Annotated in this window: 90 protein-coding genes and 1 pseudogene (2 of these 91 only partly in view); 45 read left to right on the top strand and 46 right to left on the bottom strand. The window is 62.0% G+C overall.

Annotated features, from left to right (window positions below):
* The 10 genes from J3P86_RS14770 to J3P86_RS14725 all read right to left on the bottom strand — a co-directional run.
* Positions 1–119, bottom strand: partial view of a carbohydrate kinase family protein gene (locus tag J3P86_RS14770; protein ID WP_434698291.1) — the 5' end (the start) only. 820 nt of this gene lie to the left of the window's left edge; 119 of the gene's 939 nt are visible here — the first part of the coding sequence; its start codon is at positions 117–119; its stop codon lies beyond the left edge, outside the window.
* A 12-nt stretch (positions 120–131) separates the two neighbouring features.
* Complete coding sequence (gene xylB, locus J3P86_RS14765) at positions 132–1,619, bottom strand: xylulokinase (RefSeq protein WP_434698290.1); 1,488 nt, start codon at positions 1,617–1,619, stop codon at positions 132–134.
* A gap of 193 nt (positions 1,620–1,812) precedes the next feature.
* Positions 1,813–3,294 (bottom strand): mannitol dehydrogenase family protein, encoded by a 1,482-nt coding sequence (locus J3P86_RS14760; RefSeq protein ID WP_434698289.1) that lies wholly within the window; start codon positions 3,292–3,294, stop codon positions 1,813–1,815.
* 15 nt (positions 3,295–3,309) lie between these two features.
* Positions 3,310–4,413, bottom strand: a complete 1,104-nt coding sequence (locus tag J3P86_RS14755; RefSeq protein WP_434698288.1) for an ABC transporter ATP-binding protein — start codon at positions 4,411–4,413, stop codon at positions 3,310–3,312.
* A 39-nt stretch (positions 4,414–4,452) separates the two neighbouring features.
* The gene (locus tag J3P86_RS14750; RefSeq protein WP_014338173.1) at positions 4,453–5,283 is read right to left on the bottom strand and encodes a carbohydrate ABC transporter permease; all 831 of its coding nucleotides are present in this window, start codon (positions 5,281–5,283) and stop codon (positions 4,453–4,455) included.
* Positions 5,284–5,293: 10 nt separating this feature from the next.
* Entirely contained in the window at positions 5,294–6,229 is a 936-nt protein-coding gene (locus J3P86_RS14745; RefSeq protein ID WP_434698287.1) for a carbohydrate ABC transporter permease, read from the bottom strand.
* Between the two features lie 163 nt (positions 6,230–6,392).
* Complete coding sequence (locus J3P86_RS14740) at positions 6,393–7,703, bottom strand: ABC transporter substrate-binding protein (protein WP_434698286.1); 1,311 nt, start codon at positions 7,701–7,703, stop codon at positions 6,393–6,395.
* Positions 7,704–8,021: 318 nt separating this feature from the next.
* Positions 8,022–8,927: an AraC family transcriptional regulator gene (locus J3P86_RS14735; protein WP_305500721.1), complete on the bottom strand. Its 906-nt coding sequence runs from the start codon at positions 8,925–8,927 to the stop codon at positions 8,022–8,024.
* A gap of 80 nt (positions 8,928–9,007) precedes the next feature.
* Positions 9,008–10,300, bottom strand: coding sequence for a glycosyltransferase (locus tag J3P86_RS14730; RefSeq protein ID WP_434698285.1), 1,293 nt, complete (start codon positions 10,298–10,300; stop codon positions 9,008–9,010).
* Positions 10,301–10,375: 75 nt separating this feature from the next.
* Positions 10,376–10,747 (bottom strand): response regulator, encoded by a 372-nt coding sequence (locus J3P86_RS14725; RefSeq protein ID WP_434573892.1) that lies wholly within the window; start codon positions 10,745–10,747, stop codon positions 10,376–10,378.
* 257 nt (positions 10,748–11,004) lie between these two features.
* Between J3P86_RS14725 and J3P86_RS14720 the strand changes: the two genes are divergently transcribed.
* The 5 genes from J3P86_RS14720 to J3P86_RS14700 are packed head-to-tail and all read left to right on the top strand — an operon-like array spanning position 11,005 to position 17,515.
* Complete coding sequence (locus J3P86_RS14720; protein ID WP_434698284.1) at positions 11,005–14,475, top strand: response regulator; 3,471 nt, start codon at positions 11,005–11,007, stop codon at positions 14,473–14,475.
* Positions 14,475–15,290, top strand: coding sequence for a CheR family methyltransferase (locus J3P86_RS14715; protein ID WP_434573896.1), 816 nt, complete (start codon positions 14,475–14,477; stop codon positions 15,288–15,290). Before J3P86_RS14720 ends, J3P86_RS14715 begins: the two co-directional genes overlap by 1 nt.
* On the top strand, positions 15,287–15,874 hold the full coding sequence (locus tag J3P86_RS14710) for a chemotaxis protein CheB (RefSeq protein WP_434630651.1): 588 nt from the start codon (positions 15,287–15,289) through the stop codon (positions 15,872–15,874). Before J3P86_RS14715 ends, J3P86_RS14710 begins: the two co-directional genes overlap by 4 nt.
* 5 nt (positions 15,875–15,879) lie before the next feature.
* Positions 15,880–17,145, top strand: coding sequence for a hybrid sensor histidine kinase/response regulator (locus J3P86_RS14705; RefSeq protein ID WP_434630654.1), 1,266 nt, complete (start codon positions 15,880–15,882; stop codon positions 17,143–17,145).
* Entirely contained in the window at positions 17,138–17,515 is a 378-nt protein-coding gene (locus tag J3P86_RS14700; RefSeq protein ID WP_434573902.1) for a response regulator, read from the top strand. Before J3P86_RS14705 ends, J3P86_RS14700 begins: the two co-directional genes overlap by 8 nt.
* Before the next feature lie 727 nt (positions 17,516–18,242).
* Here J3P86_RS14700 and J3P86_RS14695 read toward each other — a convergent pair.
* The 7 genes from J3P86_RS14695 to J3P86_RS14665 form a co-directional block, all read right to left on the bottom strand.
* Positions 18,243–19,913, bottom strand: a complete 1,671-nt coding sequence (locus J3P86_RS14695) for a response regulator (RefSeq protein WP_434573904.1) — start codon at positions 19,911–19,913, stop codon at positions 18,243–18,245.
* On the bottom strand, positions 19,910–21,412 hold the full coding sequence (locus J3P86_RS14690) for an ATPase domain-containing protein (protein ID WP_434698283.1): 1,503 nt from the start codon (positions 21,410–21,412) through the stop codon (positions 19,910–19,912). The genes J3P86_RS14695 and J3P86_RS14690 overlap by 4 nt, the downstream gene beginning before the upstream one ends.
* Before the next feature lie 153 nt (positions 21,413–21,565).
* Complete coding sequence (locus J3P86_RS14685; protein WP_434698282.1) at positions 21,566–22,621, bottom strand: tetratricopeptide repeat protein; 1,056 nt, start codon at positions 22,619–22,621, stop codon at positions 21,566–21,568.
* Between the two features lie 305 nt (positions 22,622–22,926).
* Positions 22,927–24,351: an efflux transporter outer membrane subunit gene (locus tag J3P86_RS14680; protein WP_434698281.1), complete on the bottom strand. Its 1,425-nt coding sequence runs from the start codon at positions 24,349–24,351 to the stop codon at positions 22,927–22,929.
* On the bottom strand, positions 24,348–27,527 hold the full coding sequence (locus J3P86_RS14675) for an efflux RND transporter permease subunit (RefSeq protein ID WP_434600941.1): 3,180 nt from the start codon (positions 27,525–27,527) through the stop codon (positions 24,348–24,350). Before J3P86_RS14675 ends, J3P86_RS14680 begins: the two co-directional genes overlap by 4 nt.
* A 15-nt stretch (positions 27,528–27,542) precedes the next feature.
* Entirely contained in the window at positions 27,543–28,796 is a 1,254-nt protein-coding gene (gene mexE, locus J3P86_RS14670; protein ID WP_305500743.1) for a multidrug efflux RND transporter periplasmic adaptor subunit MexE, read from the bottom strand.
* 162 nt (positions 28,797–28,958) lie between these two features.
* Positions 28,959–29,723, bottom strand: coding sequence for a substrate-binding periplasmic protein (locus J3P86_RS14665; protein ID WP_434630667.1), 765 nt, complete (start codon positions 29,721–29,723; stop codon positions 28,959–28,961).
* Positions 29,724–30,118: 395 nt separating this feature from the next.
* On the opposite strand from J3P86_RS14665, the gene J3P86_RS14660 reads away from it, so the two are divergent.
* The 6 genes from J3P86_RS14660 to acuI all read left to right on the top strand — a co-directional run bounded on the left by J3P86_RS14660 (position 30,119) and on the right by acuI (position 41,037).
* Positions 30,119–31,867, top strand: a complete 1,749-nt coding sequence (locus J3P86_RS14660) for a type I secretion system permease/ATPase (RefSeq protein WP_434630670.1) — start codon at positions 30,119–30,121, stop codon at positions 31,865–31,867.
* Complete coding sequence (locus J3P86_RS14655; RefSeq protein ID WP_434630673.1) at positions 31,854–33,173, top strand: HlyD family type I secretion periplasmic adaptor subunit; 1,320 nt, start codon at positions 31,854–31,856, stop codon at positions 33,171–33,173. Before J3P86_RS14660 ends, J3P86_RS14655 begins: the two co-directional genes overlap by 14 nt.
* 1 nt (position 33,174) lies before the next feature.
* Positions 33,175–34,515, top strand: a complete 1,341-nt coding sequence (locus J3P86_RS14650; RefSeq protein WP_434630676.1) for a TolC family protein — start codon at positions 33,175–33,177, stop codon at positions 34,513–34,515.
* A gap of 98 nt (positions 34,516–34,613) precedes the next feature.
* On the top strand, positions 34,614–38,867 hold the full coding sequence (locus J3P86_RS14645) for a M10 family metallopeptidase C-terminal domain-containing protein (RefSeq protein WP_434698280.1): 4,254 nt from the start codon (positions 34,614–34,616) through the stop codon (positions 38,865–38,867).
* A gap of 298 nt (positions 38,868–39,165) precedes the next feature.
* On the top strand, positions 39,166–39,978 hold the full coding sequence (locus tag J3P86_RS14640) for an oxidoreductase (RefSeq protein WP_434657505.1): 813 nt from the start codon (positions 39,166–39,168) through the stop codon (positions 39,976–39,978).
* 72 nt (positions 39,979–40,050) lie between these two features.
* Positions 40,051–41,037: an acrylyl-CoA reductase (NADPH) gene (gene acuI, locus J3P86_RS14635; RefSeq protein WP_434698279.1), complete on the top strand. Its 987-nt coding sequence runs from the start codon at positions 40,051–40,053 to the stop codon at positions 41,035–41,037.
* Between the two features lie 41 nt (positions 41,038–41,078).
* Here the strand turns inward: acuI and J3P86_RS14630 are convergent, their stop codons facing one another.
* From J3P86_RS14630 to J3P86_RS14620, 3 genes are all read right to left on the bottom strand, one after another.
* A complete protein-coding gene (locus J3P86_RS14630; protein ID WP_434630688.1) occupies positions 41,079–41,642 on the bottom strand; it encodes a cytochrome b in 564 nt (187 codons plus the stop codon).
* A gap of 91 nt (positions 41,643–41,733) precedes the next feature.
* Positions 41,734–43,188 (bottom strand): aldehyde dehydrogenase family protein, encoded by a 1,455-nt coding sequence (locus tag J3P86_RS14625; protein WP_434698278.1) that lies wholly within the window; start codon positions 43,186–43,188, stop codon positions 41,734–41,736.
* A gap of 31 nt (positions 43,189–43,219) precedes the next feature.
* Positions 43,220–44,593, bottom strand: coding sequence for an aspartate aminotransferase family protein (locus J3P86_RS14620; protein WP_434698277.1), 1,374 nt, complete (start codon positions 44,591–44,593; stop codon positions 43,220–43,222).
* 215 nt (positions 44,594–44,808) lie between these two features.
* Here J3P86_RS14620 and J3P86_RS14615 point away from each other — a divergent pair, with 215 nt between their 5' ends.
* The 3 genes and pseudogenes from J3P86_RS14615 (at position 44,809) to J3P86_RS14605 (ending at position 47,554) form a co-directional block, all read left to right on the top strand.
* Positions 44,809–45,777: a helix-turn-helix domain-containing protein gene (locus tag J3P86_RS14615; RefSeq protein WP_434698276.1), complete on the top strand. Its 969-nt coding sequence runs from the start codon at positions 44,809–44,811 to the stop codon at positions 45,775–45,777.
* A gap of 150 nt (positions 45,778–45,927) precedes the next feature.
* Positions 45,928–46,812, top strand: a pseudogene (locus tag J3P86_RS14610) (alpha/beta fold hydrolase).
* Positions 46,813–46,999: 187 nt separating this feature from the next.
* Positions 47,000–47,554, top strand: a complete 555-nt coding sequence (locus tag J3P86_RS14605; protein ID WP_434698275.1) for a hypothetical protein — start codon at positions 47,000–47,002, stop codon at positions 47,552–47,554.
* Positions 47,555–47,616: 62 nt separating this feature from the next.
* Here the strand turns inward: J3P86_RS14605 and J3P86_RS14600 are convergent, their stop codons facing one another.
* The 3 genes from J3P86_RS14600 to J3P86_RS14590 all read right to left on the bottom strand — a co-directional run bounded on the left by J3P86_RS14600 (position 47,617) and on the right by J3P86_RS14590 (position 49,582).
* Positions 47,617–47,973, bottom strand: a complete 357-nt coding sequence (locus J3P86_RS14600) for a type II toxin-antitoxin system RelE/ParE family toxin (RefSeq protein ID WP_434698274.1) — start codon at positions 47,971–47,973, stop codon at positions 47,617–47,619.
* A 2-nt stretch (positions 47,974–47,975) separates the two neighbouring features.
* Positions 47,976–48,266: a type II toxin-antitoxin system ParD family antitoxin gene (locus J3P86_RS14595; protein ID WP_434700649.1), complete on the bottom strand. Its 291-nt coding sequence runs from the start codon at positions 48,264–48,266 to the stop codon at positions 47,976–47,978.
* A 401-nt stretch (positions 48,267–48,667) separates the two neighbouring features.
* Positions 48,668–49,582, bottom strand: coding sequence for a LysR family transcriptional regulator (locus J3P86_RS14590; protein WP_434600907.1), 915 nt, complete (start codon positions 49,580–49,582; stop codon positions 48,668–48,670).
* Positions 49,583–49,839: 257 nt separating this feature from the next.
* Between J3P86_RS14590 and J3P86_RS14585 the strand changes: the two genes are divergently transcribed.
* The 5 genes from J3P86_RS14585 (at position 49,840) to J3P86_RS14565 (ending at position 58,928) form a co-directional block, all read left to right on the top strand.
* Positions 49,840–50,865 carry a zinc-dependent alcohol dehydrogenase family protein gene (locus J3P86_RS14585; RefSeq protein WP_305500796.1) on the top strand — a complete coding sequence of 342 codons (1,026 nt, stop codon included), beginning with the start codon at positions 49,840–49,842 and terminating at the stop codon, positions 50,863–50,865.
* Between the two features lie 677 nt (positions 50,866–51,542).
* Positions 51,543–53,027 (top strand): hypothetical protein, encoded by a 1,485-nt coding sequence (locus J3P86_RS14580; RefSeq protein ID WP_434698273.1) that lies wholly within the window; start codon positions 51,543–51,545, stop codon positions 53,025–53,027.
* Positions 53,028–53,102: 75 nt separating this feature from the next.
* Positions 53,103–54,500, top strand: a complete 1,398-nt coding sequence (locus J3P86_RS14575; protein WP_434698272.1) for a GntR family transcriptional regulator — start codon at positions 53,103–53,105, stop codon at positions 54,498–54,500.
* Positions 54,501–54,592: 92 nt separating this feature from the next.
* Positions 54,593–56,239 carry a phosphoglucomutase (alpha-D-glucose-1,6-bisphosphate-dependent) gene (gene pgm, locus J3P86_RS14570; protein ID WP_434698271.1) on the top strand — a complete coding sequence of 549 codons (1,647 nt, stop codon included), beginning with the start codon at positions 54,593–54,595 and terminating at the stop codon, positions 56,237–56,239.
* 220 nt (positions 56,240–56,459) lie between these two features.
* Positions 56,460–58,928: a UvrD-helicase domain-containing protein gene (locus J3P86_RS14565; protein WP_434698270.1), complete on the top strand. Its 2,469-nt coding sequence runs from the start codon at positions 56,460–56,462 to the stop codon at positions 58,926–58,928.
* Between the two features lie 54 nt (positions 58,929–58,982).
* Here J3P86_RS14565 and J3P86_RS14560 read toward each other — a convergent pair whose 3' ends face one another.
* Together J3P86_RS14560 and J3P86_RS14555 are read right to left on the bottom strand one after the other, a co-directional pair.
* On the bottom strand, positions 58,983–59,261 hold the full coding sequence (locus J3P86_RS14560) for a DUF1652 domain-containing protein (protein WP_003201764.1): 279 nt from the start codon (positions 59,259–59,261) through the stop codon (positions 58,983–58,985).
* A gap of 209 nt (positions 59,262–59,470) precedes the next feature.
* Complete coding sequence (locus J3P86_RS14555; RefSeq protein WP_434698269.1) at positions 59,471–60,913, bottom strand: MFS transporter; 1,443 nt, start codon at positions 60,911–60,913, stop codon at positions 59,471–59,473.
* Positions 60,914–61,041: 128 nt separating this feature from the next.
* Here J3P86_RS14555 and J3P86_RS14550 point away from each other — a divergent pair, with 128 nt between their 5' ends.
* The gene (locus J3P86_RS14550; protein WP_434698268.1) at positions 61,042–61,962 is read left to right on the top strand and encodes a LysR family transcriptional regulator; all 921 of its coding nucleotides are present in this window, start codon (positions 61,042–61,044) and stop codon (positions 61,960–61,962) included.
* Between the two features lie 16 nt (positions 61,963–61,978).
* On the opposite strand, the gene J3P86_RS14545 is transcribed toward J3P86_RS14550, so the two are convergent.
* Positions 61,979–62,203, bottom strand: coding sequence for a YgdI/YgdR family lipoprotein (locus tag J3P86_RS14545; RefSeq protein WP_434573973.1), 225 nt, complete (start codon positions 62,201–62,203; stop codon positions 61,979–61,981).
* Positions 62,204–62,424: 221 nt separating this feature from the next.
* Between J3P86_RS14545 and J3P86_RS14540 the strand changes: the two genes are divergently transcribed.
* The 3 genes from J3P86_RS14540 (at position 62,425) to J3P86_RS14530 (ending at position 68,473) form a co-directional block, all read left to right on the top strand.
* Complete coding sequence (locus tag J3P86_RS14540) at positions 62,425–64,077, top strand: VRR-NUC domain-containing protein (protein WP_434698267.1); 1,653 nt, start codon at positions 62,425–62,427, stop codon at positions 64,075–64,077.
* A gap of 5 nt (positions 64,078–64,082) precedes the next feature.
* Positions 64,083–66,461, top strand: a complete 2,379-nt coding sequence (locus tag J3P86_RS14535) for an ATP-dependent DNA helicase (protein WP_434700648.1) — start codon at positions 64,083–64,085, stop codon at positions 66,459–66,461.
* Positions 66,462–66,538: 77 nt separating this feature from the next.
* The gene (locus J3P86_RS14530) at positions 66,539–68,473 is read left to right on the top strand and encodes a PAS domain S-box protein (RefSeq protein WP_434630744.1); all 1,935 of its coding nucleotides are present in this window, start codon (positions 66,539–66,541) and stop codon (positions 68,471–68,473) included.
* 67 nt (positions 68,474–68,540) lie between these two features.
* Here the strand turns inward: J3P86_RS14530 and J3P86_RS14525 are convergent, their stop codons facing one another.
* The 7 genes from J3P86_RS14525 to J3P86_RS14495 all read right to left on the bottom strand — a co-directional run bounded on the left by J3P86_RS14525 (position 68,541) and on the right by J3P86_RS14495 (position 74,406).
* A complete protein-coding gene (locus J3P86_RS14525) occupies positions 68,541–68,771 on the bottom strand; it encodes a hypothetical protein (RefSeq protein WP_305500811.1) in 231 nt (76 codons plus the stop codon).
* 80 nt (positions 68,772–68,851) lie between these two features.
* Positions 68,852–70,108: an FAD-dependent oxidoreductase gene (locus J3P86_RS14520; protein ID WP_434698266.1), complete on the bottom strand. Its 1,257-nt coding sequence runs from the start codon at positions 70,106–70,108 to the stop codon at positions 68,852–68,854.
* On the bottom strand, positions 70,105–70,341 hold the full coding sequence (locus J3P86_RS14515; RefSeq protein ID WP_434698265.1) for a 2Fe-2S iron-sulfur cluster-binding protein: 237 nt from the start codon (positions 70,339–70,341) through the stop codon (positions 70,105–70,107). The genes J3P86_RS14520 and J3P86_RS14515 overlap by 4 nt, the downstream gene beginning before the upstream one ends.
* Positions 70,334–71,449: an NAD(P)/FAD-dependent oxidoreductase gene (locus J3P86_RS14510; RefSeq protein ID WP_434698264.1), complete on the bottom strand. Its 1,116-nt coding sequence runs from the start codon at positions 71,447–71,449 to the stop codon at positions 70,334–70,336. The genes J3P86_RS14515 and J3P86_RS14510 overlap by 8 nt, the downstream gene beginning before the upstream one ends.
* On the bottom strand, positions 71,446–72,378 hold the full coding sequence (locus tag J3P86_RS14505; RefSeq protein WP_434698263.1) for a 4-hydroxyproline epimerase: 933 nt from the start codon (positions 72,376–72,378) through the stop codon (positions 71,446–71,448). The genes J3P86_RS14510 and J3P86_RS14505 overlap by 4 nt, the downstream gene beginning before the upstream one ends.
* Before the next feature lie 109 nt (positions 72,379–72,487).
* Positions 72,488–73,159, bottom strand: coding sequence for a GntR family transcriptional regulator (locus J3P86_RS14500; protein ID WP_305500821.1), 672 nt, complete (start codon positions 73,157–73,159; stop codon positions 72,488–72,490).
* An 80-nt stretch (positions 73,160–73,239) separates the two neighbouring features.
* Entirely contained in the window at positions 73,240–74,406 is a 1,167-nt protein-coding gene (locus tag J3P86_RS14495; protein ID WP_434698262.1) for an MFS transporter, read from the bottom strand.
* 132 nt (positions 74,407–74,538) lie between these two features.
* Here J3P86_RS14495 and J3P86_RS14490 point away from each other — a divergent pair, with 132 nt between their 5' ends.
* Positions 74,539–75,951 carry a PLP-dependent aminotransferase family protein gene (locus J3P86_RS14490; RefSeq protein WP_434698261.1) on the top strand — a complete coding sequence of 471 codons (1,413 nt, stop codon included), beginning with the start codon at positions 74,539–74,541 and terminating at the stop codon, positions 75,949–75,951.
* 77 nt (positions 75,952–76,028) lie between these two features.
* Positions 76,029–78,170: a TonB-dependent siderophore receptor gene (locus J3P86_RS14485; RefSeq protein ID WP_434698260.1), complete on the top strand. Its 2,142-nt coding sequence runs from the start codon at positions 76,029–76,031 to the stop codon at positions 78,168–78,170.
* 57 nt (positions 78,171–78,227) lie between these two features.
* Here J3P86_RS14485 and J3P86_RS14480 read toward each other — a convergent pair whose 3' ends face one another.
* Positions 78,228–78,962: an SDR family NAD(P)-dependent oxidoreductase gene (locus J3P86_RS14480; protein WP_434630770.1), complete on the bottom strand. Its 735-nt coding sequence runs from the start codon at positions 78,960–78,962 to the stop codon at positions 78,228–78,230.
* Positions 78,963–79,272: 310 nt separating this feature from the next.
* The gene (locus tag J3P86_RS14475; RefSeq protein WP_030140737.1) at positions 79,273–79,479 is read right to left on the bottom strand and encodes a tautomerase family protein; all 207 of its coding nucleotides are present in this window, start codon (positions 79,477–79,479) and stop codon (positions 79,273–79,275) included.
* Positions 79,480–79,602: 123 nt separating this feature from the next.
* Here J3P86_RS14475 and J3P86_RS14470 point away from each other — a divergent pair, with 123 nt between their 5' ends.
* A complete protein-coding gene (locus J3P86_RS14470) occupies positions 79,603–80,526 on the top strand; it encodes a LysR family transcriptional regulator (RefSeq protein ID WP_434657651.1) in 924 nt (307 codons plus the stop codon).
* A gap of 94 nt (positions 80,527–80,620) precedes the next feature.
* On the opposite strand, the gene J3P86_RS14465 is transcribed toward J3P86_RS14470, so the two are convergent.
* Positions 80,621–81,052, bottom strand: coding sequence for a nuclear transport factor 2 family protein (locus J3P86_RS14465; protein ID WP_305500832.1), 432 nt, complete (start codon positions 81,050–81,052; stop codon positions 80,621–80,623).
* A 110-nt stretch (positions 81,053–81,162) separates the two neighbouring features.
* Positions 81,163–82,059, bottom strand: a complete 897-nt coding sequence (locus J3P86_RS14460) for a LysR substrate-binding domain-containing protein (RefSeq protein WP_434630777.1) — start codon at positions 82,057–82,059, stop codon at positions 81,163–81,165.
* A gap of 202 nt (positions 82,060–82,261) precedes the next feature.
* Between J3P86_RS14460 and J3P86_RS14455 the strand changes: the two genes are divergently transcribed.
* The 5 genes from J3P86_RS14455 (at position 82,262) to nahK (ending at position 90,457) form a co-directional block, all read left to right on the top strand.
* Positions 82,262–83,569: an MFS transporter gene (locus J3P86_RS14455; RefSeq protein ID WP_434697978.1), complete on the top strand. Its 1,308-nt coding sequence runs from the start codon at positions 82,262–82,264 to the stop codon at positions 83,567–83,569.
* Entirely contained in the window at positions 83,566–84,840 is a 1,275-nt protein-coding gene (locus J3P86_RS14450) for a glucarate dehydratase family protein (RefSeq protein ID WP_434698259.1), read from the top strand. Before J3P86_RS14455 ends, J3P86_RS14450 begins: the two co-directional genes overlap by 4 nt.
* Before the next feature lie 370 nt (positions 84,841–85,210).
* Entirely contained in the window at positions 85,211–86,395 is a 1,185-nt protein-coding gene (locus J3P86_RS14445) for a porin (protein ID WP_305500837.1), read from the top strand.
* 326 nt (positions 86,396–86,721) lie between these two features.
* Complete coding sequence (gene nosP / locus J3P86_RS14440; protein ID WP_434698258.1) at positions 86,722–87,885, top strand: nitric oxide-sensing protein NosP; 1,164 nt, start codon at positions 86,722–86,724, stop codon at positions 87,883–87,885.
* On the top strand, positions 87,815–90,457 hold the full coding sequence (gene nahK / locus J3P86_RS14435; RefSeq protein ID WP_434698257.1) for a hybrid sensor histidine kinase/response regulator NahK/ErcS': 2,643 nt from the start codon (positions 87,815–87,817) through the stop codon (positions 90,455–90,457). Before nosP ends, nahK begins: the two co-directional genes overlap by 71 nt.
* Before the next feature lie 167 nt (positions 90,458–90,624).
* Here nahK and J3P86_RS14430 read toward each other — a convergent pair whose 3' ends face one another.
* The 6 genes from J3P86_RS14430 to J3P86_RS14405 all read right to left on the bottom strand — a co-directional run bounded on the left by J3P86_RS14430 (position 90,625) and on the right by J3P86_RS14405 (position 95,795).
* Positions 90,625–91,290: a response regulator transcription factor gene (locus J3P86_RS14430; protein WP_305500841.1), complete on the bottom strand. Its 666-nt coding sequence runs from the start codon at positions 91,288–91,290 to the stop codon at positions 90,625–90,627.
* A gap of 53 nt (positions 91,291–91,343) precedes the next feature.
* The gene (locus tag J3P86_RS14425) at positions 91,344–91,877 is read right to left on the bottom strand and encodes a PQQ-dependent catabolism-associated CXXCW motif protein (RefSeq protein ID WP_434600884.1); all 534 of its coding nucleotides are present in this window, start codon (positions 91,875–91,877) and stop codon (positions 91,344–91,346) included.
* 234 nt (positions 91,878–92,111) lie between these two features.
* The gene (locus tag J3P86_RS14420) at positions 92,112–92,903 is read right to left on the bottom strand and encodes an ABC transporter permease (RefSeq protein WP_434630788.1); all 792 of its coding nucleotides are present in this window, start codon (positions 92,901–92,903) and stop codon (positions 92,112–92,114) included.
* Positions 92,900–93,631: an ABC transporter ATP-binding protein gene (locus J3P86_RS14415; protein ID WP_434630791.1), complete on the bottom strand. Its 732-nt coding sequence runs from the start codon at positions 93,629–93,631 to the stop codon at positions 92,900–92,902. Before J3P86_RS14415 ends, J3P86_RS14420 begins: the two co-directional genes overlap by 4 nt.
* Entirely contained in the window at positions 93,628–94,602 is a 975-nt protein-coding gene (locus tag J3P86_RS14410; RefSeq protein WP_434630793.1) for a YVTN family beta-propeller repeat protein, read from the bottom strand. Before J3P86_RS14410 ends, J3P86_RS14415 begins: the two co-directional genes overlap by 4 nt.
* Before the next feature lie 26 nt (positions 94,603–94,628).
* A complete protein-coding gene (locus tag J3P86_RS14405) occupies positions 94,629–95,795 on the bottom strand; it encodes an ABC transporter substrate-binding protein (RefSeq protein ID WP_434574008.1) in 1,167 nt (388 codons plus the stop codon).
* 416 nt (positions 95,796–96,211) lie between these two features.
* Between J3P86_RS14405 and J3P86_RS14400 the strand changes: the two genes are divergently transcribed.
* Entirely contained in the window at positions 96,212–97,468 is a 1,257-nt protein-coding gene (locus tag J3P86_RS14400) for a histidine kinase (RefSeq protein WP_434630796.1), read from the top strand.
* Complete coding sequence (locus tag J3P86_RS14395) at positions 97,465–98,103, top strand: response regulator (RefSeq protein WP_434630799.1); 639 nt, start codon at positions 97,465–97,467, stop codon at positions 98,101–98,103. The genes J3P86_RS14400 and J3P86_RS14395 overlap by 4 nt, the downstream gene beginning before the upstream one ends.
* 146 nt (positions 98,104–98,249) lie before the next feature.
* Here the strand turns inward: J3P86_RS14395 and J3P86_RS14390 are convergent, their stop codons facing one another.
* On the bottom strand, positions 98,250–98,888 hold the full coding sequence (locus tag J3P86_RS14390; protein ID WP_434698256.1) for a pentapeptide repeat-containing protein: 639 nt from the start codon (positions 98,886–98,888) through the stop codon (positions 98,250–98,252).
* A 146-nt stretch (positions 98,889–99,034) separates the two neighbouring features.
* Complete coding sequence (exaA, locus tag J3P86_RS14385; protein ID WP_434698255.1) at positions 99,035–100,891, bottom strand: quinoprotein ethanol dehydrogenase; 1,857 nt, start codon at positions 100,889–100,891, stop codon at positions 99,035–99,037.
* A gap of 252 nt (positions 100,892–101,143) precedes the next feature.
* Here exaA and pedF point away from each other — a divergent pair, with 252 nt between their 5' ends.
* The 11 genes from pedF to mqo all read left to right on the top strand — a co-directional run bounded on the left by pedF (position 101,144) and on the right by mqo (position 114,486).
* Complete coding sequence (gene pedF, locus J3P86_RS14380; protein WP_434574013.1) at positions 101,144–101,605, top strand: cytochrome c-550 PedF; 462 nt, start codon at positions 101,144–101,146, stop codon at positions 101,603–101,605.
* A gap of 5 nt (positions 101,606–101,610) precedes the next feature.
* Positions 101,611–102,486, top strand: a complete 876-nt coding sequence (locus tag J3P86_RS14375) for a substrate-binding periplasmic protein (protein ID WP_434698254.1) — start codon at positions 101,611–101,613, stop codon at positions 102,484–102,486.
* Positions 102,487–102,496: 10 nt separating this feature from the next.
* Positions 102,497–103,252, top strand: coding sequence for a quinoprotein dehydrogenase-associated SoxYZ-like carrier (locus J3P86_RS14370; RefSeq protein ID WP_434698253.1), 756 nt, complete (start codon positions 102,497–102,499; stop codon positions 103,250–103,252).
* Between the two features lie 16 nt (positions 103,253–103,268).
* Positions 103,269–104,204, top strand: a complete 936-nt coding sequence (locus J3P86_RS14365) for a quinoprotein relay system zinc metallohydrolase 1 (protein WP_434698252.1) — start codon at positions 103,269–103,271, stop codon at positions 104,202–104,204.
* Between the two features lie 274 nt (positions 104,205–104,478).
* Complete coding sequence (locus J3P86_RS14360; RefSeq protein ID WP_434698251.1) at positions 104,479–106,254, top strand: PQQ-dependent methanol/ethanol family dehydrogenase; 1,776 nt, start codon at positions 104,479–104,481, stop codon at positions 106,252–106,254.
* A 280-nt stretch (positions 106,255–106,534) separates the two neighbouring features.
* Positions 106,535–108,055: an acetaldehyde dehydrogenase ExaC gene (exaC, locus tag J3P86_RS14355; RefSeq protein ID WP_434697628.1), complete on the top strand. Its 1,521-nt coding sequence runs from the start codon at positions 106,535–106,537 to the stop codon at positions 108,053–108,055.
* Positions 108,056–108,333: 278 nt separating this feature from the next.
* On the top strand, positions 108,334–108,405 hold the full coding sequence (gene pqqA / locus J3P86_RS14350; protein WP_003243383.1) for a pyrroloquinoline quinone precursor peptide PqqA: 72 nt from the start codon (positions 108,334–108,336) through the stop codon (positions 108,403–108,405).
* Between the two features lie 129 nt (positions 108,406–108,534).
* Entirely contained in the window at positions 108,535–109,692 is a 1,158-nt protein-coding gene (gene ercA, locus J3P86_RS14345) for an alcohol dehydrogenase-like regulatory protein ErcA (protein WP_305501237.1), read from the top strand.
* Positions 109,676–111,046 (top strand): ATP-binding response regulator, encoded by a 1,371-nt coding sequence (locus J3P86_RS14340; protein ID WP_434698250.1) that lies wholly within the window; start codon positions 109,676–109,678, stop codon positions 111,044–111,046. The genes ercA and J3P86_RS14340 overlap by 17 nt, the downstream gene beginning before the upstream one ends.
* Positions 111,047–111,258: 212 nt before the next feature.
* Positions 111,259–112,464: a DUF1624 domain-containing protein gene (locus tag J3P86_RS14335; protein WP_434698248.1), complete on the top strand. Its 1,206-nt coding sequence runs from the start codon at positions 111,259–111,261 to the stop codon at positions 112,462–112,464.
* Positions 112,465–112,842: 378 nt separating this feature from the next.
* Entirely contained in the window at positions 112,843–114,486 is a 1,644-nt protein-coding gene (gene mqo / locus J3P86_RS14330) for a malate dehydrogenase (quinone) (RefSeq protein WP_434698247.1), read from the top strand.
* A gap of 167 nt (positions 114,487–114,653) precedes the next feature.
* On the opposite strand, the gene J3P86_RS14325 is transcribed toward mqo, so the two are convergent.
* On the bottom strand, positions 114,654–115,103 hold the full coding sequence (locus tag J3P86_RS14325) for an Rrf2 family transcriptional regulator (RefSeq protein WP_434574027.1): 450 nt from the start codon (positions 115,101–115,103) through the stop codon (positions 114,654–114,656).
* A gap of 144 nt (positions 115,104–115,247) precedes the next feature.
* Here J3P86_RS14325 and J3P86_RS14320 point away from each other — a divergent pair, with 144 nt between their 5' ends.
* Positions 115,248–115,343: the start of an NAD(P)/FAD-dependent oxidoreductase gene (locus J3P86_RS14320; RefSeq protein ID WP_434698246.1), read on the top strand. The gene runs 804 nt beyond the window's last position; 96 of the gene's 900 nt are visible here — the first part of the coding sequence; it begins with the start codon at positions 115,248–115,250; its stop codon lies off the right edge, out of view.

Raw genomic sequence — 115,343 nt, 5'->3', positions numbered from 1 at the left:
ACCGCCACGTTGAACGGTGAACCACCGGCGAGCGCCTTGAAGTTCACTTGCGAAGCCGGAGTCTGCGCTTCGTTTGCGCTGAAAAAATCAAACAGCGCTTCACCACATACCAGATACATAATTGCCTGCTCTCAAAGGGTTGCGACGTGCTGCCGGTAACGTTCGTAGGCTTGTTGTGACGCCGCGACGTGCGCGGCGACGGGCCGGGTTTCGCTGGCCGGGTCGAGTTTGACGCAGCGCTCGCACAGGTCGGCCAGGGATGTTTGCCCGGCGCCATGACACCACGCCGCCTGGATCGCCCCGCCCAGGGCAGCGGCTTCACTCTGTTCGGTGCAAATGACGGTAGTGTCCATGATGTCGGCGACGATCTGTCGCCAGACCGGGCTCTTCGAGCCGCCGCCGATCAGGCGAATGCTCTGGGCCTTGAGCCCGTTGGCACGGAGCAGGTCGAGGCCATAGCGCAGGCCGAAGGTCGTGCCTTCGACCACCGCGCGGCAGAGGTTGGCCCGGGTCAGGTTGGTGGTCGTCAGGCCCAGCAGGCTGCCGGTGGCATGGGGCAGGGCGGGGACGCGTTCGCCATTGAGGAACGGCAGCATGCACACGCCCTCGGCACCGATCGGCGCCTGGGTCACGAGGGTATTGAACGTATTGATGTCCAGTTCCAGCAGCTCGCGCAGCGCTCCGGTGGCGTTGGTCAGGTTCATGGTGCAGATCAACGGCAGCCAGCCGCCGCTCGACGAACAGAACGTCGCCACGGATGCTTGCGGGCTGACCACGGGCTCGGCGGCATACGCATACACCGTGCCGGAGGAACCAAGGCTCATGGTGATCACGCCGGGCTGGATGTTGCCGGTGCCGATGGCGCCCATCATGTTGTCGCCGCCGCCACTGGCGACCACCGCGTCGGGGTTGAGGCCCAGGTGTGCGGCGATCTCGGGCAGGATCCTGCCGACTGGCTGATGGGCCTCGATCAGCTCGGGCAAGGCCGATTCCAGCCGGCCGCTAGGGTCGATATGGCGCAGCAGCGCGCGATCCCATTGGCGGGTACGGACGTTGAAGTAGCCGGTGCCCGAGGCATCGCCGTACTCGCTGCAATGGCGCCCGGTAAGCCAGTAATTGAGGAAGTCATGGGGCAGCAGGATGCTGGCGGTCCGCTCGAAAACCTGCGGGTGCTGTTCTCGGGTCCAGAGCAGTTTGGACACCGTGTAGCCCGGCGCAATCACCACGCCGAGGCGTTCCAGGCTGCCTTCTTCACCGCCGAGATGCGCCAGGAGACGATCGTTTTCCGCGGTCGTCTCGGTATCGCACCACAGTTTTGCCGGGCGCAGGACCTGGCCCTGGTCATCGAGCAATACCAGGCCGTGCTGCTGGCCGGAGACGCCGATGCCGAGAATCGACTGGCCATCGACCTTTGCATCCGCCAGCGCTTGGCGAGTGGCCTGGGTGAACGCGTCGAGCCATTGCCGGGTGTCTTGTTCCCGGCGGCCGTTGGCACCGCTGATCATGTCGTGGGCGGCGGCGCCCTGGCCAAGTACCTGGCCGCTGATCGAATCGAGGATCAGCGCCTTGGTGCCTTGGGTGCCGCAGTCAATGCCCAGGAACAGTTGTTGGTTTGCCATGGAAATCCTCGGATCAAAGAGCAGTCGATACAACACCGTGGTAAGGGACAACCTGTGGCGAGGGGATTCATCCCCGCTGGGCTGCGAAGCGGCCCCAAAATTTACCTGCTGTTGCGGTGTTTCAGGCAGTCTGTCGGGGGCCGCTTCGCTACCCAGCGGGGATAAATCCCCTCACCACAAGAGCGGGTTGCATCTAGCCTTGATCAGCCAGCACCCGCTCAAGCGTCTTGGTCACCCCTTGCTCGCGCAAGCTGTTGCAGCACCATTCGAATGCTGCCACGAACTCGGGCGAACGGGGGATGGCCGTGCCAAAAATTTCTTCCACTGCAAGCATTCTCTGGGTCACCAGCGCGTCGTCAGCCACCAGCGCCTGGCAGAACGCCGCGCGTGGATCGGGGATCGAATAGGTCGTGCCATTTTCATCTACCCCTTTGAGGTAAACAGCCCAGGCCGCCACCACCAGCGCCGCGCGGCGGGTCTGGCCGCCGTCGGCGATCAGGCGGTTGATGGTCGGCACGGTGAATTTGGGAAATTTCGACGAGCCATCCGAACACACCCGTTCCAACTGGTCGGCGATGGCCTGGTTGGAGAAGCGCTCCACCAGGGTGTCCTTGTATTCCGTCAGGTCGATGCCCGGCACGGGCGCCAGTTGTGGCGTCACGTCCAGGTCCATGTAGGCGCGGATGTAACGCACGAACAACGGGTCGTTCATGGTTTCGTGGACGAAACGATACCCCTTGAGGAAACCCAGGTACGTCAACGCGAGATGGCTGCCGTTGAGCAGCTTGATCTTCATCTCTTCATAGGGCGAAACGTCATCGGTGAACTGCACACCGACCTTCTCCCAGGCCGGGCGACCATTGACGAATTTGTCCTCCAGCACCCATTGCACAAAGGGTTCGCACACCACTGGCCAAGCGTCGTCGATGCCATGCTCGTCGTGCAGCTGCAAGCGGTGGGCGCTGCTGGTCATCGGGGTAATGCGATCGACCATGGCGTTGGGGAAGCTCACGTTCTGCTCGATCCATTGTCTCAGTTCGGGGTCTCGCAATGCGGCAAACGCCAGCAGCGCCTTGCGCGTGACGGCGCCGTTGTGGGGCAGGTTATCGCAGGACATCAGGGTGAACGCCGGCGTCCCGGCGGCGCGGCGTTTGGCTAGGGCGGCGCAGAGGAAGCCGAACACGGTCTGCGGTTCGTCCGGACGGGCCAGGTCGTGCTGGATCTGCGGCAGATGGGCCATGAATTCGCCGTTGCTGTCGTCAATGCAATAACCACCCTCGGTGATCGTCAGCGAGACGATGCGGATCTGCGGGTCGGCCAGTTTGTCGATCAACGCCTGGGCGCCATCCTCGGCCAACAGCATGTCGGCGATCGCGCCGATGACCCGGACTTCGGTGTCATCGGTATCGCCCAGTTCATACAGGGTGAACAGGTAGTCCTGGCCAGCCAGATCATCCCGGGCCCGGCGATCTTCGGCCCGCAGGCCTACGCCGCAGATAGCCCAGTCGAGGCCTTCGCCGGTGTTCATCAACGCATCGGTGTAATACGCCTGGTGCGCACGGTGGAAACCGCCGACGCCGATGTGGGCGATGCCCTGGCGGCGGTCGCCCAGGTTGTAAGCGGGCAGGGCGACCTCGGCGTTGAGGTTGTGCAGGTTCTGTCGGTTGAGTTTCATCGCAAATCTCGGCAATCAGGCGGCAGCGCGCAGCGCGCGGGAAACCGCAACGCCTTCGGCATCGAATAAGTGGCAGTGTTCGGCGTCCAGGTGCAGCTCCAGTTGCTCGCCGAAACGGCTCGCCAGGTCACCCCGCACGCGCATGGTCAGGGCTTCGCCGGAGGCGGTGACGACATGGCAGAAGGTGTCGCTGCCCAGGCGTTCGCTGACATCGGCGGTGACCCGCAGCGCGCAATCACCCGGTTGCGCCAGGTTCAGGTGTTCCGGACGAATCCCCAGGGTTACCGCGCCGCCGACGCTCAGGTTGGCACCGCTGCGCGGCAGGCTGATACGGGTGCCGGCGTCCAGCAGCACTTCACAACCCTGGCCGTCCAGGCCGGTGACCTTGCCCTTGAGAAAACCCATCTTCGGCGTGCCGAGGAACCCGGCGACGAACAGGTTGGCCGGCTGGTGATACAGCTCCAGCGGCGAGCCGACCTGCTCGATGCGACCGCCGTTGAGCACCACCACCTTGTCGGCCAGGGTCATGGCTTCGACCTGGTCGTGGGTCACGTAGATCATGGTTGCCTGCAACTCTTTATGCAGGCGCGCCAGTTCCAGGCGCATCTGCACGCGCAGGGCGGCGTCGAGGTTCGACAAGGGCTCGTCGAACAGGAAGATTTTCGGGTTGCGCACGATGGCCCGGCCGATCGCCACGCGCTGGCGCTGGCCGCCGGACAGCTGCTTGGGCTTGCGCTCCAGCATCGGCCCCAGTTCGAGGATGCGCGCCGCTTCGTTGACTTTTTTTTCCACCTCGGTCTTGGGCACACCGGCGAGGTCGAGGGCGAAGGACATGTTCTTGCGCACGCTCATGTGCGGGTACAGGGCATAGGTCTGGAACACCATCGCCAGGTCGCGCTTGGCCGGGCTGACTTCGGTGATGTCACGGCCGTCCAGCTCGATGGTGCCGTCGCTGACTTCTTCCAGGCCGGCGATCAGCCGCAGCAGCGTGGACTTGCCGCAGCCCGAAGGGCCGACGAAGACCACGAATTCGCGGTCGTTCACTTCAAGGTCGATGCCCTTGATGATGGAAAAGCCTTCGAAGCCTTTTTGCAGATTCTTGATTTTCAGGTTGGCCATGATGATGAGCCTCCACTTCTGATGACTGTGTAGGGCGCGTTACTTCACCGCGCCGAAGGACAAACCGCGCACCAGCTGTTTCTGGCTGATCCAGCCGAAAATCAGGATCGGCGCGCAGGCCAGGGTCGAGACGGCGGACAACTTGGCCCAGAACAGGCCCTCGGGGCTGGAATACGAGGCGATCAGTGCTGTCAGCGGCGCGGCTTTGGATGAGGTGAGGTTGAGCGACCAGAACGCCTCGTTCCAGCACAGGATCAGCGACAGCAGCACCGTTGACGCCAGGCCGCCCTTGGCGATCGGCAGCAGCACGCGGACCATTTCCTGCCACAGGGTGGCACCGTCCAGGCGCGCGGCTTCAAGGATGTCGCGCGGGATGTCCTTGAAGTAGGTGTAAATCATCCAGACCACGATGGGCAGGTTGATCAGGGTGTAGATGATGATCAGCGCGAGGCGCGTGTCCAGCAGGCCGAACTGCTTGGCCAGCAGATAGATCGGCATCAGCACGCCCACCGGCGGCAGCATTTTGGTGGAGAGCATCCACAGCAGCGTGCCTTTGGTGCGCTGGGTTTCGTAGAACGCCATGGAGTACGCCGCCGGCACCGCGATCAGCAGGCACAGGGCGGTGGCGCTGAAGGAAATCACCACCGAGTTCCAGGCGAAGCTGAAGTAGTTGCTGCGCTCGTTGATGTGCAGGTAGTTCTCCAGCGTCGGCGCGAAGATGAACTGCGGCGGCGTGGCGAAGGCGTCGATTTCAGTCTTGAAGCTGGTCAGCACCATCCAGAAGATCGGAAAGAAGATCAGGATCGCGATGGCCCAGGCCAACGTGCCCAGCAACAGGCTTTGCAGGCGACGGGATTGTTGAAGAGTCATGGCGACGGCCTCAATGCTTGTCGGTGAGGTTTTTGCCGATCATCCGGACCAGGATGATGGCGGCGATGTTGGCGATCACCACGGCGATCAGGCCACCGGCTGACGCCATGCCGACGTCGAACTGCACCAGCGCCTGGTTGTAGATCAGGTAGGCGAGGTTGGTGGAGGCGTAGCCAGGGCCACCGTTGGTAGTGGTGAAGATCTCGGCGAACACCGACAGCAGGAAAATCGTCTCGATCATCAGCACCACGGCAATCGGACGCGCCAGGTGTGGCAGGGTCAGGTGCCAGAAAATCGCGATCGGTCCGGCACCGTCCAGGCGCGCGGCTTCTTTCTGTTCCTGGTCGAGGGACTGCATGGCGGTCATCAGGATCAGGATCGCGAAGGGCAGCCATTGCCACGACACGATGATGATGATCGAGAGCAACGGGTAATGCGCCAGCCAGTCCACCGGCTGCGCACCGAAGAGCTTCCACACCGAGGCGAGGATGCCGGAGACTGGATGGAAGATCAGGTTCTTCCAGATCAGCGCACCGACGGTGGGCATGATGAAAAACGGCGAGATCAGCAACACCCGCACGATGCCGCGACCGAAAAATTCGCTGGCCTCCAGCAACGCGCTGATCAACACGCCGAGCACGATGCTGATCAGCAGCACGCTGCCCACCAGCAGCAGGGTATTGGTGGCGCCGGGCATGAAGCCCGAATCGGTCAGGAAATAAGTGAAGTTCTCCAGCCCGACGAATTCGTTTTCACCAGGATAGAGCAGGTTGTAACGGATCATCGAGAAATAGACGGTCATGCCCAGCGGCACGATCATCCACAGCAGTAACAAGGCGACCGACGGGCTGACCAGGAACCAGCCGGGGTTGGCCAGGCGGATCTTGCGGGCTGGCGGCGGAGCAATCACGATGGGGGCTTTGGCGGTTGTCGTTGAGCTATTCATGAGCGCTTACTCTTATGCGACACATTCCCTGTGGCGAGGGAGCTTGCTCCCGCTGGACCGCGCAGCGGGCCCATGCCGATAAGCAATCTTTCTGATCGCCAGGGCGGGCTTTGCCCGCCAGCGGGAGCAAGCTCCCTCGCCACAAATGGATATTTACAAGTCTTTACTTTGGATACCCGGCGCGTTTCATCTCGCGCTCGGTGGTGGACTGCGCGGCGGTCAATGCCTGGTCCACGCTCTGCTGGCCGGTCAGCGCGCCGGAGAAGAACTTGCCGACCTGGGTGCCGATGGCCTGGAATTCAGGAATGGTCACCAACTGAATGCCGATGTAAGGCACGGGCTTGACCGTCGGTGCTTTCGGGTCGGCGACTTTCAACGACTCCAGCGTCACCTTGGCAAACGGCGCGGCCTTCATGTACTCGTCGCTGTAGGTCGAGGCGCGGGTGCCTGGCGGTACGTTGGCAATGCCGTCGGTCTTGGCGACCAGTTGGCCGTATTCCTTGGACGTTGCCCAAGTGGTGAAGACCTTGGCCGCGTCCTTGGCTTTGGAACTGGTCGGGATGGCCAGCGACCAGGAGTACATCCACGAAGTGCCCTTGTCGGTTTTTTCGTGGGGGGCGAAGGTGAACCCGACGTGATCGGCCACCTTGCTCTGGGTTTTGTCGGTCACGAACGAACCGGCGACGCTGGCATCGACCCACATCGCGCACTTGCCGCTGTTGAACAGGGCCAGGTTCTCGTTGAAGCCGTTGCTGGACGCGCCCGGCGGGCCGGATTTCTTCATGTTGTCGACGTAGAAGTTCAGGGCATCCTTCCACTCAGGCCCATTGAACTCCGGCTGCCACTTCTCATCGAACCAGCGCGCGCCAAAACCGTTGGCCAGGGTCGTGATCAGCGCCATGTTCTCGCCCCAACCGGCCTTGCCCCGCAGGCACAGGCCATACTGTTCCTTGGACTTGTCGGTGAGCTTTTGCGCGAATTCACCGATCTGGGTCCAGGTCGGGTGCTCAGGCATGCTCAGCCCGGCGTTCTTGAACAGGTCCGTGCGGTAATAGGTGATCGAGCTTTCGGCATAGAACGGCAGGGCGTACAACGAGCCCTTGACCGACAAGCCATCGCGCACGGAAGGGAAGACGTCTTCCAGGTCGTAGGACGCCGGCAGGTCCTTCATCGGCTCCAGCCAGCCCTTGGCTCCCCACAGTGCGGCTTCGTACATGCCAATGGTCAGCACGTCGAACTGTCCACCCTGGGTGGCGATGTCCGTGGTCAGGCGCTGGCGCAGGACGTTTTCTTCGAGCACCACCCAGTTCAGCGTGATGTCCGGGTGCTCGGCCTCGAAAGTCTTCGAAAGCTTTTGCATGCGGATCATGTCGCTGTTGTTGACGGTGGCAATGGTCAGGGTTTGCGCGCCGAAACTGACGCTGCTGAGGGTCATGCAGGTGGAGACAAGCAGAGCTTTTACCGAAGGTTTCATCGCGCACTCCTTTTCCGCGCCCACGGGCTGCAGAAGGACAGTTATTGTTTTTGTCTCTTCCGGATGAGAGGAAGAATGTGCGCTGATTACAGCCCTCAATGGATTGCATGACAAATCATTCGTCGCACTTTTACTGATACTTTTTTGCACTGGGGTTTGATGGGAATCATTTGTGGCGAGGGGATTTATCCCCGCTGGGGCGCGAAGCGGCCCCCCGGCGTCCTGCCTGACACCCGGCAGTGGCCAATACAATTTGGGGCCGCTTCGCAGCCCAGCGGGGATAAATCCCCTCGCCACAAGGGTGTGGCTGAAGGTGGATCAGGCCTGGTTCTGCTCGGTCAACCGCTGCACCGCCAGCCGCCGGTAGTGCGACGGGGTCATGCCCTTGAGTTGCTGGAAGCGTCGGTTGAAGTTGGAAATATTGTTGAAGCCCGACTCGAAGCACACATCGGTCACTGGTTTGTCGCCATCGGCCAGTAGCTCGCAAGATTTGCTGATGCGCAGGCGATTGACGAATTCGATGAAGCAACGCCCCGTGGCTTGCTTGAAAACCCGGCTGAAATAGGTGGGTTTCATGCCCAGATGCTCGGCGACTTCTTCCAGGGGCAACTCCCGGGCGTAATGGGCAAAGATGTAATCCACCGCGCGGTTGGTGCGGTCGATGCTGTGCTCGTCCGCCGCGTGTGGTGTGGTGGCGCCCGAAAGCAGCTGGAAGTCGTCGCAGGCCGCCAGCAGCTCCATGAGGATAAAAAAGTAGCCCAGCCGGCTCATGCCCTGGGCGTCGGCGATGCGTTGCATCAACGTCATGGCCTGGCGGATGGTGCGCTTGCAGCGAAATTCGATGCCGTGCTGGGCACGCTCCAGCAGCGGTGCGAGGGTCTTGAGCTCGGCGAACACCTGGTTGCCGCTTTCAAACAGTTCATCGGTGAAGTTCACCAGCATGTCGCGCTTGGGCACCACTTCGTCCTCGGCCACCTGGCTGATCCAGTTGTGGGGCAGGTTGGGGCCGGTAAGGAACAGCGACTGCGGAGAAAAATTGCCGATGTAGTCGCCGATGAAGACTTTGCCCGAACTGGCGACGATCAGGTGCAGCTCGTATTCCTTGTGGAAATGCCAGCGCACCAGCGGGCAAGGAAAGCCGTGCTGGCGATAGATGATGGACAGCCCGTTGTGGTCGTCCATCAACTCGTAGGAAGGGTCGGTGACTCTGGCTGTTCGGGTCATGGGCCTGGCGCTTTTATTGTTATCGCCGCTGGATAATGCCCCCTTCGCCGCGCAGGTTCCAGCCCCGGGACGAAGGCCGGTCAGCTGTTGCGGTTCTTCTCTTCGATCCACTGGGACATGTACTGGGTGCTCTTGTGCTGGTGATGGCGCAGCATGCTGCCGGTGAAGTTGTCCCGGCGTCGGCGCGCCAGATCGGCACGACAGGCATTGATGCTGTCGATCAGCGCCGGGCCGTGCACCCGCCGGCGAAAGCGCGCCGCCAGCAAAGCCAGCCCGGCGTCCTGGGCATCGGCCCAGCGTGCCTGATCGCTATACAACTGTACGGCGGCGCTAGCAATATCCTCGGCGCTCTGCGCGATGACACCGGGCCAGGGCATGCCGGCGTGCATGGCTTCGGCACCGATGGGCGTGGTGACGCTCGGCGTGCCGCAGAGCATGGCTTCGATCAGTTTGCCCTTGATACCGGCGCCGAAACGCAGGGGGGCCAGGCAGATGCGCGCCGCGGACATGACCTGCAAGGCATCCTCTGCCCAGTTCATGATGTGGAAGCCTTGGGCCGGGTTATGCAGCGCTGCGGCCTTGGGCGGGGTATAGGCGCCATACAGGTGCAGCTGTGCACCGGGCAGTCGCTGGCGAATCAGCGGCCACACGGCATTTTTCATCCAGAGTACGGCGTCCCAGTTCGGTGCATGGCGGAAATTGCCGATGCTGAGGAAGTGCGCCCGTTCTTCGAAAGGCACGAAGGCTTGCTCAGGCAGGTCGAGCATCAATGGGCACCAGAGCAACAGCTCACGGGGCACCTTGAAGTGCTCCACCAACAGTTCGATCTCGACTTCGGACACCATCAGGTTCAGATCGCATCGATACAGAGCGGCAATCTCGCGCTTGGCCAGGTCGGTGTCGGCCATCAGCTCGAATTCTTCGCGCAGGGCGGGGGCGAACAGGTCGCTGAAATCCTCACAGGTTTCATCGGCTTTCAAGCGATCCTTCAAGCGCTGATGCCGCGCGTGGCGCAGGCTCTGCAGATCGGAAGTTTCCAGCACGCGCAGGGCGTCGGGGCAGTGCTTCTCGACTCGCCAGCCAAACTGCTCTTCCATCATGTACTGGTCGAACAGGACGACATCGGGCGCGAGTTCGCTGATGAATGCGTCAAAACTGCTGCTATTGAGCTCGATCGGTACCTCGCGGATGCCCAGGGCGATCAGGTCGGCGCGGTTTTCCCCGGGCCTGGCGGGGCTGCTGAAAGTGATGTCCCAGCCTTGCCCGAGAAAAGCCTCCAATAACTGCATGACATGCCCACCGGCCGCCGATGAGCGTGGCTCGGGCCAGACATAGCCGATCACCAGGACTTTGGTGGCGGTGGGATGAGACATGAGGGACATTCCTTGAGGCGGGTCAGGCGCGGTCGGCGCGCGGGGCGCCGATAGTGACCAAGAATGCGCCTGGGCTCAAGAAAGAATCTTTTTGACCTTGTCGCGCAGTTGGTCGATGGAGAAGGGTTTGCCGATCACGTTCATGCCTTCGGGCACATCGATGCTTTCGGCATAACCGCTGGCGAACAGGATCGGCAGCCCTGGCCTGGCCAGTTGGGCCCGTTTCGCCAGTTCGCGGCCGTCCATGACCGGCAGGCCGACGTCCGTCATCATCAGAGCGATGGGCTGAGCGTCATCGTTCAGAAACTCAAGTGCCTGCTCGCAGCCGTCAGCTTCCAAAACCTTGTATTCCAGTTCTTCCAGGACATCGACAATCAACATGCGCACGATGTTGTCGTCTTCGACTACCAGGATGGTGGAGGGGGTGTCAGAAGCGGGGACGGACATAATAGACTTCTCGGAAGATGGAATCGGTAGGGGCGCGGCAAAAAGTAGCCGTATGCATGAGTAAGTAGCGAAGCGGTACAAGTTCCCGAGGTTGTACAAGAAAGGATCTATAGTACAAGAGCTGACAAGGATAGTCGCATCCTTATGACCCGGTCGTACCGTCAGGAAATTGTGGCATTGCCTTGTCAGATGTGTGGATCCAACCCGTATTTTTGGGCAAACTCCATCGTCTTCAACTGTCCACCAAGGCCTTTTCCATGACTCCTTCGTCTTCGGTCGACGAACAAAGTTTTCGCAAGCTCCTGAGCCGCAATATCAGCCTGCCGCTGGGCATGGGTGCACTCAGCGCGGTGTTTTTCATCGTGTTGATCACTTATCTGCTGTCGGTGATCCAGTGGGTCGGGCACACCGATCGCGTCATCAACAATGCCAATGAAGCGCTGAAGCTGAGCGTCGATCTGGAAACCGGCATGCGCGGTTACCTGCTGAGCGGCGACGAGCATTTCCTCGACCCTTACGAGGTGGCCAAGCCGCGCATCGCCGTGGCCCTGGATACATTGTTGGAACTGACAGCCGACAATCCCGTCCAGACCGATCGCCTGCGTAAGGTCCAGGCACTGCAGACGGAATGGGCCAACTATGCCCAGAGCATGATCGACCTGCAGCGCAGCAGCGGTGATTACCGCGGCGCGGTGAAGAAGGGGCGTGGCAAACGGTTGACGGACGAGATCCGCACGACCTTCGAAGACATCGTCGAAACCGAGCAGCAGTTGCGCGCCGAGCGCAACGAGCAGGTGCGTACCACCACGCTCTGGAGCATTGCCCTGTATTTGCTCTTCGTCGCAGCCATCAGCGGGTTGCTGGCCTACGTGGGGCGGCGCGATCTGTTGGCCCTGTCGAGCAACTACAGCGCGAGCCTGAAAGTCCAGCAGGAAAGCGCCCTGCATCTGGAAAAGCAGGCGTGGCTGCGCAACGGCCAGACTCAACTGGCCGAGCAGGTGCTCGGCCAACTGACGCTGAATCTTTTGGGGCGCAACATCCTGCAGTTCTGCGCCCAGTACCTGGGCAGCGTTGTTGCCGCACTGTATGCGCGGGAAGAAAACGGCGTGCTCAAGCGCATCGCCACCTATGGCATGTCCCGGGAAGACGACGAACAGCACCAGATGGTCATGGACGGCGAAGGCATCGTCGGGCAGGCCGTGCGCCAAGGGCGGCTCATCCGTCTGGATGACGTGCCACGCGATTACCTCAAGGTCAGCTCAGGGCTGGGCCAAGGGTTGCCCAATTGCGTGATGGTGGTGCCGACCCGTGACGACGACCGCATCAATGGTGTCATCGAGTTGGGCTTCCTGCGCCCCCTGGCCGGGCGGGACATCGAGTTGCTGGAACTGGTTGCCGGCAATATCGGCACCTCCATCGAGGCGGCCCGTTACCGTCAACGTCTGCAGGAAGTACTGGCCGAAACCCAGCAGCTCAACGAAGAGTTGCAGGTGCAGCAGGAAGAACTCAAGACGGCCAACGAAGAACTCGAGGAACAGTCGCGCATTCTCAAGGAATCCCAGGCCCACCTGGAAGCCCAGCAGCAGGAGCTGGAGCAGACCAACGAGCAATTGGCCGAGCAGCGCGACGCCATGGACCAGAAGAACAGCGAGTTGAACCTGGCCCAGATCCAATTGCAGGAGCGCGCCGAAGAGCTGCAGCGTTCGAGCAAGTACAAGTCCGAATTTCTCGCCAATATGTCCCATGAGCTGCGCACGCCGCTCAACAGTTCGTTGATCCTGTCCAAGCTGCTGGCGGAGAACCCGCAGAGGAACCTCAGCGACGAACAGGTCAAGTTTGCCGAGTCGATCTACTCCGCGGGCAATGACTTGCTGAACCTGATCAACGACATCCTGGACATTTCCAAGGTCGAGGCCGGAAAACTCGAGGTGCGCCCGGAAAACACCAGCGTGCCTCGCCTGGTCGAAGGGCTGCGGGACATGTTCAAGCCGCTGGCGGCGGACAAGGGCCTGAGTTTCGAGGTGCAGTTGCAGCCTGACGCGCCGTCGATGCTGTATACCGATCGCCAGCGCCTTGAGCAGGTGCTCAAGAACCTTTTGTCCAACGCGGTGAAGTTCACCGAGCAGGGCTCCGTCTGCCTGACCATCACCGGCCAGCCCGGCTCGGGTATCGCGTTCATGGTGCGCGACTCGGGGATCGGCATCGCCGCCGACCAGCAGCAGAGTATTTTCGAGGCGTTCCGCCAGGCCGACGGCACCACCAATCGGCGTTACGGCGGCACCGGCCTGGGGCTGTCGATTTCCCGCGACCTGGCGACGTTGCTCGGCGGCTCGATCTCGGTCTCCAGCGAGCCGGGGCAGGGCAGTGTGTTCACGCTGGTGATGCCTGGGCGTTATGTCGAGCCAGGGGAGGCGCCTGTCGAACCGATGGCGTTCACCCCGACGACCACTGCCCCGGCCCATGTGCCGGCTCCGACACTGGTCGCCGAGGTGGAAACCCCTGTCCCGCAATTTGCCGATGACCGGGACAAGGCGCCTTTCGCTACCCGTTGCATTCTGGTTATCGAAGACGAACCGAAGTTTGCCCGGATCCTGTTCGATCTGGCCCATGAACTGGGCTATCAGTGCCTGGTCGCCCATGGCGCTGACGAAGGCTTTGACCTGGCCTTGCAACTGAGCCCGGACGCGATCCTGCTGGACATGCGTTTGCCGGACCATTCCGGGCTGACCGTGTTGCAGCGGCTCAAGGAGCAGGCCCAGACCCGGCACATCCCGGTGCACGTCATTTCCGTCGAGGACCGCGTCGAAGCGGCGATGCACATGGGCGCGATCGGTTATGCCGTCAAACCGACGACCCGAGAAGAGCTCAAGGACGTTTTCGCGCGCCTGGAAGCCAAGCTGACCCAGAAGGTCAAGCGCGTGCTGCTGGTGGAAGACGATGACTTGCAGCGCGACAGCATTACCCGGCTGATCGGCGACGATGACATCGAGATCACCGCGGTCGGCCTGGCCCAGCAGGCCCTGGACCTGCTGCGCACGCATGTCTATGACTGCATGATCATCGACCTCAAGCTGCCGGATATGCTCGGCAATGACTTGCTCAAGCGTATGTCCAGCGAAGAGATCTGCTCGTTTCCGCCAGTGATCGTCTACACCGGACGCAACCTGACCCGTGATGAAGAAGCCGAACTGCGCAAATACTCGCGCTCGATCATCATCAAGGGCGCGCGCTCGCCGGAACGCTTGCTGGACGAAGTCACACTCTTTCTGCACAAAGTCGAATCGCGGTTGTCCCATGAACGACAGCGGATGCTGCAGACCGCCCGCAGCCGCGACAAGGTTTTCGAAGGCCGCAAGGTGCTGCTGGTGGACGACGATGTGCGCAACATTTTCGCCCTGACCAGCGCCCTGGAGGCGAAAGGCGCCGTCGTGGTCATCGGCCGTAACGGTTACGAAGCGATCGAACGCCTGAACGAAGTCGAGGATATCGATCTGGTGCTGATGGACGTGATGATGCCCGAGATGGACGGCTTTGAAGCCACCGCGCTGATCCGCAAGGACCCGCGCTGGCGCAAGTTGCCGATCATCGCCGTGACCGCCAAGGCCATGAAGGATGACCAGGAGCGTTGCCTGGCGGCGGGCTCCAACGATTACCTGGCCAAGCCGATCGACCTGGATCGCCTGTTCTCACTGATTCGCGTGTGGTTGCCGAATATGGAAAGAATCTAGTGGAACGAAACACTGACATCGAACTTCGTTTGTTGATCGAAGCGATCTATTTGAAGTACAGCTACGACTTTCGTGACTATTCCGGCGCCTCCATCAAGCGCCGGGTCCTGCATGCGTTGAATCAGTTCGAATGCAAGACCATCTCGGCCTTGCAAGAGCGCGTACTTCACGACCCGAGCGCGTTCATGCAATTGCTCCAACTGCTGACGATTCCGGTCAGCGAGATGTTTCGCGACCCTGCGCACTTCCTGGCCATTCGCGAGGAAGTGGTGCCGCTGCTCAAGACCTATCCTTCGATCAAGATCTGGATCGCCGGCTGCAGCACCGGTGAAGAGGTCTACTCGATGGCGATCCTGCTGCACGAAGAAGGGCTGTTGGACCGCACCTTGATCTACGCCACGGACATCAATCCCCGTTCACTGGAGAAAGCCAAGCAAGGCATTTTTTCCCTAGAGAATGTCCGGGCCTACACCCAGAATTACCAGCTCGCCGGAGGCCGGCGTTCGTTTGCCGACTACTACACGGCCGCCTACGATTACGCCATGTTCGACAAAACCCTGCGTCAGAACGTGACCTTTGCCGATCACAGCCTGGCGACGGACAGTGTGTTTTCCGAAACTCAATTGATTTCCTGTCGTAACGTATTGATTTATTTTAATAAAAAGCTGCAAGATCGCGCATTTGGATTGTTTCATGAGTCCCTCTGCCATCGTGGTTTCCTGGTGTTGGGCAGTAAGGAAACACTGGATTTTTCGGCTTTCGGCAAGCAGTTCGAGCCGTTGGTCAAACAGGAACGGATCTATCGCAAGTTATGAGCCCAATGACGGACAGATCCAGGCCCCTGATCGAGGCCATCGTAGTCGGCGCTTCCGCCGGAGGCGTCGAGGCGCTGCTCAACATCTTCACGCCTCTGCGCAAGGGCTTCAGCCTGCCTGTCCTCGTGGTGCTGCATTTGCCCGACGAACGTAACAGCCAGTTGGCCCAGGTGTTTCGTCATCGCCTGGCGATACCCGTCGAAGAAGTCCAGGACAAGCAGGACATACGCCCGGGCACGTTGTATGTCGCAACACCCGGTTATCACCTGTCGATCGAGGCTGATCGCAGCCTGTCACTGAGCCTTGAAGCGCCGGTGCACCATTCGCGGCCATCGATCGACGTGTTGTTCGAGTCGGCCGCCGATGTCTATGGTCCTCGTCTGCTGGCAGTGGTCCTGACTGGTGCCAACAGTGACGGCGCCAGGGGGCTGGCCAGGGTGAAAGAGCTGGGCGGCATCACCGTCGTCCAGGACCCGAGGGAGGCACAGGTTTCCACCATGCCCGAAGCGGCGCTTACGTTGCATGAGCCCGACCATATCCTAACTTTACAGGGCATCGGCCAGTTGCTGGCCGGGCTGGAATGAACCACATGCCAAGAGATATTCAAGCCAAACTGCTGATCGTCGACGATCTGCCTGAGAATCTGTTGGCCCTGGAAGCGCTGATCAAGCGCGAAGACCGCGAGGTCTTCAAGGCCTTGTCGGCGGATGAAGCGCTCTCGCTGCTTTTGCAACACGACTTTGCCCTGGCAATCATTGATGTGCAGATGCCGGGCATGAACGGATTCGAACTGGCCGAGCTGATGCGCGGCACGGAAAAGACCCGCAGCATCCCGATCATTTTTGTCAGCGCCGCCGGCCGCGAGCGCAACTATGCATTCACCGGCTATGAAAGCGGCGCGGTGGATTTCCTGCACAAGCCGCTGGACACCCACGCGGTCAAAAGCAAGGTCAGCGTGTTCGTCGAGCTCTATCGCCAGCGCAAGGCGATGAAGGAACAGGTGCTCGCTCTCGAGCAGAGTCGCCGGGAGCAGGAGCAATTGCTCCAGCAGTTGCAAGCCACCCGTGGCGAGCTCGAGCAGGCGGTGCGCATGCGGGATGATTTCATGTCGATCGTCGCCCATGAGGTTCGTACGCCGCTTAACGGCCTGATCCTGGAAACGCAGTTGCGCAAGATGCACTTGGCGCGCGACAACGCCTCGGCGTTCACCCTGGACAAGATCAAGGCGATGGTTGAACGCGATGAGCGCCAGATCAAGAGCCTGATCCGCTTGATCGAGGACATGCTGGACGTGTCCCGGATTCGCACCGGGAAGTTGTCCATCCGTCCGACCCGCTTCAACCTGACGGCGCTGGTGGAGAACCTGCTGCGCAACTTCCAGCCGCAGATCGCCGCTGCCGAATGCTCGGTGAATTGTACCGCCGAGCCTATGGTGGAAGGGCACTGGGATGAGTTTCGCATCGAGCAGGTGGTCTCGAACCTGCTGACCAATGCGTTGCGTTATGGCAGCAAGAGCCCGATCGAAGTGCGCGTCTACCAGACGCCCGACCACGCCTGCATCGAAGTGCAGGATCACGGTATCGGCATCAGCGAAGAGAACCAGAAACGCATCTTCCAGCAGTTCGAGCGGGTATCGTCCAAGGCCGCCACCGCTGGCCTGGGGCTGGGCTTGTTCATCTCCGAGCAGATTGTCACCGCCCATGGCGGTATCATCACGGTCAATAGCCGCCTCAACGAAGGGGCGTTGTTTCGCGTTTGTCTGCCTTTTCAGAAAACTGGCGAACGGACGCAACCTCTGAGTGGCCCCAAGGTCGTATCAGCAGCTATTGATCCAACAAAGGCTTCTCATGAGTGAAGATGCGCAAGACGTTGTACTGATTGTCGAGGATGATCCGTCGATCCTGATGGTGCTGTCGGCCTACCTGTCTGGCGAAGGGTACCGGGTGCTCCAGGCTGAAAACGGCGAGCAGGCGTTCGAGATTCTGGCGAGCAAGCCTCACCTGGACATGATGATTACCGACTTCCGTCTGCCGGGGGGGATTTCCGGGGTGCAGATCGCTGAGCCTGCGGTGAGGTTGCGTCCGGACCTGAAGGTCATCTTTATCAGTGGGTATGCTCAGGAAGTGCGCGAGACCGATAGCCCCATCACGCGCAAGGCGCCGATTCTGGACAAGCCGTTTGATCTGGATGTGTTGCAGAAGATCATGCAGGGGATGTTGTCGTAGTTCAGCCGGTTGTTTGGGCTTCAATGGGTAGTTGAAGCTGACGTGAGGCGACAGGTACATTGACACGCACCGGACGCCATAAAAGTAACCAAAAAGGCTTTGCCCCACCACTCGGTGCCTCGCCAAGGCTCGGCATGCCCTCACTCCGGCATTGCTCCGTGGGCCCGCCGCGAAGGGCCGTCCCTGGCCCAGCGCGGCTATCCCGGCATCCATGCCGGGATGCCCACTGCACAATGCCTGCGTTCGGCCAGCGTGGTTAACGGGGCGCTGAGATCAAGATCAAAAGCACAGCAAGAGCAAGAGCAGCAGCGGGCACATGCAAGCATTTGCGTAGCTGACCCACCGCTATCGCGAGCAAGCTCGCTCCCACATTGGACCTTCGACAGACACAGGCCTCACGGCACACTCTAATCCCTGTGGGAGCGAGCTTGCTCGCGAAGGGGCCAGCCCATCCGACATCTGCATTGACTGACACTCAGTCTTCGCGAGCAGGCTCGCTCCCACATTGGATTTTGGGCAGACATAGGCCTCACGGCACACAGCAAGCCCTGTGGGAGCGAGCTTGCTCGCGAAGGGGCCAGCCCATCCGACATCTGCATTGACTGACACTCAGTCTTCGCGAGCAGGCTCTCTCCCACAATTGATCGACGTACAGCCGTAAGAATCGCCAGCCTGGCTGGAGGCGTTGATTCGGCGCCCCGTTAATCACGCTGGCTGAACGGAAGTGTCAAACCTTGATCATCTCCCGCACCTTCGCCGTCAACAGATCAAACGTGAACGGCTTGGTGATCATCTGCATGCCTGGGTCGAGGAAACCACCGCGCACCGCCGCGTGTTCGGCGTAACCGGTGATGAACAGCACTTTCAGATCGGGGCGGATCTGCCGGCCGATTTCGGCCAGTTGCCGCCCATTCATGCCGGGCAGGCCCACATCGCTGATCAACAGGTCGATGCGCTGGTTCGATTGCAGGATCGGCATCGCCGCGTTTGCGTCTCCGGCCTCGACGAAGGCGTAGCCCAACTCGCTCAGCACTGCGCTGACCAACACCCGCACCGCCGCATCATCTTCGACGATGAGCACGGTTTCGCCATCCTGCGCATAAGGCGCCTGCTGGGTGGCGACGGCCGGTTCGTGTATCTCCTCGCCCACAAAGCGCGGCAGATAAAGGTTTACGGTGGTGCCTTTGTCGACCTCGCTGTCGATGGTCACGTGGCCACGGGACTGCTTGCTGAAGCCATAGATCATCGAAAGACCCAGGCCGGTGCCCTGGCCGATCGGCTTGGTCGTGAAGAAAGGATCGAACGCACGGTGCATCACCGATTCCGGCATGCCGCATCCGCTATCCTGCACGCTTAACACCACGTAGTCCCCGGGCTCCAGGTTGGTGTAGGCGTCGGTGAAGCCGGTGTCCAGGTAACGATTGAACGTCTGCACCAGCAGTTTGCCGCCACCGGGCATGGCATCGCGGGCGTTGAGTACCAGGTTGAGCAGGGCGCTTTCCAGTTGATTGGGGTCGGCTTCGGCGATCCAGAGCTGCTCGTCCAGTTGCATCTCCAGGCGGATACTCTCGTTGAGGCTGCGCTGCAGCAACTCGCCCATGGATAATACGAGCGTGTTCATTTGCACAGCCTTGGAGTCCAGCGATTGCCGCCGGGAAAAGGCCAGCAGCCGATGCGTCAGGCCTGCCGCGCGGTTGGCCGAGGTCACGCCCAGGTCGATCAGGCTGTCCAGGTCTTCGGTGCGGCCGCGCGCCAGGCGTCGGCGCAGCAGTTCGAGGCTGCCGATGATGCCGGTGAGCATGTTGTTGAAGTCATGGGCGATGCCGCCGGTCAATTGGCCGACTGCTTCCATTTTCTGCGACTGGCGCAGGGCTTCTTCGTTATGACGCAGCTGGGCGGTGCGCTCCTCGACCTGTTGTTCCAGGGTTTCGAGGGTCGTTTGCAGGCGCAGCTCGCTGTTGCTCAGGTCGATCAGCCGGTCCCGCGCTTCGTATTGCCTGCGGCGTCCGCGCAACGCGGTGGTCACCAGGCTGACGAGCGTCACCGGATGGAACGGACGCTCCAGGAACGTCACGTTGCCCAGCTGCACGCCGATGCGTGCCACCGGGTTCTGCTCCGGGCCACCGTGATGAGTCAGCAGGACAATCGGCAAGTCGGACCAGGCCGGCTGCTGTTCGATGTGCTGGAACAGGGTCTCCAGATCCGGCCCGACCAGGGCTTCCGATGAAATCACCAAAAGGCCTGCGCCTTGCCCCAATTCTTCGCATAAATGGCCCAGATGACTGCAAACGAGGCCGTTGAAACCGGCTTCCTTGAGAATCATCAGGGCAATCTGGCTGTCCCGTCCGAGCGGCGCGAGAATCAGCGCCCGCTCGGACAGTGGCTCGGCCGACGTCACGGAGTGCCATCCTCAAGCAATGGGTTGTCCGCACCCATATAGGTCGGTACGCCACGCAACACGCCCTGGAACGCTTCCAGCGGTTGGCCGATGGTCATGCCCAGCTTGCTGATGCGATATTCACGGATAGTCGACTCATGGGCGCCGGTGCGCTTCTTGATAACGGAAACCGCCCGGCGAACCTTGCCCAGCGCTTCGAAGTAACGCAGCAGGATGACGGTGTCGGCGAGGTAGGTAATGTCCACTGGCGCCTGCATGTCGCCCACCAGCCCGTGTTGCGCGACGGTCATGAAGGTCGCCGCGCCTTTGCGGTTGAGGTAGAGCAACAGCTCATGCATATGCAAGACCAGGGCGTTTTCTTCCGGCATGGCGGCCTGGTAGCCGTTGATGCTGTCGATCACCACGGTCTTGATATTGCCGTCACTGACGCAACGCCGCACACGATGGGAAAACTCACCCGGAGACAGCTCCGCGGCATCGACCTGCTCGATCAGCAGATTGCCGGTTTTTTGCAATTCGTGCAGATCGATGCCGATGTTTTTCATGCGCTCGAACAGCAGCCCCAGCTCTTCGTCGAAGATGAACAGCGCGGCTTTTTCTCCGCGGCGTACGGCAGCTGCAGCAAAGATCAACGAGATCAGCGATTTGCCGGTACCGGCCGGACCGAGAATCAGCGTGCTGGAGCCGGTCTCGATGCCACCGCCCAACAGGGCGTCCATTTCGCCGATGCCGCTGGACAGCTGCTGACGCAGGTACTGGCCGCGATGCTCGGCGGCCACCAGGCGAGGGAAGACGTGCAGGCCGTCGCTCATGATGGTGAAATCGTGGTAACCGCCACGGTATTTCTGCCCGCGATACTTGACCACCCGCAGCCGGCGCCGTTCGGCACCGTAGTTGGGGGTCAGTTCCTCGAGGCGAATGACGCCGTGGGCCACGCTGTGCACGGTCTTGTCCAGGGATTCAGTGGTCAGGTCATCCAGGAGCAGGACCGTGGCGTCATAACGCACGAAGTAGTGTTTGATCGCGAGGATCTGCCGACGGTAGCGCAGAGAGCTCTGCGCCAGCAGGCGAATCTCCGAAAGACTGTCCAGCACGACCCGGGTCGGCTTGATGCGCTCCACCACTTCGAAGATCTGCCGGGTCGCTTCCCCCAGTTCCAGGTCGGAGGAATACAGCAGGCTCTGCTGCTGATCGGCGTTGAGCAGGCTCTCGGGCGGGGTCAGCTCGAAGATGTGGATGCTCTCATCGAGCGTCCATCCATGGGAGGCCGCGCCCTGACGCAATTCACGCTCGGTTTCCGACAGCGTGATATACAACGAGCGTTCGCCGGCCTTGGCGCCGGCCATCAGGAAATGCAACGCGACCGTGGTTTTACCGGTACCCGGCTCTCCCTCCAGGAGAAACACGTGACCCAGGGACAAACCACCGGAAAGGACATCGTCCAGCCCTTCGATCCCGGTGGCGGCTTTTGCGCTGATCGACTCGTTAGATGTAATCAAAAATAACCCTCTCATGACTAGGGAAGTGGGCAGCAGGCGGGGTATCGCCTGAAAATGAACTGCCTGAACACTTGACCTTTGGCAGTGATGGCGGTTCCGCTTCCTTTGACAAAACGCGCACTGCTGCACAACTTTCCACCCGCGCGAATGGGCCTACAGGCCTTGTTGTATCGCCGGGTCGTCGGGGTTCAGTTGTTCCAGTTGGGCCAATAAAACCTGGACATGCTGCAACTGACCGGTCTCCTTCCAATAATTGATCAGCAATACCCGCGCCTTGCGGTCGGCAGGGTAGCGCTGGACAATTTCCTGGAGCTGTTTCTGCGCGGCTTCCACCTCCTGCTCGGCATGCAAAGTGGTCGCCAGGTCATAGCGGTAGTGCCGGTTCTCAGGCTCAAGCTCCACCGCCTTGGCCAGGCCAAGCACGGCGTATTCGGTCTGCCCGTGCTGGAGCAGCCACATGCCCAGCGCATGTTGCAGATAAGCCGATGCCGGCTGGGTCTGCAACTGCCGGGCGAGCAGTTGTCGTGCAGCTTCGGCCTGGCCTTGTCGGTCCAGCACATCGACCTGCATGACCAGCGCCGGCAGGTTGTCCGGCTGCAGGCGCAGGGCCTGCTCCAGCGCCTGCTGGGCTTTTTCCAGATCAGCGTTATGCAGGTACAGCCGGGCAAGCTGATACAGGGACTCGGTGGTGGGTGGAGCGTCGTTGAGCACTTGCTTCCAGGTGTCGGCGGCGATCTGCATCGCGCCGAAGTACAGGCCCAGTTCATCCGGCGAAAGCCCCAGCAAGGCATTCACCGCGGCGAACCGGACGTCCGGCTCGTTATCGTCCAGGAGTGGGCCGAGCAACAGGCTGCGCTGGGCGTTCGGTACCAGCCCGACGATGCTGTCGATGGCCGCGCGGCGCACCTGCGGCGATTCGCTCTGCAAGTCCGCTTGTGCCAGTTTCAGTGCCTGGGGGCTCGGGTAGTTGGGCAGCTCGGCGTGCAAGCGTACGCGGCGCTTGGGCGAGAGGTCCGGGCGTCCGAGTTGCTGGTAAAGCATCCGCGCCGCGCCGGGCTGGCCGTTGCGGGCGTTGTCCAGGGCCTCACTGTAACCACGCTTGATTGCTTCGGGGATTTGCGGCGTGGTGCTGCGTAGCCATATCGCGACGAGACCGATGACCAGGACGACGGCGAGGCTGAGGAGCAGATAGCGGCGAGACGAGGACATTCAGGTAATCCGTAACCAGAAAGCGTGAAGTGTCGCAAGCTTCGGTCAGGTCCGGGCTTGAGTCAAACCTGAATAGCGGTGAAGGACCTGTGGGAGCGAGCTTGCTCGCGATGGCGGTGGGGCAGTGACATGGATATTGACTGACACACCGCTATCGCGAGCAAGCTCGCTCCCACACTAGAACAGTTGAACCTCCCAAGGGAGCAAGACTGGCGACAGCCAAAAAAAGCCCCGCGACCGAATGAGACGCGGGGCAAAGGGATTGGTTGGTTGCGGCCAACCAAAGGAGCTCGGTTGGGGAGGGCTCAGTTGCTGGCGACGGTTTCCGGTTGCCAGCCGCCGCCCAGGGCCTTGTAGATCGCGACGATGCCGCGATACAGGTCCACTTCGGCCTGGGCCTGGCTGTCCTCGGCAGCGAGGCGTTCACGCTGGGCGTCGAGCAGCACGAGGAAGTCCTCGGTGCCTTCACGGTAGCGAATCTCGGCCAGGTCGGCGGCCGCGCGGCTCGATTCGCTCTGGCGGATCAGCGAGATCAGCCGCTGTTGGCGTTTGCCGTAATCGCTGAAGGCGTTTTCCGACTCTTCCAGGGCCAGCAGCACCTGCTGTTCATAGTTCGCCAGGGCGCCATCAGCCTCGGCGCTGGCACCGCGCAAGCGCGCTCGCACACTGCCCAGGTCGAACGCGGCCCAGGTAATGCTTGGACCCAGCGCCCAGGCATTGGCCGCCGAGGAACCGATCTGCGAGCCACGCCCGGCGGTGAAGCCGAGGAAGCCGCTGAGGCTGACCCTTGGGAACAGGTCGGCCTTGGCCACGCCGATGCGCGCCGTGGCAGCTGCCAGTTGACGCTCGGCACTCAGGACATCCGGACGGCGTTGCAGCAGTTGCCCGGGGTCGCCAATCGGCAGGGCCTTGGCAATCGCCGGCAGCTGTTTAGGGCTCAGGTCCACGCTCAGCTTGTCCGGACGCTCGCCCAGCAATGTCGCGATGCGGTTGCGCTGGCGCGCCTGTTCGGCTTGCAGTTGCGGCACGCTGGCTTCCACCGCGGCCAGGCGCGCATCGGCACGCACCACGTCGAGCTGATCGCCGACGCCGGCATCACGCAGGCTTTCGGTGATCTTGCGTGACTCCTGCTGGTTCTGCAGGTTGGCCAGGGCGATTTTTTCACGCAGTTGGGCGCCGCGCAGCTGGCCGTAGGCATCCACGAGTTCGGCGATCATGCTCACCTGCAACTGATAGAGATCGGCCTCGGCGGCCTGCTGGTCGGCATCGGTCGCTTCCAGGTTGCGCTGGATGCGGCCGAACAGGTCCAGTTCCCAGGCCATGTCCAGGCCCAGGTCATAACGCTCGGAGTTGACCCGGTCGTCGGTCTGCCCCATCGGGTTCTGGCCTTTGCCCAGTTCGCTGCTGGCGCGGCTGGTGATGGTCGGCATTGCATCATTGCTGGCGTCGTCGCGAATCGCCCGGGCGGCCCGCAGGCGGGCGAAGGCCACGCGCAACTCGCGGTTGCCGTCCAGGGAGCGAGTCACCAACGCGTTGAGGGTCGGGTCGTCGAACTGCTGCCACCAGATACCTTCGAACCGCGCGCGGTCGAAGTTCTTCTGGCCGGCGGCGCCGTCGGTGGCGGCGGTGATGTTGGCCGCCTCCGTTTTCGGTGCCTGGTAGTCCGGGCCCACGGCGCAGGCGCTTAACGCCAGGACCAGCAAGCTCGGCAGGAACGCTTTCAAACTCATTGTTGCGCCTCCAGTTTCAAGGCCCGGGCCGCTTTGCGGGCCTCGCTGCGCTCGACGAAGTTACGGATCAATACGTAGAACACCGGGGTCAGCAGCAGGCCGAAGAAGGTCACCCCAAGCATGCCCGAGAACACCGCGACACCCATGGCGTGGCGCATTTCCGCACCGGCGCCGCTGGAGAGCACCAGGGGCACCACGCCCATGATGAAGGCGAAGGAGGTCATCAGGATCGGCCGCAGACGCAGGCGGCAAGCTTCCAGTACCGCAGCCAGCGGGGTCATGCCTTCGAGCTGTTTATCCTTGGCGAACTCGACGATCAGAATCGCGTTCTTGCAGGCCAGTCCGACCAGTACGATCAAGCCGATCTGGGTGAAGATGTTGTTGTCGCCACCGGAGAGAATCACCCCGGTAATCGCCGACAGCAGCGTCATCGGTACGATCAGGATCACCGCCAGAGGCAGGCTCCAGCTTTCGTATTGGGCCGCGAGCACCAGGAACGCCAGCAATACGCAGAGCGGGAACACGAACAACGCGGTGTTGCCCGAAAGAATCTGCTGGTACGTCAGGTCGGTCCACTCGTACGTCATGCCGTTGGGCAATTCGTCCTTGAGCAGTTTCTCGATGGCTTTTTCAGCCTGGCCGGAGCTGTAGCCCGGGGCGGCGGCACCGTTGATTTCAGCGGTGATGAAGCCGTTGTAGTGCATCACGCGGTCCGGCCCCGAGGTGTCGCTGACCTTGATGAAGGTCGCCAGCGGGATCATCTCGCCACGGTTGTTGCGCACCTTGAGCTGGCCGATCTGGTCCGACTCGAGGCGGAACTGTTGCTCGGCCTGGACGTTGACCTGGTAGGTACGGCCGAAGCGGTTGAAGTCGTTGGCATACAGCGAACCCAGGTAGATCTGCAGGGTGTCGAAGATGTCGCTGACGGCTACGCCGTGGGTCTTGGCTTTTTCACGATCGATGGCGGCATCGACCTGAGGCACGTTCACCGTGTAGCTGGTGAACAACCCGGCCAGTTCCGGCACGTTGTGGCTCTTGGTGATGATGTTCATCGTTTCTTTGTACAGCTCGTCGTAGCCCAGGTTGCCCCGGTCTTCGATTTGCAGGCGGAAACCACCGATCGTGCCCAGGCCCTGTACCGGCGGCGGCGGGAAGATCGCCATGTAGGCTTCCTGGATCTCCGAATACTGGCCGTTCAACGCACCAGCGATGGCACCGGCCGACATACTCGCGTCCTTGCGCTCATCAAAAGGCTTGAGGGTCACGAAGACGATGCCGGCGTTCGGGCTGTTGGTGAAGCCGTTGATCGACAGGCCCGGGAAGGCCACCGCGCTTTCAACGCCCGGCTGCTTGAGGGCCATTTCGGACATGCGCTTGATCACGTCTTCGGTGCGGTCCAGGCTCGCGGCGTCGGGCAGTTGCGCGAAGGCCACCAGGTATTGCTTGTCCTGGCCAGGCACGAAACCGGTTGGCGTGTTGGAGAAACCGAAGAAGGTCAGCACCATCAAGCCAGCGTAAACGATCAGGGCAATGCCGCTGCTGCGGATCACGCGGCCGACGGTGCCCACGTAACCGTGGCTGGCGCGGTCGAAGAAGCGGTTGAACGGACGGAACAGCCAGCCGCCGAAGATCTTGTCGAGGAGCCGCGAGAAACGGTCCTTGGGCGCGTCATGGCTCTTGAGCAATACCGCGGCCAGGGCTGGCGACAGGGTCAGCGAGTTGAACGCCGAGATCACCGTCGAGATGGCAATGGTCAAGGCAAACTGTTTGTAGAACTGCCCGGTCAAGCCGCTGATGAAGGCGGCGGGAACGAATACCGCACACAGTACGAGTGCCGTGGCGATGATCGGCCCGGTCACTTCGCCCATGGCGCGCTTGGTGGCTTCCACCGGCGTGAGCCCGAGGCCGATGTTTCGTTCGACGTTCTCCACCACCACGATGGCGTCATCCACGACGATACCGATGGCCAGTACCAGCCCGAACAGCGACAGCGCATTGAGTGAGAAGCCGAACAGGTGCATGACCGCGAATGTACCGATCAGCGACACCGGCACTGCCACCAGCGGGATGATCGAGGCGCGCCAGGTCTGCAGGAACAGGATCACCACCAGCACCACGAGGATCAGCGCTTCGAACAGGGTATGCACCACCGCTTCGATGGAGCCGCGCACGAAGATCGTCGGGTCATAGACGATGCTGTAGTCCATGCCGGCCGGGAAGCCTTTTTTCAGCTCATCCATTTTCTCGCGCACATCGTTGGAAATCTGGATGGCATTGGAACCCGGGCGCTGGAAGATCGGGATCGCCACCGCCGGCTGGTTGTCGAGCAGCGAACGCAGGGCGTATTGGCTGGAGCCCAGCTCCACCCGTGCGATGTCTTTCAGGCGAGTGATTTCACCATTGGCGCCGGAACGGATGATGATGTTCTCGAACTCTTCCTCGCTGACCAGGCGCCCCTGGGTGTTGACCGAGAGTTGGAACGCCTGGGCATTCGGCGCTGGAGGCGCGCCCAGGGCACCGGCGGCAACCTGGCGGTTCTGCTCGCGGATCGCCGTGACAACGTCGGTAGCGGTCAGGTTGCGCGACGCAGTCTTGTTCGGATCCAGCCAGACCCGCAGCGAATAGTCGCCCATGCCGAACAACTGCACATCACCGACGCCGCCGAGGCGCGCCAGCTCATCCTTGATGTTGAGCAAGGCGTAGTTGGACAGATAAAGCATGTCGTAGCGTTTGTCCGGCGAGGTCAAGTGCACGACCATCGTCAGGTCGGGCGACGCCTTGTCCACCGTGATGCCGATCCGGGTCACTTCCTCCGGCAACTTGGGCTCGGTGCGGGTGACGCGGTTCTGTACCTGCACTTGGGCGTTGTCCAGGTCGGTGCCCAGGGCGAAGGTGATGGTCAGGGTGATCTTGCCGTCGGCGGTGGACTGCGAGGACATGTAGAGCATGTTCTCGACACCGGTGATGGCTTGTTCCAAAGGCGCGGCTACGGTTTCACCGATGACCTTGGGGTTGGCACCGGGGAAGTTGGCGCGCACGACCACGGTCGGCGGCACGACTTCGGGGTATTCGCTGATCGGCAGCTGGAACAGCGAGATCGCACCGGCGATCAGGATCAGCAGCGAGAGCACCGCTGCGAAGATCGGCCGCGAAATGAAGAACTGGGAAAATTTCATCTTGAGTTCAGTCCCTTAGCCGCGTGGGGACGCAGAAGCCAGTTTGCCTGCGGAGCCGGACGCTGCCTTGTTGGGCGCGACCTGGGGCAGATTGCTGGCTTCGAGCGCTTTACGTTGTTGTGCCAGGGCGGCGAGTGTCTGCTCGCTGGCCATCGGCACGGTTTCAGGCGTGACCGGCGAACCCGGACGGGCCCGTTGCAGTCCCTTGACGATAATGGTGTCGTCCTTGCTCAGGCCGTTGCGCACGATACGCAGGCCTTCGATCTTCGGCCCCAGCTCGACGGCGCGGTACGCCGGCTTGTTGTCGGCGTCCATCACCAGCACGAATTTCTTGCCCAGGTCGGTGCCGACGGCTTCGTCGTTGATCAGTACGGCGGAGTAGGTGCCGCTGCCCACCAGTTTCAGTCGGGCGTACAGGCCAGGGGTGTAGGCGCCGTCCTTGTTGTCGAACACCGCGCGGCCACGGATGGTGCCGGTCTGCGGGTTGACCTGGTTGTCGACGAAGTTCATCTGGCCCAGGTGCGGGTTGCCTTCCTCGTTGGACAGGCCCATGTAGACCGGCGTGGCCTGGCCGCGCTGGCCCTGGCGGGCGAGTTGGGTGTACTTGAGGAAGACGCGCTCGTCGGCGTCGAAATAGGCGTAGACCTTGTCGGTGGAGACCACGCTGGTCAGCGGCGTGACGTCGGCGGTCACCAGGTTGCCGGCGGTGATTTCCGCCCGGCTGACACGGCCGTTGATGGGCGAGGTGACCCGGGTGAAGCTGAGGTTCAGCTTGGCCAGGTCCAGTTGCGCCTGGATGCCGGCCACGGCGGCGCGGGCTTCCTGGGCTGCGGTGGTGCGCGAATCCGCCAGTTCGGCGGAAATCGCATTGCTCAAGCGCAGGCGTTCGCCGCGCTGGGCCTCGTTCTCGCTGCGGGTCGCGGTGGCGCGAGCCTGGGCCAGTTGGGCTTCGAGACGACGCACTTCAGCCTGGAACGGGCGCGGGTCGATCTGGAACAGCAGGTCGCCTTTCTTGACCAGCGCGCCTTCGGTGAAGGCCACTTCATCGATCTGCCCGGAAACCCGCGGGCGGATCTCGACGGTTTCCGGCGCTTCGAGGCGCCCGGTGAACTCGTCCCATTCGTTGACGGGTTGCTCCAGTACCTTGGCCACACTGACTTTGGCCGCCGGCATCGAAGCTGCCGTGTCGGGGGTCTTGCCGCACGCGCTGATCACCAGCACTGCCAACAGTGCCAGGGGAAAGCGCAATTTAGAAAGTGAATGTTCCATGGATAGCATCCGCCAAGTGTATTGAGATGGGCGGATGATGCGTGGCAAGGCTGAAAGGAACGAATCGAATGAAGCAAAGGTAACTATCATTCGGAATGATATAAGCCATTGATGAGCCATGGCATACGGCAACTGTGCAGTGGATCGGTGCCAGCCGGCCATTCAGTCAGGCAGATATACCTCACGTATCCGCTTGATCGTGCCGTCCTTGCGCAGCGCCTCGACGGCCCCACGCAAGTCTTCGACGATTTTTTCGGAGCAGCGCCTGGAACACGCCAGATAGAGGTCGGCGCTGCTGCCAACCGGGCTCATCAGCAGTTTGCGCCTGGACACCTTCGGCCAGATATAGCGACTCTCCGGAACACCGTTGAACCAGGCATCGATACGTCCCATCAGCAGCATCTGGGCAGGGTTGTCACCGATGGCCAGCGGGTAGATCTGTTCGTCGCTGAAGCCTTCGGCGCGCAGGATGTCCTCCTGTGCACTGCCCAGGCCGACGCCGATCTTGCGGTAGGTTGCTTTCGCCTGGGCGAAACTGGTGACCTGCCGGTCGAGGCTGAAGAAGGCGCGCTCCATGGGCATGATCGAAGCGATCCAGCTGAAGCGATCCTCGCGCACAGGAATGCGCGACAAGGGAGCTATCAGGTAGTCGTGTTCTTCGCTGACATGTTTTTGTGCCCTTGCCCAAGGCAGCAGGTGGATCTTTGGCGTATACCCGGCCCGGGTAATCGCCTGCACCGCGACGTCACCGACGATGCCGTACCCCCTGGGGTCGTTGATGAACGTCAGCGGCGGTGCGTCCGGGATGTGCAGCTCGATGACTTGTGGCTCACCGTGCGCATGAAGGATAACCAATGACAAAAGCGAAAAGCAGAGCCGCCAGAGTGCCTTGGGACGACCATTCAATACGCGTGGGATCCGGCTCATGGTCGATACTTCAGGCATTGAAAAAAGGGCCGCCATTCTACATGCGCGGCGCAGGGTACATTATCGTTCAGGCCAGTGCCGGGGAGGGCGGTGTTTCCCTGGCGGTTCGGCCGTGCTTCCCGGGCATGTCTTTATTGTCGTGTAGCCCGGGTGCGTACACCTGTAGGTATAGATCATCCTGCCGACGAAAGCCTGCGGGCTCGTAATTAATAGCCGGTTGTTGCAGCTGAAAAGTTTCCCTACAGAACTGCTCGTGTTTGCCGATACAGCGCACATAATCTTTGTCGCGCAGGCCTTTGCGACCTGTCCTGCGACTGTTTTTGAAGGCGTTCGTGTATCTGTACTCCCTACGATCCTCGCAGGTTTGAACATAAGCGGACCTCAGGGAATGAACCATGTCAGCCCACACCCGGACCGAGTTGGAAGGCGCGCTTGCCGCATGCAAGGGCAGCTTTCTTTCCGTGGCCTTTTTCAGTTTTTTCGTCAATTTGCTGATGTTGGTCCCCTCGTTCTACATGTTGCAGGTGTATGACCGCGCGGTAGCCAGCGCCAGCCTGTCCACCCTGTTGATGCTGACGCTGATCATGTTGCTGTTGATGAGCACGATGGGCGGCCTGGAATGGGTTCGTTCGCGGATCATGGTACGAATCAGCACGCGCCTCGACACGCTGCTGGGGCAGCGTCTGTTCGACGCCAGTTTCAGGCAGGCACTCAATACCAGCGGCATGGACGCCACAGCACAGCCATTGAGCGACCTGAACGCGTTGCGCCAGTTCCTGACCGGCAACGGTCTCTTTGCGTTTTTCGATACGCCATGGATTCCAATCTATCTGGCCGTCATGTTCATCTTCCATCCCTGGTACGGTTGGATGGGGTTGTTGAGCGCGGTCCTGCTGGGGGCGCTGGCCTTCGTCAACGAAAAGCTCACGCAAGTGCCGCTGCAGGATGCCAATCGCGAGCAGATGGCCGCCACCGCTTTTACCAACAAAAGCTTGCGCAATGCCGAGGTGGTCGAGTCGATGGGCATGCTTGCCAGCCTTCGCGAACACTGGAGCAGGCGGGTCCATACAGTGTTATCCCTGCAAAGCCTGGCCAGCGACCGCGCCACGACCGTTGCGGCGATATCCAGGACGTTCCGCCAGATTGTGCAATCGCTGGTGTTGGGCCTGGGCGCTTACTTGACAATCAATCATGAAATCACGCCCGGACTGATGATCGCCGGCTCCATTTTGCTGGGCCGCGCGCTGGCCCCCATCGACCAGTTGATTGGTGTGTGGAAAAACTTCCTGGGCGCACGCTCGCAATACGCACGACTGCATGAGTTGCTGGCCAGGCACGCCGCGGATCCGGAGCGCATGTCACTGCCTGCGCCGGAGGGCGCGGTCCGCGTCGAGGGCCTTTCGGTCGGTTCTCCGGGCAGTCGTAAACCGATTATCCGTGGCCTGGACTTCAACGTAGCTCCTGGAGAAGCAGTGGGCATCATTGGCCCCAGTGGGGCAGGCAAATCGACGCTGGCCAGGGCGTTGCTGGGAATCTGGCCAAGTCTGACCGGCACCGTGCGCCTGGACGGCGCGGACATCAGCCAATGGCGCCGGGAGGAGCTGGGTGCGTATATCGGTTACTTGCCGCAGGACATCGAACTGTTCGAAGGCACCATCAGCCAGAACATTTCGCGTTTCGGCCCGATGGACGCTTCTGCGGTGGTCGCCGCCGCACGCATGGCCGGGGTGCATGAGATGGTGCTGCAATTGCCCGATGGCTACGACACGCTGATTGGTGCCAACGGCGGTGGACTGTCCGGCGGGCAGCGCCAGCGTGTCGGGCTGGCCCGCGCCTTGTACGGCGAACCGCGCCTGGTAGTGCTCGATGAACCGAATTCCAACCTGGACGACGCCGGAGAAAAAATGCTCGCCGAGGCGCTGCGAAAGCTCAGGCAGAGCCGGGCCACGGTGTTTGTCATTACCCATCGATCCGGGATATTGGCCCAGGTGGATAAATTACTGGTTCTCAACCATGGCGAAAGGAGCCTGTTCGGGCCTCGCGACAGTGTCATGGCGCGGCTGCAGGGCGCTACGCCTGCGGCTCGCCAGGCTGGAGCCATTGAGCCGCAGGATGCGGATGGGCAGCGTTATGCAAAACAGTAAGCAGTTTTCCGTTGATGTGGCCGGGTTGGCCATAGATGACAGGCCGGTACGGCGCATCGGTTACTCCTTGCTGCTGGTCACCTTTGGCCTGTTTGGCGGCTGGGCGGCCCTGGCGCCGCTGGACAGCGCAGCCCTCGCGCCGGGTGTGGTCACGGTAAAAAGCTATCGCAAGACTGTGCAGCATCTTGAAGGCGGCATCGTGCGCGAGCTACGTGTGCGTGAGGGTGACCTGGTGAAAGCGGGCGATGTGCTGCTGGTGCTTGACAATACCCAGGCCCGTTCGGAGATGGAGGCGATGCGCAGCCAATTGATTGCTGCGCTCGAACTCGAAGCCCGACTGGTGGCGGAGCGTGACGCGTTGCCGGAGCCGCTGGCCGTGTCCACCCTCGACCCCGCCGACCCGCGCGTTCACGAAGCCCGCGACAGTGAAGCGCGGATCTTCCAGGCCCGAAGGACCTCGCTGCAGGGCGAAATTGCCTTGCAGGAGAAGTCCATCGGCCAGATCGAAGAGCAGATTCGAGGCTATAAGGCCATCGTCGCCAGCAAGCAAGCGCTGGCCACGTCTTATGAAGAAGAGATTGTCGACCTGCGTGCATTGTTGGCCGAAGGCTACGTGGATAAACAACGTCTGCGCGAGCAGGAGCGCAGCCTGTCGCGCTTGCAGGCCGAAATAGCCGAAAGCCAGTCGGAGAGCGCACGAGCGCGCGTCCATGCGGACGAAGCGCAACTGAAGATTCTCCAGCTGAAAAAAACCTTCGCCAGTGAAGTGGCAGGTTTGCTGGGTGAAGCGCGAAGCAAGGTCTACGAGTTGCGCGAACGACTGGCCACCTTGCAGGATCGCGACCAGCGCACCGACATCCTCGCCCCGGAGTCAGGCCGGGTCATAGGGATGACCGTGCACACCCTGGGCGCCGTGGTCAGCCCTGGGACCGCCCTGTTGGACATTGTCCCGGCCAATGAAGAGCTGATTGTCGAGGCGCAGGTTTCGACCGTGGACATCGACCGTATCGCGCCGGGCAGGCTGGCGGACATTCGCTTCAGCGCGTTCAAGAGCAGCACCACGCCTGTCATCGAAGGGCAACTGGTGCAGATATCGGCGGATCGTCTGGTCAACCAGGACACCGGCACGGCTTATTACCTGGCGCGTGTAGCGTTGACCGACAAGGGACGCCAGGCGCTGGGCGAACGTGCCCTGGTGCCGGGGATGCCGGTCGAAGTGCTGATCAACACAGGGGCGCGGACGTTGTTGGAGTACCTGATGCAGCCTGCCAGCAATGCTTTCGCCCGTTCGATGATCGAGGATTGACATGAGATCTCTGATCATCCTGTGCGCGATCCTCGCGCCGCTCGGCGCCCTTGCGGACAGCGTGCCAACGTCTTCCCACGTGGATCTGTGGCAATTGCATCAGGAAGCGCAGGGCGCCGATCCACGCGTTCTGCGAGCACAGGCCTTGATTCGCAGCGGGAAGGGCAACGAGCGCGCCGCGTTCGGCCAACTGCTGCCGCAGCTCAACGCCAGCGGTAGCGTCAATCGCAGCCGGCGTGACGATGATGTCAGCCGCATCCAGTACAACGGCAAGCGCATGGCCGTGGTGCTCAACCAAGTGATCTACGATCCGCAGGTCTGGCGCAGCTACCGCAAATATGTGGAGCTGGCCCGGCAGAGTGAATACGAATCCGACGACACCCAGGTGCAGGCCAGTATCGATTTGTCTGAACGCTACTTTGCCGTTCTCGCGGCCGAGGATGAACTGTCCCTGGTGCGCAGTGAACTGGACGCAACCGAGCGCAACCTCAAGCGAATAAATGCCTTGTATGCGCGCCAGATGGCGATGGTAACCGACAGGCTTGATCTCGAGGCCCGCGTGGATGCGCTCAAGGCAGACGAGATCGAAGCCAGCAACAAGGTTGCGATCAGTCGTGAGGCTATTTCCGAGCTGGTGGGGCGTGATGTCCATGAGCCGTTCAAGCGCATCGCAGAGAATCCTGCCTTCAGCCTGCCGGCGCAAGCACAGGACTATTGGGTGCATGCAGCGCTCGATAGCAACCCGGCACTGCATGCCCGCGAACACAGTATCCTTGCAGCCGAGGCGGCTGTTGGTGAAGCCAGGGCCGGTCATCTGCCCAGGCTGGGCCTGAATCTCACGGCGCAACGTAGTGACATCGGCTACGAAGGTGCCTTGACTCCCCGCACGGATAACCTGGTCGCTTCCCTTGATTTGCAAGTGCCTCTCTACAGTGGCGGCTCCACCCGCGCGCGGGTGTCCAGTTCGGAAAGCGACAAGGAGGTCGCCCAGCAGGAATTGGAGGCCTTGCGCCGCCAGGTCATCAAGGAAACTCGCACTGCCTATCTGGGCATGACGGCCGAACTCAGCCGTATCAAGGCGACCCGACGCGCCCTGGAGTCCGCGGAAAAGTCCAGAATAGCTACCGAGAAAGCCTTCAACTACGGCGTCAAGCATGCCGTGGACGTGCTGGATAGTATCCAGGAAGAGTTTCGTGCACGACGCGATTTCTATCAGTCCCAATACCGCTTCGTGACCAGTCTGCTCGTGCTGCATCGCTGGAGTGGAAGATTGGCAGACGAGGATATCCGCAAGGCCAACGACTGGCTGGTTGCGCCTTGGTCAGACCGTTCGGCACAATAATGGCCAAATGATATTAATGCGTCAGTTTCTGATGCAAAATGATCCCTTTGTAGCGGTCGCATCCAGGATAGACCGCAGATTGCCCACAGGAAGCTCCCATGCCTAGTCCATTTTTCGGTTATTCATCTGTTTCGTCTGCCAGCCTGACCGGCAATGCGCAAGTCGATAGTTTGCTTTACGGCACTTATTGGTCAGGCAATTCAACGAACAATGGCATGCCCGTTACCTCATTGACGTACAGCTTCATTACCGATAATTCACGTTTCACCTTCGATTACAGCAACAACAACGAGGACCTGGCCACCTACGTCCTGACTCCGGCCCAGCAGAACAGCGTCGTCAGCGCGCTGGGTGCGTGGAGTTCGGTTGCCAACATTCAATTCACGCAGGTTGGCGAATCCTTCAGCGATGTCGGTGACTTGCGATTTGGTGGTTACCAAGGGATGGATGACGGCGTCGCCGCCTGGGCTTATATGCCTGGCACCAGCCCTACTGCCGGTGATGTCTGGATCGGCCCGTCGACGAATGATCCAGCGCCCGTCAAAGGCTCCTACGACTACTTGACCTTTGTGCATGAGATCGGGCACGCGCTGGGCCTCAAACATCCGTTTTCCACTAGCGGCTTCAACCCCACGGTGCTTGCTACCGAGTTCGACGACGTACGTTACACGGTCATGAGTTACAACGACCCGTACCTCTATGAACCGACCACGCCAATGCTGCTCGACATCGCTGCCATACAGAGCCTTTATGGGGCGAATAACCAATGGCAGACCGGGAATAACACCTATAGCTGGGCTGCTGGCCAGTCGGTTTTCGAGACAATCTGGGATGCGGGTGGCAATGACACCATCGACGCGAGTAATCAGGCGGCAGCGGTACGCATCAATCTGAATGAGGGCGCGTTCAGCAAGATCGGCCAGGCGTTCCTGAACGTCAACACACTGTCTCTCTTCAACGAAGGGTTGGCGATTGCCTATGGCGCAAAAATCGAGAATGCGGTCGGTTCAGCCTACGATGACACGCTGATTGGCAATGCGCTGGGTAATACCCTGGATGGCCGGGCGGGCAAGGATACGATGACTGGCGGAGCGGGCAACGATACCTACTTCGTTGACGACCTTGAGGACATCATCAGTGAAACCAGTACCCTGGCCAGTGAAGTCGACACCGTGCGCTCGTCGGTGAACTGGAGCCTGGGAACGAACCTGGAAAACCTCACGCTCACCGGCACTGCTGCCGTCAACGCCACCGGCAATGCGCTGGGCAACGTGCTGATCGGCAACGCGGGCAACAACGTGCTGGACGGTGGGGCGGGCAACGATGTCCTCAATGGCGTGGGCGGTATCGACACCCTGATCGGTGGCACCGGCAGCGACACCTACGTGGTGGACGACCTGACAGACATCATCAGTGAAACCAGCACCCTGGCCAGTGAGGTCGACACCGTGCGCTCGTCGGTGGACTGGAGCCTGGGGGCGAACCTGGAAAACCTCACGCTTACCGGCGTCGCGCCCGTCAACGCCACTGGCAATGCCTTGAACAACGTACTGACTGGCAATTCCGGCAGCAACGTGCTGGACGGTGGCAGCGGCATCGACACCCTGATCGGTGGCACCGGCAACGACACTTACGTGGTCGACAATCTGGCCGATGTCATCAGCGAAACCAGCACCCTGGCCAGTGAGGTCGACACCGTGCGCTCGTCGGTGGACTGGAGCCTGGGGGCGAACCTGGAAAACCTCACGCTCATCGGCGCCGCGGCCATCAACGCCACCGGCAATGCGCTGGGCAACGTGCTGATCGGTAACGCGGGCAACAACGTGCTGGACGGTGGGGCCGGCAACGATGTCCTCAATGGCGTGGGCGGTATCGACACCCTGATCGGTGGCACCGGCAGCGACACCTATGTGGTGGACGACCTTGAGGACATCATCAGCGAAACCGGCACCCTGGCCAGTGAAGTCGACACCGTGCGCTCGTCGGTGAACTGGAGCCTGGGAACGAACCTGGAAAACCTCACGCTCACCGGAGTTGCTGCCGTTAACGCCACCGGCAATGCGCTGGGCAACGTGCTGATCGGTAACGCAGGCAACAACGTGCTGGACGGCGGAGCGGGCAACGATGTCCTCAATGGCGTGGGCGGTATCGACACCCTGATCGGTGGCACCGGCAGCGACACCTACGTGGTGGACGATCTTGAGGACATCATCAGTGAAACCAGCACCCTGGCCAGTGAGGTCGACACCGTGCGCTCGTCGATGAACTGGAGCCTGGGGGCGAACCTGGAAAACCTCACGCTCATCGGGGCCGCGGCCGTCAACGCTACTGGCAATGCCTTGAACAACATACTGACTGGCAATGCCGGCAGCAACGTGCTGGACGGTGGCAGCGGCATCGACACCCTGATCGGTGGCACCGGCAACGACACTTACGTGGTCGACAATCTGGCCGATGTCATCAGCGAAACCAGCACCCTGGCCAGTGAAGTCGACACCGTGCGCTCGTCGGTGAACTGGAGCCTGGGGACGAACCTGGAAAACCTCACGCTCATCGGCGCCGCGGCCATCAACGCCACCGGCAATGCGCTGGGCAACGTGCTGATCGGCAATGCGGGCAACAACGTGCTGGATGGCGGGGCGGGCAACGACGTCCTCAATGGCGTGGGTGGTATCGACACCCTGATCGGTGGCACCGGCAGCGACACCTACGTGGTGGACGACCTGACGGACATCATCAGCGAAACCGGCACCCTGGCCAGTGAAGTCGACACCGTGCGCTCGTCGGTGAACTGGAGCCTGGGAACGAACCTGGAAAACCTCACACTCACCGGCGTGGCTGCCATCAATGCCACCGGCAATGCGCTGGGCAACGTGCTGATCGGCAACGCAGGCAACAACGTGCTGGACGGCGGAGCGGGCAACGATGTCCTCAATGGCGTGGGCGGTATCGACACCCTGATCGGTGGCACCGGCAGCGACACCTACGTGGTGGACGATCTTGAGGACATCATCAGTGAAACCAGCACCCTGGCCAGTGAGGTCGACACTGTGCGCTCGTCGATGAACTGGAGCCTGGGGGCGAACCTGGAAAACCTCATACTCACCGGCGTCGCGCCCGTCAACGCCACTGGCAATGCCTTGAACAACGTACTGACTGGCAATTCCGGCAGCAACGTGCTGGACGGTGGCAGCGGCATCGACACCCTGATCGGTGGCACCGGCAACGACACTTACGTGGTCGACAATCTGGCCGATGTCATCAGCGAAACCAGCACCCTGGCCAGTGAAGTCGACACCGTGCGCTCGTCGGTGAACTGGAGCCTGGGGACGAACCTGGAAAACCTCACGCTCATCGGCGCCGCGGCCATCAACGCCACCGGCAATGCGCTGGGCAACGTGCTGATCGGCAACGCGGGCAACAACGTGCTGGACGGTGGGGCGGGCAACGACGTCCTCAATGGCGTGGGTGGTATCGACACCCTGATCGGTGGCACCGGCAGCGACACCTACGTGGTGGACGACCTGACGGACATCATCAGCGAAACCGGCACCCTGGCCAGTGAAGTCGACACCGTGCGCTCGTCGGTGAACTGGAGCCTGGGAACGAACCTGGAAAACCTCACGCTCACCGGCACTGCTGCCGTCAACGCCACCGGCAATGCGCTGGGCAACGTGCTGATCGGCAACGCGGGCAACAACGTGCTGGACGGTGGGGCGGGCAACGATGTCCTCAATGGCGTGGGCGGTATCGACACCCTGATCGGTGGCACCGGCAGCGACACCTACGTGGTGGACGATCTTGAGGACATCATCAGTGAAACCAGCACCCTGGCCAGTGAGGTCGACACCGTGCGCTCGTCGGTGGACTGGAGCCTGGGGGCGAACCTGGAAAACCTCACGCTCACCGGGGCCGCGGCCGTCAATGCTACTGGCAATGACCTGAGCAACGTGCTGATCGGCAACGCAGGCAACAACGTGCTGGATGGCGGGGCGGGCAACGATAGCGTTGATGGCGGAGCCGGCGCTGATGTCCTCATCGGCGGAGATGGCGCTGACCGTTTTGTTTTCAGCGTGCTGAATGAGCTGGGCATAGGTAGCACTCGCGACAGTATCTTCGACTTCAACAGTCTTCAGGGCGACAAGATTGACCTGTCGAAACTGGATGCCAGTCTCCTGACGCCGCTGAACGATACGTTCAGCTTTATCGACTCGGCTGATTTTACCGGGGCCGGGCAATTACGCTTCGTCGACCACGTGCTTTATGGCAACGTCAATGGCGACCTGAACGCGGATTTCGAGATTCAGTTGCTAGGCGTCAATTCCTTGAGCTCGAACGATCTGCTGGCTTGATACAAGCGCGAGAGTAAACGGCTGAGGTGGAGGGGCGCATGCCTCTCCATCGAGCCTGCGGTCCTCCCCCTGCCATCACCTGCGTTTCCAAGCGCTAGCGGCGCGGGCCGACGACGATTCTCCCTCAACGCACTGCACCGCGTCGATCTGCCGCTGGTGATTATGCCCGCCTGTCGCTCTCGTAAATTAGATGTCAGTCGAAATCAAAAGTATTGACGTCTATAATTATGATCATCATCATAGAGTTTCCCGACACGCGTTGATGCCGGATCCCGCCAGGCAGCCAGAGGAACACTGTATGACCACCATTAAACCCGTAGCGTTGGTGACCGGCGCTTCGTCCGGCATCGGGGAGGCCATTGCGAACCGACTCGCGGCGGCTGGCTACTCCGTATATGGCACTAGCCGGCGAGGTACACCGGCGCTTCATCAGGCATTTTCGATGCTGGCGCTGGACGTGACCGACGACGCCAGCGTCCACGCAGCTGTCGCCGAGCTGCTGCGCCGGGAAGGGCGTATCGATTTGCTGGTCAACAATGCCGGCTTCGGGCTTGCTCCGGCCGCGGCGGAAGAAAGCTCGATCGAGCAGGCCAAGGCCGTCTTCGATACCAATTTTCTCGGTGTCGTGCGCATGACCCGCGCCGTTGTGCCCCACATGCGACGTCAGGGCAGCGGTCGAATCATCAACATCGGCTCCATTCTTGGTGTCGTATCCGTACCTTATGTGGCGCTCTACGTGGCCAGCAAACATGCGGTGGATGGCTATTCCCAAGCGCTGGACCACGAGTTGCGTACCCATGGCATCCGGGTGGTCGTCATCGAGCCCGGCTATACGCGCACGGCATTCGAAAGCAACAGCCTGCAGGCCGACGCCAAGCTGGACGTGTATGAGGACATTCGGGTTAAGGTAACGAAGGTCGTCAACCAGGCAATGGCGACCGCCGAGGGCCCCGACGTGGTGGCTGACGTGGTGCTCAAGGCTGCTCGCGCCGAGCGGCCGAAGCTGCGTTACACCGCCGGCAAGACAGCCGCGCAGTTGCAGTTCATGCGTCGCTTCGCGCCGGCTGGCGTGCTGGACACGGGCATCCGCAAGGCCCTGCAGCTCGCGTGAATTGCCAGCCGGGCCAGCGCCCGCATTCGCTGCGTTGGCCCCGACCCGCTCAGAATGAAGAGGAAACCAACGATGACCTTCAAAGCGCTGATTTGCACCAAAACCGCTGACGTGATTTCCACCAGCCTGGTCGACTTCAAGGATGAGGACCTGATGGCCGGCGACGTCACCGTCGCGATCGAGTACTCCACCGTCAATTACAAGGACGCCTTGGCGCTTAGCGGTCGCACACCAGTGATCCGCCAATTTCCGCTGATTCCCGGCATCGACTTTGCCGGCGTTGTCGAAAGCTCAAGTCATGCCGCTTTCCAGGCTGGCGATCGGGTGCTGCTCAACGGCTGGGGGCTGAGCCAGACCCACCACGGCGGCTTTGCCCAGAAGGCGCGCGTGAGCGGCGACTGGCTGGTGAAGGTTCCGGAGGTTTTTTCGACCCGCCAGGCCATGGCCATCGGCACCGCCGGCTATACCGCGATGCTTAGTGTGTTGGCCCTGGAGCACGGTGGCCTGACGCCTGAGCGTGGCGACGTTCTGGTGACCGGCGCCAACGGCGGCGCGGGCTCGGTTGCAATCGCACTGTTGTCGGGCCTGGGCTATCGGGTGATTGCCTCGACCGGCCGCCCGGAAGAAGCCGATTATCTGCGCGATCTAGGCGCCTTCGAGATCATCGATCGCCACACCTTGTCCGAGCCGGGTGCTCCGGTTGCCAAGGAGCGTTGGGCCGGCGTCATCGATTCGGTCGGTAGCCATACCTTGGTCAACGCCTTGGCACAGACTCGATATCGTGGCGTTGTCGCCGCTTTCGGCCTGGCCCAGGGGGCGGATCTGCCCGGCTCGGTGCTGCCCTTCATCCTGCGCAACGTGACCCTCGCCGGTATCGACTCGGTGAACGCTCCGCAAGACGTCCGCCTGCAGGCATGGGCGCGACTGGCCCGGGATCTCGACGTGAACAAGCTCGCCCGGACCACGCAGGTCGTCGGCCTGGCGCAGGTTCCGCAGGTCGCCGCTCAGGTGCTGGAAGGAAAGGTACGCGGGCGTACGGTCGTTGATGTGAACGCATAATCAAGGCCTCCCGCGGTGTCCGACGAGGGTTTGCAAAGCTGTCAGAGCATGCGGCGCAGCACGTCGCTTCGGGGATCGCGGTCGAGGAACCGGTGTTTGAGCGCGCCGGCAACGTGCAGCAGGATCAGGCCGAGCAGCGTGTAGGCGAGCACCTTGTGCAGCCACTGGAAGACAACGAACCAATCGTCATTTTTGCCAAGGAGCTCCGGGAGGTTCACGCCAAAGAAGAACACCCCGTCGCTCATCGTGTAGGTGCTCGACATCGAATAGCCCATCAACGGCACGATCACCAGCAGCGCATACAAGGTACGGTGCGCAAGTCTTGACGAAACCCGTTCATAGCGCGCCAATGATTCCGGCGGCTGCGGCAGCCTGGGGGTTCGCACGCGCAAGACGATCTGGACCAGGACCAGCAAGAATGCCAACACCCCGAACGATTTGTGCCACGGATAATAAAGCTCGTATTTGCTCGCCACTTCGTCATCCAGCCCGGTCATGTGCCAGCCTGCCCAGAGCAGGCCTGCGATGAGCACGGCGCGCGTCCAATGCAGGAGTCGCAGGGATGTAGGATACCGATCAACAGGGGTTTGATTTGCCGGATTCATCGCGGTCTCTCCATCGGTAACAAAAATGCACCTGAGCGACCTTCGGGTAATCAGCGCATCGAGGGTCGCTCGGTCAGTGCAGGGATGGCTATCAGGTGGGCAGCAATACGGTGATGACTTTTTCTTCGGTGTAGGCCAACGCGCCGGAAAATCCGCCCTCACGGCCAATGCCGCTGGCTTTCACCCCGCCCCAAGGCAGGTTGGCGTCCAGCGGGCTCCAGCAGTTGACGCCCACGGCGCCGGCCTTCACCGCGCCAGCCACGCGATGCGCTTTTGCAAGGTCGTTGGTCCAGACCGTCGCCGCCAGGCCGTAGGCCGAATCGTTGGCCAAGGCAAGAGCCTCGTCTTCGCTGTCGAAAGTGATCACGGTGCCGACCGGGCCGAAGATCTCGTCCCGGGCGATCGCCATGTCATTGCGTGCATTGGCAAAGATGGTCGGTTGGACAAACCAGCCCCTTTCGGGCGTCGATACGCCGCCAGCCAACAGCGTGGCACCTTGCTCGATGCCCAGTTGGATGTACCGGTTGACGCGCTCGAACTGGGCCTTTTTGGCCACGGGGCCCATCTGTATGCCAGCTTGCCGAGGATCACCGACCTTGACCGCTCGTGCCGCATCGGCAAGCGCCGCGGCGAAGCGCTCGGCGATGCCGCGCTGGACCAGGATGCGCGAGCCGGCCGCGCAGATCTGTCCCTGGTTGACGAACAGGCCGAGCGAACAGCCGTGCAGCGCATCGTCGAAGGGTGCGTCGTCGAAGACAATCTGCGGACTCTTGCCGCCCAGCTCCAGGGCGACGCGCTTGAACAGCACACCGGCGGTGCGCTGGATTTCGCGACCCGCTTCGGGGCTGCCGGTGAAGCTGATCTTGGCGACGTGCGGGTGTTCGCACAGGGCACGGCCAACTTCATCGCCGTAACCGGTGACCACGTTGATCACCCCGTCGGGGAAGCCCGCTTCCTGGGCCAGCGCCGCCAGATGGAGGGCCGATTGCGGGGTTTCTTCCGAAGGCTTGATGACCACCGTGCAGCCTGCCGCGAGTAACGCGGCAAGCTTCCAGACGGTGATCATCAGCGGTGAGTTCCAGGGCACGATGGCGCCGACCACGCCCACCGGTTCGCGCACCGTATACGACAGGGTCCTGGTGCCGAAATAGCCGCCGGAGGGGATGGTCCGGCCCTCCAGCTGATTGGCCCAGCCGGCGGCGGCGCGCAGGTTCGCAACGGCGTTGGGGATGTCCATCCGGCGCGGTTCGAGGGGGGAGCGGCCGATGGCATTGGCGTCGAGGTCGGCGAGCTGTTCGGTGTCGCGCTCGACCAGGTCAGCCAGTTTAGACAGCAGTCGCGCGCGCTGGGCGCCGTCAAGCCGACTCCAGGCGCCACGCTCGAGTTGGTCGAGTGCAGCGTTCACCGCACGGTCGACGTCCTTGGCGGTGCCGCGTGCTGAGCTGCCGTAGGCCTGTTCCGTCACGGGGTCGACGAGGGGGATGCGGCGGCCGTCGGAGGCTTCGACGGCCGCGCCTTCGATGAAGTGCTTGAAGTGCTGGGTCATTTTGCGATCCGTAATTAGGTGAAGTGGACGGTCATGCCTTGAGGGTGGCCAGGGCGTCGCCAAAAATGTCCAGGGCCTTGAAGAACATCGAGCGTGGGATCGTCAGCGAAGGCATCACCCGCATCACGTTGCTGTAGCGACCGCAGGGAATCATCAGTACGCCGTGGTTCAGCAGGTAGCCCATCAGTTGGCCGATCCTGGCCGGCGCCAGCGGCGCCTTGGTGACCGGGTCCTCGACCAGCTCGATGCCGATCATCAGGCCGCGACCGCGCACCTCGCCGATGAACGGGCTGTCGAAACCGCGGATGCGTTCCTGTGCTTCCAGCCCGAGCGTGTGGGCGCGGTTGAGCAGGTCGAGCTCGGGGTCCTGGAGGATGCTGATATTGGTCAGCGCCACTGCCGCCGAGAGTGAGTTGGCGGCAAAGGTATTGGGCACCGAGCCGTCAGGAATCGCCGCCGCCAGGTCCGAGCGCATGATCAGGCCCGCCATCGGCAGGTCGCTGCCGATGCCCTTGCCGAAGGTGAGCATGTCGGGCTTCACGCCTGAATGTTCGACCGCCCACATCTTGCCGGTGCGTCCCGCGCCGGACTGCACTTCATCGACGATCAGCAACGCGCCACTGCGGTCGCAGGCCTTGCGCAACAATTGCAGGAACTCTGGCGACGGGGGCACGTAGCCGCCTTCGCCCTGGACCGGTTCGACGATCACCGCGGCCACGTCATCGGCCGCTGTGTAAGGGGTGTTCAGCAAGTAATCCACGTATTCGCCGGCGATCTGCTCGGCGCTTTTGTGCGTGGTGTCGAAGGGAAAACGATAGGCGTAAGGGTAGGGCGCATGAATGACTCCGCCCATCTGGGCACCGTAGCCCTTGCGGTAGGCCGTGCCAGTGGTCAGCGCGCCCGAGGCGTTCCAGACGCCGTGGTAGCCACCGTGGAAAGCGATGATCTGATGCCGCCCGGTAATGCGCTTGGCGAACTTGACCGCGGCTTCCAGCGCGTCGCTGCCGCTTTGCGTGAAGAACGTTATGCAATCGCCGCGCAAGCCGTCGGGAGCGATTTCGGCAATCTTCGCCGCCAGTTCGGTGCGCCGGGTACTGTTCACTTCCAGGGCGTGCATCAGCACTTCGGACTGTTCACGGATCGCTTGCACCACCTTCGGATGGCAGCGGCCTACGCTGCTGACGCCCACGCCGGCGGACAGGTCGATATAGGTGTTGCCATCGGGGTCCTTGAAGGTCGCGCCAAAAGCCCGGTCCATGGCCACGGGCATGCGTCCGCCGCCGCGCGCCATCGACTCGGTACGCGCCGATAACGCCAGGGCCTCGATGGTCCGGGGGCCGGGAATGGCGGAGGTGATCCGCGGGGCATCCGCAAAATGCAGGGATTCAAGTTTGGCTTCACTCATGACGGTCTCTCAGGATGTCGGTTTCAGTGTCCCGATCATCCCCGTCGCCCGTGCGCGGCCGGTAGCCCGAATCGGCACATTGGCTGGCCGCCACAAGCGTTCCGGCATGAGTGCTGACAGCTAATCAAATAAATTTGCGGAATTCTCCTATCGTGAGAATATTGCGCACAAAGACGATCCCAAAAACAAGAATATCGGCAGAGGCTTTTGTCATCATGAAAAACCACAACATCAGCCATTTCCGCGATATTCATGTTCACGCCGCTACCGTCCAGGAGTGGAACCAGGATTACAACCAACTGACCGCCGGCTCGGCCGAGAGCTCGCTCATACAGCTGAGCACCGCGCGCTGCCACGTATTCCGCGAGAAGATCAACCAGCGTGTCGTGCAGCACGGCGTCGCGCCCCGGGGCAAGATGTGTTTCGCCGTGCCCATCACGGTTCCGGGTTCGATCCGGATGCAAGGGCGGGAGGTCGACGACAGCAGCCTGTTCTTCCTGCACGGGGGCGAGGAGTTCATGTTCCATATGCCGATGGGCATGGAGCTGCTGGCCATTACCTTCGAGCGCGAATGGTTCGAGCAGGCGCTGGCACAAACCACCTCGGCAAAGGAAATCGGTCAATTGCTGCGGCAGCCGGTCATCAGGCTGCCCACTCAACGTTATGCCGACGCCCGCCGTCGCATGCTGGCGGCATTCTCCCTGGCTGTCTCAAGCGAAGAGCTCGACCCGACGCAAGATCGCGAGCTGGCGCTGGAACAGGCCATGCTCGGCGAGTTGCTGCAACTGATGACCGATCCGGCCTGCGACAAGCAGCAGCGCACGCCAAGCTCGACGCGCAGTTACATTGTCGAAAAATGCCACCGTCTGGCGACCGCGGAACTGAACAACGTGCCCAGCGTGGACGACCTCTGCCAGCGCCTCCAGGTGAGCCGGCGTACCGTGCAGAACAGCTTCCGCTCGGTTGCCGAGACCACGCCAATCAACTATCTGCGCTCCGTCAGGCTCAACGGTGTGCGCCGGACCTTGATGTCTACCCGGGCGTCCCATCTGTCGATCGGCGACGCCGCCGCCCAATGGGGTTTTTATCACCTCAGCCATTTTGCCGCGGAGTATCAGGAGCTGTTCGCGGAATTGCCCTCCCATACTGCCCGCGCCGCCATTCCCGATTGCGCCCATGCCTGAAGGTTTTCCTGGCGCAATCGGCGGTGCGCTGGCGTCGATTCCGGGCGGGACGCTTGTCGCTTCTGATGGAAGGCGAGGTTATCGATTCATTGAGCATGGGCGTGTTTTTCCTTGTCCGATTTTTCGATCGCAGGTGCCATGCTGGAGGCAATGATGAAAACCGTTAAAGCCGGTGTTCTGGAAATCGCCTATCTGGAGGTCGGTCCGGTCGACGGGGCCCCCGTCGTGTTGCTCCACGGCTTCCCCTATGACGTGCATGCCTACGAAGAAGTCGCCAGGATCCTGGCTTCAGCTGGAAAGCGATGCTTGACGCCTTACCTTCGTGGCTACGGCCCCACCCGATTTCTGGATGAGCAGACAATGCGCTCTGGAGAGCAGGCGGCAATAGGAGCCGACCTGTTGGCTTTTCTCGACGCACTGAAAATCGAAAAAGCTGTACTTGCGGGTTATGACTGGGGCGGAAGAGCGGCTTGCATCGTCGCCGCGCTATGGCCGGAAAGGGTAAGCGGTTTGGTCAGCTGTGGTGGCTACAGTATTCAGAATATCGCTGAAGCGCACCAGCCTGTTTCTCCCGAGGCTGAGCACCTGCTCTGGTATCAGTACTATCTTCACGGTAGCCGTGGTCGCGCTGGATTGACCTCGAACAGAAAGGATTTCTGCCGCTTGTTATGGCGCATGTGATCGCCCACCTGGAGGTTCACCCAGGAGGCGTTCGAAACGACCGCTGCAGCGTTTGAGAACGACGACTTTGTTGACGTGGTAACACACTCGTACCGTCACCGTTTCGGATTGGTCAAGGGAGATCCAGCCTATCGGAACATAGAATCCCGGCTTGCCGCACAACCCGGGATCGGGGTGCCTTCATTGGTTCTGGAGGGTGGCGCTGATGCGGTTGATCCGCCTGCCGAGGAGGACCCATTCGCCCGTCATTTCACGGGGTCGTATCGCCGGGAAATCCTGGAAGACATTGGCCACAACGTGCCTCAAGAGGCGCCAGGAAAATTTGCTGACGGGATCTTGAGCGTCGGTGGTTGACTTCCTTGGCAGGCTGCCCAAGTCGTGAGACTTAGGCTCGATGCTGCTGGTCATCCCGATCCAACCCCAGCAACAACCCGGAACCAGCGCCCCCACAACATCCTGGGCAAATGAGCAGGCAAGTAAGTTAGGCTGTTCGCACGACAGGCCGTCGGTAGTCGACGGCCTGAAAACAAAGGCGCTATCAATGTCGAAGCATTTGCTGTTGGGCTGGACCCGTTCCTTGTGCGTGCTTGCTGCCTTGAGCGGCGCGGCCACCCTGGCAGTTGCTGCCTCGCCTGAAAAAACCGCTACGACGGCATCGGATACGCAAGCGGTGTCCCTGGCAGGCGGCAAGCTGAAGTTCGTGCTGAACGGCGTCGAGGCCCGTACCTTGAACAGCGACAACGGCGGCACGATGTACTTCGATCCGAAAAGCGAGCGGGCCATCATCGTTACCGAAGGTCCGGCGCCGACTGCGGGCACCACCCAGGACGCTGCGTTTCGCCTTGCCGTGGATACCGTGAAGGAAAAGCAGCAGGCCGCGTCAGCCAACTTTCGCATGACTGGCGAGAAGACCATTCAGGTGAACGGCCTGAAGATGTACCGCCTGGACGGCACCGACGATTTCAACGGCCTGAAACTACTGATGGCCTCGTTGATGACGATGAACGATCAGAACATCACTATCATCGAAGTGATGTCCAGCGTAAACGACCCGTCCGGCCACACCGCTGCGTTGGAGAATATTCTGGGCAAGTAAACCGCTGGTTTCCGGATAGTTCGCTATTCCTGGCCAGTTAAGCCGTTGGGCCAGGTTGCTGATCAATCGTTAGGCAAGTGCAACGGCACTTCCATGGCGTCATGAAGGAGCCTGACGACCTCGATCACGTCGTCGTTTGCCACACGATAGAACACGATATGGCGTGGGCTTTTGACCGTTCCATGGGTTTGTTTGGCCTGCAGGCGTGAATAGATGAGGTGATAGCTGCGAAGGCCCGGTGCAAGCTCATCGCGGTCGTGGCTGCCGATGCGATAAGGCGTGTCGGCAAGCGCTTGCAGCGCCGCGGGGATCAGCGCTTGGTAGCGCTGACGAGCTTGATCGCCGAACTGCGTCTGCGAGAGCCTGAGAATGTCGACAATGTCGGCGCGCGCCGGGTTGGAAATCCGAAACTGCGGCATGCTCAGTGTTTCTCGCGCGTGGGGAGGGCTGCCTCCAGGCTCAAGCCCTCGAGGTAGTGCTCCAGATCCCCTTCGGTCACCTGAGTAAAGCGCCCGTGCTCAAGATCCATGATGCCGATTGAGGTCGCCTGACGCAGGGCCTCGATTTTGGCGCTGTCTTCGGCGACACGCTGCTCCAATAAACGTAAACCTTCTCGCATCACTTCGCTGGCATTCTGATAACGGCCGGACTGCACCAAGTCATGGATAACCTGTTCCTGGTGAGGGGTGAGCACAACGTTTCGCGTCGCAATAACTAGCTCCAGTTCTATGCAAACAGGTACTTTTGATTGTTGGCATATTATGCCATCTTCGCTCAGGAGAATAGCTTGGGGCCGATATCCAGCGATCAGGTGATGGCTGACTCGGCGCCAATCAGCAAGGTTCAAAGTCATCCGCCCATAATAAAGCGACCTGCAGATCAGTGCCCGTCGTTCCGCTGAAAGCTTCAGGCCGGCCTATCGAATCGCAGAGTGTCCGGTGGGAGGTATCCTCATCAATAGCCCACTTGGCCTTAGGCTGGGGGCATCCTTTTCAAACCATCCAAAGCATGCCCTCAGATGTGCCCCCAATGTAGCCATCCACTGGAAGTGAACGGAGCTCCATGGTTTGTCGAAAGGCAAAATGGTCAGATAAACAGCCTGCCAGACAACGCCTAAAGACTCTCAGGGTCCCCAAAAAACATCTGAATCCGCGATCTCAACCAGCGTTCGCCCGGGTCGTTGTCCTGGGAGCCGCGCCAGGCCATGTGCAGTTCGAAGCTGCGCACGGGGATCGGTGGGTCTTCAGCGCGCACGCCGCCGGCGGCGGTCAGTGCTTCGGCGGTGTAGTCGGGCACGGTGGCGATGATGTCGGTGCCCGACAGCAGCGTGCTCAGGCCGTTGAACTGCGGTACGGCCAATACCACATGGCGCTTGCGGTCGAGCTTTTCCAACTCTTCATCAATGAACCCGCTCAAGTCGCCGGCAAAGGACACCAACGCATGGGGGCGGGCGCAGAATTCGTCCAGCGTCAGACGTCCCGGCGCGGTGTCGGCGCGCAGCACTTTCGGCGAGCTGCGGCGCAAGACCTTGCGCTTGGCGTTGGCCGGCAGGTCGTCGGTGTAGCTGACGCCGATGGAGATTTCGCCGGAGGCCAGCAAGCCCGGCATCAGGATGTAATTGACCCGGCGCACCACCAGCACGATGCCTGGCGCTTCGGCCCGCAGGCGCTTGAGCAGCATCGGCAGCAGGGCGAACTCGGCGTCATCCGACAGGCCGATGCGAAAGACCGAGGTGCTGGTGGCAGGATCGAATTCCGCCGCCCGGCTGACCGCCGTGGAAATCGAATCCAGGGCCGGAGAGAGCAGGGCGAAGATTTCCACCGCCCGCGCGGTGGGCTCCATGCTGCGCCCGGTGCGCACGAACAGCGGATCGTCGAACAGGCTGCGCAGGCGCGACAGCGCGGCGCTGATGGCCGGTTGGCCGAGGAACAATTTCTCGGCGGCGCGGGTCACACTGCGCTCATGCATCAATGTTTCGAACACGATCAACAGGTTCAGGTCGACACGACGCAGGTCATTACGATTCATCTGGGGTCCTGGCAGATTCGGCAAGCTTGACGTGGGCGGCCATATGGGAACAATGGCCGGCATGAATCTTACGGGGAAAGGCTGGTACTCTGCACCGGCTAATTGCATTTTTCAGGGCGGGGTCCTACAGGGCCGGTTCAGTTTTCTTGCTGCGGAATCAATGACAGGCATGTCGACTATTAATAGCCACTGATGGTCTTGGCTACAAAGCCCGGATAGAGTTCATGGCATTAGAGGTTACTTTGACGAGGTTTGCGATGTCCCGCACGATCCGTTTTCACAAGTTTGGTGGTGCCGAGGTGCTCAAATGCGAAGAGCATGCGGCGGCTCTTCCTGCGCCAGGAGAAGTGCAGGTCCGCGTCGAAGCGATCGGCATCAGTTGGTACGACACCCTGTGGCGCCAGAACCTGGCATCGTCCCAGGCGCGCCTGCCTTCAGGCCTTGGCCATGAAATGGCCGGCGTGGTGACAGCCGTCGGCGACGGGGTCGATGACTTGGCCGTAGGCGACAAAGTCGCCAGCTTCCCCGCCGAGAGCCCGAACGATTATCCGGTGTACGGTGAGGTCATCGTCCTGCCGCGCACCGCTTTGACCCGCTATCCCGACGTGCTCAGCCCGATCGAGGCCGCGGTCCATTACACGCCGCTGCTGATCGCCTATTTCGCCTACATGGACCTGGCAAGGGTCAAGCCCGGGCAGTTTGCGCTGGTGACCGATGCCAGCCATTGCGCCGGTCCTTCCTTCGTGCAACTTGGCAAGGCGTTGGGCGTGCGGGTGATCGCCGCCACCAAGACGGCTGAAGAGCGTGAATACCTGCTGTCGCTGGGCGCCGAAAAAGTCATCGTCACCGAAGAGCAGGACTTGTTGATGCAAATCAACAAGCTCACCGACAGCCGTGGCGTCGATGTGGTGTTCGACGGCTTGGGCGGGCCGCAGATGTCGCTGCTCGGCGATGTCCTGGCGCCCCGTGGCAGCCTGGTGCTGTATGGCTTGCAGGGCGGCAACCAGACACCGTTTCCAGCCTGCGCGGCGTTCCAGAAGAACATCCAGTTCTTTGTCCACTGCATCGGCAATTTCACCGGCAAGCCGGAGCTGGGCATTCTCCAGGACCAGGTCGCGTTGCAACGGGCGTTGCGTGATATCAACCAGTTGACCGCCGACCGTGTCCTGTTGCCCCTCAAGACTCGGGTGTTCCCGTTCTCCGAGTTCGTCGAGGCCCATCGGTACATGGGCGAATGTCCTTGCCGTGAACGCGTTGCCCTCCAGGTAGTCGACCCCGCCTGATTTCCTCTCTTGCGCAAGAGTCATCGTTTCGACTCTTGCGCTGTTTTCGGCCGCCCTGGCCAGTCTTCTTGACCGTTCTGTGTGTCTGTCCTTCAGCAGGCCTGCGCATGGCTGCGCACGAATCAACGACGCCGTTTACTCCCGGCTGTCGAAAGGCGGCATCTTGCAAAAAGCAACTGAACTGGTTTTTGCCGCCAATCTGTATCTTTTAATCATTACTCAAGTCTTGATAATTGAATACTGACTCTCGAACTCAAGGAGGAATTGCTGCGCAGCACTCGTTTGCGCGGCCGTCTGCTGTTTCTTGTTCCTATTTAAAGTGTCCGGGGTGTTGTTTGCTCTGGGTCGCCTGCTGCCTTGAAGAAGATTATCTTGGCAAGAGGTAAAGCGTCGCTCGGCATATTCCTTGTTTTCTGTCTCCATTGTCTGTGGGACGCTGTAAGAAATCTCCTAGGACGGTTTGATAGGTGGGCGAAGATCAATGAATACGGGTGCTTTTGGCGAAAAGAGAAAAGCAGGGGGCACGATCCATACATGTGTAGATTAATTACATCGCGCGAAAGCAAAGTGTATCGTCAATACTCTTAATAAATGGCAAAGGCATTCACCCGACTGGCGCGTCGAGCAATCAACGTGGTGTGGGTGCGACGTCGATAAACGGATTTTAGGTAAAAGTTATGAGTGCAATTCATCAACAGGCAATGACTTACGTATATCAACAGGTATTGCAACGCTTGTTGGAATTTTATTCCCGTGCGGAACGGACCGCACTGCAGCTTCTGGTCCAGCGATTGATCGTCGCCGCTGGCGGTATTGAACGAATTGGCACCTATCGGGTGCTGGTGGCCCAGAATGGCAGTCGGGAGGGGTTCTATGCGCTGACGGCCCTGCGCGCCGCGCAGTTGAGCATTGCTGGCCGGCATCCGACGACTTTCGACCTGCGCGTCGCCACGCCACGCCTGGGCGAGATGACCCAGGCCACCCTGGAGAATATCCACTGTTGCTACAGCGCTCTGTTTCTCTACGACGACCCACGGGTAGAGCTGCTGATGGCGGACAATCGAGAGGTGGTGCCGTTTGATCGCTCCAAGCCGTTATCGGCGCAAGGGCGCGAGGCCAATCGCACTGACATGCTGATGCTTGGGCACCTGCGTTCCTCCGACAGCCTCCTGGGCGTGGGCGACGAAGGCTACCTGGCGATGGCGGAGTTCTACAAGAACATGGCTCGCTGGGATGCGGGCGTGGATTCATGGGTCAGTTGCGACACGCCACGCCAGCAAAAGCAGTTCCTGTCCGGGTTGCGCCGGGCGACCCGCAAGATCGGTCTGGTGTTTGAGCCCGTGGGTGGATTCGACGGCCTGTTTGCCCAATTCGATTTCCTGGGCAGTGACCTGTTCCGGCGTTTTTATGGCCAGGAGCACCTGGGTGTCTGGCAACCCGAAGGGCGGCTGGAGGCCTGCCGGCAAGTCGGGCACATCCGTATCGATGATCTGATCACCGAGCGGCTGGAAGAAAGCAACTGGGCGTTGTTCAGCGAATTCCTCGGCGTCAGCTCCGATGAGCTGGTTGCGCCATCGCTTGAGCATGAATACCTGAGTCCGTACCTCTCGGCCCACCTATGTGGCTTGCAGGCCTGTCATCAGCAGGAGCGCGGCTATGCGGCTGGCTACACCGATTACGTGCAACGCATGATCATGGTCATGCACCGCAAGCGTATGCCGGAGCCCGTCTGCCAGCAGGTCCAGGGGCTGTTGGGTGCACCGTCGGAGATTCCCGAGCGTCGAGCCGTGATCGCCCTGGAAACGGAAAAAAATCTGAATCTGAACGAAACGCAACTGGTCTGCATGCTGTTTGCGCCCTTCGTTGAAAAGGGCGCCGGCCTGGAGCATTTCCTGCGGTGCTGTCATCCCGGCATGCTGGTGGGCATGCCCGACCTGCACAGGGCGTTGCGGGGCGGCCCGGTCACGGATCAGGTGGCGCATTGGATGGTTGATGTCAGTGGCCTGCCCGTTGCAATGCTGTGCAAGTTGTACCGGGCCCGAATCACCACGCCGGAGCCGGAAATCATCCGGGCGGACCCGCAAACGGCCATGGAGGGCGCTGATACGGACCAGGGCGGGCAGGGCGCCGATGGTCCCGGCGAACGTGCAGCGCGGCGCTGAGGGACGGGGTTTGACGTATTTTGTCGTGGACACTCAGGCCCGGTTGGTGAAGGTACGGTCCGGTGGGCCGGTCTCATGAAGGGCCACCGTGAAACAGACTTCACCTACCAGGCGGTTTATCGGTACCTGACGAACCTGATCAATGAGCTGGGCGCTGATGCTCGGGTGCGTCTGCCGTCATTGCGGCAGTTGGCCGAGCGCCTCAATGTCTCCATATCCACCATCCAGTACGCTTACTCCCTGCTGGAAAAGGAAGGGCGGGTCTATTCGATTGCCAAGTCCGGATACTACGCATTGCCGATGGTCAGCGTGTCCACTCTTGGCGATGGCGATGATTTGCTGGAGACCCTGTACGTCAACGCGCGTCGCCCAGGCATGCTGGTGCTCAGCGGTGATGAACCGGCTTCGTTGCAGCCGCTCGACAGTCCGCTTCTGTTGCTTGAACGCGAGCTCCTGCGCCAGTACCCCCGCGCTTCACAACATCCCCTGCAGCCCTGGGGAGAGCAGGAGTTGCGAACCGCACTGGCGGCACGCTACACCTCTTCACCGTCGCGATGCTGGAGTGCCGATGACGTCTATATCGGCGCTGACTTGCGCGGCGTTCTGGAAATCCTGATAGCGGTGCTGGCACTCAAGGGCAACACGGTGCTCGTGGAGTCGCCCTGCGAATGGACCGTCCTGCGTTTGTTGCAAGCGGCCGATATCCGCGTCATCGAGCTGCCCTTGCTGGACGAGGGGGAAATCGATATTGAACAGTTGGAGCGGTTGCTGGCGAATGAAACGGTATGCCTGATGATGGTGTCTTCGGTGTTGAGCATGCCCAGGAGCAGGTTGAAAAGTGCAGCCGACCGGCGAGCACTGGCGCGTCTGCTGGAACAGTACGGCACATGGGTACTGGAGAACGACAGCCATACGGAGCTGGTATTCGAGCCCGGCTCGTTGCCTTTTCGAGAGTGGCTCGACCCGGACCGGCTGATCGTGTATTCCACCTTCGAGACAACCATAGGGCCCGAGGCGCCCTACGGTTATGTGCTGTCGCGCCAGCTGACGCTGATGTTGCAGCGTCATTTCCTGTTGCGCGCATTTCGTCTTTCGCCGATTCGCCAGAAAGCGATTGCGCGTTTATACAACAATGGCCGGATCGACCAGCATCTACTGGTATTGCGACGCCTGCTACGCGAAAGCGCCACGTCGGCGACGCAACTGTTGCGCGAGCGAGTCGGAGACTGCCTGCAATGGGAGGAGCCCGAGGGCGGCGCAACAATCTGGGTACGCTCTTCACGCCAGGTCGATCTGCGGCGGGTTTTCCAACGGCTGCTCGCCCGGCGAATCGTCATCGCGCCGGGAGAGCTGTTCAGCACCCAAGGACGATATGACCAGCATTTTCGGTTGGCTCATGCTCTCGACGGCGTGGGCGGCCGGGAAGCGGCCTTCTGCGCACTGGCCGAGGCCCTGAGGCTCGAACAATCCTGATCGCGGGGCGATGGATCGAACCCGTCGCGTGATGGTCGAACTGTCAGTAAACTGCCTTCATTTTTCCGAGCCACTCCATTCCGAGGTTTTGCATGACAGTCAGTCCATTTGCGGGCAAGCCGGCGCCGGCAGAGTTGTTGATCGATATCCCGCGACTGGTGACGGCGTATTACACCGGCCGGCCCGACGCCTCGATTGCGACCCAGCGCGTCGCGTTCGGCACTTCCGGGCACCGTGGCAGTTCGTTCGATCTGGGGTTTAACGAATGGCACGTACTGGCCATCAGTCAGGCGATCTGCCTGTACCGTGAAGCCCAGGGCATCGACGGACCGCTGTTTGTCGGTATCGACACTCATGCACTGTCGACTCCGGCGGGAGCCAGCGCGTTGGAAGTGCTGGCCGCCAATGGCGTGACCGTGATGATCGCCGAGGGTGACGAGTACACCCCGACGCCAGCGATTTCCCACGCCATCCTGTGCTACAACCGTGGCCGTACCACTGGGCTGGCTGACGGCATCGTCATTACGCCGTCGCACAATCCGCCGCAAAGTGGCGGCTACAAATACAACCCCACCAATGGCGGTCCGGCCGATACCCATATCACCAAATGGATTGAAGCCAAGGCCAACGAGCTGCTGGCCAACCAGTTGGTTGGCGTCAAGCGCATCAGCTACGAACAGGCGCTCAAGGCCGACACCACTCACCGTCACGATTACCTCAATACCTACGTGGCAGACCTCGGCAACGTCATCGATTTCGATGCGATCCGTGGTGCAGGGCTGCGCCTGGGCGTAGACCCGCTGGGCGGCGCTGGCGTGCGCTACTGGCCCGCCATCGCCGAGCACTATCGACTGGACCTGGAAGTGGTCAACACCCAGGTGGATTCCACCTTCCGCTTCATGACGGTCGATTGGGACGGGCAGATCCGCATGGACCCGTCCTCCAGCCACGCCATGCAAGGGTTGATCGGTTTGAAGGAGCGCTTCGACGTGGCCTTCGCCTGCGACCCGGATCATGACCGCCACGGCATCGTGACGCCGAGTGGCGGCTTGCTGGCGCCGAACAATTACCTGGCGGTCTCCATCGATTACCTGTTCCAGAATCGGCCGCAATGGCGTGCCGATGCGGCGGTCGGCAAGACCGTGGTCAGCAGCGGCTTGATCGACCGCGTGGCCAAGCGCCTGGGCCGCCGCCTCTATGAGGTGCCGGTGGGCTTCAAGTGGTTCGCCGACGGCCTGTTCGATGGTTCCCTTGGCTTTGGCGGAGAAGAAAGCGCCGGTGCCTCGTTCCTGCGCAAGGATGGCGGCGTATGGAGCACCGACAAGGATGGGCTGATCCCAGCCTTGTTGGCCGCTGAAATGACGGCTCGCACCGATCGCGACCCGAGCCAGGCCTATCGCGCCCTGACGGATGAGCTGGGCGAGCCGTTCTCGGTACGTGTCGATGCCAAGGCCAGCCCGCAGCAGAAAGCGCTGCTGAGCAAGCTGTCGCCGGATCAGGTCCAGTCCACTGAGCTGGCGGGCGAAACGATCCAGAGCATCCTCAGCCACGCCCCGGGTAACGACCAGGCCATCGGCGGCCTGAAAGTCATGACCGAAAATGGCTGGTTTGCCGCGCGTCCGTCCGGCACCGAGGACATCTACAAAATCTACGCCGAAAGCTTTATTGGCGACGAGCACCTGAAACAGCTGGTGGTCGAGGCCCAGGCGCTCGTGGATGGCGCAATTTCCGGGCAGTGATCGAGTCCTTTTCGCGAGCAGGCTCGCTCCCACAGGTAATCTGACTGTGGGAGCGAGCCTGCTGGCGAAGGGCCTAGTCCCCTTAAATAGCGCAATGCCAACCTGCCATGTCACTTTCATTTCATCGCCTAAATAGCTGACGGCAAAGCTTTTGGCTGGAATCCGGCTGCAAATCCAGACACCATAGCCCTCATGGTTCTGAACACCGGAGTCCTTCAGCGTGTCGCAACACACTCCCGATCTTCCTCCCGAACTCCTGCCACTGGCCCAGATGCCCTGGCTCAAGCGCCTGGCTGCGCGATTTTTTGGTCATGGCCTGACGCGCCTGCGCGCCCAGCATCGGGCGTCCTGGTTGCATGGCCAGGCCGATGGCTTTCGTAGCGGGCACACCGCGGGTTTTGATTATGGTTTCAAGGAAGGCAAAGCCGAAGGCCTGGAAGAGGGGCGTCAGGTCCTGCTGATCAGGGATTCGCGCAGCACCGAGCATCCGGGGCCTAAAGTCGACGATCTGTTGTTCGATGACTGGCGCCTGCCGCTTACCGCCGAACTGAAGAAGCGCATCAAGGCCGACGTCGCGCGCCTACTACCGGCGCATGCGCAACCCAGCAGTGCGCAGTGGAAGATGATTTTCAGCGATACCCCGGCGACGTCGGTCGTCGCGGGAGCAGGCGCAGGCAAGTCCACAACGCTGGTACTGCGCATCGTGCTGCTCTGTCATTACCTGGGGTTCGAGCTGGATTCGATGACCGTGGTCACGTTTACTCGCGAATCGCGCAAGGATTTCATGCAGAAGCTCATCGACATGTTTGCGCTTTGGGGGCATGCGATCAGCCTGGCGCAGGCACGCGAGCTGGTGCGCACGTTCCACTCGCGAATCCTGCCCATGGTGCGCAGCCTGCCTGGATTCGAACGGCTCCAGGCCTTCGAGGCGCTGAGCCTTCGCGCCGGGCCAAGTGACGATGGCGCCTTGGCCAGCCCATTCGACTTGCGCATCAACGAGGTCCAGCGCCAGCACCTCAACGCCTGTTATCACAGCCTCTACAAGCGTGACGAGCGTTTCCGCGAGCTGATCAAGCCGCTTTCCCGGCACGCCTTGCAGCTCAAGACGCTGGAGCGCGATCACCCGGATGTGCAGAAGCGGATAGCCGTGACTGAACTGGCGGCCCAGCGCGACGAAGCACTGTGCGACGCGATCGAGGATCTCTGGTTCAAGGCGGGCGCCTGGCCAATCAAGGGGATCGAGCCGAAACGCCAGGCCTTTGAAGTCAATGGTTCCAGGTTTCATTCCCACGGTTACGTTCCGTCGCTGGACGCCTGGGTAATGCTGGGTTTCGATCCACGTGAAGATTCTCGGCTCAGCCGGCCCGGCGCCAAGCTGAGCCTGCGCGCGGAATGGGCTGTAAAGCGGACCCTGTTTCAAGCTTTCTGCCGTAAACCTTTGATATGGCTAGATAGTTATGAGGAGTCCAGGCGCGTATTGGCCTCGTTGGCCGGGGATGCCAGTGCCGGTCCGGGGTTCGATTACAAGGTCAAGGGAGAGCTGGGCTCCGCCCCTTTGCTGGACTGTTTTGTCGCAGCGGCAGGGTTCATCGAGAATCTCGCCCTGGATGTCCCTGATGCCGTGGGCCAGATGAGTTTCTCCCATGACGATCCCGATCGGTATTTCTTCGAAGCGTTGAGCCGCTTCTGGCGCGCTTTCGAGGATCATCTGCTCGACCAGTCGCCGCCGGTCATGACCTACAACCGCATGTTTGCGCTGTTCAGCGAGCATTCAGAGGAAAACCTCAAGCTGCTCGACGACGCGCTGTTGCGGCCGATGGCCCACTTGATGATCGACGAGTTCCAGGATGTTTCGCCGCAGATCGTCTCCTGGATCCGAGCGAGCCTGCGCGAAGTGCGCAGGCGCGGTGCCGCGCTGCATGTGGGGCGCGCCGCCCAGCGTTCTTCGCTGTTGTGCGTGGGTGACGACTGGCAATCGATCTATGGCTGGCGGGGCAGTTCGCCAAGTTTCTTCATGGCCTTCAACAAGCAATTCCCGTCCCCGGCCAGCATGCGGGTGATGCTCACCGAAAACTACCGCAGCCATCAATACATCATCGACGCCGCCGAGCATGTCGTGCGCGCGGCGGCGGCCATGCCTGGCAAAAAAGCCAAGGCCAGCGGCGTGTCACGAACGCCAAGTCCGGTCAATGTGCTGGATCGGGATGACGAAGGGTTGGCGCGGCGGCTTGATGAGCATTACCGGAAGGGTGATTCGATCTTGATGCTGTATCGAAGAAGTAGCGACAAGTCATTGTTGGAAAAGCATATTCAGCCAATAGTTAATGTTGATTCTAGCTTGCCGGTGCCAATGAGGCGCTTCAGGCAAATGACTTATCACAGCGCGAAAGGCCTTGAGGCGGATGCGGTATTCCTGCTGGGTGACTGCCAGCATCTGACCAGTTCGCCGTACAAGAACCAGGTCTACCGGATGGCCGGGCTGGGCCAGGACGGCGACACCGAACCGTACGACACGGCGCAAAAAGATGAAATTCTGCGCTTGGCATACGTGGGGATCACGCGGGCGGTGCAGCATTGCTACTGGTATGTGGACGGCCAGGACAGTCAAGCCGCCAACGCGCCCAGAGCCTCGGACCGTGTCGCGGCGGGCAAGCCATTCTTTGTCGATCATCGCCGTGCGCGCGGCTGATACGTGTCACAGTCGATAATCACAAAAAAGCCCACGTTAACGTGGGCTTTTTGTTCAGGAAGCGAATCGTCGCAAGCCAACCGGCGGTACGAAGGCTTCAAGCTCGGCTTCCACCGCTTCGATGATCCGCTCCACATCGGGCGCGTTCATCACGGTGGCGCAGGGGATGCCTGCAATCGCGATCATGGTTTCGCCGCTGGCACGGTCGAACAACCGCGCAACCATGCTGCCCGGCGCATCCATGCTGGCCTCGAAGCCCATGGGATGGAAATGCCAGCGCATCAATTGGCAGGCGTTGGGGAACGTAACCTTGCTGAAAGATCCTTTATTCATCTGTAGCCCGCCTTCTTCATCAAGCGCTTCCGTTTGCTCATGTCAGGAAGGAAGAGCCATCATGGCCCTACCAGTGAGAATTAAAATAGCACCGGAGAATGAAGCTGATGTGGATTTTTTCAGTCCGTTTGGCGATTGGTTCAGTTTTTTTGATCTGGATCATGACTTAACCGGGAATGTTCAGAATGCCATCATCGGTTGCGTGAGGTTTATTGCCGTTGGGACGACGGCTCTGGATCGCGGTATTTCAGCGCAATCAGCAGTGCCAGGCCCGCTATTGCGAGGGCAATGGCGAAGGTGACGTGCAAGCCGTGGGCCGCAGTCCCGGGCGTTGTAGCGCCGATACCGTTCGTCGGCAAAGTGCTGGCGAAAACTGCACCGAGCACCGATGCGCCAGTAAGGAATCCCAGGTTGCGCGACAAGTTGAGCAAGCCGGCAATGGCCCCCCGCTGATGGGCGGGGAGCTCGGCCATGACCGATGTATTGTTGGCCGTCTGGAACATCGCATAGCCAAGTGTCGTGACTACAATGGCCGCGGCATAACCGGCTATGCCCAAGGCGGGAGGAACCAGCGACAGCAGCAGACAGCCGAACATCAGGGTCGTCAGCCCGACAAGACGCATGAGGCGCACGCCGAAACGGTCCGCCAGCCGCCCAGCGGGCATGCCGGCGAGGGCGGCGACACACGGCCCTGCCGCCAACACCAGTCCCACCGTTGTCGGAGGCAACCCGAGGGCGATGGCGAGATAGAACGGGCCAACCAGCAGGGTCGCCATCATGATCGCGGCTACCAGCGCGCTTGTAGCCAGGCTCGAGACGAGCAGGCGGTCGCGGAACATCGGCAGCGGGATCAGCGGCGACGCGAGTCGTTTCTGCGTCCGGACGAACCATCCGCCGCTCAGGACCGCCGCCAGCAACAGGCCGAAATTCAGTGCGCCAAAGCTCCCACGTCCGAGTGTCATGGCCAGGGCATAAGCGCCCAGTGTGAAAGCCAGCAGGAGCGTGCCCAGCCCATCGAAACCCACGCGCCCGGTCTTTTGCGCCGGGTATCCGGCAGGCAAAAAACGCCAGGCCAGCAACAGCGTCAGTAACCCGAGAGGAACGTTGACCAGAAACAACGCCTGCCAGCCGAACCCGCTGATCAATATGCCGCCAAGGGACGGCCCGAGGGCGGTGCCGACCGCTGACAGCGTGGCGAGCAGGCCCATGGCGCTGCCGGTCCTGGCTTTGTCCACCGTTTCGCCGACGAGGGCCAGGGTCAACGTCATCATGATGGCCGCGCCCACGCCTTGCAGGGCCCTGGCAGCGATCAGCAGCCACAACGACGGCGCCAGGCCACACAGGGCCGAAGCCAGCGTGAACAGTGCGATGCCCGCCAGCAGCAGCTTGCGGCGCCCGACCAGGTCGCCCAAGCGTCCGAGGCTGACGATCAGCGTGGTGATCGCCAGCAGATAGGCGAGGACCACCCACTGGACCAGTTGGAAGGACGCATCGAATGCCTGGGCCAGCACCGGCAGGCCGACGCTGGCGACGCTGGCGCCCAGGGATGCGAGCAGCGTTGCCAGTGCAAGGCTGGCCAGGGCCCCATGTGCCCTGTGCTGCGGTGGATTGTCGGCATTTGTTGACAGGTGATCTGCAGTAACGGGTTTCATCGTGTCCTCTCTGTCTGCGGCTCCTTCGGCGCAGCTGTCAGAACGGTACGCCGAGGCATAACATGGCGGAAGACGCAGCAGTTGCATGTTATAGCTGCATACAACGCCACCTGTGACCGAGTCCGTCAATGTCCGCACCCGATTTGAATTTGCTCCTCACCCTGGATGTGCTGCTGTCCGAAGGCAGCGTGGCTGGTGCGGCGCGGCGGCTGCGCCTCAGTCCTTCGGCCATGAGCCGGGCATTGGCGCGGTTGCGCCAAGTCACTGGCGACCCGTTGCTGGTGCGGGCCGGGCGGGGTTTGGTGCCGACTCCGCGCGCGTTGGCGTTGCGCGAGCAGGTCAGTCAACTGGTCCAGGACGCCCAGGCCGCGCTGCGCCCGGAGCAGGCGCCGGATCTGCGTCGAGTGAACCGAACCTTCACGCTGCGTACCCGGCAAGGCTTCGTGGAGAACTTCGCGCTGGAGCTGATTGCCCGAGTCAGCGAACAGGCGCCAGGGGTTCGGCTGTGTTTCGTCGACAAGGCCGATAAGGACAGCGCCGCGCTGCGCGAGGGCAGTGTGGATCTGGAAACCGCCGTGGTGGATGAGCGCACCCGTCCGGAGTTGCGCACGCAGGCGTTGTTTCGAGACCGCCTCATCGGCGTGGTTCGCCCGGGGCATCCGCTGAGCCAGATCGAGGTGAGCGCTGCCGATTATGCGATGGGCGCGCACATCGGCGTGTCCCTGCACGACCTCGATCATGGACCGATGGATCAGGCGTTGGGGGCATTGGGTCTGTCCCGTGAAATCATCACCAGCGTCCCGGGGTTTTCCGCTGCGCTGGGGCTCGCCCGGTCCAGCGACCTCATCGCCAGCGTGCCGGAGCGCTACACCACCCGCTTGCGCGCCGGCATGCACAGTTTTGCGCTGCCGTTTGCGCTGCCCGGGTTCACTATCGCGATGCTCTGGCACCCGCGTATGGATGCCGATCCGGTGCATCGCTGGTTAAGAGGTTGCATGAGAGAGGTTTGCGCGGATCAATACGCGCGCAAAAAACCCGGGGGGCAATAAGCCTGGAGGAAACGGTTCAGTCTTCCTTGCGAATCGTCGCCACTTCATCGGCGCGGACCCGGACTTTGCGGCCAGAAATGTCTTCGAATTCGTAGAAGCCATCGGCGGTGCGGGTGTTCGGCGTGTCCTCGGTCAAATACTGGGTACCGTTCTGCAAGGTCACCACGGTCGGCGAGGCGCAGCCGGCCAGCGCCAGCAGCGCGGTGACGACCAAGGGCAGGCCGAGAAACCTGATGTTCATATCCATAACCTCTTTCGAAAGGACGCAGCCCGGCTGATTCGACCGGGCCATCACTGAGTCAACCGCCATTGGTCTCGCTTGTTGTAGGAAAGTTCATCGCACAGGGAAGGATTTCTCCTTTAAATATAGGCGACCGCTCATCTTTTGCAGTTGCCTGCGCGGCGAGTAGCTGATATCTGTACGCATAACCAGTGTTTCAGCATACGTGGCGCTTTTTTTTCGTGACAGCCAATCCCCTTGACGACCCCTTTTATTACCTGAACAACTTCCAGCGGGTCCTCGCCTGGTTGACGCAACGCTATGCCGACGTATTGAGTGTCGAAGAGCAGCGGTTTATCGATGATTTCATCGCTTTGCCGCGTCCGGCCCAAGGCTTGCTGGTGCGGATGGTGATGCGCAAGGGCCTGCACTTTCGTCACACCAAACTGCGCTACGCGGAAATTGGCGATATCGCCGACGCCGTGGCGCCGTTGTTGGCGCTGGGCTGGGTCGAAGAGCAGGCGTGCCTGAGCCTTGTCGAACTGTTCGAGGTGCTGCTCAAGCCGGAAGTACTTCTGTGCCTGGGGCATCTGATCGAGCAACCCAAGGCACGCAAATCCGAATGGCTGCAGGCGCTGAGTAATCAGGACGGCCAGCCGCAGCCGTTTCGCGCCTGGTGCCCGCAGCTCGAAGAGCGGCTGTACAGCCTCACGGTGATGGGGCTGTGCGACCGTTTGCGGTTGATGTTCTTCGGCAATCTCTATCAGGACTGGTCGGAGTTCGTGCTGGCGGACCTGGGTATCTTTGTCTATGAAGCCGTTGAGTTCAGCGCCGAGTCCCGGGGGCTGCGCAGCCGTGAGGACATCGATGCCTGTGTCTTCCTGCATGAATGCCAGCAACGCTTCGACGCCGGCGAACCGCTCGAACCGATCATCGCCCGGGTCAATGCCCTGGAGCTGGGCAATCCCTGGCTTGAGCGGCGCCGGGGCAAGCTGTTGTTCCAGCTCGGCCAGCATTGCGAACGCATCGGTGATTTTGCCCAGGCCCTGAGTCTTTATCGCGGTTGTACCTACCCCGGCGCGCGACTGCGAATGATCCGCGTGCTGGAGCGCATCGGCGAATATGCCCTGGCCCTCGAACTGGCTGAAGCCGCGGCCCAGTCGCCCCAAAGCGCTGCCGAGCGCCAGGCCTTGCTCCGGATCGTGCCCCGGCTGCGGCGCAAACTCGGCGGCCCGCCGGTGGCCCGCGCCGTGGCCAGGGAGGTGGAGCGACTGGACTTGCATCTGCCGCGTGTCGACCCGACGTTGTCGGTGGAATATTACGTCCAGGCTCATCTGCATGACGAAGCCGCCCCGGTGCATTACGTCGAAAACAGCCTGGTCAATTCGCTGTTCGGCCTGTTGTGCTGGCCGGCGATTTTCGCGCCGCTGCCGGGGGCTTTTTTCCACCCGTTCCAGCGCGGGCCGGTGGACCTGCTGAACGAAGATTTCCATGACCGTCGCGCCGAACTGTTCGCGGCCTGTTTCGCCGAGCTGGACGACGGGCGCTATCGGCAGACCATCCGTCAACGTTACGCGGAAAAATGGGGCGTGCAGTCACCGTTCGTGTTCTGGGGCGCACTGTCCGAAGACCTGCTGGACCAGGCGCTTGACTGTCTGCCGGCCGAACACCTCAAGCACTGGTTCGCCCGTCTGCTGCTGGACATCAAGGCCAACCGCGCCGGCATGCCCGACCTGATCCAGTTCTGGCCGCAGCACAAGACCTACCGCATGATCGAAGTCAAAGGCCCCGGCGATCGCCTGCAGGATAACCAGCTGCGCTGGCTGGAGTTCTGCCACGAACACCGGATGCCCGTCGCCGTCTGTTATGTGCAATGGGCGGAGCAGGGCGCGTGACCGAGATGCCGGGCTACAGCATTGCCGTGCGGGCGTTATGCGAGTTCACCGCGAAGGTCGGCGATCTCGACTTGCGTTTCACGCCGTCACCCACCGCCCTGGAAGGTATCGTCGGCCACCGTACCGTGGCATCGCGGCGCCAGGAGGGCTATCAGGCCGAAGTCAGCCTGGAAGGCGTCTACCAGACCTTGAAGGTCAAGGGGCGGGCCGACGGCTACGACCCGGCCCGCAATCGCCTGGAGGAAGTGAAGACCTATCGGGGCGACCTGAGCAAGCAACCGGACAACCACCGCCAGTTGCATTGGGCCCAGGCGAAAATCTATGGCTGGCTGCTGTGCGACAAGTTGCAGTTGCCGCGCATTGACGTTGCCTTGGTCTATTTCGACATCGTCAGTGAAAAGGAGACCTGCCTGACCCAAAGCTGCGTAGCCTCGCAGCTCCAGGCGTTCTTCGAGCAGCAGTGCGCACGGTTCCTGGCGTGGGCCGAACAGGAAATGCGCCATCGCCAGGCGCGTAACCTGGGCGCCCAGGCGCTGACGTTTCCCCACGCCGGCTTTCGGCCGGGGCAACGTCACCTGGCTGAATCGGTGTTCAAGGCGGTCAGCACCGGGCGCTGCCTGATGGCCCAGGCGCCCACCGGCATCGGCAAGACCGTCGGCACCTTGTTTCCCATGCTCAAGGCCTTGGCGCCGCAGCGTCTGGACAAGGTGTTCTTTCTCACGGCAAAAACCCCCGGACGCAGGCTGGCCCTGGATGCGGCCCGGCTGATCACCAACAACGCCCCGGCGATGCCGCTGCGGGTATTGGAAATGATCGCGCGGGACAAGGCTTGCGAGCATCCGGACAAAGCCTGCCACGGCGAATCATGCCCGCTGGCCCGGGGGTTTTATGATCGCCTGCCGCAGGCCCGGGCAGCGGCGAGCCAGGTCACGCTGCTCGACCAGGCGGCGTTGCGCGACATCGCCCTGAGCCACGAAGTCTGTCCGTACTACCTGAGCCAGGAAATGGCCCGTTGGGCCGACGTGGTGGTGGCGGACTACAACTACTACTTCGATTTCAGCGCCTTGCTCTTCGGCCTCGCCCAGGCCAATGGCTGGACCGTTGCGACCCTGGTGGACGAAGCCCACAACCTGGTGGAGCGAGGGCGCCAGATGTACAGCGCGAGCCTGGACCAGCTTGCGCTGGCGACGGTGCTGAAAACGGCGCCGGAGCCTTTGAAGAAAGCGTTGCGCAAGGTCAGCCGTCAGTGGAACGCCTTGCACGAGCCGCAAATTGCCGCCTACCAGGCGTATGAAAAACCACCGGAGAAACTGCTTCAGGCACTGGGAACGTGCACCAGCGCCATCGGCGATTACCTCAATGACCATCCCCAAGGGCTGGACAGTCAGCTGCAAGCGTTTTATTTCGATGCGTTGCAGTTCGGTCGCGTGGCGGAGGCATTTGATGAGCATTTCCTGTTCGATATTCACAAGCGCGAATCCAGCCGCCAGCGCAGCCTGTCGACGCTGTGCCTGCGCAACGTGGTGCCGGCCGGTTTCCTGCGACCCAGGTTCACGGCGTCGCGCAGCAGCGTACTGTTCTCCGCGACGCTGAGCCCGCGGCGCTATTACGCCGATTTGCTGGGGACACCCGCGGACACGGTGTGGATCGATGTCGAGTCGCCGTTCCAGGCCGAACAGCTGGATGTCCAGGTGGTCAGCCGGATCTCCACCCGCTTCGCCCATCGCCAGGGCTCCCTTGAACCGATCGTCGCGCTGATGGCTCGCCAGTTCGCCGAGCGTCCCGGCAACTACCTGGCGTTCTTCAGCAGCTTCGATTACTTGCAACAGGTGGCCGGATTGTTGGCCGAGCGACATCCGCACATTGCGACCTGGACGCAATCGCGCGGCATGGGCGAGGCGCCGCGGCAGGCGTTCCTCGAACGCTTCATGGAGCACAGCCAGGGCATTGGCTTCGCGGTGCTGGGCGGCGCGTTCGGCGAGGGCATCGACCTGCCAGGCTCGCGGCTGATCGGAGCGTTCATCGCCACCCTCGGGCTGGCGCAGTTCAACCCGGTCAATGAACAGATCAAGCAGCGCATGGCGACGATCTTTGGCGACGGCTATGACTACACCTACCTGTATCCCGGCCTGCAAAAAGTCGTGCAGGCCGCTGGCCGGGTCATCCGAACCCAGCAGGATCGCGGAGTGGTGATGCTGATCGACGACCGCTTTGGCGAGGCCAAGGTGCAGCGATTATTGCCGCAGTGGTGGACCGTCAGGCAGGAACGAGATACTCCAGCTGTGGGAGCGAGCCTGCTCGCGAAGGCGTCGGACCATCTTGCACCTTCGCAGGCTGGCTCAACCGCTTCGCGAGCAGGCTCGCTCCCACAAGGGTCTGCATAGCCCCACATAAATCAGGTTTTTACTCGGGCTGCAGTTGTTCCATACTCCGCACAAATCCCTCTGATCCCTCGGCCAACATGCTTGAGAACAACCCAAAGACTACCCGCATCAACGAAGAACAGCGCTTTCGGCTGCTTATCGATGCCGTGGTCGACTACGCCATTTACATGACCGACCCGTCCGGCATCATCACCAGCTGGAACTCTGGCGCTCGACGCTTCAAGGGCTACGAGGAATCCGAGATCCTCGGCCTGCACTTTTCCCGGTTCTACACCGATCAGGACCGTGCCGCCGGGCTGCCGCAACTGGCCCTCGATACGGCCGTGCGCGAGGGGCGTTTCGAAGGCGAAGGCTGGCGGGTGCGCAAGGACGGCACGCTGTTCTGGTCCCATGTGGTCATCGACCCGATCATCGACAGCCAGAGCGGCGAACTGCTCGGTTTCGCCAAGATCACCCGGGACCTGACCGATCGCAAGATGGCCGAGGAAACCCTCAAGCAGAGCGAGCAACAGTTCCGCCTGCTGGTGCAAAGCGTCACCGACTACGCCATCTACATGCTTGATCCGGACGGGCAGGTGACCAACTGGAACCAAGGTGCGCAGCGGATCAAGGGCTACCTGCCGGCCCAAGCGATCGGCCAGCACTTCTCGATGTTCTACACTCCCGAAGACCGGGAGGCCGGGGAGCCGCAGCGGGCCCTGAGCATCGCCGCCAGCGTCGGCCGTTTTGAAAAGAAGGGTTGGCGCGTGCGCAGGGATGGCACGCGCTTCATGGCTCATGTGGTTATCGATGCGATTCGCAGCGATACCGGCACACTCCTCGGATTTGCCAAGATCACCCGCGACATTACCGATGCCACGCAGGCGCAACAGGCCTTGGAGCAGGCTCGCGAGGCACTGTTTCAAGCGCAGAAACTGCAAGCGATCGGCCAGCTCACCGGCGGCATCGCCCACGATTTCAACAATCTGCTGACAGTGATCCTCGGCAATCTGGAAATCATGCGCAAGCGCATGCCCAGCGAACCAAAACTCACCCAACTGCTGGACAACGCCGTCCAGGGGGCGCTTCGCGGTGTTTCCTTGACCCAGCGCATGCTGGCGTTCGCCCGTCGGCAGAAGCTCAGCTCCGAACCAGTGGAGCTGGCGACGCTGGTGCAAGGCATCAGCGGCCTGCTGCAAAGCTCGATGGGCCCGTCGATTCATATCCAGACCCGATTTGCCGAGGCGTTGTCGCCGGTGCTGGCCGACGTCAACCAGCTCGAACTGGCGATCCTCAACCTGGCGACCAATGCCCGGGATGCCATGCCCCAGGGCGGCAGGATCTTGATCGAGGCGCAGGAGCGGCTGGGTAGCCAGGCCGGTGGTCCAGGAAGGCCGTTGGGCAACGAGCGATACATTTGCCTGTCGCTCAACGACGAAGGCGATGGCATGGACGAGATGACGCTGGCCTCGGCCGTGGATCCTTTTTTCACTACCAAGGGCGTGGGCAAGGGCACCGGCCTGGGATTGTCCATGGTGCATGGTCTGGCCGAGCAACTGGGCGGACGACTGATCCTCAAGAGCGAAAAAGGCGTAGGTACCACCGCCGAGCTGTGGTTGCCGGTGGCTGATGAGTCGACCACGGACAAGCCGCCCGCAGTAGAGACAGCTACGCCACCTGTCCACGCGCTGCTGGTATTGGTGGTCGACGATGACAGCCTGGTGATGACCAGCACCCGCTTGCTGATCGAAGACCTGGGCCACCGGGTGCTTTGCGCTTTGTCGGGCCCCCAGGCGCTGGAGTTGTATGAGCGCAACCCGGATATCGACCTGGTGATCACCGACATGGCCATGCCCCAGATGGACGGTGCGCAGTTGGCGAAACTGCTGCGCGACCGTCAGCCGACGCTGCCGATCATCCTGGCGACTGGCTACGCCGAGCGCCTGGAAGGCTTCGCCACGCAGTTGCCACGGCTGACCAAGCCGTTCAAGCAGATTGATCTGGTGCAGGTGATTGGGCAGACGATGAAATAAACCGTCTTGGGGTCGCTGCGCAACCCAGCGCGAGCAAGCTCCCTCGCCAGCAAAGCGACTTGCGCAGCTACTGGGTATTTTTCTTGAAGCCCCGCAGGTTCATCGCACACAGGCAGAACTGCAGGACGATCAGCGCATAGGCATCGGTGTGCAGACCCCACACGACCCAGAGAATGTTACTGACGATAAAACAACTGAACCCAGCGACCCGCCGGCGGGGTTGGCGTGAGCCGATCAGCCACGCGGCCAATACCGTTACCGCCATCGCGGGCCATTGGACCCATCCCAGATAATCCACGCATTTCTTCCTCTTGCCGTTGATGCTCTACAGACCTTGGCACGGGCGTGGAATTCTTTTTTTCAAGCACAGGGCCGTTCTCAATTGAACGGGAGATCCTCCAACCTCAGCAACGTTTCAATCCGCGCCGGACTGAAAGGCGGGCGAGGAGCAGGCGGCGTCCAGCCAAGCAGATGCTCCAGCGCCGCGCCACAGACCCGGCCCTGACACGCCCCCATGCCGCAACGACTCGCCAGTTTTGCCTCACGCCAGTTCTCAAAATCGCTCAGCTCACCATAGGCCACGTCTTCACAACGGCAGACCAAGGTGTCGCGTTGGGGCAGGTTCTTCAAATGGGCATCAAGGGCAAAGGCAGTATTCAAGGCCCGGGCAAAACCTTGCCAGCGTGCACGACCAGGCCACAGACGCTCGGCGGCCGGGGTATCGCCGACAGCGGCGTGGCCAGCGATGGCGCCTTCCACCAGGGCCAGTTCGCTGCCGCCGAAACCGGTGCATTCACCTGCGGCGTAATGATCAACGCGAGTGGTGGCTTGCCGGGCATCGACCGCAAGCGCTTGTCCATCGAGGCCACAGCCTAAAGCCTGGCCCAGCTGGGTATTGGGAATAAGGCCGAAGCCACAGGCCAACCGGTCGCAGGCCAGTTCAACGGTTTTGCCGTGTTGCAGCAGCCGCACGCCTTCGAGTCTGTCCTTCCCCAATGCCTCCAACACATGGGTGCCGGTGCGGTAGTGCGCATCAAACAGGCTGAACGCCTGCAACAATTTGCCCGGCCAGCGCGGCAAGCTCGCGGCGAAACCCGCCACGGCGGCGCGGTTGGCTTGCTCGGCGATTCGCAGCAGTTGCGCCCCGTGATGTTTCGCCGTGGCCGCACTGGCAAGTAGCAGCGGCCCGCTGCCGGCGACCACCAAACGTTCGCCACGCACCGGCAGGCCGCCCTTGATCAACGCCTGCAGGCCGCCGGCGCCGGTGACACCGGGCAGCGTCCAGCCAGGGAAGGGCAGCAGCAGTTCACGGGCTCCGGTGCACAGGATCAAGCGGTCATAAGCGATCAGCCAACCCTGCTCGGCGTCTTCTACCAGCAGGGTTTTATCGGCGGCGCTGGCGATCACTCGGGCGCCCATGCGCCAGGACACATTGGTGCAAGCGCGCACACGTTCCCGCAAGCGCCGTGCCTGCTTGGGCAGGTTGGCCTGGGGGCCGTCGCGCCAGATCTGTCCGCCGGGGACCGGGTTGTCGTCGAGCAGCACAATGCGCGCGCCGCTGCTGGACGCCGCCAGCGCCGCCGCCATTCCGGCAGGGCCGGCACCGATGATCAGAATGTCAGTGGATTGATTCATGCCCGGGTGTCCACTCGCATGCCATCACGGCACAGCGTCTGACAGGCCAGGCGCCGACGACTGTCGATGAGCACCCGGCATTCCTGGCAGATGCCCATGCCGCACAAGGGCGCGCGTCGCTGGCCAGTCACCGAGGTTCGGCTGCAGCCATCGGAGCCCAAGGCCAAAGCCGCGGCGACGGTGGTGCCTTCAGCGATCGAGAGTTTGCGTCCATCAATGCAGAGTTCAGGCATGGGCAGGTTCTCCCAGGAAACGTTGCGGCAGATAAGGTTGTGCGGCCAGCGGCGCGGTTTCGTTGAACAGTTGCGCGACCAGCAGGTCGGCCGTCGCCGGCGCGGTGGTGACGCCGAGTCCTTCGTGACCCACCGCCAGCCACAAGCCCTTGCGTTGCGGATGCTGGCCCACCAGCGGCAGGCCGTCGGGGCTCGCCGCGCGAAAACCGGTCCAGGCGCGGATGCCGTTGAGATGCGCCAGGCCAGGCATGTAATCGACGGCGCGCTTGAGCATTTTCGCCAGCATCCAGCCCTCGACCTGCGGATCGATGTTGCCAAATTGCCGAGAGGCGCCAATGAACAGTTGTCCGGTCGGGCGCGGCTGGATGTTACAGGCCACCGATGGCCCGCTGGCGTTGTGGGCGCTGGTGACATAACCCAGTTCGACCAGGGTGTGGGTGACAGTGGCGGGGTAGCGATCGGTAATCAACAGGTGGCCTTTCTTGGGTTCGATCGGCAGCTCCGGGCACAAGTCGGTGGCCTGGATGCCGTTGGCGAGCACCACCGCTTCGGCGCTCAGCCAGTGACCCCCGGTGAGACGCACGCGGTGGCCGTCCACTTCGCTGACCTCGGCACGCTGCTGGCGAATGTTGTCGTGATCGAGCATCCAGCGGGCGGCGGCGGGCGCATAGAGAATGCCGTCGCCCTTGATCAGCAGCCCGCCTTCCAGTCCCGTCCGCAGTTCCGGTTCGCGTTGCTGCAAAGCGGCCTGGCCAAGCAGTTCGCAGGCTTCGCCGTGGGCCATCAGGTTCAGGTACTTGTCGTGGGCCACGGCCATCTCTTCGGCGTTGGCGGCCAGCCACAGCGTGCCGTTATTGCGCCAGGAGCAGCCCCCAGGCAAGGCGGGGGCCAACTCGCGCCATCGCCGCAGGGAATATTGGCTCAGGGCCAGCTCCGCCGGGTTGTCGTCGAGGACCAGCAGATGCCCCATGCCGGCCGCCGTGGCGCCGTGCCAGCCGGCGTCGAGCACCAGCACCCGCAAGCCACGCAGGGCCAAGCTCCGGGCACAGGCCGCGCCGATGATGCCGGCGCCAATGACGATGACATCGGCGACAGGACCCTCGCTCACGGGCGAATGCCCCAGGCGAACGGGTCGTCCGGATCGATGATCAACGTAGTTTCCGCGCTGATGTAGGCGCGGCCGCGGATGGTCGGGACGATGCGCTCACCTGAACGCTCGTACGAGCCTTCGAATTCACTGCCGATGACACTGGCCTGACGCCAGATCTGTCCCGGTTGCAACTCGCCGTCGGCGGCCAGGCACGCCAGTTTGGCGCTAGTGCCGGTGCCGCAAGGGGAGCGGTCATAGGCCTTGCCGGGGCAGAGCACGAAGTTGCGACTGTCGGCATCGGGATCATCGGCGAACAGTTCGATGTGATCGATCAGCCCGCCGTCCTCGCCCCGAAAGCCCTGCTGTTCAAGAGCCTGCTGGACCGCGAACGTGTAGGCGGTCAAGGCATCGAGATTGTCGCCCGCCACCCGCTGGCCGTGGTCGGCGATCAGGAAAAACCAATTGCCGCCCCAGGCCACGTCGCCCACCACCGGACCGATGCCGGGCACTTCCAGGCGCAACGCCTGGCGATAACGGTAGGCCGGCACGTTGCGCACGCTGACCGAACGATCTTCGTGCAGAGTGGCCTGCACCGTGCCCACCGGCGTCTCGATGTTATGCACGCCGGGGCCGATCCGGCCCAGGTGCGCCAATGACACCACCAGGCCGATAGTGCCGTGGCCGCACATGCCCAGGTAGCCGCTGTTGTTGAAAAAGATCACTCCGGCACAGGCCGTCGGGTCCACCGGTTCACACAGCAGGGCGCCCACCAGCACATCGCTGCCCCTGGGTTCCAGCACGCACGCGGTGCGCCAGGCATCGTGCTGTTCGGCCAGGCGCTGCCTGCGCTCGGCCATGCTGCCCTGGCCCAGGTCAGGGAAACCGGCGGTGACCAATCGGGTCGGTTCGCCGCCGGTGTGGGAGTCGATCACAGTGATGCGTTTCATGGCGCCACGTCCGTTCAGGTGAGTGAACGCAAGCGTGGCCCGCGCCGGGGGGTGGCGGCTTGAGGGTTTTATCTGTCGCTCGTGACGAAATCGGCACAGCGCGAAGGCATCATCGGCTCGACGGCAGGAATTCGAACAGTGTCTGGCAGACTCCGGCGATGTGTTCGTCCAGCAGCTTCACCGCGCGTTCGACATCACCGGCCCGGCAGGCGTCGAGAATTTCCCGGTGCTCGTGGTCGGCGCGCTCCTTGCCCGCCGACAGGCTCATCTGCATGCGCAGATAACGTTCCAGCTTGTCGTGGACCGAGCGGATCAGCCCGACCATGAACGGCCGTTGCGCCGGTTCGTAAAGGCAGGCGTGCAGTTGCCAGTTGAGCTCGGCCCAGCGGCCGACGTCATCTTCGCCGATGAACTCGCGACAGATGCTGTCGGCGCGGGCAAAGGTCGCTTCGGTCATGTTGGGAATGGCCAGGCGCAGGACCTTGTCTTCGAGCAGCATCCGCACCTCGAACATCTGCGCCAGTTCCGCTTCGGAAATCCGCGTGACCATCGCCCCGCGGTTGCGCTGGAACATCACCAGGCCTTCGGCCTCCAGGCGCTTGAGCGCCTCGCGCACGGGGATCTTGCTGACATTGAACTGCCGGGCGATGTCGTCCTGGCGAATCGGCTCGTCTTCGGCGAAATGCCCGGCCACAATGGCATCGCGCAGGTGACGGGTGATGATTTCCGAGGTGGAAGGGGTATTGCCCAGGTCGGGCAGGTTGAACTTGGATAATGTCACGGCGGCGGGTCGTTCGGGCTGAGTTGGGGATATGGTATACGACTTTGCCTGCGGCGATGTCGAGCGCTGGTGAGACGAGGTCAGCCATGGGATGGCTGGGCGATGAAAGCTTCGCTGCGAACGATCAGCAAACCGGTGACCGCTGCGCCCGCCAGCAGTGCCAGGCCGAACACCAGCAGCGCCATGTCAGCGCCGAAACGATCGGCCAGCAACCCGGTCACCACCACCGGGATGCTGAACCCGATGTAGGCGAACAGGAAAAAACCGGCGCTGACCCGGGCTTTCTGCGCACCGGCCATGGCGGTCACGGCCGACAACCCGCCGAGGTACAAAAAGCCGTAGCACGCACTGCTGGCGCCGAGGGCCCCGAACAGCACCGCGACCAGGGAACCGATGCTCGCGCCCCAGGCGAGCAATGCATAGCTCAACGGCAAGACCAACAGGCCCAAGCCGGTAGCTCTGGCGGGTTGCATGCGCCGCACCCAAGGCTGGAAGAGCAGCCCGCAGCTGATGACAGTAAACGTCGACAATCCCGACCAACGCTGCAAATCGTGGCTGGCGAGCACCGATGGCAGGATCGCGATCACCAGCCCGGAAGTGGCCCAGGCCAGCAGCATGGAAAAGCTGTAGGGCAGGCTCCCGGCGGGAAACAGCGGCAGGCGCAGCAGCGGTGCCTGCTCGATTCGCACCGCGGGGTCGGGCAGCCGCCAGACGACGATCAGCGCCAGGCCAGCCAGCACCAACTGCAGCCAGAAACTGCCAGGGGTAACGCTGGGACAGGCGAAAAGAAACAGGCTGGTCAGCGCCGCGCCCAGGCCAAAACCCAGGGAGGTGCTGGCCGTGACCCGGTTGGCCGGTGAACGGCTGTCGGCGGTTGCCAGCAGTTCCGTCATATAGGCGGTCGCGGTCGCCGAGGCCAGCCCGGTCCCGACCCCCATCATCAGGCGCGCCACACCCAGAGCGATCAGGTTGGGCCAGAACACGGTGACCAGCGTCGCCAGCATCGACAGGGCAAGCGCCGCGATGATCAACGGTTTGCGGCCCACCCGGTCGGCCAAGCCGCCGAAGGCCAGCAGCACCGGCAACACCCCCAGCACATAACCGGAGAACGCCACCGCCGTGGCGCCGGCTCCGTAGCCGGAAAGCTGCGCATAGGTGGTGTATAGCGGCGCCTGGAGATTGACCGCCAGGGTGATCAGGCACAATCCGAATGCCAGGCCCCATGAGTGTCGTTGCGATGCGTTCAAGAGCGTTCCTTGAGGGGGTGGGGACTCGGCGAACTATCGCGGCCGTCCCGCAGGCAAACAAGGAACAGACGGACGCCTTTTATGTTTAACTGTTTGCGCGAAATTCAAGAACACTTGGAGAGAGCCTGTGTCATGGACCTGAACATCAATCGCAACGCTACGGGGTCCCTGGTCCGGCAACTCGTCGCCAGCGTCAGCGACTGGATAAACGCCCACGGCATTCGCCCTGGCGCCCGCATGCCTTCGATCCGCCAACTGGCGGCGGAAAATGGCTTGAGCCTGTCGAGCGTGATCAAGGCCTACGACCAACTGGTCGCCAGCGGTGTACTGGAATCCCGGCATGGGTCAGGGTTTTTCGTGGCGCAACGCCGCCCCGAGGCGTTGGCCCCGGAAGCCGAGGAGGCTATTGCCTGGAAACTGTTCGATAATCCATCGACCCAACTCAAGCTGGGGTGCGGCTGGCTGCCGGACGCCTGGCGCGACGACAGCGATCTGGGCCAGGCGATCCGCCAGGTGGTGCGCTGCGACAGTCACGCGTTGTTCAACTACAGCACCCCGCTGGGTTCCGCTCCTCTGCGCCTGCAGATCCAGAAGCGCCTGGGCCTGATCGATATTTACGTCGATCAGGCGCAAATCATCACGACCCAGGGCGCCAGTCATGGCCTCGACCTGCTGGTGCGCACATTGCTCAAACCCGGCGACCTGGTACTGGTGGAAAGCCCCGGTTACTACAACCTGTTCAACCTGCTGAAGCTGCACGGGGTCAAGACTCTGGCAGTTCCGAGGACCGCGCAGGGCCCGGACGTTGCGAGCCTGGAGCGCTTGCTCGGCGCGCATGAACCGAAGTACTTCTTCGTCAACAGCATGTACCAGAACCCCACCGGCACCAGCCTGGCGCCGAGCGTTGCCTATCGCCTGCTGCAACTGGCGACGCTGCATGACTTCCGCATTATCGAGGACGACATCTACGCCGACTTCCAGAACGGTCCGACCTCACGCCTGGCTTCCCTCGACGCCCTGGACCGGGTGATCTACCTGGCGAGTTTTTCCAAGACCTTGTCCAGTTCATTACGCGTCGGCTACGTAGTGGCCCAGCCGGAAATCATCAACCGCCTGGCTGAAATCAAGATGGTGACCGGCATCGGCTGTTCATTGCTGGCGGAGAACGTCGTGGCGACGCTGTTGGCCAACGGCGCTTATCGCAAGTTGATCCAGCGCTTGCGCCTGCGTTTGAACAAGCAGATGGCAAGCACGTTGCGCCAGCTTGAACCGGCCCTTTGGGAAGTGTTTGCCGAGCCCTCGGGTGGCCTGTTCATCTGGGCGCGACCCCGGCATGTGCCGGCGGCGCGCGTGCAAACGATCGCCGAGCAATTGCAGGTGCAGTTGTCCCAAGGGGCGACGTTCTTGCCGAACGGGGAGGCCAGTGACTGGTTGCGCCTGAACGTGGCATATACCCAGGATGCTCGTGCCCAGGCTTTTTTCCGCGAGATTGAACAGGAATCGACTGTTGGAACGGCAGTGCTAATGGGAATAGATGTCAAATAGGAATGAGTTGCTGTATCTTTCGCGACCTATTCCTGCCGGCCTCCAGGTTGGCGTTCTTTCGTTAGGATTGTGTGTCGATGCGTCGGATACTCGTTTCTCTGTGTGTGCTTCAGGCTTATTCCATTTCCACCTGGGCAGAAGAACCCGGCACGACGGACTGGGCGCCTTTGGAGCTGCAAGCCACCGATATCGTCGGCACCTCGGACTTCGAGACCGCGCAGGGGCCGGTGAAGGGCTACCACGCGACCCGTTCGGCCAGTGCCACGCGTACCGACACCGCGATTCATGAAACCCCACAATCGATCTCCGTCGTATCCCGCGATGTGGTGGAGGACCTCAGCGCCACGCGTCTTCAGGATGCCCTCGATTACGCCGGTGGCGTCGGCAGGGCCAACAACTTCGGCGGCCAGGGCCTGACCACCTTTACGGTGCGCGGCTTTACCACGGGCGAGTTCTACCGCAACGGTTTTCCGATCAACCGCGGCTATCCGAACATGCCGGATGCCAACACCATCGAGCGGCTGGAGGTACTGCGCGGCCCGGCGACGATGCTGTATGGCCGTGGCGACCCGGGTGGCACGTTCAATATCGTATCCAAGCAACCGCTGGCCGAGCGCACGGTGACCCTGGGCAGCCAGGTCACTGACCAGGGCATGCGTCGCGGCACCCTGGATGCGTCGGGGCCGCTGGATGAAGAAGGGCGTCTGGCTTATCGCCTGAACGTGATCGGCGAGGGCGGCGATACGTTTCGCGATCACGTCGAGACCGAGCGTTATGGCCTCGCCCCGGTGGTCACCTGGCAGGTCAACGACACCACGCGCCTGACGTTCGAAGGCGATTTCATGCGCAACAACCATCCGCTGGACCGTGGCTTGACCCATTATCCCGGCCAGCGCGGCACGGCGTCCCGCGATACCTTCTTCGGTGAGAAAGACGCCGGCAAGCTGCACAACGACAACAGCATGCTGCAGGTGCGTTTCGAGCACATGCTCAACGACGACTGGACCCTCGCCGGCGGCACCCAGTGGCTCGACGGCACGTTGCAGGGCAACGCCGTCGAAGCCAACGGCATCGGCGCCGATGGGCAGACCCTGGGGCGCAACTTCAACTATCGCAAACTGGAATGGACCGACCGCGATACCCAGCTCAATCTCACCGGGCATTTCTCCACCGGCGGGTTCGAGCACACGCTGTTGACCGGTGTCGAGTATGAAGACTACGACTATAAGTCGATCATCCAGCGCTCTGCTGCCGGTGCCGGTGCGTATCCGATCGACATCTTCGATCCGGTGTATGGGCAGCCGCGCCCGGCGTTGACCCGCACGCCCACCAATGACCAGGAAAACCTCAAGACCTTCGGCTTTTTCATCCAGGACCAAGTGGCGCTGACCGAGCGTCTCAAGGTGCTGGCCGGTGCGCGTTTCGAGCGGTTCGAGCATGAGTACGAAACCTTCGTTCCCCAGGCGCGTCCCGGCAGCCGCAACTGGGACGTCACCGACAACGCCGTCACCCCACGCCTGGGCGTGATCTATGACCTGACCGACACGGTCGCCGTCTATGCCAACACCGCCCGTTCGTTCAAACCCAATAACGGCGCCAGCCGCGAAGGGGGCGGGTTCAAGCCGGAGGAAGGCAAGTCTTACGAAATGGGCGTCAAATGGGAGGCGCTGGATCGTCAGTTGAGCGTCGATGCAGCGATATACCAGATCGAAAAACGCAACGTGCTGACACCCGATCCGCTGGATTCGACCTTCAGCGTGGCGGCCGGCGAGGTGCGCAGCCGTGGTTTCGACCTGAACGTGGCGGGCAACCTGACGCCGGAGTGGCGCGTGATTGGCGGCTACGCCTATGTGGATGCCGAAGTGACCAAGGACGTCAACATCCCCACGGGTACGCGCTTGCTCAACGTGCCGAAGAACTCCTTCAGCCTGTTGAACGTCTACGAGTTCCAGGACGGCGGCCTCAAGGGACTGGGCCTTGGCCTGGGCGCCAGGTACGTCGACGAGCGGGCCGGCAACACCGCGGCCACCACCTTCACCATGGACGATTACACGGTGGTTGACCTGCTCGGCTACTACAAGGTCAACGAGCGCATTCGCCTCAACCTCGACCTCAAGAACCTGTTCGATGCGGATTACGAGGAGGGCGCGTTTGGTGGTGTGTACGCCTATCCGGGCGCGCCGCGCACCGTGCAGGCAGGTATTTCCTACACGCTGTAGCGACCAGGCCAAGCTGCACGAAAAACCCCGAAGGTTTCGCCTTCGGGGTTTTGTTTTTTACCACTTGCCGGTGCTCATCCCACCGTCCACCGGCAGGATCGCGCCAGTGGTGAAATCGGCACCCGCCAGGTACAGGACCGCTTCGGCAATCTCGTCGATGGTGCCTACCCGCCCGGCCGGGGCCAGGTTGTTGAGGAAGTCACGATTGGCCGGGTCATGCATCGGCGTGTCGATGATGCCAGGCGCTACCGCGTTGACCTTGATGTTGTGTGGCGACAGTTCGAGCGCCAGGGCACGGGTCATCTGGTTGACACCGCCCTTGATCAGCACCGGCAGCGCTGCCGGCACCTGGATGTTCGGTTGCAGGGCCACCGAGGCGGAGATGTTGATGATGAAACCCTGGCGGCGGCTGATCATGTGTGCGGCAGCAGCCTGGCTGGCGTAGACGAGCCCCTTGAGGTTGGTGTCCAACAGCGATTCGAGGTCTTGGGGGCTGTATTCGATGAAGGGTTTGGGCAGGAAGAACCCGGCGTTGTTCACCAGCCCGTCCACCGCGCCGAAGACTTCGATGGCTTTGCCGATGAGGGCGGTAGAGGTTGCCGGGGCGGCAATGTCACCGGCCACGCCGATGAAGCTCGCCGGGTGACCGAGCTGGCCGGCCGCGTCATCCAGGCCCGATTGCGAGCGGGCATTGCCCACCACGTTGTAGCCGCGAGCGAGGAACGCCTTGACCAGGCCAAGGCCGATACCGCTGGACGCGCCGGTGATGATGACGGTTTTCCGATTGCTCATGATGTTGACTCCTGATCACGTTGGGTTAGAACCGCTGCGCCTGGGTTGGCGGGGTTGAGATCAGGTTATTGATGCGCTCGGGTTTGATAAATGGGGGTTCTGGTACTTGAGTTGATACTTGGTGTAATCAATCCTGCAGAAATTCACCCAACTCCTGTGGGAGCGAGCTTGCTCGCGATAGCGGCCCATCAGTCACATTTGAACTGTCTGACCCGCCGCCATCGCGAGCAAGCTCGCTCCCACAGAGGTCGCGGGATGGTGGGCAGAAAAAAGCCCGGTCATTCGGACCGGGCTCGTCAGGGATGAAGCGTCATTCCTTGGGCTTGCTTCGATACTCGGTTGTCGTCATGCCCGCGTAACCCCAGTTATCCGTGTCGACTTCCTCGATCACGATATGGGTCAGGTGCGGGTCCTTGCCCAGCACGCGCTGCAGGGTCTCGGTGATTTCGCTGATGACCTGGGCTTTCTGCTCGCGGGTAACGCCGTCGCGGGTGATACGAACATTGACGAAAGGCATGATGCACTCCAGTTGAGGAACGTGCGCAGCAGATGCCGCGCAATCGATGACCACTGTATTTATACGTCACGGGCTGATAAACAGGCATCGGGAATCTTCTGTTGATACGCGGTGTAATGAATCATGAAGCGGCATTTCGAAGATTTGCAATTGGGCAGCATCGAATTGTTCTGCCTGGCGGCCGAGGCGGGCAGCTTCACGGCGGCCGCCCAGGTGGCCGGGGTGACTCCGGCGGCGGTGAGCCGGTCAATCTTTCGCCTGGAGGAGCGCCTGGGTTCGCGGCTGTTCGTGCGTACCACTCGAAGCATCCGGCTGACCGATGCCGGCCGGACCTTTTTTGAGCAATGTCGCCAGGCGTTGACGCAACTGGTCGAGGCGCAACAGGAAGTGATGGGCGCGCAAACGGTGCCGTCCGGGCAACTGCGCATCAGCGTGCCCACGACTTACGGTCATCATCGCATCCTGCCGCTGCTGCCGGCATTTCGCGCGTTGTACCCGCAGGTCAGCGTGGATGTCCACCTGAGCAACCGCAACATTGACTTCGTTGCCGAAGGTTATGACCTGGCGATACGGGTACGCGCCCAGCCGGATTCTTCGATGATCGCCCGGTTGCTGGAGGACGCCGGGTTGGTGGTGGTTGCGTCCCCGGAGTACCTGCAACGGGCCGGCACGCCGCTCACCCTGGAAGACCTCGACTTACACGAATGCATCCAGTTCGAACTGCCCAGCAGCGGACGGCGTATCTCCTGGCTGTTCAATGTCGAGGGCAAGGAGAAGGAGGTGTTCGGGCAGGGCGGGTATTGCTGTTCCGATGATGTGCTGGGCGGCGTAACGCTGGCCAGGCATGGCGCGGGATTGTTCCAGACCTACAGATTCATCGTGGAAAAGGAATTGGCGAACGGGCAACTGGTGGAGGTGCTGGCGCCGTTCGCGGGACGCTCGCGCCCGTTCACCTTGCTGTACCCCCACGGCCGTTACGTGCCGCAGCGAGTGCGGGCGTTTGTGGATTTTCTGTTGGGGTATCGGCAGCAATGGGCCGAGGGCTGAAGCAGGCGCCCGGCCTGGCCGGATTCCCCGTGGCGAGGGAGCAGGCTCCCTCGCCACGATGGATCACCAATATTTCAAATAACGCTACTCGCGATCAGAACCGAAACGCCTGACGCCCGATCAGCAGCCACTTCCCATTCTGCTTCTGCCAGATCTGGAAGTTCTCGATTTCCGTCGGGATCACTTCGGTGCCCTTGAGTGCTTGCGCGGAAAAATGATTGCGCACCAGGGCCACATCGCCTGACAGGGTGATTTTCTGATTCTTCATCTCCAGGGTCTTGAACGCGCTTTTGCCGGTTTCGATGTCGGCGATGAAGGCTTTCTTGTCCTGGATGTTGCCGCTGGAATGGCCGTAAGTCAGGTTCTCGGCGGCGAGCGCCTGAAGCTGGGGAATGTCCTTGTGCAGCATGGCCTGGGTCAGGTGGTCGACCGCTTCGGCAACCTCTTTTTCAGCCGAGGCGGGGGCGGCTGCGGCGTAGCCGCTGAACAGGCACAGGAAACCGATGACCGATAGCGCTTTTTTCATGAGAATTTCCTTGTTGTTGTAGGTATGCAGGAACGAGGCGTGAGCTCTCGTCGGTCATCGTACAACTTGTCAGGAAAGACTGGAATAGCCACGTGGTCCCGTAAATGTTCTTACAACCCCTCCCGAACCGCCCCGCGAATCCCCTCCAACAGCATCGTGAACGCCGGATTGTCGTTATCCTCCCGCCACACCAGATGCAGTTCGCTTTGCACGCCTTCGCCCAGGTCGATCTCGCGAAACACCACTTGCTTGAACACCACGCTGGTCGCGCACCGGGGCACCAGCGCCACGCCCATGCCGGCGTTGACCAGTGCCAGGATGGTCAGCGATGAACCGAGCCATTGCACGAACTGCGGGGCGACGCGGGCCGAGCGCAGCATGCCGGTGAGCAGTTCGTTGAAGGGCGGGTAGGCGGAGTGGGAGTACATGAGGAACGGTTGCCCGTCCAGATCCTGCACGCTGACAGACTCGGCGCTGGCCAGCGGATGGCCGGCCGGCACGGCCAGGACGAACGGCTCGCGTACCAGGCATTCGGTCGCGTAGCCGGTTTCCAGCAACGGCGAACGAACGATGCCGAGGTCGATGCGCCGGGCGCGCAAGGCTTCGTGCTGCTGGTAGGTGTTCATCTCCGCGAGGACGATCTTGACCTGTGGCTGTTTGAGCCGCGCCTCGGCAATGACTTTGGGCAGGAATTCATACACCGCGCTGCCGACGAAGCTGATGGTGACCGAGCCGATGTCGCCCTGGGCAAAACGCTTGGCGGCCTCGGCGGCTTGTTGCGCCTGTTGCAGCAGGTTCTGCGCTTCGATGAAAAATGCCCGGCCGGCTGCGGTGAGGGCGACGCTGCGGGTGCTGCGGGTAAACAGCTCGACGCCGAGGTGATGCTCCAGCAACTGGATCTGTCGACTCAGGGGCGGCTGGGTCATGTTCAGGCGTTCGGCGGCCCTGCGGAAATTCAGTTCGGTTGCCACTGTGGTGAAGCAGCGCAGTTGGGCCAGTTCAAACATTGATTCAATCCTGGTATCAATCAAGTGCCAAGTTAGATTAGACGGGAACAATCCCTCGCGTCCATCATCAATCCGCTCCTCGCAAAAGCACAAAGCCCCACAAAAACAAGATTGGGAGGCACCCTTGAATCACGTATCGGACTCGACCCTGGCCACCGCCGCGGCCAAGGTCAAACGTCACGTCCTGCCGTTGGTGGTGGTGATGTTCATCGTCAACTACATCGACCGCGTCAACATCGGCTTCGTCCGCAGCCATCTGGAAACCGACCTGGGCATTGGCGCAGCAGCCTATGGCCTCGGTGCCGGGCTGTTCTTCATCGGCTACGCGCTGTTCGAGGTGCCGTCCAACATGCTCTTGCAGCGCTACGGCGCCCGGGCCTGGCTGACGCGCATCATGTTCACCTGGGGCGCGGCGGCCATGGCCATGGCGTTCGTGCGTGGCGAAACCAGTTTTTATGTGTTGCGCTTCATTCTGGGCGCGGCGGAGGCGGGCTTCTTCCCCGGCATCATCTATTACTTCACCCAATGGTTGCCGTCCAACGAGCGCGGCAAGGCGATGGCGATCTTCCTCAGCGGTTCGGCGATCGCCTCGGTGATTTCCGGCCCGGTATCCGGCGCCTTGCTGCACATCAGCGGGCTGGGCCTGCATGGCTGGCAATGGATGTTCCTGATCGAAGGGGGCGCGTCCATCGTGCTGTGCGGGTTTGTCTGGTTCTGGCTGCAATCGCACCCCAGCCAGGCCAAATGGCTGACCGCTGAAGAAAAAACCGTGTTGATCGCCGCCATCGCCGAAGAGCAGCGGGCGCGGGAAGCCGCCCAGGTCATCAAGCCTTCAATGTTCAAATTGCTCGCCGACCGGCAGATCGCGCTGTTCTGCTTCATCTATTTTTCCATCGCCCTGACCATTTATGGCGCCACGTTCTGGCTGCCGAGCATGATCAAGAAAATGGGCAACCTGGGGGATTTCCAGGTCGGCTTGCTCAACTCGATTCCGTGGATCATCTCCATCGTCGCGATGTACGGCTTCGCTGCCCTGGCCGGCAAGTGGAAGTTCCAGCAGGCCTGGGTCGCGGTGACGCTGGTGATCGCCGCGTTCGGCATGTTCATGTCCACCACCGGCGGGCCGATCTTCGCCTTCGTCGCCATCTGTTTCGCGGCCATCGGCTTCAAGGCCGCCTCGGCGCTGTTCTGGCCGATCCCCCAAGGCTATCTCGACGCCCGCATCGCGGCGGCCGTGATTGCCTTGATCAATTCCATCGGCAACCTCGGCGGCTTCGTCGCCCCGACGGCCTTCGGATTCCTGGAGCAGACCACCGGTTCCATCGAAGGCGGCCTGTATGGGTTGGCGATCACCTCGCTGGTTGCCGCCGTGGTGATCTTTTTCGCCCGGACCCAACCGGGGCGCGGCAAACCTGACGCGCTGTCCGGCCAGCCTGAACACTCGGTCGAAGCTGACCTGCTGAACAAATCTCAAGCCCTGAAACCTGGCCCATCGGGAGCCGCTGCATGAAGATCAAACGCGTTACCGTGACCCCCATCGCTTTTCGCGATCCACCTTTGCTCAACGCCAGCGGCATTCATGAGCCGTTCGCGCTGCGCTCGATCATCGAGATCGAAAGCGACAACGGTTACATCGGCCTCGGCGAGAGTTACGGCGATGCGCCGGCCCTGGCGATCCAGCAGCAGGTACAGAGCCAGTTGATTGGCCTCGATCCGTTCAGTCTCAACCAGTTGCGCGCTATCGTCCAGGCCACCGTGGCTGCCCACAAACCGGCGAGCGTCGCCGGGGCGGAACTGGCGCCGGGCTCCCATGCGAGCAAGGCGGTGAGCAATGCCTATTCCGCTTTCGAAGTCGCTTGCCTGGACTTGCAGGCGCATTACCTGAATGTGCCGCTGGTGGATTTGCTGGGCGGTGCGATCCGCGACGAAGTGCCGTTCAGCGCCTACCTGTTTTTCAAATACGCCGAGCATATCGATTCACCGTATCCCGCGGACAGTTGGGGCGAAGCGCTGAATGAGCAGCAGATCGTCGCCCAGGCCCGACGGATGATCGACGAGTACGGTTTCAAGAGCATCAAGCTCAAGGCCGGGGCATTGGAGCCGGAGCATGAAGTGGCCTGCATCAAGGCCTTGAAACAGGCTTTTCCTGGCTTGCCGCTGCGCATCGATCCCAATGGCAACTGGTCGCTGGAGACCTCTATCCGCATGGCCGAGCTGCTCGGTGATGACCTGCAATATTACGAAGACCCCACGCCCGGGCTCGAAGGGATGGCCGCGCTGCACAAGCGCACGGGATTGCCGCTGGCGACGAATATGGTGGTCACCGACTTCGACGAATTCCGCCGCAGCGTGGCGCAGGACAGCGTGCAGATTGTCCTGGCTGACCACCATTACTGGGGCGGGCTGCGCGATACCCAGATGCTCGCGAAGATGTGCGAGACCTTTGGTCTGGGCGTGTCGATGCACTCCAACTCGCACCTGGGCATCAGCCTCATGGCCATGGCCCACGTGGCGGCTTCGGTGCCGAACCTGGACTACGCCTGCGATACCCATTACCCCTGGCAGGAACCGGATGAAGAAGTGATCAAGGGCGGCAAGCTGGCATTTGTCGACGGTTGCGTGAAGATCACCCGGGCGCCGGGCCTTGGCCTGGAGCTGGACCGCGATCAACTGGGCAAGCTGCATGAGCAGTTCCTCAGTTGCGGCATTCGCCAGCGCGACGATGTGCGGCAGATGCGGCGCTACCGGCCGGACTGGACCACGGTCAAACCGCGGTTCTAATACTTCCCAAGGGGGCCTGCTGCGCAGGCCAGCGGGAGCAAGCTCCTTCGCCACAAGAGCAACATGGTGAGAAACCTGTGGGAGCGAGCTTGCTCGCGATAGCGGTGTATCAATCGACATCTATGTTGATGATCCGGCGCCATCGCGAGCAAGCTCGCTCCCACAGGGCCTGCTGTTGCCTTCTCGGGCAATACCGCTGGCCCCCACCCAAAGTACCGCGCCCGCCAGCCTCGCCGTCTTACACCCAAACTGCCGCGCCGGGCCGGCGCTGCCAAAGCAGCCGGTAATCCCCTCCAAGGCAGCGTATGACGCGCCCGGGTGCCTTTCGATAATCGCCTCCGACATCCCGTCCCCTGTTGCGGAGCGCGCCATGCACAACAATAAGAATACCTGCCTGCGTTTTTTGCCTGCGGTCATCGCCGGCCTGTCGAGCCTGGGCCTGACGCCTTGGGCGCAAGCCGAAATCATGCTGTACGACAAGGACCAGACCACTTTCTCCACCGATGGCTACATCAACGCCTTCTACGTCAACAGCGACGTGGACCGGGCGGGGGAGCAGTTCGACCGGCGCCAGTCGCGGGTCAAGATGGGCTTTTTGCCCAACTACCTGGGATTCAACATGGGCAAGCAGGTCGATGACCTCAAACTCGGCGCCCGCGCCTCGTTCTGGGTGACCATCAATGACAGCGAAACCAACGGCACCGACACCGCCATCGACGTGCGGCAGTTCTACGGCACCGTCGCCAATCCGGAGTGGGGCGAGGTGCTGATCGGCAAGGACTTCGGCCTGTTCGCCCGCTCCAACATCTTGCTTGATGAGTTGCTGGCCGGTTACGGCCAGGTCAGCGACACCCTCGGCCTGGTGGATGGCGGCGGGGTGTCGTTCGGCAATATCGGCAGCGGCTACCCATACCCGTTCCCGACTTCGCAGATCACCTATCGCACTCCGGTGATGGACGGGTTGCGTGTGGCGGTGGGCATCATGGACCCGGTGGACACCAACGACAGCAGCGCCACCGGCAAGGCCTACCAGGAAAACCCGCGTACCGAGAGCGAGGTCACCTATCAGTTCGATCTCGGCGGGGCGAAAATCTACAGCTGGCTGAACGGCAGCTACCAGACCTCGGATAACACCGATACCAATGTCGAATCGGTCACCTCCAAAGGCCTGGGTTATGGCGTGCAAGCGAAGATGGGCGGGCTCTCGCTCACCGGCTCCGGGTTCCAGGCCAAGGGCATCAACCCGTTTTTCACCAATAACGCCGGCGAGGCCACGCTGCGCAACGTCGATAGCAAGGGATATCTGCTGCAGGGTTCCTACAAGCTCGGCAAGAATCGCCTGGCGCTGTCCTACGGCAAGACCGAGGACGACGGCAACGGAGTGGTCGGCAGTGGCGCCGACTACGAGACTCGCGGTGTCGCGCTGTTTCATGACATCAACGACAACCTCAAGCTCGTCGCCGAATACAACCAGTTCGAAATCAACGGCCACGACACCAGCGCACAGAACGAAGACACCGACACCTTCGCGGTGGGGGCCGTGCTGACCTGGTAACCCGAATAAGCTTCTCACAATCAACCCCTGTGGCGAGGGGATTTATCCCCGCTGGGCTGCGCAGCAGCCCCCTGGATCTTTCTATGGAACCGGGTATTAAGGGATTAGGGCCGCTTCGCGCCCCAACGGGGATAAATCCCCTCGCCACGATAAGCAACGCGGTTCGGTGAGCATGTTTTTCGTGGCAGCCCCTGCCGTGCGCATCGCGGTCGGGGCCGCCACGGTTCTCCTCCCATGGAAGTGTCCACCCGCTACCCAAGTAGCATTCGTCCACCGGGCGCGGGTTCGTACACTCAGGGCTCTATCACGCACCGTCGGAGGCGCAGATGCAGCAGGCCCAGAGCGAAGGTGTGGTCAGCGCCATGTCCCAGGCAACGGACGTCGAGCAAGTGGCCCAGGAATTGGCGCGACAGCTGTTGCATCCGTACCTGGGTTTCGTGCTGTTTTTCTGTTCCGCCGAATACAACTTGCCGGCCCTGGGCCAGGCGCTGTCACGCAGTTTCGGCGGGATTCGCCTGGTCGGTTGCACCAGCGCCGGGGAAATCACCCCGCAGGGCTACGGTCGCAACTGCGTGACGGCGGTGGGGTTCGATCATCGGCATTTTTCCATTGCCGCCGAGCTGATCGGCGAGATGGAGCACTTCAGCCTGATCGACGCCCAGCAGATGGTCGAGCGACTGGCCGGTGGCTGTCGCAGCAACGTCCTGGCGCCGATCAAGGGCCACAGTTTTGCCTTGACCTTGCTCGACGGCCTGTCCAGTCGCGAGGAAATGGTACTGGCCGCGTTGAGCGCAGCCTTGGGCGACATCCCGCATTTCGGTGGCTCGGCCGGCGATGACAATTACCTGACCCACACCCACGTCTACTTTGAAGGCCAGTTCCACAGCGGCGCCGCCGTGGTGGTGCTGATCAATACCTGGCTGGAGTTCGAGGTGTTCACCACCCATCACATCCTGCCTCGCCAGGAGAAGCTGGTGGTGACCGGCGCCGACAGCGCCTCGCGACGGGTCTACGAACTCAATGCCGAACCCGCCGCCGAAGAATACGCCCGGCATATCGGTGTGCCGGTCAGCGCGCTGGATTACCGGATATTTGCCGCCCACCCACTGGCCGTGCGCATCAACGATCAGTACTACGTGCGGGCGATCCAGCAGGTCCACTCGGACCTGAGCCTGACTTTTTATTGCGCCGTAGAGAACGGCATCGTGCTCACGGCCATGCGCCCGGGGCCTCTGCTGCATAACCTGCAAGCGCTGTTTGACGGCTTGCAGGAGCGCCTGGGTGACCTGTTGTTGACCATCGGCTGCGACTGCTTCCTCAGGCGCCTTGAGCTGGAAGACAGCGCTGGCCTGGAGCAGATCGGCCAGTTCCTGCGCGAACAACGGGTGATGGGGTTCAACACCTATGGAGAACAGTTCAATGGCATGCACATCAACCAGACCTTCACCGGAGTTGCCATTGCCCGTCATCGCGTCCCCGGTCATCGCTGAACTGCAGGCACAGATCGCCGCCCTGCAACACGACAACCACAAGCTGCGGCGCATAAACGCGGCGCTGATCGAGCGGGTCGAATCCGGCGTGACCCGTGGCAGCGACCCGTACGCAGCGTTCCAGCATTCGGTGGTGCTGGCCGAACAGGTCCGCGAGCGCACCGACGCCTTGAACCAGGCGATGGCCGAGCTCAAGGCCGGCAACCATCTTCTGGGCGAAGCCCGGCTGCGGGCGGAAACCGCCCATCGCCATCTGATCGATGCGATCGAGAGCATTTCCGATGCGTTCGTGCTGTTCGACGAACAGCAACGCATCGTCCTCTTCAACAGCCGTTTCAAGGCGTTCTGGGCTCACAGCCGGGTGCGGATCATCGCGGGGATGCGCCTTGGCGAGGTCAAGCGCCTGATGACCGCCAATGGCCTGTTCAGCGAAGAAACCCGCGGCCAGCCCGATGAGCCGGTGTTGTACCGATTACAGAACGGCCGCTGGCTGCAGGTCAGTGAACGGCCGACCCAGGAAGGCGGGCGGGTCTTCCTGTTTACCGATATCACTGACGTCAAACTCAGCGAAACCGTACGCCGTGAGCAAGCCATCGCGCAGAAATCCCACTTGCTGCAGCGCGCGGTGGACAACCTGTCCCAGGGCGTAGCGATGGTCAATGCCCAGGGCATATTGGAATTGTGGAACCGGCGCTTCCTGGAACTCAGCGGCCTGGCGCCGGTGGCGGCTCATCGGCCATTCATCGAGGTGATCGCCGACAGTGAGCTGCAACTGCTTACGCCGGCCAGTCGCGACGGCAATGGGCGGTTGATCCAGGAGTGCGAACAGCGCCTGTCCGATGGCCGGGTCCTGGAGATCCGAACTCATCCGCTGCCGACCGGCGGCTACGTCAATACCTTCACTGACATTACCGAGCGCTACCAGCATGCCGAGGCACTGAGCGAAAGCGAGCGCTGGATCCGCTTGATCACAGATCACGTACCGGCACTGATCGCCTACCTCAACGCCGACCTGGTCTACGAATTCACCAACAAGGTCTATGAGCAGTGGTATTGCTGGCCGCGGGGCGTGATGCTCGGCCAAAGCCTGCGCGAAGCCCACAGCGAGCAGCATTACCAGCGCCTGGAAGCCTACGTGGCCCGAGCGTTGGCCGGGGAGAGCGTGACCTTCGAATTCGCCGAGACCAACATCAACAACCAGGAGCGCTACATGCTGCGCTCCTACGTGCCCAATCGGCTGGCCAACGGCGAGGTGGTGGGCATCTTCGTGCTGATCCGCGACATCACCGAACGTCGCCGCACCGCCGAGGCCCTGCATCAGGCCTACCAGAATCTGGAGCAGCGCGTGCAGGAGCGCACGGCCGAGCTGACCACGCTCAACGACCAGTTGCTACGCGAGATCGACGAACGCAGCCGGGTCGAGCTGCGCCTGCGCGAAGCCAAGCGCGAGGCCGAGCGGGCCAACCTGTCGAAAACCAAATTTCTCGCCGCGGTCAGCCATGACCTGCTGCAACCGTTGAACGCGGCGCGGCTGTTCACCAGCGCCTTGCTCGAACGCCGCGAACCGGTGGCGAACGCGCAACTGGTGCGCAACGTCAGCAATTCGCTGCAGGACGTGGAAAACCTGTTGGGCACCCTGGTCGATATTTCCAAGCTGGATGCCGGGGTGATCAAGGCCGATGTGGCGCCGTTCGCCCTCAGTGAGCTGCTCGACACCCTGGCCGCCGAATACCTTCAGGTTGCGCGTAGCGAGGGCCTGGCGTTGCGCTTCGTGCCTTGTTCGGTGCTGGTGCGCAGCGACATTCAGTTGCTGGCGCGGATCCTGCGCAACCTGTTGAGCAACGCCATTCGCTACACCCCCAGCGGGCGGGTGGTCCTGGGTTGCCGGCGTCACGGTAACCGTGTCTCGATCGAAGTCTGGGATTCCGGTATCGGCATTGCCCAGGATCGGCTGGAGGAAATCTTCCAGGAATTCAAGCGTGGGGACGTCCAGCGCCCTGACCAGGATCGCGGACTCGGCCTGGGATTGGCGATCGTCGAGAAGATCGCCGGGATTCTCGGGCATCCGATCAAGGTCCGCTCCTGGCCGGGCCAGGGCTCGGTGTTCGCCATCGAGGTGCCGCTCAGCGCTACCGCACCCAAGCCGCTGGCGTGCCTGGATATGAGCGAGCCGATGCTCGAACGCCTGCGTGGCGCGCGGGTCTGGGTGCTGGACAACGACGCGGCGATCTGTGCCGGCATGCGCACCTTGCTCGAAGGTTGGGGCTGCCGCGTGGTGACTGCACTGTCGGAACAGGACCTGGCACGCCAGGTGGACAATTACCGCGCCGAGGCGGATTTGCTGATTGCCGACTATCACCTGGACCACGATCAGAATGGCATGGACGCGGTGGCCCGGATCAACGCCTGCCGCACCTCACCGATCCCGGCCATGATGATCACGGCCAACTACAGCAACGAACTCAAGCAGCAGATCCGCGAGCGCGGGCACACGCTGATGCACAAGCCGGTGCGGCCGATGAAGCTGAAGATTGCGATGAGTCATTTGTTGGGCCAAACCCAGGTTCGGTGAGTCGAACGCTGTTGTGGCGAGGGGATTTATCCCCGCTGGGTCGCGAAGCGACCCATGATTCTTCCTGCTGTACCGAGTTGCCAGGTTTTAGGGCCGCTTCGCAGCCCAGCGGGGATAAATCCCCTCGCCACAGTTGATCTCCTTTCGGCATGGAGTGCGGATAGCAGTTAGCGCCGCAGGTAAGCCCCGAAATCGATATCCCCCGCACTGAGAATCGCCTGCACCCGGTTATGCACGTTGAGCTTGCGCAGGATCGCCGAGACGTGGGCCTTGACCGTGGTTTCGGCGATGTCCAGCGTGTAGGCGATCTGCTTGTTCGACTCGCCTTTGGTCATGCGTTCGAGCACCAGCAATTGCTTGCGGGTCAAGGCCTGGAGCAGTTCCGGCGGGAACGCCGGGGTCTCGTTCAGGCGCCGGCCCGTCGGGCTCTTCTGGGTGCGGATGATGTCTGGCGGCAGGTACACGTTGCCATTGAGGATCTGCTCGATGGCGTCGGTCATCTGCGCGCGCGGCGACGACTTGGTGATAAAACCCACCGCGCCATAGGTGATGGCCTGCAGGACGATCTGCTTGTCCTGCTCGGCGGACACGATCACCACCGGGATAGTCGGTGCCTCGTTGCGCAAGTTGATCAGGCCATTGAGGCCGTGCATGCCGGGCATGTTCAGGTCGAGCAGGATCAGGTCGAGGTCATCGTGTTCGCGAGTCAGCGCCAGGGCGCTGTCCAGGTCAGCGGTTTCCATCACCTCGCTCCCGGCGAAACCGTCGCTGATGACGTTGTGGATGGCTTCGCGAAACAGTGGGTGATCGTCGGCTATCAGGATTTTATACATGGCCATTCACCTCGTTATTGTCGTGTTGGGGCAGTTGCACGGCTCTCGGCCATTCAGGGCAAGGGTTCGGGGCGGGCCGCTTGCAGGGGCAGGTTGGCCGCCTCCCAGGCATCCAGGCCGTCGCGGTACCAATACAGATGTTTATAGCCCAAGGCGGCGGCGCGTTTTACCGCGTTCCAGCTCAACCAGCAATCGGAGCGGCAGTAAAAGACCAGCGGTTGATCGGCCTGGCCGGCGGTGGCTTTGCGCAGGTAAAACGTGAAGTAGTCCTGCCAGGTCGCGTCCAGTTCGCCGTCGCCGGTGTTGGCCAGCCACAAGCTGCCGGGCAGGTTGGCATGGGGTTCGGTGTCGATGAACCGGCCCTGGACCCAGGGCCGGCGGTAGACGTCGATCAGCACTGGCGCGGGCGTTTGCTTTAGCAGGCGCTGCAAGGCTTCGGTGTCGACGGTTTGCGCGCTGTCTGCGGAGGCGGGCGTCGGGCTGCGGTATTGAGTGATGCGAAAGCCCTGCGGGGAAAACAGCGAGGTGTCGGCCTGCGCGACATTCAGCGACAGGCCCAGCAAGACGATCGCGAGCAAACGGGGCATAGGTTTTATCCTTCTTGTTATGCGCCCATTACATGTCACGGTCGAGGTCTTGTGAATGCGACCATAGACAGGAAAACCGGTACTAAAGTAGTAATTTCGAGCGGATGTATCCACCCAGACCCTGTGGGAGCGAGCTTGCTCGCGATAGCGGTGTATCAGTCAATACTGTTATTGAATGAACCGTCGCTATCGCGAGCAAGCTCGCTCCCACAAGGGGTCGTGCGTATCGGCTGCTCAACTCGCCTTGCGCAATGCCGCATGCTGCGGATTGAACGTCCACACCGCCAGCAACGCAAACACCAGGCTCAGACCCACGCACATGGCCATCGCCAGCAGGTTGAATTGCCCATACAGGGCGAAGCGCACCAGCTCCACGCCGTGGGTGAACGGGTTCACCGCGCACAGCCAGTACAACCACGGACTGGCCTCGAGCATTTTCCACAGCGGGTACAGCGCCGAAGACAGGAAAAACATCGGGAAGATGACGAAGTTCATCACCCCGGCGAAGTTCTCCAACTGGCGGATCGCATTGGACAGCAACAAGCCGAGGGCACTGAGCATCAAGGCCACCAGCAGCAACGCCGGAAGCGCCAGCAGCAAGCCCGTGGCTGGAGGCTGGACGCCATACAACCAGGCGATGGCGAGAAAGGCATAGACCTGCATCAGCGAGATCAGCGAAGTCGCGAGCAACTTGCTCGCCAACAGGAAGGCCCGGGGCAGGGGGCTGGTGAGCAGTACGCGCATGCTGCCCATTTCCCGGTCATAGACCATCGACAGTGAGCCCTGCATGCCGTTGAACAGCAGGATCATGCAGGCCAGCCCCGGCACGATGTACACCTCATAAGGAATGTAGGTGTCGTAGGGCGCAATGATCGCAATGCCCAGGGCGGCCCGGAAGCCGGCGGCGAACACCAGCAGCCATAACAACGGCCGTACCAGGGCACTGAGCAACCGCGTGCGTTGCAACACGAAGCGCAGCCATTCGCGCATCACGATGCCGCTGAAACATTGCCAATACGCATTCATGCGGCCACTCCCGGGGTGGTCAATCGATCGAAGGCCGAGCCGAGGCTGCCGCCATGTTCCAGGCTCACCGCCTCGGCGCGACCGCTGGCGACCAGCCGCCCCTGATGCACGATCAGCAAGTCGTCAAAGGGCTGCACTTCGTCCAGCAGGTGCGTGGTCCAGAGCACGCTGATGCCCTGTTCGCGGCACAGTTGGCGGATATGCTCTCCAAGGGCCTGACGGCTGGCCGGATCGAGGCCGACACTCGGCTCATCGAGCAATAACAGGCGCGGCTCGTGCAGCAGCGCGCGGGCAATTTCCACCCGGCGCCGATGCCCGCCGTTGAGGTTGCGCACCCGCTCGTGACGCCGTTCGGTCAGGTGCTGGCGAGCCAGTTCGAGCTCAATCCGGACGTCGGCCTGGCGCCGGGCAAAGCCGTGCAGCGCGAGGTGATAACGCAGGTTCTGTTCGACGCTCAGGTCCAGGTCCAGGGTGCTTTGCTGGAACACCACCCCCAACTGGCGCAAGGCCTGGCGTGGCGCGCCCTGCAACGAGTGGCCGCCGACCCGGATCTCGCCGCGTTGCACGTCGTACAGGCGCGTCAGCAAGGCAATCAGCGTCGACTTGCCGGCACCATTGGGCCCGAGCAGCGCGGCGAAGCGTCCGGCGGGCAGGCTGAAACTGATCTGGCGCAGGGCTTCGCGCGCGCCGTAGGCAAAGCTCAGGTCTCTGACCTCCAAGGCGTTCATGGCGTGACCACCACGCCCCACGGATAACGTCCGACCTTCACCGACTTGAGCACCTTGCGGCTCTGCACGTCGATCACCGAGACATCGCCGCTGACGCCATTGGTTGCCAGCAGTTGCTTCTGGTCCGGGGTGAATGCCAACTGCCAGACCCGTCGACCCACCAGCAGGTAATCCAGCACTTCGAAGGTTTGCGCGTCGATCACCGCGACATGGTTGGCCGGGCCCAGGGCGACGAATGCCAGCTTGCCGTCGGCGCTGAGCTTGATGCCCACCGGTTGGACCTTGTCCGGGTGCACGCCCTTGATCTGGAAGGTCAGGGTCTTGAGTACCTGGCGGGTGGCGACGTCGAGAATGCTCAAGGTGCCGCCGATCTCGGCCGAGGCCCAGAGCTGCGTACCGTCGCGGTTGAATTCGACGAAGCGCGGCCGCTGGTCCACCAGGGTGTTGTCGGCCAATGTCTGGGTGCTGGTGTCGATCCAGTGCAGCATATTGGTGGTCTCGCTGGTGTTGACCGCCCACTTGCCATCGGGACTGACGGCCATGCCTTCGGGCTCGACGCCCACAGCGATCTGGCCGAGTACTTCGGAGGTCTGGGTGTCGATCACCGTGACCAGGGCATCGTCTTCGTTGGAGACATAGAGCCAGCGATCGTTGGGGTGCAGAGCGAACTGTTCCGGGTCCTTGCCGGAGGGCAACTCCTTGATGATCTTGCGGGTGGCAACGTCCATCACCTGGACGCGATCCGAATCGCTGGCGCAGATGTACAGCAGGCGATTGTCATGGGACAGCAGCAGACCCCGAGGGCGCTGGCCCACCGGCAGGGTGTCGACGACTTCCAGGCTGTGCATATCGATCAGGCTCAGGCTGTTGTCTTTCTCGTTGGAGACCCAGGCGATGGCGGCGACGGCAGGGCCCGCCGCGATCAACGCAGCGCCGAAGGCGAGGATCTGGCAAAGCAGGGAGCGGCGCATGGCGTTTTCCTTGTTGTTGTTATTGATCAGGGGTAGCGGCAGCTGACTTCGGGCTGGTCGTAGCCCAGGCTGTCCATTTCGTTGCTGGGGTGCAGGAACCCGTCCTGGGGGGAGGTACTGACCAGGGCGCGTGGCTGGACCAGCGCAATGGGTTGGCGCAATTGGCCGTTCCAGGGGCGATAGCTGAGCTTGCGGCCTTTGAAACCGTCGAGCGGCAGTTGGTCGCCGAGGGCCAGTTGGCGGATGGCGAACGGGTCATCCTGACGCAGCTTGCCGACGGCGGCGGCGATGCTGCGCACGGCGATCCAGGCGGCGAAGTCGCGGTCGTTCATCCAGCGTCCGGCCAAGGCTTCGAAGCGTTTTTGCAACTGCGCCGCACCGTAGGTCTCGACGGTCTTGTGCCAGCCGGTCGGGGTCAGTCCCTGGGTGCCGGCCACGGGGCGCGGGTACCAGGTCTGGTAGGGCACGTACTCGCCAAAATCGCCGCGTTCGTCGGCCACCAGCACCACGTCGTATTCGGCGGTCTGGGTGAACAGCGGCATGTCGGCCTGGGCACTGCGGCGCTGGTCGTTGTCGAACTGCCAGGGTTTCTCGGCGACGATCTTCATGCCGAAACGCTTCATGGCCCGGCGCAGTGCGGCGGCGTAGGCCTGGTCTGCGGGTGTCTGGCCGACGATCAGCAAGGCGCGCTGCCATTTGCGCACAACGCTGAACTGGATCAGCGCATCGGCGAGTGTCGCCCGATCAGGCAGGGTGTGCAGCACATTGCCCAGGCAGTCGCTGGTGCGCAGGCTGTCGTCGGGGCTGCCGGCGTTGAACAGCAGGCTGTCGGGCAGGGCGGCGCTGAGCTGGCGCAGGCTGGTAGCGGGTGCATTCACCACGAACAGCCGCAGGCCCCGATCGTGCTGGGCGCGGGCGGCCTGGAGCAGCGCTTCGGGGCTGTCTACGCTGGCGCTTTCGAGGCGGTAGTCGTGCTTGAGAAAACGTCCGGTGCTGTTGCTGTCGACAATCGCCAGCTCGGCGCCGCGCAGCCCGGCATCGGTGGGTTCGGCAATCACATTGGACAGCAGCGGGCCGGGATCGGGGCGATAACCCAGGTAGCCGATGCGCACTTGCAACGCCACGGCATCGCCGGCCTGAGCGGTGGTCGTAGCCAGCAGATAAACCAGGGCAAAACGTGCGAGCCGGCGCATGACATCCTCCATTGCAGGTAGCGCCAGCATAGGAAGGCCACGAGCGCGGGGAAATATGCAGAAAGTACCGCCGGGGCAGTACCAAGGTAGTAGCTCGGCGCGGGCGTCGGGGTTTTAGGATGGCGATAACGTCATTCATCAGGGAGCGGACGGATCGTGCGGATACTCAAGACGCTGCTGTTGCCGTTGTTGCTGATCCTGAGCCTGATCGGGGTTGACAGGCATAAGACCATCCCTGTGGGAGCGAGCTTGCTCGCGATAGCGGTGGTTCAGCCGACCTTGATGTTGGATGCGCCGCCGTCATCGCGAGCAAGCTCGCTCCCACAGGATGTCGGTGTCCCACAGGATGTCGGTGTCCCACAGAGGGCCGGTGTCCCACACGGGGCCGGTGTAGACAAAGGATCGGGGCGCTAGCCATGTCCGCCCTCTGGCGAATCAACCTCTGGGTCACGGTGTTCTTTGCCCTGGTCGCCGTGGCCTGCGCAACGCTGCTGCTGCACCAGGCCACCGCCGATGTGCAGCGCGAACTGCAATCGGCCGAGTCGGTGGTGCATTACCTGCGCGAAACCGCCGAGCGAGACCCGACCAGCCTGCAATCGCGCCTTACCGGCAGCCTGCGTCACGTGCGGGTGCATTGGCTGGCGCCTGGGGAGAACGCCCCGGCGAACGATCCCGGGTTGCAGGCCTGGCTGGGTCGCCAACTGTTGGCCGACGGCCCGGTTGCGCAGATGGTGGTCCTGCAGGACGGGCGTCGGGCCTGGATCGCTGTCGACCCACGGGATGAAATCGACGAGATCCTCGATTCCCTGGCGCAACTGTTCGGCGTCTGCCTGATGGCACTCTTCGTCAGTTTGCTGGTGATTCGCTGGGCGGTGCGCCGGGGCGTGCGTTTGCTGGATGAATTGCTCCACGCGATGCGCCAGGTGTCCGCCGGGGACTTGCAGGTCAGCCTGCGCACCGAAGGCGTTTCGGAAGCCCAGCAGTTGGCAGAGCATTTCAATCGGATGACCGCCGCGCTGGCCCAGACCCGCGCGGACAACGCCCAGCTGACCCGGGCACTGCTGGCAGTGCAGGAACAGGAGCGCACGCGCTTGTCGCAGACGCTGCACGATGACCTTGGCCAATACGTGGCCGGTATTCGCGCACGGGCCTGTCTGCTGCGCCTGGTCATCCATCAGCCGCCAGCCTTGGAGCAAACGGCAAACGAACTGGAAGAACACTGCGATCACCTGCAAAAAGGCTTTCGCGCGTTGGTCCACGACTTGTATCCGGTGGTGTTGCAGCACCTGCCGTTGTGCGAGGCAATCGGGCTGCTCGCGAGGCAGTGGCAGGACAGACACGGGATCGCCTGTCAGTTGCGAGTCGATGGAGCGTCGCTGTCGATATCCGGGCCTGACAAGGCCCACCTCTATCGCCTGTTGCAGGAAGCACTGACCAACATCGCCCGGCACGCCAACGCCAGTCAGGTACGGATTCGCTTGCAGCACCGCAGCGGCCGCCTGCGCCTGCTGGTGCGCGATAACGGACGTGGCGCGCAGCAACCGGCCCGGGCGGGTGTCGGCCTGCATTCGATGGCCGAACGGGCCCGCAGCCTTGGTGGTGAGCTGCGCATCATCAGCCAGCCCGGCGCCGGGTGGGCGCTGGCCTTGAATATTCCCCTGGAGGTTTCATGAGCATCTTGTTGGTGGACGATCACGCTGTGGTTCGGCAAGGTTACGCCAGCCTGTTGCGAGCGTTGATGCCGGAACTGCTGGTGCGCGAAGCGGCCTCGGGCGAAGAAGCGTTGAGCCAGGTGCAGGAACAGGTGCCGAACCTGGTGATCATGGACTTCGGCCTGCCGGGCATCAGCGGCCTGGAAACCACCCGCCGCCTGCGTCAACGCTTGCCGCAACTGCGCGTGCTGTTTTTCAGCATGCACGACGAACTGCCATTGGTGCGCCAGGCGCTGGACGCCGGCGCCGCGGGTTACCTGACCAAAAATTCGGCACCGCAAATATTGTTGGAGGCGGTGCGCCGGGTGCTGGCCGGCCATGCCTATATCGAGCAGACCCTGGCGACCCAACTGGCCTGCGCCAGCACGCGGCCCGATGCGGACCCGCGCCTGCAATCGATGACCCAACGCGAACTGGAGATCTTCGTCATGCTCGCCAGGGGCACCCCGGCGCGGACCATCGCCGAACAGCTGTGCATCAGCGCCAAGACCGTGTCCAACCATCTGACGCTGCTCAAGAGCAAACTGCAGGTCAGCTCCCATGCCGAACTGGTCCACCTGGGAATCGATATGGGTGTGGTGCGGGTGGCTGGGTGAAATGCTAGTCCCGTGGCGAGGGAGCTTGCTCCCGCTGGGCAGCGAAGCGGCCCCAACAAGGTCCATTCAATGGGCCTGACATTCCGAGGTGTCTGGTTTTGGGGGCGCTTCGCACCCCAGCGGGAGCAAGCTCCCTCGCCACGGTCTCAGTGATCCCAACTTGTGGGGCAGCCGATGCAGTCCTGCATATTCGCATCCTGGAAATTCCCGTAATGCTGGCGCGAGCCACTCAGGTTGGCCTGTTCCAGGTTGCTTTCAGCGAGCTTGACCTCTTGCAGGTTGGCATCGCGCAGGTCGGCGCCCTTGAGGTCGGCCTTGCTCAGCCAGGCCATCTCCAGGTCGACGGCTTGCAGGTTGGCCTCGTGCAGGCGAGCCCCGGACAAACGGGCGAATTGAAGGTAGGCACCGCTCAAGTCGGCCCGCTGGAATTGCGCGCCCTGGGCGAACAGCCCCCAGCCCTGGATTGCCTTGAGCGTGGCGCCGCTGAAATCCGCCAGGCGCAGGTTGCTCTGTTGCAGGCTGGCACGGTTCAGGTTGGCGCCCTGGAGCTGCGCCTTCTCAAGGTTGGCCAGGTCCAGCCGCGCATGACGCAGGTCGGCCTCGCGCAAGTCGGCACCGGCGAGATTCATCTTGCGCAGGTCCTGGCTCGCCAGGTTGGCGCCCCGCAGGTTGGCGCCGGGGCATTGACTGGATTCGGCGATGAGGCAGCCGTTGATGGTCAGTGGGGTGTCGTCGGCGTTGGCACCGGCGGCGAGGAGCAGAAGCAGCGAGGGCAGTGGTTTCATGGCCTACACTCGGGCAAGTGTGGGAGCGAGCTTGCTCGCGATAGCGCAGTGTCAGTCAACATAAATATCGACTGAACGACCGCCATCGCGAGCAAGCTCGCTCCCACAGGGGTTGTGGTGGGGGCAGGGCTCAGGTTGGGTCAGGGTTATTTCTGCGCCGTTGCTTTATCCCAACTCGGAATCTTGAACACCCAGAACGACCCGCCCTGGGCCACCGGTTTGGTCAGTTCGGCCATGTCGCCGCCCCACAACGGCACGGCGCCGCCATAACCGACGGTCACGCCGATGTACTGCTCGCCGTCCTGTTCCCAGGTGATGGGCGGGGAGACGATGCCGCTGCCGGTCTGGAACTTCCACAGCTCCTCGCCGGTTTTCGCGTCGAAGGCCTTGAAGAAGCCGTCACCGGTGCCGGTGAACACCAGGTTGCCCTTGGTCGCCAGCACACCGGCCCACAACGGCAGCGGCTCCTTGTGTTCCCACACCACCTTGCCAGTGGTGGGGTTCATCGCCCGGAGGCTGCCGACGTGATCGTCGTACATGCGCTTGATGCGAAAACCCATGCCCAGGTAGGCCGAGCCTTTTTTGTAGCTGACCTCCTCGGTCCAGTACTCCTCCTTCCACTGGTTGCCCGGCACATAGAACAGCCCGGTGTCCTGGCTGTACGCCATGGGGTTCCAGTTTTTCCCACCCAGGAACGGCGGCGAAACCTCCACCGGTTTACCCTTGGTTTCGCCTGGCAACGGCTTGGCCGGACGTTGGCCGGGGTTTTCCACGGGCCGCCCGGTCTTCAGGTCGATGTGGCTGGCCCAGGTGATGTTGTCGACGAAGGGGAAAGCGTTCTGCAGCTTGCCGTTGTTGCGATCCACCACGTAGAAAAAACCGTTGCGGTCGGCGTGGGCGGTGGCCTTCACCTGCTTGCCGTCCTTGTCCTTGTAGTCGAACAGCACCAGCTCGTTGTTGCCGGAGAAATCCCAGGCGTCATTGGGCGTGTGCTGGTAGAACCACTTCACTTCGCCAGTGCTTGGATCGACTCCCACCTGGCCCGAGGTGTAGAGACTGTCATAGTCATGCGGGTTGCCGTCCTTGGCGGTGCGCGCCCAGGTGTTCCAGGGGCCGGGGTTGCCCGCGCCAACGATGATGGTGTTGGTCTCGGGGTCGAAACTGGCGCTCTGCCAAGGCGCGCCGCCACCGTGGCTCCAGGCCTCGACCTTGCCGGTCTCGGTGGTTTTGTCGTCAGGCCAGGAGGGCGCCTTGACGTCGCCGGTCGGCGTGCTGTCCTTGCCGTTGAGGCGGCCCATGTGGCCTTCGACAAACGGCCGCATCCAGACTTCTTCACCGGTGTCCGGGTCGCGGGCGAACAGTTGCCCGACGACACCGAACTCGTCGCCGGAGCTGCCGTGGATCAGCAGGACCTTGCCGCTGGCCTTGTCTTTGATCAGCACTGGGGCGCCGGTCATGGTGTAGCCGCCGGCGTGGTCGCCGAATTTCTTGTTCCAGACCACCTTGCCGGTGTTCTTGTCCAGGGCAACCACCCGTGCGTCCAGAGTCCCGAAGTAGATCTTGTCGCCATAAATGGCCGCGCCACGGTTCACCACATCGCAGCACGGCCGGATGTTGTCCGGCAGGCGGTGGTTGTAGGTCCACAGGCGTCTGCCGGTCCGGGCGTCGAGGGCGAACACCCGGGAGTAGGATCCGGTGACATACACCACGCCGTCGCTGACGATCGCCTGGGATTCCTGGCCGCGTTGTTTTTCGTCACCGAACGAGTAGGACCAGGCCGGGGTGAGCTTGAACACGTTCTTGTCGTTGACCTGGGCCAGCGGACTCCAGCGCTGGGCGTTGGTGCCCATGCCGTATTGCAGCACGTCCTTCGTCGTCAGGTGATCGTTGGCAATGTCTTCCCAGGTGACGGCGGCGTGCGCCTGCGGACCCAGGGACAGGCCGCCGGCGAGCAGCAAGGCAACGCTCAGGGAGGAGAGGGCAGGTAGCGTTTTTATTGTCATGGTGGGATTTCCCAGTGAGGTTTTGGCCTGACTAGGGTCAGGTGCCTGCACCCGTGTCGGATACGGAAAAAGTCCCGCCCTTGCCGGGAAGACTTCCCAAAACGCCTGTCTTTGCGACTTGCGTCGTATGGCCCGCTACCAAGGAACTAGACCCCGGCCACCAAAGCAGCATTCGGCCGGCGGCGGGCGCTTCCTAAGATGACGGCACGGCCTCTGTGAAAAGGTCTTGCGTGCAATTTCGAGGGCATAACAATGACAACAAAACGCAACGCCATCATCGCTAGCGCATTGCTGATAGGGCTGACTGGCGCAGGCTCGGCATGGGCCCATGGCAACGTAGTGCCCCAGGCAGTGGAAACCCAAGGGCTGACGCCGATCAAGGACACCAACCTGCCGTTGGATGCCGACGGCTGGGCGGCACAGAACCCGTATCGCAATTCTCCCGAACGCGAAAAAGCCGTGGAGATCGGTGCCTCGGCCTACAACCAGAACTGCGCGGCCTGCCATGGCCTTGAGGCCAAGTCCGGCGGTATCGCCCCGGACTTGCGCATGCTCGACGCCGCCGAGGCTGGCGATGAATGGTTTGTCGAACGCGTGCGCCATGGCGCGGTGCGCGATGGCCGGGTGTATATGCCCAAAATGGCCGATTACCTGAGCCAGGAAGCGCTGTGGGCGGTGCGTACCTACCTGGACAGCGTGCACGTCGAGGAGTGATTGTCATGCGCCTGTTCGCGTGGGTGATGTGCAGCCTGCTGTTGTGTGGCCAGGCGGTGCAGGCGCAGGTGCGCAGCTATGACCAGATGATTGCCGCCGGTGAATTGAAGGTCGCGGTCTACATGGACTTCGCTCCCTACAGCTTTGAAGACCAGGGCCAGCCGCGGGGCGTTGACGTGGAGCTGGCGCAGGCCCTGGCCAAGGCGCTGGGCGTACGGCTGAAATTGCTCTGGGCACCGCCCGGCGAAAAGCTCGACGACGACTTGCGCGACTACATCTGGCGCAGCAGTCCGCTGCACGATCGACAACTGGCCGATCTGATGATGCGAGTGCCTTATGACCATGACTATGTACAAAGGCGCAACGACGTTGGCGAGCTGGAGAACGCCCAGGTCGTGATGTTCGGTCCGTATCAGCAGGAATGCTGGCAAGTGGCGTACGACCGGCGTCGACTGGCCTCGGTGGGCAGCGTTGCGGTGTTCCAGCAACACCCCATTGGCGTTGAAGTCGACAGCGTGCCGTCGTTCTACCTGACGTCCGTGTTCAACGGCATGCTCAGTGCCAAGACCCGCCATTACCCCAGCGTTGCCAAGGCCTTCGGCGCCATGCAGGCCGGGGAGGTCGATGCGGTCATGGCGATGCGCGGGGAAATCGACTGGCAGGTGCACCGGGCGGCTGATCCGCAATTGGCCCTGGCGGAGAACGCTTATCCGAACATGGGCAAGCAGCGCTGGGAAATCGGCATGGCCGTGCACGAAAGCAACCGGCAACTGGCCTATGCGGTGGAGGAAGCCTTGGAAGCGTTGATCCGCGACGGCAGCCTCAAGGCCGTGTATGCCCGCTATGGCCTGCGCTACGAAGTGCCGGACATGTATCAATAGGAGCGCAGCGATGAACTGGCGAGCGTGGGGCCTGCTGTGGTGTTGCCTGCCGTTGATGGCGAGCGCGATCGAGCCGGGAAAGGACCCGGTGCCTTCCGTGATGTGGGCTTTCTATCACAAGCAACTGCTGGCGGACGCGCCGTTCGTGTTCGACGAGCGAGTCCGGCTGCTGGCGCCACCGTTTGCCGAAGACGCGCGCCAGGTGCCGCTGGAAATCGATGCCCGCGCCTTTACCGGTGACGTCGTGCGTATATTGGCCTGGGCCGAATTGAACCCGCTGCCGAAGATTGTCGACTTCCAGCCCACGGAACGGGTGCTGCCCTGGCTGTCGATCCGTATTCGCATCGAGCAAGCCAGTCCATTGCGTGCGGCAGTGCAGACCCGCGACGGGCTGTGGCACGTCGGTTCGACGCTGATCGACGCGGCGGGTGGCGGCTGCACCGCGCCCAGCGTCGTGCGCACCCAACCGGGTTGGGAGAAGCACTTGGGCGAAGTGCTGGGCGGTCGCTACCCGCGGGGCGATTCGAGTCGCCTGCGTCTGCAGGTTGCCCACCCCATGGACAACGGCCTGGTCAGCGGCATCCCGGAGTTTTTCATCAACCAGGCTCGGCTGCTGGATGCCGACGGCAAGCTGTTGGCGCGCCTGGAGCTGTTTCCGGCGGTCAGCGAAAACCCCTCCCTGGGCTTCGACATCCAGGGCCCGGGACAGACCCGCCTGTTGCTGCGCGACACCAGCGGCAACGAGTTCGAAGCGGCCATTCCCTGACCACAAGGAGCACGCCATGCGCTGGTTGTTGCTGATCTGTCTTGGGCTGTGCCTGCCGGCCTGGTCCGCCACCGAGTATTCGCTCAAGCCACGGCAGATCGCCGAGGGCACGTGGCTGCTGGAAGGCAGCACGGATAATTTTGCCAAGGCCAACGGCGGCAATATCGTCAATACCGCGTTCATCGTCACCGAGGCCGGCGTGGTGGTCATCGACACCGGACCGTCAAAGCGCTACGGCGAGGCGCTGCGCCAGGCCATCGCCGCAACGACTGACAAGCCGGTGGCTCAGGTGCTGCTGACTCATCATCACCCTGACCATGTATTGGGCAACCAGGCCTTCAGCGATGTGCCCATCGGGGCGCTGCCCGGCACCACCGATCTGCTGCGACAGCAGGGCGACGCGATGGCGGAAAACATGTACCGGCTGGTGGGCGACTGGATGCGCGGCACCGAGGTGGTGCTGCCGACGCAGGCGTTGAGCCCCGGCACGCTGCAGGTGGGTGAGCATTCGTTGCGCTTGCTGGCGCTGGCCGGGCATACCGGGGCGGATCTGGCGATCCTTGATGAAACCACGGGCGTGCTGTTCGCCGGCGACCTGGTGTTTTATGAGCGAGCGCTGACTACCCCGAACAGCCCCGGCCTGGAGGTATGGCTCAAGGATCTGGACACCTTGCAGGGCCTGCCATGGAAGCAGATCGTGCCGGGTCATGGTCCGGTGACGGCGGATGCCCGGCCATTCGCGCAGATGCGCGACTACCTCGGCTGGCTCGACCAACTGATGCGCGACGGCGCGGCCCGGGGCGACGACATGGCCGAGATGATCCGCAGCCCCATCCCCGAGCGCTTCGCCGCGATCAGCCTGAGCCGGTATGAGTTGATTCGCAGCGTCAGCCATCTATACCCGCGTTATGAGCGGGCGGGGATGAGGCGGGTGGACACAAAGCCCCAGTAACTGCGGCGGTGAGAGGCTTCTGTGGTGAGGGGATTTATCCCCGCTGGGGCGCGAAGCGGCCCCCTGGATCTGTCTGGCATATCGAGTTTTAGGTCTTGGGGCCGCTTCGCAGCCCAGCGGGGATAAATCCCCTCGCCACAGGGGTGGCGGCCTGTACCAAGGAACTAGAAAACTCAACATTGCGGGCAATTGTTGGCGACGGCCCCGAGCCCAAGAATCTGTGGCAGACCGGGAAAATTTCCCGGGTATAACAATAACCGCAGAGGTAGCCGTCATGACTCATCCCGCACGTCGCCAATCCTTCGCCGTGAGCCTGCTGCTCAGTGCCATGCTGCTGTCCGGCTCGGCCTTGGCCGCCGTGACCGACCAGGAAATTCTCCAGGACCCGAAAAACCCGCAGCAAATCGTGACCAACGGCCTCGGTGTGCAGGGCCAGCGCTATAGCCCGCTCGACACCCTCAACGTGAACAACGTCAAGGACCTGCGGCCGGTCTGGGCGTTTTCCTTCGGCGGCGAAAAGCAGCGCGGCCAGCAGGCCCAGCCGATGATCAAGGACGGGGTGATGTACCTCACCGGCTCCTATTCACGGGTGTTCGCGGTGGACGCACGCACCGGCAAGAAACTCTGGCAATACGATGCGCGCCTGCCCGATGACATCCGTCCCTGCTGCGACGTGATCAACCGTGGCGTGGCGCTGTATGGCGACCTGGTGTTCTTCGGCACGCTGGACGCCAAGCTGGTGGCCTTGAACAAGGACACCGGCAAGGTGGTGTGGAGCAAAAAAGTCGCTGACCACAAGGAAGGTTATTCCATCAGCGCCGCGCCCATGGTCGTCAATGGCAAGCTCATCACCGGCGTGGCGGGCGGCGAGTTTGGCGTGGTCGGGCAGATCAGCGCCTTCGACCCGAAAAACGGCGAACTGCTCTGGACCCGGCCGACCGTGGAAGGCCACATGGGCTACGTCTACAAGGACGGCAAGGCCGTGGAGAATGGTATCTCCGGCGGCGAGGCCGGCAAGACCTGGCCCGGCGATCTGTGGAAAACCGGCGGTGCCGCGCCTTGGCTGGGCGGTTACTACGATCCGGAAACCAACCTCCTATTGTTCGGTACCGGCAACCCGGCACCGTGGAACTCCCACCTGCGCCCTGGCGACAACCTCTATTCCTCGTCGCGCCTGGCGCTGAACCCGGACGACGGCACCATCAAGTGGCACTTCCAGAGCACGCCACACGACGGTTGGGACTACGACGGCGTCAATGAACTGATCTCGTTCAACTACAAGGACGGTGGCAAGGACATCAAGGCGGCAGCGACGGCCGATCGTAACGGTTTCTTCTACGTGCTCGACCGCACCAATGGCAAGTTCATCCGTGGTTTCCCGTTCGTCGACAAGATCACCTGGGCCTCCGGCCTGGACAAGGACGGGCGCCCGATCTACGTAGACACCAGCCGGCCGGGCGCACCGGGCAGCGAAGCCAAGGGCAGTTCGGTGTTCGTCGCCCCGGCGTTCCTCGGCGCGAAGAACTGGATGCCGATGGCCTATAACCAGGACACCGGTCTGTTCTACGTGCCGTCCAACGAGTGGGGCATGGACATCTGGAACGAGGGCATCGCCTACAAGAAAGGCGCGGCGTTCCTCGGGGCCGGGTTCACCATCAAGCCACTGAACGAGGATTACATCGGCGTGCTGCGGGCCATCGACCCGAAGACCGGCAAGGAAGTCTGGCGCCACAAGAACTTCGCGCCGCTGTGGGGCGGGGTGCTGACCACCAAGGGCAACCTGGTATTCACCGGTACGCCTGAAGGTTTCCTGCAAGCCTTCAACGCGAAGACCGGGGAAAAAGTCTGGGAGTTCCAGACCGGTTCCGGCGTGCTCGGCTCGCCGATTACCTGGGAGATGGACGGCGAGCAATACGTCTCGGTGGTCTCCGGCTGGGGCGGCGCGGTACCGCTGTGGGGCGGCGAGGTGGCCAAGCGCGTGAAGGACTTCAACCAGGGCGGCATGCTCTGGACGTTCAAGTTGCCGAAAGAGCTGGTGGCCAAGCGCTGAGTTGTCATTGAGTAAAGTGCTGCCTTTGTGGCGAGGGGATTTATCCCCGCTGGGCTGCGAAGCGGCCCCAAAACTTCTGCGAGTGCTGCGCACTCGAGCGGGGATAAATCCCCTCGCCACAAGAGCAGCGCTCGTTCCCGTTCTTTCGGAAAGCCAACAAACCTACGACCAAATAACGAGAGCGCCCCCTGCCAATGACGCATTCGTCCATCGCGCGGGGCTCTCTACCATCGGCCTATCGCCTGTCCCGCGACAGGCATCGACCAGGCAGAGGCCCATCATGATTTACGCACAACCCGGAACCCCAGGCGCCGTCGTTTCCTTCAAGCCGCGCTATGGCAATTTCATCGGCGGCGAATTCGTTCCGCCGGTCCACGCTGAGTACTTCACCAACACGTCGCCGGTCAACGGCGAAGTCATCGGCGAGTTTCCGCGCTCCAGCGCCGCCGACATCGACAAGGCCCTGGACGCCGCCCATGCCGCTGCCGACGCCTGGGGCAAAACCTCGGTCCAGGATCGCTCCCTGGTGCTGTTGAAAATCGCCGACCGTATCGAGCAGAACCTGGAGCTCCTTGCCGTGAGCGAGACCTGGGACAACGGCAAGGCCGTGCGCGAAACCCTCAATGCCGACGTACCGCTTGCGGCTGACCATTTCCGTTATTTCGCCGGCTGCATCCGCGCCCAGGAGGGCGGGGCCGCCGAAATCAACGAACTGACCACGGCCTACCATTTTCATGAACCGCTGGGCGTGGTCGGGCAAATCATCCCGTGGAACTTCCCGTTGTTGATGGCCGCCTGGAAACTCGCCCCGGCCCTGGCCGCCGGCAACTGCATCGTGCTCAAGCCGGCGGAGCAGACGCCGCTGTCGATCACCGTGTTCGCCGAGCTGATCGCCGACCTGCTGCCAGCCGGCGTCCTGAACATCGTCCACGGCTTCGGCCGCGAAGCCGGTGAAGCCCTGGCCACCAGCAAGCGCATCGCCAAGATCGCCTTCACCGGTTCCACCCCGGTCGGCTCGCACATCATGAAATGCGCCGCCGAAAACATCATCCCGTCCACCGTGGAACTGGGCGGCAAGTCGCCGAACATCTTCTTCGACGACATCATGCAGGCCGAACCGGCGTTCATCGAAAAAGCTGCCGAAGGCCTGGTGCTGGCGTTCTTCAACCAGGGTGAAGTCTGCACCTGCCCATCCCGGGCGCTGGTCCAGGAGTCGATCTATGACGAATTCATGCAAGTGGTGCTGAAGAAGATCCAGCAGATCAAGCGCGGCAACCCGCTGGACACCGAGACCATGGTCGGCGCCCAGGCGTCCGAGCAGCAGTACGACAAGATCCTTTCGTACCTGGACATCGCCCGGGAAGAGGGCGCCGAATTGCTCACCGGCGGCGCGGCGGAACGCCTTGAAGGCGACCTGTCGAGCGGCTATTACATCCAGCCGACCCTGCTCAAGGGCCACAACAAGATGCGCGTGTTCCAGGAAGAAATCTTCGGGCCGGTGGTGGGCGTGACCACCTTCAAGGACGAAGCCGAAGCCCTGGCCATCGCCAACGACACCGAGTTCGGCCTCGGCGCCGGCCTCTGGACCCGCGACATCAACCGCGCCTACCGCATGGGCCGGGCAATCAAGGCCGGACGCGTCTGGACCAACTGCTACCACCTGTACCCGGCGCATGCCGCGTTTGGTGGCTACAAGAAGTCCGGCGTCGGGCGTGAGACGCACAAGATGATGCTCGACCATTATCAGCAGACCAAGAACCTGCTGGTGAGCTATGACGTCAATCCGTTGGGGTTCTTCTGATCCTCGCCGCATCCATTGACTGAGCCCTGTGGCGAGGGAGCTTGCTCCCGCTGGGCCGCGGAAGCGGCCCCCGTCTTCAAGGCAAAGCATTGACTGTGTAGCGGCTATTTTTGGGGCTGCTGCGCAGCCCAGCGGGAGCAAGCTCCCTCGCCACGGTAATCGCTGTTGCTAATACCAACGCACCCCGTGCACTCCTTCGAAAGTAGCATTCGGCCCCAGGCCGCCCCGTGCATTAATGAACCTGCCGGAATCGCCCGGTACAAGAAGAGGAAAGACCCATGTGGACTAAACCCGCGTACACCGACCTGCGTATCGGCTTTGAAGTGACGATGTACTTCGCCAACCGATGAGTGCCGGCCCGGCCTGACGCGTTCGGGCCGGGCTACCCATTGGTCGGATTGCATTCACGGCGCGATGCTTTAGGCTCAAGGTATCCCACGACAATAACAACAGGCTTACCGATGAGCCCCCCTGAAAAAATGAGCCTCAGCCCGCTGCGCAAGTTCGTTTCTCCTGAAATCATGTTCGGTGCCGGCTGCCGGCACAATGTCGGCAACTACGCCAAGACCTTCGGCGCCCGCAAGGTGCTGGTGGTCACTGACCCCGGGGTCATCGCCGCCGGTTGGGTCGGTGATGTCGAAGCCAGCCTGCAAGCCCTGGGCATCGATTACTGCATCTACAGCGACGTTTCGCCCAACCCGCGGGTCGAGGAAGTCATGCTCGGCGCCGAGACGTACCGTGAAAACCACTGTGACGTGATCGTCGCGGTAGGTGGTGGCAGCCCGATGGACTGCGGCAAGGCGATCGGCATCGTCGTCGCCCACGGTCGCAGCATCCTCGAATTCGAAGGCGTCGACACCCTGCAGGTACCCAGCCCGCCGCTGATCCTGATCCCGACCACGGCCGGTACCTCGGCCGATGTGTCGCAGTTCGTGATCATCTCGAACCAGCAGGAGCGCATGAAGTTTTCCATCGTCAGCAAGGCGGCGGTGCCGGATGTGTCGTTGATCGATCCGGAGACGACCTTGAGCATGGACCCGTTCCTCTCGGCCTGTACCGGTATCGACGCGCTGGTGCATGCCATCGAGGCGTTCGTCTCCACCGGCCACGGGCCGTTGACCGATCCTCATGCGCTGGAGGCGATGCGCCTGATCAACACCCACCTGGTACAGATGATCGCCAACCCGGCCGACGTCGCCCTGCGCGAGAAAATCATGCTCGGCAGCATGCAGGCCGGGCTGGCGTTTTCCAACGCGATCCTCGGCGCGGTGCACGCCATGTCCCACAGCCTCGGTGGCTTCCTCGACCTGCCCCATGGCTTGTGCAACGCGGTGCTGGTGGAGCATGTGGTGGCGTTCAACTACAACTCGGCGCCGGAGCGTTTCAAGGTGATTGCCGAAACCCTGGGCATCGATTGTCGCGGGCTCAACCATCGACAGATCCGCACGCGGCTGGTGGAACACCTGATTGCCCTCAAGCACACCATCGGTTTCCACGAAACCCTCGGCTTGCATGGGGTGAGTACCTCGGATATCCCGTTCCTGTCGCAACACGCCATGCATGACCCGTGCATCCTTACCAATCCACGCGAGTCGAGCCAGCGGGATGTCGAGGTCGTCTATGGCGAAGCCCTCTGACGAACAGCAAAAGGCCCTCGCCGGGCTGCTGGGATTGGGCAATCATTCGACGCGCAAGAGCCATTACCCGGAGCTGGCGGCGCGTCTCGCCGAACTGGAACAGGCCCGCCAGCATCTGCAGCAACTCAACGACCAACTGGAGCAACGGGTGGCGGAGCGCACCGATGCGTTGCTGGAGGCCAACCACAACCTGCAACAGCAGATCGCCCAGCGCGAGTTGGTCGAGCAACAGCTGCGCGATGCCCGGGACGCCGCCCAGGCCGCGAACCGCAGCAAGGACAAATACCTGGCCGCCGCCAGCCACGATCTGCTGCAACCGCTCAACGCCGCGCGGTTGCTGATTGCCACATTGCGTGAACGCCAGATGCCAGCCGCCGAGCATCTACTGGTGGAACGCACGCACCAAGCGCTCGAAGGCGCCGAGGACCTGCTCACCGACCTGCTGGATATTTCCCGGCTCGACCAGGCCGCCGTCAAACCCGACCCGGCGTCGTATCGGCTGGATGAGCTGCTCGCGCCGTTGGTGTCGGAATTCCAATCGGTGGCCGGCGCCGCGGGCCTGGAATTGCGCGTGCGATTCGCCGATGAAGCGGTGCTGACCGACCTGCGGTTGATGACCCGCATCCTGCGCAATCTGCTGAGCAACGCCTGTCGCTACACCGACCAGGGCGGCATCCTCCTGGCGGCGCGGCGCCGGGGAGGGCGCTTGAGCCTGGAGGTCTGGGACACGGGCAGAGGCATTGCCGCCGATTGTCTGGAATCGATTTTCCTCGAGTTCAACCAACTGGATGTCGGCCGCGCGGCGGACCGCAAGGGCGTCGGCCTGGGGCTGGCGATCGTCGAGCGTATCGCTCATATCCTCGGCTACCGGGTGCGGGTGCGTTCGCGGCCGGGACGCGGCTCGGTGTTCAGCATCGAGGTGCCATTGTCTGCCGAAAAGCCACTGCCCCTGACCCACGCGCCTGCTCAGGCCGTCGCCGGAAACCCGTTGCCTGGGCGCCGGTTACTGGTCATCGACAATGAGCTGAGCATTTTGCAGAGCATGGCGGCACTGCTCGGGCAGTGGGGGTGCGAAGTGCTGACCGCCACCGACGAAGCGGGCGCCTTCGATGTGCTGCAAGGCCGCGCACCGGAGCTGATCCTGGCGGATTTTCACCTCGACCATGGGGTGGTCGGCTGCGAGGTGGTCAAGCACCTGCGCGAACATTTCCAGCAAGCGATCCCCGCTGTGATCATCACCGCCGACCGCAGCGACCAGTGCCGCCGTGCCTTGCGCAAGCTGAATGCGCCGCTGCTAAACAAACCGGTAAAGCCGGGCAAGTTGCGGGCGGTGTTGAGCCAGTTGCTGGGGTAGTCGGTCTTCAATTAAACCTGTGGGAGCGAGCTTGCTCGCGATAGCGGAGTGTCAGGCAAACATGTTCCGGCTGACCCACCGCCATCGCGAGCAAGCTCGCTCCCACAAAGGCATCGGAATGGATAACAATATTTTGTGTTATGTTATCCCCTTTCTTTTGGCAGGAATTCTCATTCCTGATCCTGCAAAGCCCCCGACTCCTGAGTATCGCCATGAGCCTATCCCCAAGCGCGACAAGCCCGTCCGCTGTCATCGCTCCAACCCTCGCTTCCAGTACCGCAACAACCGCGACGCGCCTGCTCGCCATCGATGCCTTGCGGGGTTTTGTCATGTTGCTGATGCTGGTCGACCATGTCCGCGAAACGTTCCTGCTGCACCGCCAGGTCACTGACCCGATCGATGCATTGAGCGTGACCCCGGACCTGTTTTTCACTCGTTTGCTCAGCACGCTCTGTGCGCCAGTGTTCATCTTCCTTACCGGTTTGTCGGCCTGGCTCTACAGCCAGAAACACACCGCCAGCGAGACTTCGGTGTTCCTGCTCAAGCGTGGTCTGTTCCTGGTGTTCCTGGAGCTCACGTTCGTCTGTTTCGCCTGGAACGCCGAGTTTCCGCCGAAGACTTTGTGGCTGCAGGTCATCTGGTGCATCGGCATCTGCATGATCGCCCTGGCGGCGTTGCTGCACTTCAAACGCAGCTGGCTGATCGTGCTGGGCGCTGCCATCGTTGCCGGGCATAACCTGTTGGACGGTGTGGTGCTGGGGCCGGACTCGCCGTTTTTCGTGCCCTGGTCGATTCTTCATCAGCGGTCGTTCATCGAGATCACCGAGTTCACCCGGGCACGCACCACCTACCCGGTGTTGCCATGGATCGGCGTGATCCTTCTGGGTTGGGCGATCGGGCCATGGTTCGGCAAGGACATCGAAGCGCCCACGCGAGTGCGGCGCCTGCTCAAGGTCGGCATCGGCCTGCTGGTGGCGTTCGTGTTTATCCGTTATCTCAACGTCTACGGTGACAAACCCTGGGTCCAGACCGGGGATGCACTGCGCACCTTCATGAGTTTCATGAGCGCGACGAAGTACCCGCCGTCGCTGATGTTCCTGATGCCGACGCTGGCGGTGGGCCTGATCCTGCTGGCGCTTTTCGAAAAAGCTCAGGCGAAGGGCAGCATCGCGATTCTGGCCATCTATGGCGGCGCGCCGATGTTTTTCTACCTGCTGCACCTGTACGTGCTGAAGGCCATGTACCTGCTGGCGGTGTTTATCTGGGGCACCAATCAGGGCGCTTATTTTGGCTTCGAGCACTTGCCGATGGTCTGGTTGTGGAGCGTGTTGTTGAGTGTCGTCCTGTTTTTTCCAACGCGTTGGTACGCAGCGTTGAAACAACGTCGGCGTGACATCGCGATCCTCAAGTACCTCTGATTTCGGGGCGGAGCGCGTATCCACGGCGCGCAACCGAGCCATTAAAACGCCGTCATTTGGTCGGCGTTTTTACCTCGAATGCAAAAATGCGCTTCGGTCTGCTTATTTCCTTCTGTAAACTCCCCCCGCTGCGACAATCGGGCACGGCCTTGGCAGGCCCGATCCAGACCGTTTTGCAGTGTCCCTCACCCAGCTGAAGCCAAGACCTACAAGAAGTCAGCGCCGGAGAGACATAAATGTGAGGCCGACATTGCTCGGCCCCTGTAGGTCCTTCCTCCAGTCCATCGATCCCCGCCCGCTGGCCATGCCGGCATGGGTGCGGACCCTGCTCGAACAGGATTGGGGGACGGAATGGCGTTCCACCCTAGGGATACACACATGTTGAAGAAAACACATACGGCGCTGCTGGGCCTGGCGATGGCGATGGGTCTTGCGACCACGCACGCCGCCGAGCCGAAAAAAGTGGATGTCTTGCTCATTGGCGGCGGCATCATGAGTTCGACCCTCGGCGTCTGGCTCAATGAGCTGGAGCCGGGCTGGACCATGGAAATGGTCGAGCGCCTGGACGGTGTTGCCGAAGAGAGCTCCAATGGCTGGAACAACGCCGGTACCGGGCACTCCGCCCTGGCCGAGTTGAACTACACGCCGGAAGACAAGAACGGCAAGGTCGACATCTCCAAGGCTATCGAAATCAACGAAGCCTTCCAGATTTCCCGTCAGTTCTGGTCCTGGCAGGTCAAGAACGGCGTGCTGAAGAACCCGCGCTCGTTCATCAACTCCACCCCGCACATGAGTTTCCTGTGGGGTGACGAGAACATCGCATTCCTGAAGAAGCGCTACGACGCTCTCCAGGCCAGCCCGCTGTTCGCCGGCATGCAGTATTCCGAAGACCCTGCGCAGATCAGCAAGTGGGTTCCGCTGATGATGCAAGGGCGTGACCCGAGCCAGAAAGTCGCGGCCACCTGGAGCCCGCTGGGTACTGACGTGAACTTCGGCGAAATCACCCGCCAGTTCGCTGCTCACCTGCAAACCAGGCCGAACTTCTCGCTCAAGCTGTCCAGCGAAGTGGAAAACATCACTCGCAACGAGGATGGCTCCTGGCGCGTTTCGTACAAGAACCTGAAAGACGGTACCGAAACCGAGACCGACGCCAAGTTCGTGTTCATCGGTGCCGGTGGCGGCGCGCTGCACCTGCTGCAGATGTCGGACATTCCGGAAGCTCGTGAATACGCCGGTTTCCCAGTGGGCGGTTCGTTCCTGGTAACCGAAAACCCGACCGTCGCCCAGATGCACCTGGCCAAGGCGTACGGCAAGGCTTCGGTTGGCGCGCCACCGATGTCGGTTCCGCACCTGGACACCCGCGTACTCGACGGCAAGCGCGTGATCCTGTTTGGCCCATTCGCCACGTTCTCCACCAAGTTCCTGAAGAACGGTTCGTACTTCGACCTGCTGACCAGCACCACGACCCACAACGTGTGGCCGATGACCAAGGTCGGTATCGAACAGTACCCACTGGTTGAATACCTTGCCGGCCAACTGATGCTGTCGGATGAGGACCGCTTCAACGCGCTGAAGGAATACTTCCCGGACGCCAAGCAGGAAGACTGGCGCCTGTGGCAAGCCGGCCAGCGCGTGCAGATCATCAAGCGTGACGAAGAGAAGGGCGGCGTGCTGAAACTCGGTACCGAAGTCGTCGCTTCCCAGGACGGCAGCATCGCCGGTCTGCTGGGTGCCTCGCCAGGCGCCTCGACCGCTGCACCGATCATGCTGAGCGTGCTTGAGAAGGTCTTCAAGGACAAGGTAGCCACCCCGGCCTGGCAGGAAAAACTGCGTCAGATCGTACCGAGCTACGGCACCAAGCTGAACGACAATCCTGAGCGCGTCGCACAGGAATGGGCCTACACCAGCGAAGTCCTGCAACTGGACCCGCCACCGGCTGTCGGCAAGCCAGGCACCGCGGTAGCACCGGCCCAACCGGCTGCTCCTCGCGAGGCCAACCCAGCGGCCGACATGGCGCTGTAAACCGGACGCTGTCCGGTGAGGTACAAAAACGCCGCTCATTGAGCGGCGTTTTCATTTGCAGGCTAGACCCCCCTGTGGGAGCGAGCCTGCTCGCGAAAGCGTTGTGTCAGTTTGCTTAAATGTCGAATGTGCTGCCGTCTTCGCGAGCAGGCTCGCTCCCACAGGGATCAGTGGTGAGGCTCGACCTCGTGGGCGCCCCGAAACCGCGCATCAAAATCCTCGGCCAACTGCGCCAGGGTTATGCTGCCCAGACGCTTGAGCAGCAACGCCTGGGCCTCGTCGAAGGCGTCCGTCAGCGCCGCGTTCACCGCTTGTTCCACCAGGCATTGCGGGTGGTCGGTCGACAGGCCAAGCGCAAAGATCGATGTGCTGCCCAACGCTTGATGAATATCCAGCAGCGTCATCTCCGAGAGCGGCTTGGCCAGGGCCCAACCCCCGCGATGGCCCTTTTCCGATGTGACGTAACCCTGTTCCTTGAGCAATGCCATGGTCCGGCGCACGACCACCGGGTTGGTGCCGAGCATCTGCGCGAGGGTGTCGGAGGTGGCGGATTGCTGGTGGCGGTCCATGTGGATCAATACATGGAGCATGCGGGACAGGCGTGTGTCGTTTCTCATCGGACTGACAGATTCCATGGCTGGGGTAGGTGGGAGTATTGCCCGTAATCGCAAAAGTTACGAGACTGTTGACAGCGGCTTTTCAAGAAACTTACGATGTGTCGAGACTTGCCGCGCCATCGAAACCACTCTTGGAGATCGCCCATGGAATACGACGTCATCATTACAGGCGGCAGCTATGCCGGTATGTCCGCGGGTTTGCAACTGGCCCGCGCCCGGCGCAAGGTGCTGGTGATCGAC

It is taken from the genome of Pseudomonas sp. D1-1 (assembly GCF_051132225.1).
GTDB lineage: Bacteria > Pseudomonadota > Gammaproteobacteria > Pseudomonadales > Pseudomonadaceae > Aquipseudomonas.
Note: the sequence above shows the minus strand (reverse complement) of the source record. Positions and strands in the feature narration are given on the sequence as shown.

Bases quoted from the DNA above. Each gene is read 5' to 3' on its own strand.
- xylB (WP_434698290.1), bottom strand. From the start codon at position 1,619: ATGGCAAACCAACAACTGTTCCTGGGCATTGACTGCGGCACCCAAGGC.
- J3P86_RS14760 (WP_434698289.1), bottom strand. From the start codon at position 3,294: ATGAAACTCAACCGACAGAACCTGCACAACCTCAACGCCGAGGTCGCC.
- J3P86_RS14755 (WP_434698288.1), bottom strand. From the start codon at position 4,413: ATGGCCAACCTGAAAATCAAGAATCTGCAAAAAGGCTTCGAAGGCTTT.
- J3P86_RS14750 (WP_014338173.1), bottom strand. From the start codon at position 5,283: ATGACTCTTCAACAATCCCGTCGCCTGCAAAGCCTGTTGCTGGGCACG.
- J3P86_RS14745 (WP_434698287.1), bottom strand. From the start codon at position 6,229: ATGAATAGCTCAACGACAACCGCCAAAGCCCCCATCGTGATTGCTCCG.
- J3P86_RS14740 (WP_434698286.1), bottom strand. From the start codon at position 7,703: ATGAAACCTTCGGTAAAAGCTCTGCTTGTCTCCACCTGCATGACCCTC.
- J3P86_RS14735 (WP_305500721.1), bottom strand. From the start codon at position 8,927: ATGACCCGAACAGCCAGAGTCACCGACCCTTCCTACGAGTTGATGGAC.
- J3P86_RS14730 (WP_434698285.1), bottom strand. From the start codon at position 10,300: ATGTCTCATCCCACCGCCACCAAAGTCCTGGTGATCGGCTATGTCTGG.
- J3P86_RS14725 (WP_434573892.1), bottom strand. From the start codon at position 10,747: ATGTCCGTCCCCGCTTCTGACACCCCCTCCACCATCCTGGTAGTCGAA.
- J3P86_RS14720 (WP_434698284.1), top strand. From the start codon at position 11,005: ATGACTCCTTCGTCTTCGGTCGACGAACAAAGTTTTCGCAAGCTCCTG.
- J3P86_RS14710 (WP_434630651.1), top strand. From the start codon at position 15,287: ATGAGCCCAATGACGGACAGATCCAGGCCCCTGATCGAGGCCATCGTA.
- J3P86_RS14705 (WP_434630654.1), top strand. From the start codon at position 15,880: ATGCCAAGAGATATTCAAGCCAAACTGCTGATCGTCGACGATCTGCCT.
- J3P86_RS14700 (WP_434573902.1), top strand. From the start codon at position 17,138: ATGAGTGAAGATGCGCAAGACGTTGTACTGATTGTCGAGGATGATCCG.
- J3P86_RS14685 (WP_434698282.1), bottom strand. From the start codon at position 22,621: ATGTCCTCGTCTCGCCGCTATCTGCTCCTCAGCCTCGCCGTCGTCCTG.
- J3P86_RS14680 (WP_434698281.1), bottom strand. From the start codon at position 24,351: ATGAGTTTGAAAGCGTTCCTGCCGAGCTTGCTGGTCCTGGCGTTAAGC.
- J3P86_RS14675 (WP_434600941.1), bottom strand. From the start codon at position 27,527: ATGAAATTTTCCCAGTTCTTCATTTCGCGGCCGATCTTCGCAGCGGTG.
- mexE (WP_305500743.1), bottom strand. From the start codon at position 28,796: ATGGAACATTCACTTTCTAAATTGCGCTTTCCCCTGGCACTGTTGGCA.
- J3P86_RS14665 (WP_434630667.1), bottom strand. From the start codon at position 29,723: ATGAGCCGGATCCCACGCGTATTGAATGGTCGTCCCAAGGCACTCTGG.
- J3P86_RS14660 (WP_434630670.1), top strand. From the start codon at position 30,119: ATGTCAGCCCACACCCGGACCGAGTTGGAAGGCGCGCTTGCCGCATGC.
- J3P86_RS14655 (WP_434630673.1), top strand. From the start codon at position 31,854: ATGCAAAACAGTAAGCAGTTTTCCGTTGATGTGGCCGGGTTGGCCATA.
- J3P86_RS14650 (WP_434630676.1), top strand. From the start codon at position 33,175: ATGAGATCTCTGATCATCCTGTGCGCGATCCTCGCGCCGCTCGGCGCC.
- J3P86_RS14645 (WP_434698280.1), top strand. From the start codon at position 34,614: ATGCCTAGTCCATTTTTCGGTTATTCATCTGTTTCGTCTGCCAGCCTG.
- J3P86_RS14640 (WP_434657505.1), top strand. From the start codon at position 39,166: ATGACCACCATTAAACCCGTAGCGTTGGTGACCGGCGCTTCGTCCGGC.
- acuI (WP_434698279.1), top strand. From the start codon at position 40,051: ATGACCTTCAAAGCGCTGATTTGCACCAAAACCGCTGACGTGATTTCC.
- J3P86_RS14630 (WP_434630688.1), bottom strand. From the start codon at position 41,642: ATGAATCCGGCAAATCAAACCCCTGTTGATCGGTATCCTACATCCCTG.
- J3P86_RS14625 (WP_434698278.1), bottom strand. From the start codon at position 43,188: ATGACCCAGCACTTCAAGCACTTCATCGAAGGCGCGGCCGTCGAAGCC.
- J3P86_RS14620 (WP_434698277.1), bottom strand. From the start codon at position 44,593: ATGAGTGAAGCCAAACTTGAATCCCTGCATTTTGCGGATGCCCCGCGG.
- J3P86_RS14615 (WP_434698276.1), top strand. From the start codon at position 44,809: ATGAAAAACCACAACATCAGCCATTTCCGCGATATTCATGTTCACGCC.
- J3P86_RS14605 (WP_434698275.1), top strand. From the start codon at position 47,000: ATGTCGAAGCATTTGCTGTTGGGCTGGACCCGTTCCTTGTGCGTGCTT.
- J3P86_RS14600 (WP_434698274.1), bottom strand. From the start codon at position 47,973: ATGCCGCAGTTTCGGATTTCCAACCCGGCGCGCGCCGACATTGTCGAC.
- J3P86_RS14590 (WP_434600907.1), bottom strand. From the start codon at position 49,582: ATGAATCGTAATGACCTGCGTCGTGTCGACCTGAACCTGTTGATCGTG.
- J3P86_RS14585 (WP_305500796.1), top strand. From the start codon at position 49,840: ATGTCCCGCACGATCCGTTTTCACAAGTTTGGTGGTGCCGAGGTGCTC.
- J3P86_RS14580 (WP_434698273.1), top strand. From the start codon at position 51,543: ATGAGTGCAATTCATCAACAGGCAATGACTTACGTATATCAACAGGTA.
- J3P86_RS14575 (WP_434698272.1), top strand. From the start codon at position 53,103: ATGAAGGGCCACCGTGAAACAGACTTCACCTACCAGGCGGTTTATCGG.
- pgm (WP_434698271.1), top strand. From the start codon at position 54,593: ATGACAGTCAGTCCATTTGCGGGCAAGCCGGCGCCGGCAGAGTTGTTG.
- J3P86_RS14560 (WP_003201764.1), bottom strand. From the start codon at position 59,261: ATGAATAAAGGATCTTTCAGCAAGGTTACGTTCCCCAACGCCTGCCAA.
- J3P86_RS14555 (WP_434698269.1), bottom strand. From the start codon at position 60,913: ATGAAACCCGTTACTGCAGATCACCTGTCAACAAATGCCGACAATCCA.
- J3P86_RS14550 (WP_434698268.1), top strand. From the start codon at position 61,042: ATGTCCGCACCCGATTTGAATTTGCTCCTCACCCTGGATGTGCTGCTG.
- J3P86_RS14545 (WP_434573973.1), bottom strand. From the start codon at position 62,203: ATGAACATCAGGTTTCTCGGCCTGCCCTTGGTCGTCACCGCGCTGCTG.
- J3P86_RS14535 (WP_434700648.1), top strand. From the start codon at position 64,083: ATGCCGGGCTACAGCATTGCCGTGCGGGCGTTATGCGAGTTCACCGCG.
- J3P86_RS14530 (WP_434630744.1), top strand. From the start codon at position 66,539: ATGCTTGAGAACAACCCAAAGACTACCCGCATCAACGAAGAACAGCGC.
- J3P86_RS14520 (WP_434698266.1), bottom strand. From the start codon at position 70,108: ATGAATCAATCCACTGACATTCTGATCATCGGTGCCGGCCCTGCCGGA.
- J3P86_RS14515 (WP_434698265.1), bottom strand. From the start codon at position 70,341: ATGCCTGAACTCTGCATTGATGGACGCAAACTCTCGATCGCTGAAGGC.
- J3P86_RS14505 (WP_434698263.1), bottom strand. From the start codon at position 72,378: ATGAAACGCATCACTGTGATCGACTCCCACACCGGCGGCGAACCGACC.
- J3P86_RS14490 (WP_434698261.1), top strand. From the start codon at position 74,539: ATGGACCTGAACATCAATCGCAACGCTACGGGGTCCCTGGTCCGGCAA.
- J3P86_RS14485 (WP_434698260.1), top strand. From the start codon at position 76,029: ATGCGTCGGATACTCGTTTCTCTGTGTGTGCTTCAGGCTTATTCCATT.
- J3P86_RS14480 (WP_434630770.1), bottom strand. From the start codon at position 78,962: ATGAGCAATCGGAAAACCGTCATCATCACCGGCGCGTCCAGCGGTATC.
- J3P86_RS14475 (WP_030140737.1), bottom strand. From the start codon at position 79,479: ATGCCTTTCGTCAATGTTCGTATCACCCGCGACGGCGTTACCCGCGAG.
- J3P86_RS14470 (WP_434657651.1), top strand. From the start codon at position 79,603: ATGAAGCGGCATTTCGAAGATTTGCAATTGGGCAGCATCGAATTGTTC.
- J3P86_RS14465 (WP_305500832.1), bottom strand. From the start codon at position 81,052: ATGAAAAAAGCGCTATCGGTCATCGGTTTCCTGTGCCTGTTCAGCGGC.
- J3P86_RS14460 (WP_434630777.1), bottom strand. From the start codon at position 82,059: ATGTTTGAACTGGCCCAACTGCGCTGCTTCACCACAGTGGCAACCGAA.
- J3P86_RS14455 (WP_434697978.1), top strand. From the start codon at position 82,262: ATGTTCATCGTCAACTACATCGACCGCGTCAACATCGGCTTCGTCCGC.
- J3P86_RS14450 (WP_434698259.1), top strand. From the start codon at position 83,566: ATGAAGATCAAACGCGTTACCGTGACCCCCATCGCTTTTCGCGATCCA.
- J3P86_RS14445 (WP_305500837.1), top strand. From the start codon at position 85,211: ATGCACAACAATAAGAATACCTGCCTGCGTTTTTTGCCTGCGGTCATC.
- nosP (WP_434698258.1), top strand. From the start codon at position 86,722: ATGCAGCAGGCCCAGAGCGAAGGTGTGGTCAGCGCCATGTCCCAGGCA.
- nahK (WP_434698257.1), top strand. From the start codon at position 87,815: ATGGCATGCACATCAACCAGACCTTCACCGGAGTTGCCATTGCCCGTC.
- J3P86_RS14430 (WP_305500841.1), bottom strand. From the start codon at position 91,290: ATGTATAAAATCCTGATAGCCGACGATCACCCACTGTTTCGCGAAGCC.
- J3P86_RS14425 (WP_434600884.1), bottom strand. From the start codon at position 91,877: ATGCCCCGTTTGCTCGCGATCGTCTTGCTGGGCCTGTCGCTGAATGTC.
- J3P86_RS14420 (WP_434630788.1), bottom strand. From the start codon at position 92,903: ATGAATGCGTATTGGCAATGTTTCAGCGGCATCGTGATGCGCGAATGG.
- J3P86_RS14415 (WP_434630791.1), bottom strand. From the start codon at position 93,631: ATGAACGCCTTGGAGGTCAGAGACCTGAGCTTTGCCTACGGCGCGCGC.
- J3P86_RS14410 (WP_434630793.1), bottom strand. From the start codon at position 94,602: ATGCGCCGCTCCCTGCTTTGCCAGATCCTCGCCTTCGGCGCTGCGTTG.
- J3P86_RS14405 (WP_434574008.1), bottom strand. From the start codon at position 95,795: ATGCGCCGGCTCGCACGTTTTGCCCTGGTTTATCTGCTGGCTACGACC.
- J3P86_RS14400 (WP_434630796.1), top strand. From the start codon at position 96,212: ATGTCCGCCCTCTGGCGAATCAACCTCTGGGTCACGGTGTTCTTTGCC.
- J3P86_RS14395 (WP_434630799.1), top strand. From the start codon at position 97,465: ATGAGCATCTTGTTGGTGGACGATCACGCTGTGGTTCGGCAAGGTTAC.
- J3P86_RS14390 (WP_434698256.1), bottom strand. From the start codon at position 98,888: ATGAAACCACTGCCCTCGCTGCTTCTGCTCCTCGCCGCCGGTGCCAAC.
- exaA (WP_434698255.1), bottom strand. From the start codon at position 100,891: ATGACAATAAAAACGCTACCTGCCCTCTCCTCCCTGAGCGTTGCCTTG.
- pedF (WP_434574013.1), top strand. From the start codon at position 101,144: ATGACAACAAAACGCAACGCCATCATCGCTAGCGCATTGCTGATAGGG.
- J3P86_RS14375 (WP_434698254.1), top strand. From the start codon at position 101,611: ATGCGCCTGTTCGCGTGGGTGATGTGCAGCCTGCTGTTGTGTGGCCAG.
- J3P86_RS14370 (WP_434698253.1), top strand. From the start codon at position 102,497: ATGAACTGGCGAGCGTGGGGCCTGCTGTGGTGTTGCCTGCCGTTGATG.
- J3P86_RS14365 (WP_434698252.1), top strand. From the start codon at position 103,269: ATGCGCTGGTTGTTGCTGATCTGTCTTGGGCTGTGCCTGCCGGCCTGG.
- J3P86_RS14360 (WP_434698251.1), top strand. From the start codon at position 104,479: ATGACTCATCCCGCACGTCGCCAATCCTTCGCCGTGAGCCTGCTGCTC.
- exaC (WP_434697628.1), top strand. From the start codon at position 106,535: ATGATTTACGCACAACCCGGAACCCCAGGCGCCGTCGTTTCCTTCAAG.
- ercA (WP_305501237.1), top strand. From the start codon at position 108,535: ATGAGCCTCAGCCCGCTGCGCAAGTTCGTTTCTCCTGAAATCATGTTC.
- J3P86_RS14340 (WP_434698250.1), top strand. From the start codon at position 109,676: ATGGCGAAGCCCTCTGACGAACAGCAAAAGGCCCTCGCCGGGCTGCTG.
- J3P86_RS14335 (WP_434698248.1), top strand. From the start codon at position 111,259: ATGAGCCTATCCCCAAGCGCGACAAGCCCGTCCGCTGTCATCGCTCCA.
- mqo (WP_434698247.1), top strand. From the start codon at position 112,843: ATGTTGAAGAAAACACATACGGCGCTGCTGGGCCTGGCGATGGCGATG.
- J3P86_RS14325 (WP_434574027.1), bottom strand. From the start codon at position 115,103: ATGAGAAACGACACACGCCTGTCCCGCATGCTCCATGTATTGATCCAC.